We start from the raw sequence: 112,991 nt of genomic DNA on the forward strand, positions 1-112,991 counted from the left end.
GCCTCTTCATCGAGTCGAAGCCGCACTTCGAGTGGCACGCCGGAATGTTCCTGGACGGCGCGCACCTGCAGACGCCGTTCATGTCGGACCTGGTCACCCTCGCCGACCCGACCTCGCCCTTCTCCTTCCTGAGCTACCTGAAGGACAAGGACCGGCTGTACTCCTTCTACATCCGGGAGAACTTCTACCCGCTGCGGGCCGAGTACAACGACTACTGCCGCTGGGCCGCCGACCGGCTCGACAACGTCCTGTACTCCACCTCCGTCACCGAGGTCACGTACGACGAAACGGCCGGCCTCTACGAGGTCCACACCAACCGCGGCGAGACCCACCTCGCCCGCCGCCTGGTCCTGGGCACCGGCACCCCGCCGCACGTGCCCGATTCCTGCGCCGGCCTGGGCGGCGACTTCCTGCACAACTCCGCGTACATGCGGCACAAGGCCGAGCTCCAGCAGAAGAAGTCCATCACCCTGATCGGCTCGGGCCAGAGCGCCGCCGAGATCTACTACGACCTCCTCGCCGAGATCGACACGTACGGCTACCAGCTCAACTGGGTGACCCGCTCACCCCGCTTCTTCCCCCTCGAATACACCAAGCTGACGCTGGAGATGACCTCCCCCGAGTACGTGGACTACTTCCACGCGCTCCCGGAGGACACCCGCTACCGCCTGGAAACCCAGCAGAAGAACCTCTTCAAGGGCATCGACGGCGAGCTCATCAACGCCATCTTCGACCTGCTCTACCAGAAGAAGATCACCATGCCGGGCGCGGTCCCGACCACGCTGCTCACCAACACCTCCCTGAACTCCACGGCGTACGACACCACCACGGGCACGTACACCCTGGGTCTGCGCCAGGAGGAGCAGGAGCGGGACTTCTCCCTCACCACCGAGGGCCTCGTCCTCGCGACCGGCTACAAGTACACCGTCCCGGACTTCCTCTCCCCCGTCCGCGACCGCCTCGTCTTCGACGGCCACGGCCGCCTGGACGCCGCGCGCAACTACAGCGTGGACACCACCGGGCGCGGCGTGTACCTGCAGAACGGCACCACGCACAACCACTCCCTCACCTCGCCCGACCTGGGCATGGCCGCGTACCGCAACGCGTACATCATCGGTGAGCTGCTCGGCCGCGAGTACTACAAGGTCGAGAAGTCCATCGCGTTCCAGCAGTTCGCAGTTCCGGAAGGCACGGCAGCATGAGCACCACCACGGAAACCCTCTTCACCCGCGAGGACGCCGCCCTCGGCACCTTCTCGATCCGCCCGCTGGACCCCTTCGCGGACGCGGAGCTCCTGCACGGCTGGGTCACCCACCCCAAGGCCTCGTTCTGGATGATGCAGGACGCCTCCCTCCCGGACGTCGAGCGCGAGTACATGCGCATCGCCGCCGCCGAGCACCACCAGGCCTTCATCGGCCTCCACGAGGGCCGCCCGGCCTTCCTGATGGAGAGCTACGACCCTTCGAAGCTCGAACTGGTCGGCCTGTACGACCCCCAGCCCGGGGACGTCGGCATGCACTTCCTGGTCGCCCCGGCCGAGACCCCGATCACCGGCTTCACCCGCGCGGTGATCACCACGGTCATGTCCGCCCTGTTCGCCGACCCGGCGACCGCGCGTGTCGTGGTCGAACCGGACGTCCGCAACACGGCGGTCCACGCCCTCAACGAGGCGGTCGGCTTCGTCCCGGACGGCCCCGTCCAGAAGCCGGAGAAGGAAGCCCTCCTCAGCTTCTGCACCCGCGCCCAGTTCGAGGCGGCCACGATATGAGCCTCGCCGACGCCGTGTCCCACCTCTCCCCGGAACTGTGGGCGCGGGCGAACCGCGCCCTCGTCCGCAAGGCGCTCGCGGAGTTCTCCCACGAACGCCTCCTCACCCCCGCGCCGCTGGATTCCGGCCTCTACTCGGTCCGCAGCGACGACGGCACGGTCGAGTACCGCTTCCGCGCGACCCTCCACGCCCTGGACCACTGGGCGGTGGACGAGTCCTCGATCACCCGCCATGTGGACGGCACCCCGCAGGAACTGGACGCCCTCGACTTCCACATCGAGCTCCAGCAGGCCCTGGGCCTGAGCGCGGAGGTCCTCCCGGTCTACCTGGAGGAGATCTCCTCCACCCTGGCCGGCACGGGCTTCAAGTACACGAAGCCCCAGCTCTCCTCGGCGGTCCTCTCCAAGTCCTCCTTCCAGGACATCGAAACGGGCATGACCGAGGGCCACCCGTGCTTCGTCGCGAACAACGGCCGTCTCGGCTTCAGCGTGCACGAGTACCTCTCGTACGCCCCGGAGACGGCGAGCCCGGTCCACCTGGTGTGGGTGGCGGCCCGCAAGGACGTGTCCACCTTCACGGCGGGCGCGGGCCTGGACCACGACTCGTTCATGCGCGAGGAACTGGGCGAGCCGGCGATCGCGGGATTCGCCGCCAAGCTGGCGGCCCTCGGCCTGGACCTGGCGGACTACCACCTCTTCCCGGTCCACCCGTGGCAGTGGTGGAACAAGACGACGGTCACCTTCGCGGCCGAGATCGCCAACCGCCGCCTGGTCCTGCTGGGCGAGGGGTCGGACGCCTACCTCCCGCAGCAGTCGATCCGTACCTTCTTCAACACCACCACCCCCACGAAGCACTACGTGAAGACGGCCATCTCGGTCCTCAACATGGGCTTCATGCGCGGCCTCTCCGCCGCCTACATGGAGGCCACCCCGGCCATCAACGACTGGCTGCACCAGCTGATCGAGGGGGACTCCGTCCTCCAGTCCGTGGACTTCTCGATCATCCGCGAGCGGGCGGCGATCGGCTACCACCACCGCCAGTACGAGCGCGCGACGGACCGCTACTCGCCGTACCGCAAAATGCTGGCGGCGCTGTGGCGCGAGTCCCCGGTGAACTCGCTGCGGGACGGGGAGCGCCTGGCCACGATGGCCTCCCTCCTCCATGTGGACGCGGAGGGCAAGTCCTTCGTGGGCGCCCTGATCGAGGAATCCGGCCTCACCCCTTCCGAGTGGCTGAAGCCCTACCTCCGCGCCTACCTGCTCCCCCTCCTGCACTGCTTCTACCAGTACGACCTCGCCTACATGCCGCACGGCGAGAACACCATCCTGGTCATCAAGGACGGCGTCGTTCAGCGGGCGATCTTCAAGGACATCGCCGAAGAGATCGTGATCATGGACGTCGACGCGGTGCTCCCGCCGGCCGTCGAGCGCATCAAGGCCGACATCCCGGAGGACATGAAGCTGCTGTCGATCTTCACGGACGTCTTCGACTGCTTCTTCCGCTTCCTGAACTCGATCCTGGTCTCGGAAGGCATCTGCACCGAGGAAACCTTCTGGCGGGCCGTGGCCGACTGCGCCCACGACTACCAGGACTCGGTCCCGGCCCTGGCGGAGCGCTTCGCCCGCTACGACCTCTTCACTCCCGAGTTCCAGCTGTCCTGCCTGAACCGCCTCCAGCTGCGCAACAACAAGCAGATGGTCGACCTCGCCGACCCGTCCGCCGCGCTCCAGCTGATCGGCACCCTCAAGAACCCCGTCGCGCCCTACGCCGCGCGGCGGTGAACAGGGGGCGGGCGCGCTTTCCGAATACGGTCCCTCGGGAGCGCGCCCGCTCCTCCGCCGCACCACGCCCGCCCGGCGAGATCACAGCCCCATGGTCACTGTCCCGCCGTAAAGGACATCGATATGGATGGCGTCGAAGGCGGGCCTCGACCTCGTCAGCGAGGTCACCCACGCGTTGTAGCGGCGGGTGCCGGCCAGGTCTGGACACTGCGGATCCTGCTCGCGCTCTTCTTCGCCCTGGCCAGCGCGCTGCCCAAACTGCTCGCGCTCCCCGCCTCCACGACCGTTTTCGACGCCATCGGTGTAGGCCACTGGTTCATGTACCTGACCGGACTGGTCGAGCTGGCCGGAGCGGTCGGCCTGCTGGTCCGCCGACTGGCCGGGCCGGCCGCGACCGCGCTGATCGTCTTCCTGGCGTTCGCGTTCGTCACCCAGCTCACCGCGATGCACGGCGAGAACGCCGGGACCCCGTTCATCTTCATGGTGCCCCTGGCCGTCATCGCCTGGCACCGGCGCGCCGAGACGGCCGAACTGCTCCGCCGCTCGCGCTGACCTGGTCCCCGTCCCCTACTGGCGGACGCCCTGACTGTCAGCAGGCAGTGCTAGCGTCCGCACGCATGACTGATTTCACCCACAGGCGGCAGATCACCTCGGTCGAGCAGCTCGATCCCGTCCAGGTTGAGCAGCTCAGGCTGTGCGGAGCCGCCTACGACGGCGAGGACCTCCCGGCCGAGCGGCGTCTGAATCCGGACGACCCCGACGACGAAGCGGCCCTCTACTCCTGCGAACTGTGGGACTTGGAATCCAACGGATCGCGCGTGTACGAGGCATGGTTCTACCAGTCGGACAGCGGGTCGGTCTTCCGGGCCGGAACCACCGAGATGGTCGCCCAGGTCATCCAGTGCGGCCTGGAATGCGAGGACGGGGACGTCGAGATGGAGCTGGGTGCGGCGATGGTGCGGGCCGGCCTGCTGCCGTCCGGCGACTCGTCGTACCAGCGTTTCCGCCGGGCCGTCGACGCGACGCCGTAGGCCGCAGGCCGACGCACACGTCACGGGGTCGGGAAGGCCCGCTGGAAGTCGGTGACGATCCGGCGGTAGCCGGTGTGTCCGGTCTGGCGGGCATGGCGCAGGGCCCATACGGCGGGCCCGTCGTCGTCATCGGCCGGCCCGGACCCGGCGAGGCAGGAGGTGCACTCGACCTCGTAGATCGCCTCGCTCCCGGTCCGGTCGGGGGTCAGCAGCCAGGCCGTCACGGCGCGGCCTTCACGGACAACTCGGCCCACACCCGCTTCCCGGGCCCGACCCGCTCCCCGACGGCCCACCGATCGGCGACGGCCGCCACCAGATAGAGCCCGCGCCCGCCGTCATCGCCCTGCTCCGGCGCCCCGACCACGGGCCGAGCGGGACTGGTGTCATGCACCTCGACCCGCACCCCGTTCTCAAGCCGCACGTACCTGGTCTCGATCCCCCGGTCGCGGGGAGCGACGGCGTGCCGTACGGCGTTGGTGACGAGCTCGGAGGCCACGAGCAGGGCGTCCCCCTCCAGCTCGGAGAGCCCCCAGTCGGCCAGAGCCTTGCGCAGCTCGGCCCGCGCGAGCGGAACGGCCCGCACGTCCCGCCGCCACCGCCGCACCACTTCGTGCTGTTCGCTCACCGCGCCACCGCCCGTCCGTGGATCACGCGGGGCCCGAGGTCGATCCCGTACGTCGCGAGGACGAGCACTTGCCTTCGCCACCATTGCCGTAGCGGTGGCACCAGCCCGATAAGATGCAGCACGTTGACGCTCCTTGGTAAGCGTTGGCCATGCCCCCGGACCGGTCGCACGGTCGCGGGGGTCTTCTGTTGCAGACATTCCGATCATCACTCACCGTTCCGAGTCGGCACTTTGAGTGATGCAAGCCCAGACTCCTCCGCTCGCGCGCAATTCGCAAGCGCCTCTTTGGAACTCGTCCCAAGATCTTTTGCGGCGGGTAACCTCTTGTGACACCAGTCCAGTTGGGGAGATTCCAATGTCCGAGAGCAGACCAACTGTTCGACGTCGTCGGCTCGCAGCGCTCCTGGTCAAGTTCCGCGAGGAGGCCGGCAGAACGCCCGAGGAAGCAGCTGAGCGCATCGGCTGCCACAGGACGAAGATCAACCGCATCGAGAACGCTCGGCTTGGGATCTCGCTCGGCGAACTGCGGGACCTGCTGACGTTCTACGGCCTCACGAGCGACACGCAGATTGACGAGATGGTCACGCTCGCCCGACGCGGACGAGCTCCCGGCTGGGTGCAGCGGGCGAGCCTGGCCCGACCGTCCTACTCCGACTTCATCGGATACGAGGAGACATCCGACTACATCCGCTCGTTCCAATCGAACCTGATCGCAGGCCTGTTGCAGACCGCCGATTACGCGCGGGCCGTGATCAACGCCGCACAGGCAGGGCTGAGCAGCGACGAAGTCGACGCGCTGGTCACCGCGCGCATGGAGCGCCAAAGCGTCCTCCAGCAGCCCAAACCGCCACGGCTCTCCGTCATCCAAGGCGAGGCCGCGCTGCGAATTTCCGTGGGAGGCCGTTCAACCATGGGCCAGCAGCTCGACCACCTGGTCGAGATGGCGCAGCACCCGCTCATCGAACTGCAGGTGATCCCCGACCGAGCTGGCGCGCACGCCGGACTGTTCGGTTCGTTTGTCCTCTTCGGCTTCCCCAACCGGGACTTCTCTGACGTCGTATGCGTCGAACACCGCACAGGAACACTGTTCATGGAGACCCCGGAAGAGACGGCAGAATATACGCTGATCTTCGATTCGCTCCGAACCATCGCGCTGAGCCCCGACGACAGCCTGGACCTGATCGCCAGCGTGCGCGGGGCGCTGTAGCCGCACGTTGGAGAGGACAAGACCGATGCGAACCCCCCTTCCCCACGGCATCACGTGGCACAAGAGCAGCTACAGCGGCTCCGGCGGCGACTGCGTCGAGGTGGCGGAGGCCACCGACGGCGGGCGGGCTGTCCGGGACAGCAAAGACACCACCCGCCCCGGCATCCGCTGCGCCGCCCCCGCCTGGGCCGCCTTCATCAACGGCCTCAAGGGACTGACGCACTCCTGACCCCACACCCGGAGAGGACACCATCCGTGCGTACCCTCACTGCACCCGGCATCGCTTGGCACAAGAGCAGCTACAGCGGCGACCAGGGAAACTGCGTCGAGGTGGCCAGGACCACCGACGGAGGACTCGCTGTCCGGGACAGCAAGGGCACCACCCGCCCCGGCATCCGCTGCGCCGCCCCCGCCTGGGCCGCCTTCATCGGCGGCCTCCGGCCCTCCAGGCCCTGATGCTGCTCCGCGCAATTTCATGGCGCGGCGTTCCGCACCCACGCCCATCACTCCACGTGCACGCGCGTTACACGGACACCGACGCCGACTTGCCCCCGCGAAATCGGTGTGCACACGCTTGACGTGGGGCGCAACAGCATAGGAGGAGCCATGGCCGACAACGCTGCGATCGTGAAGGGCCTCTATGAAGCGATTGCGAAGGGTGACTTCGACACGGTCCTCGGAGCCCTGGACGAGCAGGTCGAATGGAATGAGGCCGAGCACGGGCCCTACTGGCCGGGCAAGGCGTTCATCGGGCCGCAAGCCGTCGCCGAGGGTGTCTTCGCCCGGATTCCCCAGGACTTCAATGTCTTCCGCATCGAGGTGCAGCGCATCGTCGGGCTCGGCGACACGGTGCTGGCCGAGGTGAGATATCACGGCACAGCGAAGGCGACGAGCCGGAACTTCAATGCACAGGCTGCGCACGTGTGGGACTTCCGCGCCGGGAAATGCGTACGCTGGCAGCAGTACGTGGACACATGGCAGATCGCACACGTTACAGACTTCACCCCGCCCGCCAGCTGAACACCCCTCGCGCTCCCGCGATGAGCGACCGTCAGAGGGGGTAGGACTTCGGCTGGAGTCCGCGCGCCCTTCGGAAGCGGGAGACGGTCGCCCAGGCCAGCCTGGGGTTGACCTCGAAGCTCGAACGGACTTTCGCGAGCTGTGCGAGGGAGCCGTCGCCCGACGCGGCGGCAAGCCGTTTCACCTCGGCCTCCACCAGGGAGTTGTCGAAGGTGTCGATCAGCGTCGCACAGAAGTAGACGTAGGCGGCCGTCTCCAGGCGTAGCCGGTTCAACTTGTCGTGGGTGGACCGGGCGAACTCGGGGGTCTCCGTCGATGAGGTCAGCCCGTCGGTAAGACGTCCCACGGCCAGGAGAAGCGAGGGGGCGGTCGGTGGCGGAGCATTGGTCAGCAGCTCGTCGAGTGTGCAGATGAACTGCCCGGTCTCCGGCTCGAAGTCGAGTCGCTGCGCCGCCACCTCGATCGCGAGGGCCTTCCGGGTGAGATCCGCGTGCACCATCGACCGGGTGAGCGCCTCCAACGACTTGTTCACAGTCGGGTCCCTGTGTGCGATCAGGATGAGTTCACGTGCCACGCGGATGAGGTCCCGCGGGAGTCCGCCGGAGAGCACATGGCACAGGCACAGGAAAGCCTCGGGCATTCCGATGACCCAGCGGCGCATCAAGGTCTGCGACAAACTCAGCTCGGCCGGGCACACGGTGATCACCGTGTCCAAGGAGGAGTCGAAGGCATCTCGGACGGGCAGCCCCCGTCGTTCGAAAGAGCTCATCGCGTTATCGGAGATGGAGATCAGGTAGAAGCACTCCTGCTCGCCGAAGATCCCCTTGATGTCGTTGATGAACTGATAGACCTGATCGTCGGAATCTATCTTGTCCAGTTCATCGATCCCGATGAAGACCCGGTTGTTGACAGCCAGTTTGCGGAGGAACTCGTTGAGTCTCGCCACGAGCTCCGGGAATCCCATGGGCTTCTCGGTCATCGTGACGTTCGTCGAGACTCCGCCCTCCAGTCCCACCGGGGTCTTCACACCGGCCGACCACGTACGGGAGACCGACTGCTGGTAGGCAAGCCCGCGGAGCAGTTCGGCAGCCTCGGCGGCGGTCTCTCCGTACTTCTCCTTGTTCGCGCTGAACTCGTCGGGCGGCTCCCGCCCATGGCGGTTGCGGAAGATCAGCCAGAGCGGGATCCCGGCCAATGAGACCAGGAGCAGCGTGAGCGCGGGCGCGAGGTTCGGCGAGAGCTTCCACCCGGCGAGACTGGTCACCAGCAGGAAAGTTCCCCACCCCAGGGTGAACGTGAGGACCGACATGGCAACCAAGTCCACGACCCTGCGCCGCTGGTGGGCCTCCCACTCGCGGCCGACGAGCGCCTGGTCCGCCTTCTCGGGTGCGACTGCGGAACACACCCTGGTGAACAGCAGCAGGACGAACTCCCGGGCGTCGTACTTGACCGGCGCGTGCAGCAGGACACGAACCGACGGTTTGTCTGCCGTGGAGTCACTCGGCGGTGCGTGTTCCTTTGAGCAGAACTGCCGCAGCAGCGTGGTCTTGCCGACGCCACGCGGACCTGCGATTCCGATGCTCCCGCCCGGCATCATGCGGATCCGCCGATCGGCGTCCTTCTCAGCCGGTACTTCGATGTGGAACAACGGGCTCTTCATGCCCTCCAGGCCGCCGGCCTCCGCGATGTCGAGCGTCAGGGAGTAGGAGGGGCCACGGCGGTTGATCTGCTCGCGCAGCAGCCCCGCCACTGCTCTCCGCAGTGCGGACCTCCAGTCCTGCCTGGCCGTCTCCACCCCACTCTGCATCAAGGCGTAGTCGGCCCCATCCACCGACAGGCCACGTCGCAAACGGCGGGTTCTCCGGTCCATCAGCCTGATCGCGAGGGAAGACACGCACATACCGACGCCGATCGACGTGATGAACCACGTGGTGTTGTCCGGACCATTTCGACCGTAGGAGAGCGGGACGGCAAGGGCAAGGATCAGCCCGACGCCGACGAAAAGCCACGAAATCGATAGCAGTCTGATTGTCGAGGTTTCGATCTCGCGCAACTGCGGGCCCATGTCCCCGAAGGCCTGTTCCCGTTCTTGGAGGCGGCTGCGTTCGGCCGATGTGGCCGCTTCAATCACTTCCGTGCGCTTCCCGAGCTCCTTCCGCAGCTCGTCCGCCGAAACCACCATGTCGGCCATTGCCGACGCGATCTCCTTGTCGGCCAACTCGGCGGTGATTGCGTCGTCAATCTCTTCCTGCTGGGTCTTTTGCTGCTCAACTTCCGCCATCGCTCCGCCTCCTCCTCCAGAATGGCTCTTCCACGGCAGGCGGGCTAACGGTGGCCGTTCAGGGCCGGATGCCACTACGCCTCGTGGCCGCGGGTGCTCGCGTGCGCGGCGAGCGCATGTGCGTGACCGTTCGAGGGGGACCCCGCACAGGCTCCTTCGGGCTCATGGAACTCCGCCGTGCGCGGACCGTGGCGCGGACAGCAGGAACCCCCGCCTGTACCGGCCGGCGGGGGTCCTGTCTGCGTTCCGAGATGAGCAGGGGTCCGCTACGGGCAGCTCACGCGCGTGTCGCCCGGGTCGGTCGTGCAGGTGTCCGTGCCGTAGCCGCCGTTGGCGGTGTCGTTGCCGGAGACGTTGTCGACCGTGTTGAGCACGTCGTTGCCGTAGTTGCCGGTCAGGATGTCGTTTCCGGTGTTGCCGTTCAGCGTGTCGTCGCCGAAGCCTCCGTCGACGTTGTCGTTGCCGGGGCCGGCGTGGACGGTGTCGTTGCCGTAGCCGGGCCGGATGGTGTCGTTGCCGCTGAGGCCGCAGACCACGTCGGTGAAGTAGCCCCCGGTCAGGGTGTCCGCGCCGCTGGTGCCGATGATCGTGCAGCCGCGCGCGTTGTTGACCGTGGTGGTCGCCGTGGCGGTGTTGTTGCCCGGGACGGGGTCGGCCGGGGAGGAGCTCGCCGTGGCCGTGTCGGACAGGGTGCCCGTGGTCCGGGGTTCGGCGACCACCGTCACCGTGGCCTGGGCGCCCGCGGCCAGGGTGCCCAGGGTGCAGTTGGCGCTGGTGGCGGCCGCCGTGCAGGTGCCCTGGGTGGATACGGCGGACAGCAGCGTGCCCCCGGCGCCGGTGAGGGTGTCGGAGAGGGAGACCCCGGTGGCGGCGGTGGTGCTGATGTTGGTCACCTGGATCGTGTAGGTGGCCTGGTCGCCGATGCTGACTGCGGTGGTTCCGGACTTGGTGACCGACAATACGTCCACGGGGGCCGGCGGCTCGCTGCCTCCGCCGCCCAGGTAGCGGGCCACGGCACGGTTCGCGGCGGAAGATCCGGGGTTGCCGGAGACGCCGGCGGCGAGGATCTTGCCATCGGACTGCAGGGCCACGGCTCCGGCCGCGTCCGAGGGAGTCCCGAAGTCGGTGGTCAGCCGTCCGTCACCGTCGAAGCCGGTGTCCAGGCTGCCGTTGGAGTTGAAGCGCGCCAGCGCGAAATCCCCCGCGTACTGGCCGGCGGCGACGATCCGGCCGTCGGACTGCAGCGCCATGCCCGAAGCCCACGTGTATTCGGGGCCGAATGAGGTGGTCGCCCTACCGTCGCCGTCGAAGGTCGGGTCGAAGGCTCCGTTGGCGGTGAACCGGGCCGCCGCGAAGGCGTTGCCGGCCGTGCCGGCGGTGACGATCTTGCCGTCGGGCTGCAGGGCCACGCCCGTGGCCGCGGATCCAAAGCCCGTGATCACTCGGCCGTCACCGTCGAAGCCGGTGTCCAGGCTGCCGTTCTCGTTGTAGCGGGCCAGTGTGAAGCCGGCGGTGCTGACCCCGGCCGCGACGATCTTGCCGTCGGGCTGCAAGGCCAGGTCCTGGACCCCGTCGCAGCAACCGCCCTCGATTTCGGTGGTCACCTTGCCCCCGGCACCGAAGCCGGTGTCCAGGCTGCCGTTGGCGTTGTAGCGCGCCAGCGACCACACCCCGATGCTCTCCCCACCGGCGACGATCTTTCCGTCGGGCTGGACGGCCACCGCCAGGGCGGTCTCGATCGCGTCGGGATCGATCTCCGTGACCACCTTGCCGCCCGTACCGAAGTCGGTGTCCAGGCTGCCGTCGGTGTTGTACCGGGCCGCCAGCCAGGCCCCGTTGCCGGATTCGTTGGCGGTGCCGCCGACGGCGACGATCTTGCCGTCGGGCTGCAGGGCCACGGCCGCGCCCTCGTCATTGCCGATGTCGAAGTCGGTGGTGACGATGCCGTCGCCGCCGAAACTCGGATCCAGCCCGCCGTCGGTGTTGTAGCGCACCAGCGCGAAGTCGGTGGAGGTCTCTTCGAAGTTGGCCCTGCCGATGGTGACGATCTTGCCGTCCGGTTGTACGACCATGCCTCCGGTGGTCTCGTAGCCGGTCACGTCCGTGATGACCTTGCCGTCGCCGCTGAACGCGGGGTCCAGGTCGCCGGGGGCGGCCGTCGCCACCGCCGGCAGGCTCAGTACGAGCGCCAGCCCGGCGGCGGTCACCGCGCCGACGCGCCCGGCCCGGCGCCGTGAGGGGTACAGGGGCATGGGGGGAGCACTCCATCCGTCGGTTCCTGGGGCCCCACCACCTTTCGGGGGCGCCGGCCCCGAGCGGGGCAAGGCCGCGCCGCCGCTGCGCCCACTGGACCTCCGCATTCCACCCCCAGGAGTGACGGCACGATCCGACCGCGGCCGTGAGAGTCTTCGGCATGCCCTACCACCTGCGGTTCTTCTTCGAGTACGGCGTCGACACCCCGCTCTGGCCGGGCCCGGCGCACGCGGCCGATTTCGACAGCCCCTACGGATACCCGTGCGCGCTGGAGGCGCTCCCCCTCACTCCGGTGACCCGGGCCGAGCTCGCCCGGCTGGCCGAGCGGTACCAGACCTCGCTCGACTGGGACGACCCCGGGGGCCCCTCGCCCTGGACCCCCGCACAGACGGAGGCGTTCCTGGCGGAGGCCGACGCGGCCCTGGAGGTGCTGCGCCGCGAGCTCGGCGCGGGCTGGACGGTCGAGGACCAGAGGGTCCCGCGCTGACGGCGGCAACGACGTTTCGCCGCCGGGGCGGACTACCGCGTCGGCACGCGCCGGATGCGGGCCAGGGCGAGGCCGCCGAGGGCCGTGCCGGCAAGTCCCACCAGCAGGGCCACGTACGCCCCGCCGAGCCCGTTTCCGGTACCGAGACCGCCGTCGGCGGTGGCCGCGACCAGGGCGCCGATGGCCATCCCGACCGGTCCGGCCACCAGGGCCGCGACGGCCCCGCCGCGCCCGAAGCCGCTGCGGGAACGCCCGGCGGCGCGGGCCAGGGCCATCCCGCCGAGGACCACGGCGGTCAGCCCCAGCAGACCGCCCACGACGGACCCGATGCGCCCGGCGCTCATGGTGTAGACGTCGGCGGCGAGCGGCTGGACCGGGGTGAGCGCCGCCGCGGGTTCGGCAAGCATCGACCGGAGTGACATGGGGTGCTCCTTCTGCGACTTCCACGACTGGACTTCCTCCGAGGATGTCCGCCCGCCCCACCCCCGGTCGTCCCTCGGACGCAGACACTTCGGGCTGCCGCGGGCGCGGCAGGAAACGCGGAAGTACTGCGCACGCGGTAGTCGGCCACTCGTACGCCAGGGGGACTCCCCCGCACCGGCATCCGGCTAGTTTTACGCCCATGAACAGAGGGCGGTTCGCCGTGTCGGCCGGTGTCAGGGACTGGGTGGTCGCCGTCGGCGTGGCGGCGGCGCTGCTGGTCACCGGGCTGGCGAAGCAGCCCTCCGCCCCGCGGCCCGACCTGTTCGGCTACGCGCTGCTGACGCTCGGCGGCCTGGCCCTGGCGGCCGGACGCCGGGCCCCGGTCGCCGTGCTGGCCTTCACCGGGCTGTGCGCGGTGGGCTACCAGGCGGCCGGTTTCGACGTCGCGGCCGTCGCGTACCTGTTCGCGGTGTACGCGGCCATGCGGGCCGGACACCGCCTCGCCACGGTCGCGGCGAGCGTGGCCGTACTGGCCGCCCTCCCGCTCGCCGCCCTGGCCTCCGGCCTCCACGACACGGGCGAGGCGTTCGCACAGGCCCGCGGTGCCCTCGAAATCGCCTGGCTGATCGCCGCCGGCGCCGCCGGCGAGGCCCTCCGCCAGGCCGAGCGGCGGGCGGACGAAGCCGAACGCACCCGGGAGGAGACCGCGCGGCGCCGCGCCGACGAGGAACGGCTGCGCATCGCAAGGGAGTTGCACGATTCGCTCACCCACCAGATCTCGATCGTCAAGCTGCAGGCCGAAGTCGCCGTCCACGTGGCCCGGAAGCGGGGCGAACAAGTACCGGAGGCCCTGCTGGCGATCCAGCAGGCCGGCCGTGAGGCGAACAGGGAACTGCGCGCGACCCTGGAGGCGCTCCGCGATGACGACACCACCCCGCCCCGCGGGCTCGACGCCATTGCCGAGCTGGTGGAACAGGCCCGCGGCATCGGCCTGGACGCGACGCTGACGATCGGGGGACAGCGCGACGACGTGCCGGCCGCGGTGGGCCGGACCGTCTACCGGGTCGTCCAGGAGTCGCTCACCAACATCGCCCGCCACGCGCACGCCGACACGGCCTCGGTCCGGATCGACTGCCGTCCGGACGCCGTCACGGCACGCATCGACGACGACGGCAAGGCCACACCGGACGCCGCCCCGGCACCCGGCGTCGGGCTCCTCGGCATGCGCGAACGCGTCACGGCCCTCGGCGGCCGGCTGCGGGCGGAACCCCGCGGCGAGGGCGGCTTCACCGTCCTCGCCGAACTCCCCTTGGAGAGGACCTCGTGATCCGTGTCCTGCTGGTCGACGACCAGGCGCTCATCCGCAGCGGGTTCCGCGCGCTCCTCGACCTCGAGGACGACATCGAGGTGGTGGCCGAGGCGGCCGACGGCGCCACGGGCGTGGAGCTGGCCAGGACCCACCTGCCCGACATCGCGCTCATCGACATCCAGATGCCGGTCGTCGACGGCATCGAGGCGACCAGGCGCATCGCCGCGGACCCGGCCCTGGCCGGCGTGCACGTCGTCATCCTGACCAACTACGGCCTGGACGAGTACGTCTTCGACGCGCTGCGCGCGGGCGCGGCCGGATTCCTCGTCAAGGACATCGTGCCGGAGGACTTCCTGCACGCCGTACGCGTCGCGGCGCGCGGCGACGCGCTGCTCGCACCCTCCATCACCCGCAAGCTGATCAACCGCTACGTCGCCCAGCCGCCCCCCGCCGCCGGCTCCACCGGCCCCGGCACGGGGCTGGAAGGCCTGACCGGCCGCGAGCGCGAGGCCGTCGTCCTGGTCGCGCAGGGCCTGTCCAACGACGAGATCGCGGACCGCATGGTGATCAGCCCCCTGACGGCGAAGACCCACGTCAACCGGGCGATGACCAAGCTCCGCGCCCGCGACCGCGCCCAACTCGTGGTCCTCGCCTACGAATCCGGCCTCGTCGCCCCGGGCCGGGGTTGACCTGCACGCATGGGCCGATGCCTGGCGCCGCGCACGGTTCCCGGCCCCGGCGGCCGCCGTCCGGGCGCCGTGTACGCTCACCGCTTCACCTGCGCGTATCCCAGGGGGGGATCACCTTGTCCGTTCGTGCCGCCGCCGTGCCCGTGGGCGTGTGCCTCGCCGTTCTCGCCCTCACCGCCTGCGGCTCCGCGGAGTCGGCCACGAGCGACAAGAACGCTGCCGCCTCCGCCGCCGACCCCTATGCCGGCAAGACGCCCGAGGAGATCCAGCTGCTCGCCTACGACGAGACGCGGACCGCGCAGTTCAAGAAGGCGCGGGCCCGGCTGACGGGCGACGGGGTGACCCGTTCGCTCGACCTCTCCTTCGTCGGGTTGGACTGCGCGGGCACCTTCAGCGGCGAAGGCATCGGCAGCACGGAGATCCACGCCACCTCCGACATCGTCCACGTCAAGCGCGACGCCGAAGCCTGGCGGGCAGCCCTCACGGGAACGAAGGCCGAGGAGGACGCGATGGTCGAACGGGCCGCCGGCCGCTGGATGAAACTGACCGCCGACCAGGCGGACACGAAGGGCATCGCCAAGGAGTGCCAACTCCACGACCCCATGGTGCTGCTGGAGGAACCTACCCCCGAGATCACCAGGGGGACCTCCGCCGTCGTCGACGGGCGCCCCGCCATCACGCTGATGTACCGGGGTGCGCAGGGCGGCACCGTGACCGAGTACGTTGCCGCGCAGGGCCGCCCCTACCTGCTGAAGCGGACCGAGACCGGCCGGATCCAGTCCGAGATCACCTACCACGACTTCGAGAAGATCACCCAGATCTGGCCGCCCGCCGACAGCGAGCTCGTCGCCGCCGACGGGATCTGACCGGCCACCGGTGTCCGATGGGTGATCGCCAAGATCGCGGAGGGGCGGCGTTGGCCTAGGGTGCCCGACTGTCTACAGGTGCGAGCAGTGGGGAGTGGCGGCGGTGTGGGATCCGGATGCGACGGAGGTCCTGCCGAGCGCGGCGGGCCCTGAGGTGGAGTCGACGCGGACGCTGCCGCGGATCGAGGCGGACGCGCGCCGGCGGCCCGCGCGCCGCCCCCGCCGGATACCGAAGGGGGTGTGGGCCGCAGCCGCGCTGGCGGCCTGCGCGGCCGGCGGTCTCGCGGTCGGCGCCCTGACCGCCGGTCCGGCCGAGCAGCCCGCTGCCGGGAAGCTGCCCTCCGTCCCCCCGTCGCCGACCGGGGCCCCGGGCGCGGCCGCGTCGACACCCGCGTCCACGCCCACCCCCTCGCCCACGCCCTCACCCACGGGCCCGGCCGCCTACCGGGTGACCCTGCGGACGGCCGACGTCGCGGAGGGCGGCACGGACGCCGACGTCCAGGGGCGGCTCACCGACGAGGCCGGGCGCACCTCCGAGTGGACGGTCCTGGACACCCGCGACCACAACGACTTCGAAGCCGGGGCCGGCGCCACCTACGTGATCGTCACTCCGCCCGGCTTCGGCCGCCCGGCCTCCTTCCAGCTGTGGAAGGGGGGCAAGGACGCCTGGGCCGTCGAGGCCGGCGTGCGCCTCACCGGCCCCGCCGGGTACGCGGCGGTGTGGCGCCCGGAAGGCGGCCCGTCCGGCAGCCCGACCCGGCTGTGGATCACCGGGGGCGAGCGGGCCCCGGCCGACGGCACCCCGGTGTTCACCACGTACAGCCCGAACGGGACACTCTCCCCGAGCACGCCCTGACACCGCCCGTCGAGCCCCGTGGGAGCCGCCATGCCGCCCCGTACCCGCCCCGGCCGCGTGGCCGCCCCGCTGCTGTCGGCCGTGATCGTCGCCGGCGGGCTGACCGGCTGTTCGCAGCTGTGGCCCTTCTCCGACTGCGAGGGGACCGAAGCCCGGGTGAAGAAGCTGGAGGAGCGGTCGCTCCCCCTGCTCACCTCTCCCCCGCCCGGCGCGACGTCCCCTCGGACCGTGGACGGCAGCGTCTACGCCCAGTGCACGCAGGACAGCGGCTACGCCTGGCTGTCCGCCGGACGGATCCACGTATACGCCGGATCCCGCCAGAACGTACTCGACCACTACCGCAAGGCCGCGGAGGCGGACGGCTGGAAGTTCGAGCCCGAGCCGTGGGCCCGGGACGAGCCGATGTCGGCGTGCTTCACGAAGAACGAGGACGGCGAGGCGAAGCAGCTCAATGTCACCTTCGAGGGGCCGGCGGAATTCGCGGAGTACTACGGGCAGGAGGCCGGGCTGGAGTTCGCCTCCGGTTCCGGTTTCCGTGTGGAGATCGGCGCGGACGTCGGGCGGGAGAGCGTCAGCTGCTGGGGCCCCTGAGGTCACCGCCCTCCGTCACTGCCACGGAACGTCCGGCGCCCGGTAGAAGGCGATGTCCTGGGCGTCCAGGAAGGGCGCCTGCGCCGCCAGGCGGTGGCGGTACGTGTCCCAGTCCAGCGCGCCGGCCGGTGACCAGCCCAGTTCCGCGAGGCTCAGGAGCCGGGGGAAGGCCATGAACTCCCAGTCGGGGCGCGTCGCGATGGTCTCCGACCACAGCGGGGCCTCCACGCCCAGGACGGCGGATTCCGGGACTCCGGGCAGGTAGGCGCCCGGGTTCCAGTCGTACGAGCGCTTCACCGGGACCAGGCCGGCCCAGGCCAGGCCCGGCTTCGTGGTCAGGTCGTACTTCATGTCGAGGTAGAGCCGGTCCGCCGGGGACAGGATCACCGGGTGGCCCGCCCCGGCCGCCGTCGCCACGCGGGTCTTCTCTGCCGCCGGGGTGCGGTCGTGGCCCCAGTACTGGAGCACCGCGCCCGGCGCCGGGCGGGCCGCCGACAGCTGGTGCCAGGCCACCACCGTCTTGCCGTGGCGGGCCACGACCGCCTGGGCGCGGTCCATGAAGGCCGCGTAGTCGGCGGCCGGGGTGGAGTGGGCCTCGTCGCCGCCGATGTGGAGGTAGCGGCCCGGGGTGAGCTCGGCGAGCTCGCCGAGGACCTGGTCGACGAACTCGTACGTCCGCTCCTTGGCGACGCACAGCGAGCTGAAGCCGACCTTGACGCCGGTGTAGCGGGCGGGGGCCTTCCCGTCGCAGGTGAGTTCCGCGTAGGAGGCGAGCGCCGCGTTCACGTGGCCCGGCATGTCGATCTCCGGGACCACGTCCACGTACCGCTCCGCCGCGTAGGCGACGAGGTCCCGGTACTCGGCCTTCGTCCAGTGGCCGCCGGGCCCGCCGCCGACCTCGCTGCCGCCCCCGTACTCCGCCAGCCGCGGCCAGGAGTCGATCACGAGGCGCCAGCCCTGGTCGTCGGTCAGGTGCACGTGCAGGGTGTTGACCTTGTACTGGGCGAGCTGGTCCACGTACCTCTTGACCTGCTCCACCGTGAAGAAGTGGCGGGCGATGTCGACCATCGCCCCCCGGTACGCGAACCGCGGCGCGTCGGTGATCTCCCCGCCCGGCACCGTCCCCGGGCCGGCCGCCGGCAGCAGCTGCCGCAGCGTCTGCCCGGCGTGGAAGAGCCCCGCCGGGGTGCGGGCGGTGAGGGTGACCCCGTCCGGGCGGGACTCCAGCCGGTAGCCCTCCTGTCCCACCCCCCGCGCGTCCTCGTCGACGCGCAGCCGGATCCCGTGCCCCTCGGCCCCGTCGACCACCGGCAGCGGCAGGCCGGTGGGGCGGCGCAGCTGCTCCGCGAGGAGCTCGCCGACCTTGCGGACCTCCTCGCCCGAGCCCCGGGGCGTACGGATGACCGTGCCCGGGCCGACGGCGTACCCGGGGCCCTCGGCCCGGGCGGAGACCGGGGCGGGCAGGAGCCGTTCGAAGGGGGTCAGGGCGGCTCGGCGCCCGGCTCCCGCTCTGGCGTCGTCGCCACGGGCGGCCGTGCAGGCCGCGGAGGCGCCGAGGACGCCGAGGGCCAGGAGGGTTCCGAGTGCGCGTCGCAGTCGCAGGACTCTCATGGCCCTAGGTATAGGCCAGTTGGCCCGTCCAGGTGAGTGGGAGAATCGCCGGATGGCGGAAATCATCCAGAAGGACGGCACTTGGACTTTCGACGGGGACGCGGTGCGCATCGTGCCGGGCCGCGACAAGGGGGTCTCGCTGCTGCGGCAGACCCTCGGCGAGGTGCTCGTACCGCTGCGCGCGCTGGCGGGGATCAGTCACGAGCCGGGCCGCAAGGCGGGCCGGCTGCGGCTGCGGCTGCGTGACGGCGCAGACCCGCTGCTCCAGGTGACGGGCGGGCGGCTGCCCGAGTCCTCGGACCCGTACCGGCTGACCGTGGAGGCGGACCGGAGCGGGGTCGCGGAGTACTTCGTGGACGAGGTGCGGAACGCGCTGCTGCTGGAGCAGATCGACCCGGGCCCGACCGTCGCCTACCTGCTGCCCGGGCCGCCCGTGCCGATCACGGTGGGCGCGGGCGACGGGACGGCGGCCTTCGACGGCGACCGGGTGGCGCTGGAGTGGAACTGGACGACGGAGGAGGCCAAGCGCTCCGGCGGGCCGCGCGATTTCCGCGTCGCCGATCTGCGGTCGGTGGAGTGGTCCCCGTCGAAGGGCCTGGAGAACGGCTGGCTGCGGTTCAGCCTGGCGGGGGCCCCGGCGGCGCCCGCCCCGAAGTACGACCCGTACACGGTGGAGCTCTTCGGCTTCAAGAAGGACCCGCTGATGGCCCTGGTCGCGGCGGCGGTGGCGGTACGGATGCCCCACCCGGCCGCACCGCAGGACGCACCGCAGGACGCGCCGCCGCAGGACGGCCAGGCGGCGGCCGCGGCGGTCCGGGCGGCCGAACCGCACAAGGCCCTGGCCGGGGAGGCGGCGGCCCCCGCCGAGGACCACGACGCCCTGCTGCGGCGGCTGCGCGAGCTGGGCGAGCTGCACCAGTCGGGCGTGCTGACCGCCGAGGAGTTCACGGCGGCCAAGCAGGCGGTTCTGCGTCGTTTCTAGCGGATTTTCAACCGGAAGTACGCATTCCCTGGTCCAGACCAGCAAGATCCTGCCCGATTTCGGGCAGGATCTTTGCGTTCAGCGCCTGAAGCCGCCAGTATCTACGGGTGCTCGATCGCCGCCCGTCGCATGACGACCTCGTCGAACACCTGGTGCGCAGCACCTCGCTCCAGCGAGGCGAAGCGGCCCGGGTGGTCCTCGACGTGCTCGCGTACTTCGACGAGACGACCGAGGAGTTCGTCCGCCGCCGCCACCGGGAACTGCAGTCCGGCGGAGCGGTGAACGCGGAGATCTTCGAGCGGATCGCGGCCGAGCTGCCGCACCGCGCCGTGGCCCCTCCGGAGCTCTCGCTCCGGCAGCTGCGCCGCATCGTCTACGGCTGAGCCTGCCGCCGCACCCGCGGCAGCGAGAGAGCACACGAACCGAACTTCAGGAGGGGCTAGACCGTATGTGCGGAATCGTCGGTTACATCGGCAAGCGTGACGTGGCACCACTGCTGCTGGAAGGCCTGCAGCGGCTCGAGTACCGCGGGTACGACTCCGCGGGCATCGTCGTGAACAGCCCCAAGGCCGCCGCCCTGAAGGTGGTCAAGGCCAAGGGCCGGGTCCGCGAGCTCGAGTCCCGCGTCCCCAAGCGCTTCGCCGGCACCACCGGCATCGCCCACACCCGCTGGGCCACGCACGGCGCCCCCAGCGACATCAACTCGCACCCGCACCTCGACGCCGAGAACAAGGTCGCCGTCGTCCACAACGGCATCGTCGACAACGCCTCCGAGCTGCGCGCGAAGCTGGAAGCCGAGGGCGTCGTCTTCGTCTCGGAGACCGACACCGAGGTCATCGTCCACCTGATCGCCCGCTCCCAGGCCGAGTCCCTGGAGGAGAAGGTCCGCGAGGCCGTCAAGGCGATCGAGGGCACCTACGGCATCGCCGTCATGCACGCCGACTTCGCCGACCGCATCGTCGTCGCCCGCAACGGCTCCCCGGTGGTCCTGGGCATAGGCGAGAAGGAGATGTTCGTCGCCTCGGACGTCGCCGCGCTCGTCGCCCACACCCGCCAGATCGTCACCCTCGACGACGGCGAGATGGCCACCCTCAAGGCCGACGACTTCCGCACCTACACCACCAGCGGCGCCACCACCACCGCCACCCCGGAGACCGTGGAGTGGGAGGCCGCCTCCTACGACATGGGCGGTCACGACACCTACATGCACAAGGAGATCTCCGAGCAGCCCGACGCGGTCGACCGCGTGCTGCGCGGCCGGATCGACGACCGCTTCAACACCGTGCACCTGGGCGGCCTCAACCTGGACCCGCGCGAGGCGCGCGGCATCCGCCGGGTCAAGATCCTGGGCTGCGGCACCTCGTACCACGCGGGCCTCATCGGCGCCGGCCTCATCGAGGGCATGGCCCGCATCCCCGCGGACGCCGAGCCGGCCTCCGAGTTCCGCTACCGCAACCCGGTCGTGGACCCCGACACCCTGTACATCGCCGTCTCCCAGTCCGGCGAGACCTACGACGTCCTGGCCGCCGTCCAGGAGCTCAAGCGCAAGGGCGCCCGCGTCCTCGGCGTGGTCAACGTCGTCGGCTCCGCCATCGCCCGCGAGGCCGACGGCGGGGTGTACGTGCACGCCGGCCCCGAGGTCTGCGTCGTCTCCACCAAGTGCTTCACCAACACGGTCGTCGCCTTCGCGCTGCTCGCCGTGCACCTGGGCCGCATCCGCGACCTGTCGGTCACCGACGGCAAGCGGATCATCGAGGGCCTGCGCAAGCTGCCCGCGCAGATCCAGGAGATCCTCGAGGGCGAAGAGGACATCAAGAAGCTGGCGGCCGAGTTCGCCGAGGCCAAGTCGATGATGTTCATCGGCCGGGTGCGCGGCTACCCGGTGGCCCTGGAGGCCTCCCTGAAGCTCAAGGAGATCTCCTACATCCACGCCGAGGCCTACCCGGCCTCCGAGCTCAAGCACGGCCCCCTCGCCCTGATCGAGCCGTCCCTGCCGACGGTCGCGATCGTCCCGGACGACGACCTGCTGGAGAAGAACCGCGCGGCGCTGGAGGAGATCAAGGCCCGCAGCGGCCGGATCCTCGCGGTCGCCCACCGCGAGCAGGAGAAGGCGGACCACACCATCGTCGTCCCGAAGAACGAGGACGAGCTGGACCCGATCCTGATGGGCATCCCGCTCCAGCTGCTGGCGTACCACACGGCGCTGGCCATGGGCCGGGACATCGACAAGCCGCGCAACCTGGCGAAGTCGGTCACCGTCGAATAGCCGATCCATGGAAGAACCCCCGTGCGCACCGCGCACGGGGGTTCTTCCATGTGGTGCCGTGTTGGTGCCGTGTTGCGCCCGGTCAGCTCGCGGCGACCGCGCCCCTGCCCGCCTTGCCGACGGCCATCGGCCAGTTCGCCAGCGCCGCGGTGGCCCCGTACCAGGCCAGCAGGCCGGAGACGGCGGCGACCCAGCCGCCCGCCTTGGCGAGACCGCCGCTGTCCGCGAAGGCGGCTATCGCCAGCAGGAGGAGGGACAGGGTCAGCAGGGCGTAGACGCCCTGGCTGAACAGACCGCTCGCGGCGGCGACCGTGAGGGTCAGCGCGAGCAGCGCGAAGAGGACAAGAAACGTTCCGGCGGCTTCACCGGAGGCCGCGGCACCCGCGCCCTTGGCCCAGGTGAACCAGAAGATGCCGAGGCCCGCGAACGCGGTGCCGTTGGATCCGTTGCCGCCGCGGTACTCCAGGAGTCCGAGGAGGAACAGGGCGACGCCGCCGACGTACATCGCGAGCGACACGGAACTGGCAGCGGTCACGCCGTCGATGACGCCGGTGTGGCCGATACCGAATGCGAGAAGGGTGAGACCCAGGGCGATGTTCCCGAGGGTCGAAGTCGAGGCCGTGCTTCCCGCAGAGACACCATTGTCCACGGCGGGCTCCCTTCGATCTGCAGTTGTTTGCTGCGTCCCAGCAGCACTTATCTACCCTTTACACGGGGGCACAACCGCACAATCGCCTTAACAAATGGTCACGGGACGACAACGGTGGGCGACCGGCGTCGAAGGGCCACCGGCCGAAGTTCCTCGCGAAGACCACCATGGCCAGGAAGGCCGCTGACGCCGCCATCGGCGCCACCAAACAAGCCCTCATCGAGATGGGCCGCAAGCACGGGCGGACCGTACATCTGGTACACCCCGCGCACACCACGATGGACTGCGCGCAGTGCGGAGCGAGAGCCGAGCACGCGCTGCCGCCGGGAGAGCGCACATACACCTGCACCGCGCGCGGGGCCGTGTCCCCACGGGACAAGAACTCCGCGCGCGTGATGCTCGTCCGGGCTGGTCCGGCCCCGGTTGGCACTGATCGTGGAAGACCTCCCGAGGCGGCGCCTCGGGAGGCTGCGTGAGCCAGGGATCCCCTCCCTTCAGGGAGGGGAGCAGTCAAGGAATGACAACGACCGGTCGCTGTGCGCGTTTGGCCAGCCGGCCGGCCACGGAGCCGAAGATCCGGCCCACGATCCCGTGCGTGGAACCCACCACGATGGCGTCGGCCGAATACTCCCGGCCGACCTCCTCCAGTTCGTGGCAGATGTCACCACCGCGCTCGACCAGGATCCACGGCACTTCCGCCAGATAGTCCGCGCACGCGAGCTCCAGCCCGAGCACCTCGGTGCGGTGGTCCGGCACGTCGACGAAGACCGGCGGCTCGCAGCCGGCCCACACGGTGGTGGGCAACCGGTTGGCGACATGGACGATGATCAGACCGGATCCGGAGCGGCGGGCCATGCCGATCGCATAGGCCAGGGCGCGCTCACTGGAAGTGGATCCGTCGAATCCCACAACGACGCCGTGCCGGAAGGCAGGGTCGCAGGCAAGGCGCGGCTGTTCCGCCGGGCGCAGATCGGCGGCCGACTCGGGGTCGGCGAGCCGCTTGCGCTTGCGGTCCGCGGGTTCGGAGAATTCGTGACCGGCCATGGGTGTCTCGGCGAAGAGGTCCTTGGAGGAAGCAACAGGGGAAATTGGCGACGCAGTGTGACGGAGCTCTGTCCGGGAAGCATCTTCCCAAGCCCATACCCACCAGGGTACGGCGACACTCCTGTCCTGCACAGGGCTTGCCGCCCTTGGAGAGCGTCCCAGGGAGCATGCCGGAGTGAGGGCGCCTTGGCAATGGCCGCTGTCCCCTACAGCCAGTGACGAGGCCGGTTCCGCGCCACCCGTGCGCGCAGTGACCGAGGCCCGCCGCGCGGCGTTGGGCATGCGTCCGACCTTCAGGTAAGAGCCCGCAGGGAGTACGCCGTGCCCGGCCATCCGGTTCACCCCGTCCAGCCCGCTCAGCCGACGCAGTCCGCCCCGTCCGCCCGCTCGCCCCTCCCCTCACCCCTCCCCTCGTCCGTTCACTCGTCCGTGCACTCCGCCGGACGTCACCACGACGACCCAGCGGGTGACGTCGTGCGCTGGGCCGCCTTCAGCTGCCTGCTCGTCCCCGTGGTCCTCGTCGTCTACGGGACCTCCGTCGGCGGGGCCGCGGTCGCGACGCTCGGCCTGCTCGCCGTCACGGCCGCGTGCCGGGTGATGCTGCGGTACTCCGAAAGGACGGAGAGGGCGGAACGGGCCGCGGCCCGGGTGCTGTCGGAGGAGCGCCTTCCGCCCGTCCGACACCGCCGGCACTCGCGCGGCGGGGCCGGCGGCCGCCGCGGTTGCCGCACTTTCGAGCCTCCGGACCCGCAGGACTGACTGATTCGCACACCCACACCCGCATGTTTTCAGCCAACTTCCCGGCAGAGTTGCCTCCTTGCCGGAATGTCTCCCCAACCCCCCTACCACCAGGGACGACAGAGCCCCGGGGGCCTCGAGACCCTATGGGTACTGGCCACGAGCGGACGGAACCCTTCCCGCGCCGGTAGCGGAGCGGAACGGTTCCTGATCGAATGCTTTTCGCCAAGTTGAGAAGTCGACATAGCGCTGCGTGCTGAACTTGTCACGCCGACACCACGGGACGCAGTAGATTCGATCATGTATTTACGGCGGGGGATCCACGTGCAAGGCCGAGGGGAAACGTGCAGGTGCGACCAGACCAAGGAGTCGCGACACCCAAGGGGGGCTTAGCGCCATGAGCCAGGATTCCACCGCAGTCGTCGCTGACGCGGGCCGGAAGCTCGCGGGGCGTCGCCGCAGGGAGATCGTCGCGGTGCTGCTGTTCAGCGGCGGGCCGATCTTCGAGAGCTCCATTCCACTTTCCGTGTTCGGCATTGACCGGCAGGACGCGGGAGTTCCACGCTATCGACTGCTCGTGTGCGCCGGGGAGGACGGTCCGCTGCGGACCACCGGCGGACTCGAACTGACCGCGCCGTACGGGTTGGAGGCGATCGCCCGGGCAGGCACGGTCGTCGTGCCCGCATGGCGTTCCATCACTTCACCGCCGCCTCCGGAGGCGCTCGACGCACTGCGTCTGGCGCACGAGGAGGGTGCCCGGATCGTCGGACTGTGCACGGGGGCCTTCGTGCTCGCCGCCGCCGGTCTGCTCGACGGCCGGCCCGCGACGACGCACTGGATGTACGCGCCGACGCTGGCCAAGCGCTACCCGTCCGTCCACGTCGACCCGCGCGAGCTGTTCGTCGACGACGGCGACGTGCTCACGTCCGCGGGCACCGCGGCCGGAATCGACCTGTGCCTGCACATCGTGCGCTCGGACCACGGCAGCGAGGCGGCCGGGGCCCTGGCCCGCAGGCTCGTCGTGCCGCCGCGCCGCACCGGCGGCCAGGAGCGCTACCTCGACCGGTCGCTGCCGGAGGAGATCGGCGCCGACCCGCTGGCCGAGGTCGTCGCCTGGGCGCTGGAACACCTCCACGAGCAGTTCGACGTGGAGACCCTCGCCGCCCGCGCCTACATGAGCAGGCGCACCTTCGACCGGCGGTTCCGCTCCCTGACCGGCAGCGCGCCGCTGCAGTGGCTGATCACCCAGCGGGTGCTCCAGGCACAGCGGCTGCTGGAGACCTCCGACTACTCGGTCGACGAGGTCGCCGGGCGCTGCGGGTTCCGCTCGCCGGTCGCCCTGCGCGGTCACTTCCGCCGGCAGCTGGGGTCCTCCCCGGCCGCCTACCGCTCGGCCTACCGGGCACGCCGCCCGCAGGCCGACGTGTCCCCGGTGTCCGACCTCCAGGCGGCTCCGGTGCCCCACCAGCGCACCCCGCAGCCCCAGCGGGCGGCGGCGGCGCTGGCTGCGGCGGGCCCGACGGTGACGGAGCTCTACGCTCCGGGCCGGGTCCTGCGGGAACACGCGTAACCCACACGACGGGTACGACAGGGCAAGGTCCCCCACCGGTCACCACCGGTGGGGGACCTTGCTCGTAGCTCCCTCGTACGTTCCGCAGATGCGGTCCGGGCCCCGGCCGACCACATAAGGTGGGACACATGAACGATCGCATGGTGTGGATCGACTGCGAGATGACCGGGCTCTCGTTGACGGACGACGCACTTATCGAGGTGGCCGCACTGGTCACCGACTCGGAGCTCAACGTGCTCGGCGAAGGCGTGGACATCGTGATCCGCCCGCCGGACGCCGCCCTGGAGACCATGCCCGACGTGGTGCGCGAGATGCACACCGCGTCCGGACTGCTCGAAGAGCTGGCCGCCGGCACCACCCTCGCGGACGCCGAGGCGCAGGTCCTGGCGTACGTACGGGAGCACGTGAAGGAACCCCGCAAGGCGCCGCTCTGCGGAAACACGGTCGGCACCGACCGCGGCTTCCTGCTGCGCGACATGCCCGCGCTGGAGGGCCACCTGCACTACCGGATCGTGGACGTGTCCTCGATCAAGGAGCTGGCGCGCCGCTGGTACCCGCGGGCGTACTTCAACAGCCCGCCGAAGAACGGAAACCACCGGGCGCTCGCGGACATCAAGGAGTCCATCGCCGAGCTGCGCTACTACCGGGAGGCCGTCTTCGTGCCGCAGCCCGGGCCCGACACGGACACCGCGCGGTCCATCGCCGCCAAGCACGTGGTGCCCGCCGAATAGACACCCCGGAGCCGGGTCGGGGTCAACGGGGGAGCGAGCACCCTCCCGGACCCTGTACCCTTTTCTTCGGCCGGTCGGTTCTCCGACCGGACATGGTGGGTGTAGCTCAGTTGGTAGAGCACCTGGTTGTGGTCCAGGTGGCCGCGGGTTCAAGTCCCGTCACTCACCCTGCGGGAAGACCCCGGTTCGCGGAAGCGGACCGGGGTCTTCTGCGTTCTCAGGAGGATTCCCGGACCACCAGCCGGTTCGGCAGGACGACGCCCGCCTCCCCGGACCCGTCGCCGCCGATCCGCTCCAGCAGCATCCGCGCCATGGTCCGGCCCATCTCCTCGATCGGCTGCCGGACGCTGGTCAGCGGCGGGTCCATGTGCCGGGCCACCACCGAGTCGTCGAAGCCGACCAGTGCCACGTCCTGCGGGATCCGGCGCCCGGCCGCGCGCAGTTCCCGGCGGGCGCCGGCCGCCATGACGTCCGAGGCCGCGAAGACCGCGTCCAGCGCGGGGCGGCGTTCCAGCAGCTCGCGCATCGCGCGGCGGCCGCCGTCCTCGGTGAAGTCGCCGATCGCGATCAGCTGCTCGTCGACGGGCTGTCCGGCGGCGGCGAGGGCCTGCCGGTAGCCGTCGAGGCGGCACTGGGCCCCGTACACGTCGAGCGGGCCGGTGATGGTGGCTATCGCGCGCCGGCCCCGGTCGAGGAGGTGGCGTACGGCCTCCGCGGCGCCCGCGAGGTTGTCGGAGTCCACGCAGGGCAGCTGCTCGTCGGCGGAGCGGCGGCCGCTGATGACCGTCGGGATGCCGAGCTCGGCCAGCATCTCCGGCAGCGGGTCGCCGGCGTGGACGGAGACGAGCAGCACCCCGTCGACGCGGTGCCCGGTCAGGTACTGGGCGAGGCGGCGGCGCTCGCGGTCGCCTCCCGCCAGGGTGAGGACGAGTTGGACGTCGGTCTCGGCGAGTGCGGCGCCGACCCCGCGGACCACGTCGGAGAAGTACGGCTCGGCGAAGAAGCGGGACTCGGGCTCGGGGATGACGAGCGCGATGGCGTCCGTCCGGTTCGCGGCGAGGGCCCTGGCCGCGCGGTTGGGCACGTACCCCAGCTCGGCGACGGCCCGCTCTACGGCGGCCCTGGTCCGCTCGCTGACCTTGGAGGAGCCGTTGACCACCCGGGAGACGGTGCCGCGACCGACTCCGGCCCGCGCCGCGACCTCCTCAAGGGTCGGCCGTCCCCCACCGCGCGCATGCCCGTTCATGGCTTCCTCCCGGATCCGAATCTACCTCTTGACGGCCGTGGGAGCGCTCCCACACTGTGACACAGGACAACGGCTACACACGACGCCCGGCACGTTCCGTCCTTCAGGGAGGACCCAGATGCGAGCCCGAAGAACCCTTGTCACCACGGCCGGCCTGATCGGCGCGACGGCCCTGCTGCTCGCCGGATGCGCACAGGACCCCGCCGAGAAGTCCGGGCCGAGCTCCCCGAGCGCCTCCGCCGGCGACGGCAAGGGCAGGACCACCCTCACCGTCGGGGTCTTCGGGGCCTTCGGCCTCCAGGAGGCGGGGCTCTACGACGAGTACATGGCGCAGAACCCCGGGATCCGCATCGAGCAGACCTCCATCGAGCGGAACGAGAACTACTACCCCCAGCTCCTCACCCACCTCGGCACGGGCAGCGGGCTCGCCGACATCCAGGCCGTCGAGGTCAACAACATCGCGGAGATCACCGCCACCCAGGCCGACAAGCTGGTCGACCTGGCCAAGGCGCCGGGCGTCGACAAGGCCGCGTACCTGCCGTGGAAGTGGGCGCAGGGCACGGCGAGCGCGGCCAAGGGCGGGGCGACGGTCGGCCTCGGCACCGACATCGGCCCGCAGGGCATCTGCTACCGCAAGGACCTCTTCGAGGCGGCCGGGCTGCCCACCGACCGGGCGGCGGTCGGCGCGCTGTGGGCGGGCGACTGGGGCAGGTACCTGGAGGCCGGGAAGGCCTACAAGGCGAAGGCCGGGGACGGGAAGGCCTTCGTGGACTCCGCGTCGGGCGTGATGGCGGCGGTGACCGGCAGCAGCGCGCAGCGGTTCTACGACGACCAGGGCAAGGTGGTCTACAAGTCGAACCCGGCCGTGCGCGGGGCCTTCGACCTGGCGGCCTCCTTCGCCGGCGAGGGGCTGAGCGCGAAGCTCCAGCAGTTCACCCCGGCCTGGGACCAGGGCTTCGCGAACGGCGCCTTCGCCACCGTCTCCTGCCCGGCCTGGATGCTCGGCTACATCCAGGACAAGGCGGGCCCGGCGGGCAAGGACAAGTGGGACGTGGCGCAGGCGCCGAAGCCGAGCAACTGGGGCGGCTCCTTCCTGGTCGTGCCGAAGGCGGGCAAGCACGCCGAGGAGGCCGCGAAGCTCGCGGCCTGGCTGACGGCCCCGGCGCAGCAGGCGAAGCTCTTCGAGAAGCGGGGCAGTTTCCCGAGCGCGAGCGCCGCGTACGGACTTCCGTCGGTGGCGGGCGCGAAGCACCCGTACTTCGGCGGGGCCCCGATCGGCGAGATCTTCGCGAAGGCGGCGCAGGGGGTGCCGGTGGCGGCGGTCGGCCCCAAGGACCTGGTGATCGCGCAGAACCTGGCGGACGTCGGGATGCTCCAGGTCGACCAGAAGGGGCGCAGCCCGCAGGAGGGCTGGGAGGCGGCAGTGAAGGCCATCGACAACGCCCTCGCCCAGTGACGGGGGCCTGGCCGGCGGCACAGCCGAGGAAACGGCCCCTGACGCGCCCCGAAGCCCACCCCGGAGCCCGGCCGACGGCACGACTGGTAGCCCGGCCGGGGGCGCACCCCGAGGCGCGGCCGAGGGGCAGGCATGGGGCCCGGCCGGGGGCGTGGCCGGCGGCCGTGCCGGCGGCCCGGCACGGGGCCCGGCCGGGGGCCCGGCACGAGGCCCGGTCGGGGGCCCGGCAGGGGGCGCGGCCTGGGACGGGGGGCATGCCCAGGCGCGGGGCCCGGCCAGAGGCGCCACCGGGGGCGGGGTCTGGGGCGGGGGGCGTGTCGCCGGGGCTGCCGGGAGCAGCTGCGCGCCGCGGGGTGGTGGGTCGGTGAGTGACGAGACCGTGCTGCTCTCCCCCGCCTCCTCCCGCCGCCCCGCGAGGAGCTGGCGCTCGCGCCGCTATCGGTGGGACCTGCGCTGGAGCCCGTACGCCTTCGTGGCGCCCTTCTTCCTCTTCTTCGCGGCCTTCGGGCTGTTCCCGCTCCTGTACACCGGCTGGGCCGCCCTGCACCAGGTGGAGCTGACCGACCCGGACTCGATGACGTGGGTGGGGCTGAGGAACTTCACCCGGCTGTGGGACGACGCGTTCTTCTGGAACGCGCTGCGCAACACCGTCACCATCGGGCTGCTGTCCACGGTGCCGCAGCTGGCGATCGCGCTCGGCCTGGCCCACCTGCTCAACTACAAGGTGCGCGGCTCCGCCTTCTTCCGGGTCGCGGTGCTCACCCCGTACGCGACCTCGGTGGCGGCGGCCACGCTGGTCTTCGTGCTGCTCTTCGGCCGGGACTACGGGATGGTCAACTGGGCGCTGTCGGCGGTCGGGTTCGACAAGGTGGACTGGCAGAACGGCACCTTCGCCTCGCAGTTGGCGGTCTCCACCATCGTGATCTGGCGGTGGACCGGCTACAACGCGCTGATCTACCTGGCGGCCATGCAGGCCGTCCCGGGCGAGCTGTACGAGTCGGCGGCCCTGGACGGCGCCTCGCGGTGGCAGCAGTTCGTCCACGTCACCGTGCCCTCCCTCCGGCCGACGATCTTCTTCACCTGCGTGGTGTCGACGATCGGGGCGACGCAGCTCTTCGGCGAGCCGCTCCTGTTCAACGGCGGGGCGGGCGCGACGGGCGGCTCGGACCACCAGTTCCAGACGCTCGGGCTGTACCTGTACGAGCAGGGCTGGGTGAACCTGCACCTCGGTCGGGCCTCGGCCATCGCGTGGGCGATGTTCCTGATCCTGCTGGCCATCGCGGGCGCGGCGCGGCTGCTGCGCGGACGGGAGGCGTCCCGATGAGGTCACTGCGCGCGGGCCGGCTCACGTACGCGGTGCTCGCCCTGTTCACGGCCGGCTCTCTCTTCCCCCTCCTGTGGACGGCGATCGCGGCCTCCCGCAGCAACACGCGGCTCGCGCAGACCCCGCCGCCGTTCTGGTTCGGCGGGAACCTGGGGCGCAACCTCCAGGTCGCCTGGACCGACGCGAACATGGGCACGGCCCTGCTCAACACGGTGGTCGTGGCGGGCACGGTGGCGGCCGGGACGGTGCTGTTCTCCACCCTGGCGGGCTTCGCCTTCGCCAAGCTCCGGTTCCGGGGCCGCCGGCTGCTGATGTCCCTCGTCATCGGCACGATGCTGATCCCGCCGCAGCTGAGCGTGGTCCCGCTGTACATGCTGATCGCCGAGCTGTCGTGGACGGACCGGCTCCAGGCGGTGGTCCTGCCCGCCCTGGTCTCCGCGTTCGGGGTGTTCTTCATGCGGCAGTACCTGGCCCAGGCGCTGCCGTCGGAGCTGGTGGAGGCGGCCCGCACGGACGGGGCGAGCTCGCTGCGGGTCGTATGGCACGTGGTGTTCCCGGCGGCCCGGCCGGCGATGGCGGTGCTGGCCATGCTGACCTTCGTCATGGCCTGGAACGACTTCTTCTGGCCGATCGTCGCGCTGACCCAGAACGGCAGCCCGACGGTGCAGGTGGCCCTGACCGGGCTGGGCCGGGGCTACGTCCCCGACCAGTCGGTGGTCATGGCGGGCGCGCTGCTGGGCACGCTCCCGCTGCTGCTGGTGTTCCTCGTCTTCGGCCGCCAGATCGTCGGCGGCATCATGCAGGGAGCGGTGAAGGGTTGATGGAGAAGAAGTTCCCCGAGGGGTTCCTCTGGGGCACGGCCACCGCGGCCTTCCAGATCGAGGGCGCGGCCGGGCTGCGCGGGCCGTCGATCTGGGACACCTTCTGCGCCACACCGGGCAAGGTGTACGGCGGCCACACGGGCGAGGTGGCCGCGGACCACCACCGGCTGTGGCGGGAGGACGTCCGGCTGATGGCCGGACTGGGGCTGGGCGCCTACCGCTTCTCGGTGTCCTGGCCGCGGGTCCGGTCCGGCGGGATCGGCTTCTACGACGCGCTCGTCGACGAGCTGCTCTCGTACGGGATCGAGCCCTGCGTGACCCTGTACCACTGGGATCTGCCGCAGGAGCTGGAGACCGCGGGGGGCTGGCCCGAGCGGGAGACGGCGTACGCCTTCGCCGAGTACGCCTCCCAGGTCGCGGGGGTGCTCGGCGACCGGGTCCGGCTCTGGACCACCCTCAACGAGCCCTGGTGCAGCGCCTTCCTCGGCTACGCCTCCGGGGTGCACGCCCCCGGCCGCACCTCCCCCGCGGACGCGCTGCGCGCCGCCCACCACCTCAACCTGGCGCACGGCCTGGCCGCCGCGGCGCTGCCCGCCCCGGCCCGTACCGGGATCGCCCTCAACCTCAGTGCGGTACGGCCGCTGACCGGCTCGGCGGCCGACCTGGACGCCGGGCGCCGCATCGACGCCCTGGCCAACCGGATCTTCACCGGCCCGCTGCTGCACGGGGCCTACCCGCAGGACCTCCTCGCGGACACCGCCGCGCTGACGGACTGGTCCTTCGTGCGCCCCGGCGACGAGGCCCTGATCCGGCAGCCGCTGGGCTTCCTGGGCGTGAACTACTACACCCCGGCGGTGGTCTCGGCAGCCCCCGACGGCGCGGCCGGCCCGCGCGAGGACGGCCACGGCGGCGGGGACCACTCCCCCTGGCCGGGGGCGGACGGGGTGGCCTTCCACCAGCCTCCGGGCGAGCACACCGACATGGGCTGGTCCGTGGACCCCACGGGCCTGTACGACCTGCTCGCCCGCTGCGCCCGCGAAGCCCCCGGACTGCCGCTCCTGGTCACCGAGAACGGCGCGGCGTACGCCCCGGACCTGCACGACCCGGCCCGCATCGGCTACCTGGAGGCCCACCTGGCCGAGGTCCACCTGGCGCTCGCGGACGGCGCCCCGGTGGAGGGCTACTTCCTGTGGTCGCTGATGGACAACTTCGAATGGTCCTACGGCTACAGCAAGCGCTTCGGCATCGTCCACGTCGACTACGACACCCAGGCCCGCACCCCGCGCTCCAGCGCCCACTGGTACGCCCGCCTGGCCAAGTCCGGCTTCTTGTCGCGCTCTTGACGCCACTCCGGCTGCGGCAGGGCATATCGTGGCCACGGTCACGGCCGGGAGCCCGGCCGCCGCCCGGGGGGGGCCATGAGTCGCTCCAAGCGTTCCGGCCGTCCGCCCCGGCCCCGCCGCGCGGGCGCCCTGGCCCTGCTGGGCGGCCTGGTCTGCCTGGCCCTGGCCGCCGCCGTCTTCGCCGGGATCCCGGACACCCTCGCGGAGGAACGGGCCTACGCCTCGGCCCGGCCCTGCCCGACCGCAGCCCCGCTCCCGGACGAGGACTGCCTGCGCGACGTCCCGTACACCGTGGTCGACGCCAAGGCGGACGGCGGCCGTTCTTCGGGCTACTGGGCCTCCCTCACCAACCAGGCCGGTCGCACCCGCGTCGACTTCTCCGGTGGCGAGCCGCTCGCCTCCCACCTGCGGAAGGGCGAACCCGTCACCGCACGCGTCTGGCGCGGCGGGATCATGGCGGTGTCGTGGCACAGCCTCACCCAGGCGACCCGGGAGGACCCGGACGGCAACACCCGCTGGGGCGTCCTGCTGGGCCTGGTCCTCACGGCGGGCGGCGTCTTCGGGCTGTGGTCCGGCTGGTGGCTGCTGCGCCACACCGAGGACTACCTGGCCGGACGCACCCGGCCGCTGGCGGTGGCGGGGTGGTGCCTCACGGGTGTGCCGGCGCTCATACCGGTGAGTTGGGCCGGGTCGGTCTTCCTCGCCGCCCCGCCCTGGTACCGAATCGTCCTCTCGGCCGCCTTCCTGGCCGTGGCCGGGAAGTGGCTGCTCCCCGCGGTGGTGCGGCGCAGGCCGTCCGGGCGCTGAGCGGGGGTTCCTAAGGGCGGGCTCCGGGAGTACGGTCCCGGCAACGGGCAACGACGCGCGCCGGAGAAACGGGAGGGTCGGCGTGCCGATGGAGGTTGTCCGTGACCCGAACCGACGGGTTCCGCGGGGTGTTCGCACTCGGTGGGGCCGTGCTGCCGCTCTACTCCTTCCTCGCGCGGCTGCCCGCCGCGCTGTGTCCCATCGGGACGCTGCTGCTGATCAACGAGCGCGACGGGATCGGTGACGCCGGGGCCGTCGCCGCCGCGCTGTGGCTCGGGCAGGCCCTCGGGGGGCCGGTGATCGGGCGGCTCGCCGACCGGCGGGGGCACCGGGGCGTGCTGCTCGCCGCCTGCTGGGCCAATGCCGTCGTGCTGCTCGCGCTGGTCGCGGCCGTGCTCGGCGGCCTGCCGCTGGGGGCCCGGATGGTGCTCGCCGTCGCGGCCGGGCTGACCGTGCCCCAGGTGGGGCCGCTGGCCCGGGCCCGGTGGGCGCGGCTGGCCGGGGCGGACAAGAAGCTGCTCGGCTCGGCCCTGTCCTTCGACACCACCCTGGACGAGGTGGGCTTCATGGTCGGCCCGGCGCTGGCCGGGATCCTGGCCGTGGCCGTGCACCCCGCCTCGGGGCTGCTCCTCGCCGCCGCCCTGATCCTGGTGTTCGGCACGCTGTTCGCCCTGCACCCGACGGCGCCGGGCCCCGCGACGGCGATGGGCGTACGGACCGACGTGCGGCTGTGGTCGCCCGGGCTGGGGCTGCTGTTCGCGATGGCCGTGCTCCAGGGGGCCGCGTGGAGCGGGGCCAACACCGGGGTCAACGCCCTGGCGAAGTCGCTGGGCGAGGGCGGCGCGGCCGGGCCGGTGTGGGCGGCGATGGCCGTGACCAGCTCCGTCGCCGGCTTCGTGACGGTGGCCCGGCCGGGCGCGGCGGACCTGACCGTGCGGCTGCGCCGGACCATCGCCGCCCAGGCGGCGCTGACCCTGCCGCTGCCGGCGGTGACCGGGCTGTGGGGGGCCACGTTCGCGGTGGCCGGCATCGGGCTGGCGGTGGCCCCGCACCTGATCGCGCTGTTCGGGCTGGTGGAGCGGGCCGGCCCGGCGGAGCGGATGGGTGAGGCCATGACCGTGGTGGGCAGCGGCCTCCTCCTCGGCGAGGGGCTCGCCGCCCTGGCGGCCGGGCCGCTGGCGGCGGCGTACGGGTACCGGGCTGCGTTCGCCGTGTCCTGCGCGGCGGCGGCCGGCTCCGCCGTACTGGCGGTGGTGGCCGTCGCCCGGGTCCGCTTCGGCTCCCCCGCCCCCGCCGTCGTCGTTACGAAGACTGCAGCGCCGCCATCGCCTTCGCCAGCTCCTCGGGCCTCATGACCGGACCGACCTCGATCTCGGCGTTGTAGTCGCGGAACAGTTCCCACGTCAGCGACGGCATCATCGAGCTGTCCTGCAGGTCGAAGACGATCCAGCAGGACCGCACGCCCTCGTGGAGCCCGAAGTAGGCCGCCTCCGGCTTGACCGTGTCCATCAGCTTCTTGACCGCGTGGGGCAGACCCCCGGTCTTGATGCCCTCGTTGGTGGCGGCCGTGTCGAAGTGGGCCCTGAGCATGACTCTCATGCGTGACTCCTTCCGTCAGGCCCACCCTGGGCGGGCCCGGAGGCCGCGGCAACATCTCCGCGACCGTCCGGGCGGCCACCGTCCGGGTGCCCTACGGGGCGGGGTGCGCGCCCTGGATGTGGAAGTTGAAGTCCGCGTGGCCCAGGGACCCCATCAGCCGGAGCCAGACGGGCAGCAGCATCTCGGTGCCCCGGGCGGTTTCGATGCCGCCGAGGTCGAGGATGCTCGCCTCCGTCCAGCCGAAGGAGGAGAGCAGTTCGCGTACGGTCTTCTTCGCGTCCGGGTCCTCCCCCGAGAGGAAGACGTTGTGGTCGCCGGGGACCCGGGCCGGGTCGACCATGATCTGGCAGTTCATCGTGTTCAGCGTCTTGACCACCCGCAGCCCGGGGAAGCTGCGCTGGATCAGCTCGCCCAGGCTGTCGGTGTTCGCCGGGTCCAGGAACGGCGGGAACCCCTGGGAGAAGTCCAGCGGGTTCGCGATGTCGATGAGGACCTTCCCGTCCAGGTGCGCGCTGTCCGCCTCGGTCAGGGCGGCGATGCTGGCCTGCCCGCCGGTGGCGTTGACCAGGACCTCGCCGTACCGCGCCGCCTCCGGGAAGGTCGCGAGCCGGACCTCCGGCTGCCCCGCCTGCCAGTCGGCGTACTCGGCGCGGGTCAGGGTGGACTCGGGGTCGCGGGTGCCGATGACCACCTCGTGCCCCAGGGAGACGAGCCGGGCGGCCACGGTACGGCCGACGATTCCGGTGCCGAGGACTGCGTAACGCATAGCGGGTTTCCAATCGAGCGCGGTGAGCGGCGGCGTGCGTGCGCGAGCGGCACGCACGGTCCAACTCAACCAGCGCCGGGGGCATTCCGCCCGGAAGATCGATCAGTCGAGGATCCCCACGTCGTAGAAGAACTGGTAGCGGGTCGGGTCGTCCGGCAGGAACCAGTGGAAGCCCTCTTCGAAGAAGACGGCCACGATGTTCACGGCGATGACCAGCCCGAGGAAGGCGAGCGTCAGCGTCCCGGCCGTGCGCAGCGGTCCGGGGACCGCCGCAGGGACGGTGCGGGCCGCCGTCGTGTGGGCGAAGGCCATGACGATGCCGACGGCGACCACCGAGGCCGTGAAGAGGATCCACGCCCAGACGTACAGGTGCAGCCCGAAGGCCTCGCTGCCGTACCCCTTGTCGCCCGGCAGGATGTGCAGCATCGTCTGCCGCCAGGACGCGAACGAGCCGGCGGTCACGGCGACCAGGGACAGGCCCCAGCCCATCATGTAGTCGCGGCCGGTCAGCACGCCGTGCGCCATCGCCGTGCGGACGATGTACGCCGCGCCCATCGCCGCCAGCAGCATGAACATCCGCTGCACGATGCAGAGCGGGCAGGGGTACTCCCACATCCCGAACTGGTAGTAGAGGCCGCCGCATACGACGCCCGTCCAGCCGATGGCGAAGAAGCAGGCGAACCAGTACTGGGCCCGGCCGAGCAGGCCGGCGGTCGGCGCCGCGTCCGGCAGGAGGCTGTGCATGGCGACCACGGTCAGTAGCTCAGGTTCAGGGCGAGGCTGCTGGTGATGTGGTGCGCCATCAGCAGGATCACGGCGATCAGCATGACCCACCACGCTCCGAGCACGACCATCCGGGACGACTCCCGGTACATGGCGATCAGCGTGGCGAGGAGGCCGCCGAAGATGAGGGTGTCCATGAACCGGACGGTATCGATTTACTGACATACCGCCCGCAAGGCGCGCCCCCGGTTACTTCGCTTGCCCCCGCCGCTTGCGTCGGCCGCGCCGCACCCGCACCCCGCCCGCGCCGCCCCGGCTCCGGTCGCGGCCGTCCAAGGCGATCCAGACCCGGACCTCGGTCCCGCCGAGCACCGAGCGGCCCAGCCGTACGTCGCCGCCGGTCGACTCCGCGACCCGGCGCACGATGTCCAGGCCGAGGCCCGTGGAGCCGTCGCGGGCGCCGTCGTTGCCGCGCCGCAGGGCGGCGTCCGGGTCCTCGATGCCGGGGCCCGCGTCGGAGACGAGCACGATGACCGCGTCCGAGGCGTCGTGGACGTCCACCGCGAAGGGGGTGCCCTCGGGGGTGTGCCGGAAGACGTTGCCGAGCATGGCGTCGAGGGCGGCGGCGAGTTCGGGCCGGGCCACGGGGATCCGTACCGTACGGTCCACCCCCGCGAGCCGCACCTCGCGGCCCTCGTCCTCCGCGAGCGCCGACCAGAACGCCATCCGGTCGCGGATCACCTCGGAGGCGTCGCACCCGGCGTTCACGCCCGCCCCGCCCGCCAGGCCGGTCGCGGGGCGCTGCTCGCGGGCCGTACGGATGATGGTGTCGACCTCGCGCTCCAGCTGCTCCACCGCCGCCCGGGTCTGCTCGGCGGCCGGACCGTCCCCGAGCGAGGCCGCGTTGAGCCGCAGCACGGTCAGCGGGGTCCGCAGCCGGTGGGAGAGGTCGGCGGCCAGCTCCCGCTCGTTGGCGAGGAGTTCCACCACCTGGTCCGCCATCGCGTTGAACGCGACGGCCGCCGAGCGGAGTTCCTTCGGCCCGGCCTCGGGAACCCGCGCGCCGAGCTTGCCCTCGCCCAGCTCGTGGGCCGCGTCCGCGAGCCGTTCCGCGGGCCGCACCAGCCGGGCGCCGAGCCGGTCGGCGACCCCGACGGAGCCCACGATCAGTGCGAGGGCGACGCCCGCGAGGATCAGCCAGGCCGTCGTGACGCCGTTGCTGACCTCGCTCTCCGGTACGAAGATCTCCACGACGGCGATGTCGCCCGAGCCGAGCGCGGTCGGCTGGAGCAGCGAGGAGCCCCCGCCCGGCAGCGCGGCCGTCGTGGCCCGCCCGATCCGCCGGGTCTCGGCGACGGCCTGCTCGCCGGCCCAGCCCCCGCCGATCTCCACGGGGGCGCCGGCGCCGATCGCCGGCACGTGCACGGCCATCCGCCGGGCGGCGCCCATCTGCGTGGACTCCACCGCCTTGCGCAGCTGCACCGGGTCGGTGGTGATGGACAGGGTGGGGCCGATGGTGGCGGCCTGCCGCTCGGCGTTGGAGAAGGCCCGGTCGCTGGCCATCTCCTGGACGACGAGCCCGAGCGGGACGGCGAACGCCACGACCACCATCGCGGTGACCGCAAGGCACACCTTGACCAGGGCCCATCTCACGCCGGACCCCTCACTGCGGCGGCTCCAGCTTGACCCCCACGCCCCGCAGGGTGTGCAGGTAGCGCGGCCGGGCGGCGGTCTCGCCGAGCTTGCGGCGCAGCCAGGACAGGTGGACGTCGATGGTCTGGTCGTCCCCGTACGACTGCTGCCAGACCTCGGCGAGCAGCTCGCGCCGGGCCACGACCACCCCGGGCCGCCCGGCGAGGAAGGCCAGCAGGTCGAACTCCCGGCGGGTGAGGTCCAGCACGGCCCCGTCCAGCTCGGCCTGGCGGCGCAGCGGGTCGATGGCGAGCCCGCCGACGCGCAGCACGCGCGAGGGCGGTTCGGCGCCGGCGGCCGCGCGGGAGCGGCGCAGGACCGCGGCCATCCGGGCGGACAGGTGCTCCACGGAGAAAGGTTTGGTCAGGTAGTCGTCGGCGCCGTCGTTCAGCAGCCGGACGATCTCCGCCTCGTCGTCGCGCGCGGTCGCGATGATCACGGGTACGTCGGTGATGCCGCGCAGCATCTTCAGCGCTTCCGAGCCGTCCAGGTCGGGCAGTCCGAGGTCGAGGATGACCACGTCGAAGCGGTTGTGGGCGACCTCGCGCAGGGCCTCCAGGGCCGTGCCGACGCTCCGCACGGTGTGCGAGGCCTCGGTCAGGTGCCGGATGAGGGCGGAACGTACGAACTGGTCGTCCTCGACCACGAGCACACTTGCCATGGCCCGCACCGTAGCCCATACGGGGGACCCGCCGGGGTGTCGGGACACTCTTGTGGCGGGTGGTGCAGTATGTGCCCTGATGCGACGAGGATTTGTACATGCCATGGCGTGGGCGCTCGCGACCGGGGCCGCGGTGACCCTGTCGTGGTGGGGCGTGCACACCGTCATGTCCGGCACGGCCTACGACCCGCCGCTCGCGGTGCCCCTGACCACCCAGCCGCTGTCCTCCTCGACCCAGCGCACCCTGCCCGAGCCGCCGCCGTCCCCGTCCGTGCCGCCGACGCCCGCCGCCTCGCCGTCGGCCGCGTCGTCCTCGCCCGCCCCCTCGGCGGGGAAGCCGTCCTCGAAGCCGTCGGCCTCCCCCCGCACCGGCCAGCAGGCGGTCGGGGACACGGGCAAGGTGCAGGCCTATCCGGTGTCCGGCGGCCGGGTCGTCTTCTCCCTCGGCGCCTCGTCCGCCGAGCTGGTGTCCGCGACCCCGGCAGCCGGCTGGCGGATGCAGGTGTGGAAGCAGGACGTGTGGATCCGGGTCACCTTCACCAAGGACGGCCGTGAGGTGTCGGTGTTCTGCACCTGGCACGACCACCCGCCGCTGGTGGAGATCATCGACCCCTGACCCGGCTCGCCTGGCCTGGCGCGGCCTATCGGAAGACCGACGGCGGCGGCTGCGGCGAGGCCACCGCCGAGGCGTCGGCGACCGGGGCCGCGCCGCCCGCGAAGTCCGCCAGGGCCCGGCCGTGCTCGACCCGCCCCGGGTGCGGGTCGCTCGCGACCCGGCGCGTGAACTCGGCGACCGGGAGCTCGCGGTCGGAGGCCACCAGCACGGCGTTGCCGAAACGCTTCCCCCGCCACACCACCGGATCCGCGGCCAGCGCCAGCTCCGCGAACCGCGACGCGGCCGTCGCGATCTGACCCCGCAGGTGCGTCAGCGGCGGGCCGTCCGCGAGGTTCGCCACGTACCACCCGGTGGGCGCCAGGGCACGGCGTACGTCGTCCAGGAACTCGGTGCTCGTCAGGTGCGCCGGGGTGCGCGCCCCGCTGAACACGTCCGCGATCACCAGGTCCGCCCAGCCGTCCGGCACCTTCGCCAGCCCGGCCCGCGCGTCCACCGCCCGGACCCGGACCCGCGCCTGCGGGTCCAGCGGCAGGTGTTCCCGTACGAAGGCCACCAGCGCGGCGTCGATCTCCACGACCTGCTGGGTGGAGCGGGGGCGGGAGGCGGCGGTGTACCGGGCCAGGGTGAAGGCCCCGCCCCCGAGGTGCACCACGTTCAGCGGCCGGCGGGCGGGCGCGACGAGGTCGATCAGGTGGCCGATCCGCCGCTGGTACGAGAAGTCCAGGTACTCGGGATCGCCCAGGTCCACGTGCGACTGCGGGGCGCCGTCGATCAGCAGGGTCCAGGCGTCCGGACGCTCCCGGTCAGGCTCCAGCTCCGCCCGGCCGCCGTCCACCTGCCCGACGACCGCCTCGGCGCCGCCGCGTCCGCCGCGCTGCTTGCCCTTGCCTCTGTCCTTGCCTGCCACCAGCCCATTGTCGCCGGTCAGCGGCAGTTGTCGGCCGCCTCGATCAGCCGGGCCGCCTCGCCCAGCGCCGCGCGCAGCACCTCCGGGTCGGTGACCGGCCCGACGGCCTCGGGCGGCAGCAGCCAGCCGGTGGCGCCGGCGGTGGGCGAGACGGCGTCGCCGAACCGCACCCCGCGCCCGTTCGTCTGCGTACACGCGCTGCCCGGCAGGTCCCAGGCGTCGGCGGTGCCGGAGGGGACGAGGAACCCGAGGGTGCCGCCCGACCCGTCGTGCAGGACCGGCCCGACCCCGCCGGCGGGACTGGCGGCCCGGCGGATGATGTCCACCGCCTCCAGCCCCTGCCGCGCGGGCACGGTCACCAGGTCCAGATCCATCACCGGGACCGAGGCCGTGCCGGGCTCGGGCGCGATGTCCGTTCCAATGCTCTCCATGCCGCCCTCCACCAAGGGAACCCCTCCTCGATCCGTATCCGCATGGGTTCAACGCACGGGAACGTCAACGGGTGCGGCGGCAAGACGCCGCAAAGGATGGCAGTTCATGGCGGATCGCGGGTGAGATATCCGTTTTGTAGCCAAACACCGCGTGAACACCCCGGCGCTGGCGGTACGTTCATGCGCGCCGGGCCCCACCTCACACGTCACAGCACCGGCGCTGGGTTCCTTGCCAGAGAGGCCACGTCCGTCACACGCTCCCCGGCCTGAAGGCCGGAGCTTGCCCCTCGGTTGAGGGTTGAGCTTTGTGTGTCCAGCACCAGCCAACACCATGAAGGAGGTGACCAGTTGGCTACGTTCCACGCACGACAGAAGACCGACCGAGCTGTGCTTCCTCAGCAGCTTGCTCTCGAATTCGAGTCAGCAGACAACCCTGGGAGCAGGGACGAAACGGGGCTCGAAGGCCATAAGGCGCCGGGCGTGGAACATGTGCGAGAGGAGACCACTACCGCTTCACCTGGTGGTGGTGGCGTCACCCCCGCTCCCCCGTCGGGGGCAGGGGCGGAGCCGCGTGAGCGGCACCCCAGCGTGTTCGTGCTCGACAAGTACGGGCACCCGCTCCAGCCGACTACGCCCGCGAGGGCGCGCAAGCTCCTCAAGAAGGGCCGGGCAGTCGTCGCCCGGCACACACCGTTCGTGATCCGGTTGAAGGACCGCGCGGTCTCCGAGTCGGAGGTGGATGGTGTGGAAGTCGGGATCGATCCCGGCAGCAAGTACACCGGGATCGCCGTTTTCACCGCGCGGGATGGTGAGCGGCGGGCCAGGTTCGCGGTCCAGCTCGACCACCGGGGCGCGACCATCCGCAAGAAGCTGGAGCAGCGTGCCGCCTACCGCAGGGGCCGCCGCTCGCGGAACCTGCGCTACCGGGCCCCCCGCTTCTCCAACCGCACCCGGCCGGAAGGCTGGCTCGCCCCATCCCTGGCGCACCGGGTCGTGACCACCACAAGCTGGGTGGGCCGGCTCGCACGCTGGGCTCCGGTGCGGGCGGTGCATGTGGAGCGGGTAGCCTTCGACACTCACGTCATCTCCGCAGGCAAGCCGCTGGAGGCGGCGGAGTACCAGCACGGCACCTTGCACGGTATGAATGTCCGTGAATACCTCCTCGCGAAGTGGGGACGGGCCTGTGCCTACTGCGGCACCACGGGCGTGCCCCTCAACATCGACCACATCCAGCCCCGCAGCCGGGGCGGAACCGATCGCGTCTCGAACTTGTGCGTCGCGTGCATCCCCTGCAACGAGTCCAAGTCCAACCGGCTCGTTCAGGACTTCCTCAAGAATGAGCCCACGCTCCTCGCCAAGATTCTCATACTGGCCAAAGCGCCTCTGCGTGACGCGGCAGCGTTGCAGTCCACCCGCTGGGCCCTCTGGCGAGCACTCGACGCCTGTATGCCCACCCACGCCGCATCCGGCGGACGCACCAAATGGAACCGGCAGCGAACCGGCCTGGCCAAGACCCACACCCTCGATGCCCTGGCCGTGGGCGAACTCGACGCAATCACCGAAACCGTCACCAGCGTCCTAGTCGCGGGGTGCGCCGGGCGCGGCACCCACGCCCGCACTCGCCCCGACAAACACGGCTTCCCCCGCCTCCGCCTCCCCAGACAGAAACAGTTCTTCGGCTACCAGACCGGGGACCTGGTACGCGCCGTCATCCCCACAGGAAAACACAAAGGCACCCACACCGGACGCATCATGGTCCGCTCCACTGGACGACACCGCATCCCTGTCACTGGTGGACACGCCGACACGTCATACAAAAACCTCCGGCAGCTCCAACGAGCCGACGGCTACTCCTACACCACTCGCCCAGAAGGCGAGATCACACGTTGACCGCACATACAACGGCGGTCCGCCTGACAGCGAATGGCCGCACCCTGCCTTGCTCCGCAGGAGCTTCGCTCCACGTCCGCCCTAAAGGACGAAGTACCCACGAAGGGATCCCGATGGCGGCGTCCCCCCACTCACCCAACTCCACGTTCCGGCGGCTGCGCGGTCAGCACTCCCCGGCCGAGTTCGCAGCCCTGGTGCGCCGGGCCGCGAAGGAAATCGGCGAAACGGTTTCCTGCGACGCCCGCTACATCGGCCGGGTCGAGTCCGGCGAGATCCGCTGCCCCAACTACGCGTACGAGCGGGTCTTCCTCCACATGTTCCCCGGCCGCGCCCTGGCCGACCTCGGTTTCGCCCCGAGGGAGGCGGTCCGCGGCCGCTCGGCGCAGCGCGACCCCCTCCTCACCCCCATCCATCTCAGTTCCGCTTCCAGTTCCAGTCCGAGTTCCAAGGAGAGCGACGTGCTGCGTCGCGCGTTCATGGCGGGGGGCTCCGCGACCGTGGCGGCCGCGACCCTCAGCCTCACCCTGCTCGGCGACAGCCGCCGCCTCCCCTCCCGCGCCGGCGAGTCCGAGGCCGCCGCCGTCGAGGACGCCGTCCGCCAGATCCGGCTGCTGGACGACCGGCACGGGGCCGACGCCCTCTACCGCCGGGCCGCGGAACCGCTGCGCACCGCCTACGCGCTCCTCGACGCGGGAGCCACCCGGCAGTCCACCGAGGACCGGCTGCACGCGGGCGCCGGGGAACTGGCCGTCTCCGTCGGCTGGCTGGCCCACGACTCCGGCCGCTTCGACGACGCCCGCTCGCACTACGCGGAGGCCCTCGCCACGGCCCGGGTCTCGGGGGACGCGGGCCTGGAGGCGCACGCCTTCAGCAACATGGCCTTCCTGGCCCGGGACTGCGGCCGCTCCCGCGAGGCGGTACGGGCGGCCCAGGCGGGCCGCCGCGCCGCCCGCTCACTGGGCTCGCCGCGGCTGCTCTCCCTCCTCGCCCTGCGCGAGGCCGGCGGCTGGGCGGGGCTCGCCGACCGCAGGGCCTGCGAGGAGGCGCTGACCCGTGCGCACACGGAGTTCTCCCGGGGCCCGGCCGGCGCCGACCCCGAGTGGATGTCCTTCTTCGGCGAGGCCGAACTGGAATCCCTCGAGTCCCGGTGCTGGGCGGCCCTCGGAGAACACGCCCGCGCGGCCCGGCACGCCCGGCGGGCGGCCGACCTCCAGGACCCGCACTTCGCGCGGAACGTGGCCCTCTACACCGCCGAGCTGGCCGGGGACCTGGCCCGCGCGGGCGCCCCCGACGAGGCGGCGTGGGCGGGGGGCCGGGTGCTGGACCTGCTGACCGAGGTCAACTCCACCCGCATCCGCGCGATGCTCTCGGACACGGCCCGCACCCTGATCCCCCACCAGCGCCAGCCCCGCGTGGCCGCCTTCCTCACCCGCCACGCCGGCTGACTCCCGTCGGGCCCCGGTTCCCGTAGGGGTGCAGCTCCGCCGTGCAGCCCTCCCGGGCTGGGCTGGGTTTTCCCTGGGCGGGGCCCCGCCCTGCGGCCGCGGCTGCGCTGCCGGGGCTCCGCCGTGTAGCCCTCCCGGGCTGGGCTGGGTTTTCCCTGGGCGGGGTCCCGTTCTGCGGCCGCGGCTGCGCTGCTGGGGCTCCGCCCCAGACCCCGCGCCTCAATCGCCGGCGAGGCTGGGTTTTGCTGGGCGGGGTCTGGTCCTGCGGCTGCTGCGCGGTGTCCCGGCGGGGCGTCTCCTCGTCCTCGCGCCTGCGGGCACCGCTTCGTTACGTGAAGGTGGTTGCGCGCTCGTCCTGCGGGGACGCCCCGCCGTGCCCCCGCTCCGCCCCGCAGGCCAAGGCCCCGCCCCCGCGGGTGGGAGCGTGCTGTTGGGGTGGGGACACGCAGGAGGGTCCCCGCAGGACGAGCGCGCAACCGCCCCGAACATCCGAGAGGTGCCCGCAGGCGCGAGGACGAGGAGACACTCCGGAGGGGCACCGCCCCAACCCGGCCGGTCCCGCCCCAGCGAAACTCCAGCCCCGCCGGCGTTTGAGGCGCGGGGTCCGGGGCGGAGCCCCGGCAGCGCAGCCACCCCGAGGCAGCCAGGCCCCGCCCAGGGAAACGGCCCGGCCGCTACGCGTCCAGGTGGCCCGTGTCGTTCCAGCGCTCCAGCGCAGGCGCTCCGTACGCCCAGCCCAGCACCGACAGCGAGGTCGGGTCGAGCCGGATGCGGGCGCCGAAGGACACGTCGAAGCCGAGCCACCGCGCGGCGAGCGTCCGCAGGATGTGGCCGTGCGCGAAGACCAGGACGTCCCGCTCCGCCGAACGGGCCCACGCGACGACCTCGTCCGCCCGCGCGCCCACGTCCGCGACGGACTCCCCGCCCGGGACGCCGTCGCGCCAGATCAGCCAGCCCGGGCGGACCGCCTGGATCTCGGCCGGGGTCATGCCCTCGTAGTCGCCGTAGTCCCACTCCATCAGCGCGTGCCACGGATCGGCCTGCGCCCCGAACCCGGCCAGGTCGCAGCTCTCGCTCGCGCGGACCAGCGGGCTGGTGCGGACCTCCACGCCCGGCAGGCCGTTCCACGGCTCGCGGGCCAGCCGCTCGCCTAGCAGCTTCGCGCCCTGCCTGCCCTCCTCCAGCATCGGCACGTCCGTGCGTCCGGTGTGCTTGCCGAGCTTGGACCACGCCGTCTGGCCGTGGCGGGCCAGCAGGATGCGGGGGGCCATGTGAGTTCTCCCGGTAGATCGGAGTTCATGCCGTTTTACGGCGATTCCATCGTCCGTACATCATCCAACAGCTCCACGATTGTCAGTGGCGGATGGGACACTTCCGCCCGTGAGCTCCTACCCGCCCAGCAGCCCCGCGCAGCGCACGGCGCAGCGCACGGCGCAGCAGACCGCGCCGTCGCCGACACTGCGGCAGCGGCTCGCCGGCCTGCGCGGCCCCGCCGTGCCCCCGCGCCCGCTCGACGCCCGGGCGTTGGCCGCGCTCGCCGCCAATCCCGGCTGCGGCAGACGCGCCCTGCTCGACGGCGCCGGCGTGGACAAGACCGTCCTCGCCTCGGCGCTCGGCTCGCCCGCCGCCTTCGGGCAGTCGCAGTTCGCCATCGTGCGCGGCAACTCCTTCGAGGCCAAGGTCAAGGGCGACGGCGGCGCCGAGCTGCTGCGGCTGGTGTACGAGCACCTCGGCGCGGGCGCCGAACCGCCCGGCCCCGGCGCCCTCGTCCCCGACCTGGCCGCCGCCGGGCCCGAGGGCCGCGCCGCCCGCACCGCGCTCGCCCTGCGCGAGGCCACCGCGGCGCGGGCGTGGACGCTGCTGGACCACCCGATGCTGGCCCTGGAGGTGGCGGGCTCCCCCGCCTACCTGGAGCCGGACGCCGTCGTCGTGCATCCCGACGGCCGCTGGACCGTCGTGGAGATCAAGTCGTTCCCGATGATCGACGGGTCCGCCGACGCCGCGAAGGTGGGCGCCGCCGCCCGCCAGGCCGCCGTGTACGTCCTCGCCCTGGAGAAGACCGCCGAGAAGCTGACCGGCGCCGAGGTCGGGCACACCGTCCTGCTGGTCTGCCCGAAGGACTTCTCCAACCTGCCCACCGCCTCCGCCGTGGACATCCGCCGCGAGCGTTCCGTGACCCGGCGCCAGCTGGACCGGCTGACCCGGGTCGAGGAGCTGGCCGCCGCGCTTCCCGAGGACCTGACCTTCGACCCGGCGCGGACCGCCGAGGAGCTCGCCGAAGCCGTGGCCGCCGTGGACGCCGCCTACGCCCCCGAGTGCCTCGCCGCCTGCGAGCTGGCCTTCCACTGCCGGGACCGGGCCCGGGCCGCCGGCGAGGTGACCGCGCTGGGCCGTTCCGTACGGGGCGAGCTGGGCGGGCTCACCACCGTCGAGGCGGCCCTCGCGGCCGCGGCCGCCGGGGCGGGCCCCGAGGGCGATCCCACCGCCGCGGCCCTGCACCACGCCGCCCGGCTGCGCGCCGAGGCCCTCCGCTCGGCCGGGGAGGGCGCCGTATGTCCCTCCTGACCACCCTGGCCCGGCTCGAAGCCATCCGCGCCGGCCGCGCCCAGCCGCTCGCGACCGTGCGGCACCGGCATCTGAGCGAGCGTCCGCTGGTCCTCGTACCGCTGACCACGGCCGGTGAGGCGGGGGCTCCGCTCGGCGCGCTCGTCGGCACGGATCCCGCGCACCCGCGGCTGCTGGTGGTGCCGCAGCCGCGCGACCGGGACCTGCGCTGGGCCTTCCTGGCCGACCTCGCCGACGAAGTGCTGCCGTACGTGGACGCGTACGGGGACGACGTCGAGCTGGTCGAGCGGGGCGAGACCGACCCGGAGACCGGGAAGCGGACCAAGGTCGAGGCCGAGCTGTGCCTGGACGCGCCGCAGCTGATCGTGCCGAGCCGGGCGGGCATCGAGTACGTGCGGCTGCTGGGGCGTTCGATGCGGTTCCGGCGGACGGCCGAGGAGGATCCGGAGAATCCGTATCCGGCGCCCGCGCGGGTGCCGCTGCTGGGGCGCTGGTTCACGCACTTCGGCGAGCGCTCGCGGGTCCCCGGCTCCTCGATGCTGCTCTCGGCGACCGATCTGCTGTCCCGGCACTGGGCGAGCGGCCAGAGCAACCTGGAGGACCAGCACCTGGGTGCGCTGCTGGCCTGGATAGCGCCCCCGGAGGGCGAGTCCGGCGCCCGGGCGGCGGAGCGGGCCGAGCTGGCGCGGGACCGTGACGGCCGGCTGCTGGTCCCGCCGGCCGGACCGGCCACCGACCCGGCCTTCGACAACAAGCTGCTGGCCCCGGCAATGGCCCGGTACGACGCGGCGCGCACGGCGGAGCCGCGCGACGAGCGGGCGCTGTCCCGCGCGGAGGAAGGCGTCCGGGAGCTGGTGGCGGCGCAGATGCGGCCCACCTGGGACGCGGTGTGGCGTTCCGTCGAGCTGCTGCGCGCGCTGCCGGCCGGTGAGCGGGCCGAGGAGCGCTGGACCCGCGACCGCTGGTCGTACACCGGCCACCGGGACCGCGTACGGGCGGGCGAGCCCCCGCAGCCGCGCCGCGACGACGCGGTGACGGCGGCTCAGAAGCTGGCCACGCGGGAGACCGAGCAGGTGCGGCTCGACGCCCAGGAGGCGCTGGACGACCCCCTGGTGATGGCGGGCCGGCGGCTCTCGGGCGAGGCGTTCGCCGGTGAGGTCACCGAGGTGGTCATGGAGTGGACGGACTCGAAGCGGCCGAGCCCGCGCCCGCTGGTGACGGTGGCCACCGAGGACCGCCCGCAGCTGGCGGACGGGGGCGGCGGGAAGGTGTTCCGTTCGCTGGACGGGCGGCCGCAGAGCGCCCGGTTCGTCCGCTTCGAGGAGGATGGGCAGCTGGTGCTGCAACTCCTCGACAAGATGGGCCGCGGCAAGGAACCGGACCCGGGCTCGGTGCCGGTGAAGGGCGACCGGGTGTGCTGGACGCTCTTCGAACACGACGCGCGCGGCGGCCCGAAGCTGCCGGACCCGGAGAACACCCCGTGGACGCACGGCGGCCCGCCGGGACACCTGACCGCCCCCGTCCTGCCCGACACCGTGACCGACGAGGACCTGCTGTGACCGCGACCTTCGACCCGGGGGCCGCGGCCGCCGAGGCGACCGCCGCCATCCTGCGCGACACCCTGTACGGAACCGAGCGGGGCGTGGTCGTCGACTCGCCGCCCGGGGCCGGCAAGTCGACGCTCGTGGTCCGGGCCGCCCGGGAGCTGGCCGCGGCCGGGCGCCGGCTGATGGTGGTGGCGCAGACCAACGCGCAGGTCGACGACCTGGTGCTGCGGCTCGCCGACAAGGACCCGGAGCTGAAGGTCGGCCGGCTGCACAGCAGCGACGCGGACGCCTACGACCCCGCCCTGCGCTCCCTCCCCTCGGTCACGCTCTCCGCCAAGCCCGGCGACCTGGCCGAACTCCCCATCACCATCTCCACGGCGGCGAAGTGGGCCTACGTCAAGGACACGGAGCCCTGGGAGCACGCCATCGTCGACGAGGCGTACCAGATGCGCTCGGACGCGCTGCTGGCCGTGGCCGGCCTCTTCGAGCGGGCGCTGTTCGTGGGCGACCCGGGCCAGTTGGACCCGTTCAGCGTGGTCGGCGCCGAGCAGTGGGCGGGCCTGTCCTACGACCCCTCCGCCTCGGCCGTGTCCACCCTCCTCGCCCACAACCCGGGGCTGCCGCAGCACCGGCTGCCGGTGTCCTGGCGGCTCCCGGCGTCGGCCGCGCCGCTGGTCTCGCGCGCCTTCTACCCGTACACGCGGTTCCGCAGCGGTACGGACCACGGGGACCGCCGGCTCTCGTACGGGGTCCCGTCGGACGGCTCCGGCCCGGACCGGGTCCTGGACGAGGCCGCGGAATCGGGCTGGGGCCTCCTCGAACTGCCCGCCCGCCACACCCCGCGCACCGACCCGGAGGCGGTGGCGGCGGTGGCCATGGTGGTCCGCCGTGCCCTGGACCGCGGCACGGTCACCGCGGACGAGCAGTCCCCGGACCCGTCCCCCCTGACCCCCGACCGGATCGCCGTCGGCACCGCCCACCGCGACCAGGCGGCAGCGGTCCGCGCCGCCCTGTCCGCCCTCGGCGTCACTGGCGTCACGGTGGACACCGCGAACCGCCTCCAGGGCCGCGAGTACGACCTCACGGTGGTCCTCCACCCCCTGTCGGGCCGCCCGGACGCGACCGCCTTCCACCTGGAGACGGGCCGCCTGTGCGTACTGGCCTCCCGCCACCGCCACGCCTGCGTGGTGGTGGCCCGCGCGGGCATAGCGGAGCTCCTGGACGACCACCCGTCGACGGAGCCGGTACAGCTCGGGGTCACGGTGAAGTTCCCGGACGGCTGGGAGGCGAACCATTCGGTGCTGGCGCACCTGGCGGAACACCGGGTGAGCTGGAAGCCGTAGCGGCTACCGCCCCTTGCGCTCGGCGCCGAGGCGGACGCGGAGGATTTCGCCCACTTCGGCGAAGGTGCGGAGCTGCTCCGGGGTCAGGGTGTCGATCAGGTGGCGGCGTACCGACTCGACGTGGAGGGGGGCCGCCGCGGTGATCGTCTCGACGCCGCCCTCGGTGAGGACCACCTCCGCGCCCCTGGCGTCGGCGGCGACCTCCTCGCGGCGGACGATGCCGCGCTGCTCCATGCGGGTGAGGTGGTGGGAGAGCCGGCTGCGAGACCAGTGCATCAGCTCGGCGAGCGCGCTGATGCGCATGCGGTGGCCGTCGGTTGAGCCGAGGACGGACAGGACGTCGTAATCCGCCTCCGAGAGGCCGCTGTCCTGGCTGAGGTCGCGCGCGATCTCAGCGTTGACCAGCGGAAACATCCGCCGCCAGGCGTACCAGGCGTCCTGCTCGGGCTCGGTGAGCCAGCGCGGCGGCTCGGGTGCGGGGGTCATGTCCGCACTCTAGCCATATTGGTGACACATCACCTACCTAGTTGACACGTCACCCATATCCCGGCTTTCATAGGTGACACGTCAACAACTTTCCCGCACCGACCGATCGGGGGTTCCACCCATGACCCGTCTCCACGTCATCTCCGCCGCCACCCGCCCCACCTCCTCCGGCCGCCCGCTCGCCCAGTGGGTCGCCGAGCAGGCCCGCGCCCGCGGCGGCTTCGAGGTCACGCCCGTCGACCTCGCCGAGATCGCCCTGCCGTTCCTGGACGAGCCCGAGTACGCGTCCAGCGGCAACTACGCCCACCAGCACACCAAGGACTGGAGCGCGCTGATCGAGTCCTCGGACGCCGTTCTCTTCGTGCTGCCGATGTACAACGGCGGCTACACCGCCCCCTTCAAGAACGCCATCGACTTCCTCTACCGGGAATGGGAGGGCAAGCCGGCCGGCATCGTCAGCTACAGCGCGGGCCCCTCGGGCGGCGCCCCGGCCGCCGAGATGCTGCTGCCGGTGCTGAGCCTGGTCGGCATGCGCGTCGCCGGCCGCTCCGCGGCAGTCCCGGGCATCCCCGGGCTGGTCGGGCCCGAGGGCTTCCGGGCCCCGGAGGGACTCGCGGCCGAGCTGTCCGGCGTACTCGACGACGTGGCGGAACTGGCGGCGGAGCGCGTGTCGGCCTGACGGGCGCACGGGCCCCCTGTGCGCCCTTGCGGGGCGTTGGACAATGGACGGTGGCCCGGAAGCATTCGCACGCGCAGCAGGAGGACACGCATGGCAGAGCCCGAGCGGACCGAACGGAGGCTTCGGCCCGCGCCACTGCTCTTCGAACCCTCGGAGGCCGTGGCGGATCCGGAGCACTTCTTCGATCTGGAGTCGATAGAGGACCCTCGGGAGCTGCTCGCCCGCGCGACGGAGCTGACGCTGGCCTTCCGCGCCGCGCAGGAGCGGGCGATGGAGTTCCAGGCGCTGGCGGCGGCGGCACTGGCGGATGTGCGGCGGTTCGACCGGATGTCGCCGGCGGCGATCGCCGAGCGGGCGGAGTGGACGGAGGACTACGCCCGCAAGATGATCGAGTTCGGCGAGTCCCTCCAACACCCCGAGCCCTCGTAGCGACGCGAGGCCGGACCGCTGCGCGGGCTGGCTCGATCGCCGGCGCGGCTCAAAGATCGGGGCTCCGCCCCGGACCCCGCGCCTCAAACGCCGGCGAGGCTGGGGGGTTATCCAGCCCCTCCGGCGTTTGAGGAGCGGGGTCTGGGGCGGAGCCCCGGCAACGGCGCCGCAGACGACCGGGCACCGCTCACCCGCCCCGCCAAGCGCAGCGGACTGGCATATGCGGGGCGCAACATACCCCAGCAACACCCACCCCGTCCCGGTTTCGGATAACTCCGGGAAACCGGAACGTTACGCCCGGTAGACCTGGCCGCATGACTCCCGGCTGCCCCGCACTCGACCTGCGCACCGCGCCCGCCACCCACGTCACCCCGCAGGGTGCCGCCTGGCTCGCCTCCGCCAGTGCGCATCCGGGGCTGACCCTCACGGCGTGGCAGGCGCGGCCCGCCTCGCCCGCCGCGCTGCCGTGCGGGGTGGCCTTCGACGTCGTCAACGTGCCGCTCGTGCTCGGGCGCCGCATCCTGGACCTGCTCTGGGCCGAGGGCCCGGGCTGCGGGCCGGTCGCCGTGCACCGCGGGCGGATGCTGCTCTTCGCCTCGCCCGGCACCGCCCACCGGCTGCCCGCCCTGCTGGCGTGGGAGGAGTGGGGAGGTTCCCGTACCGCCCCGGCGCCACTGTGCCACGGCCGGGGCGACGCCGTCACCGTGCCCCCGCTGGCCGCCGCGCCCGGCCCGTCCCGCTGGCTCGTGGCCCCGGACGCGCGCACGCCGTGGCTCCCCGGACCGGACGCCCTGCTGTGGGCGTTCGTCCGCGCGGCCCGAGCTGCGGATATCGATTTTTAGTTCCGCGGAACCTCCTGGTAATGTCTACGACGTCAGCAAGCGCCGCTAGCTCAGTTGGTTAGAGCAGCTGACTCTTAATCAGCGGGTCCGGGGTTCGAGTCCCTGGCGGCGCACAGACGGAAGAAGGCCCCACTCCTCGGAGTGGGGCCTTCTTCGTGTCCGGCAGGGGCGCCTACGTCGTGATTTTCACCGTGTACGCGCCCGACTGGGTCCGGTCCGCGACCTCGATCGTGATCCGCTCCCCCGGCACGGTGTACGTCTCGCCCACCTCCAGCGGCGCGTCCGCCAGCGGCGGGTACACCGAGCGGTCCCAGCAGGCCTCCGTCAGCGGATGCCCGTCCAGCACCTCGATGGGGCCGCCGCCCGAGGACGCCTCGTTGCGCACCCGGTAGACGAGGACGCCCTCCGTACAGGTGTCCCCGTCGTTGCCGGCGGAGCCCCGCGCCTCGACGGCGATCGCGCTGCCGGGGCCCGTACGGATCACCGCGAGGCGGGTGCCGCCCGTGCTGCCGTTCGGCGGGGTCTGGGCGAGGGGCTGCAGGGTGTGGAGCGAGGAGCCCGACCGCACGCAGTCCACCTGGGAGGGGTCCAGCCAGCCCAGCTTCCACTTGTGCCAGGCGAAGAGGTCGGGGGCCATGCCGAACTGGCTGCCCATGACGTCCCAGTCCCCGACGTAGGTGTCCCAGTCGCCCTTGCCGTCCGTGGGCCGGTGGTAGAGGTCGGGCAGGTCGAAGACGTGGCCGGTCTCGTGCGCCAGGACGTTGCGGTCGGGCGGGTGGCGCTCGAAGACGGTGACGATCCGCCGCAGTTCCGTGCCGTCCGCGACGATCGGGTTCTCGAAGTTGACGACCTTCGTGGCGTCGGAGTCCACGCCGGGCGCCTCTGGGTCGGCGACGAAGTACACGACGTCGTACTTCGCGAAGTCCACCTCGGCGTCGGCGGCGGTGACGGCGTCCCGCAGGTAGGCCGCCCGGTCCTCGGGGGCCCAGTCGCGCCTTATCCCGTACGCGGTGGACGGTTTCGGCATCCGGATCCAGCGCCGCTGCGGGTGCGGGACGAGGCGGAAGCGGCCGTACGAGGCCTGCTCGAAGAACTCGCTGGTGGCGGGGAAGTAGTCGGCGGTGATCTCCGCGGGCGTGAGGGCGGTGCGGTGGTCGGGGAAGGAGAGGAAGACCATCACCGCGTTCAGGGCGCGCACGGGCTTGGGGTAGGCGCCGTTCCAGGTGTCCAGGCCGAGGGAGTGGTGGGCCGCGGTGCGGGTGAGCGCGCAGGGTCCGGCGGCCCCCGGGTCGGCCACTGCGGGACCCGCGACGAGCGACATGGCGGCGAGCGCCGTCAGGGAAGTGAGCGCCGCCGCCGTACTTCGGATGCGGGAGCGGTCCACTCCCCCGGGTGTCTGCTGTCGCGGCACATCGACCTCCGGTGGTGGATTCGTACGCTCTCGTCCCACCTTGAGGCGATTGTCTTACTAATGCCTCGTTCCGCTGCCCCACACGAGTGAGCGATACGGCAACCCGGTGACCCCCGGACTTCACGCCGCCACCTACAGAACGTCACGACCGATCACGCGAGATCAGCAGACACCTCTGCACGCTCACAGCCGCGCAGAAACGATCGCCCGACCTTTGGCCAACGATTCGTCATCACGCCGAACCACCGCCCCCCGCACGGCGACGCCGCTGGATAGGGCCTCCCGGCTGCCTCTATGATCGGCACACTTTCCTGCACGGAACTCACACGCACTGCGGGAGCCAACGGTGAGCGGAACCTCAGAAGGAACCGGTTCGGCGGCCGACAGCATCCGCTCGGCCGTCACGGAGCGTCACCCGGCAGTGTCGGCGACGGCAAGGCCGTCCCGCGCCGAGAGCGAACGGCGCGACTACCGGGCCGCCTTCAACGCGGCCCACCTCGCCATGGCCGTCGTCGACCGCGACGGCTACGTCGTCACCGCCAACCAGGCCTTCGCCGGCCTGCTCGGCGCCGAGCCGCACGAGCTCGCCCACCGGTGCGCCGCCGACCTGGTCGACCTGGCCGCGGAGGCCCGTACCTGGGCCGCGTACCAGGAGGTGCTGCGCGGGCGGCAGGCCCGGCTGCGCTGCACCCGGCGCCTCAAACACCCCGACGGGCACTCGCTGTGGACGGAGGTCACCCTGGGGCCGGTACCCGGCACCGGCGACGTCCTGCTGTCCGTCGCCGACATCAGCGACCGCCGCGACCTCCAGGCCCGGCTGCGCCACCTCCAGATGCACGACCCCGTCACCCGCCTGCCCAACCGGGCGCTGTTCTTCGAACGGCTCTCCGCCGCCCTGGAGGCCTCCTCGTACGAACACGGCGGCGGCACCGGCCGGATCGGGCTCTGCTACCTGGACCTCGACGGCTTCAAGGCCGTCAACGACACCCTGGGCCACCGCGTCGGCGACCGGCTGCTGGCCGCCGTCGCCGCCCGGCTGACCCAGTGCGCCGACCAGTCCGGATACGGGCGGACCAGCGGCCACCTCGTGGCACGGCTCGGCGGCGACGAGTTCGCCCTGCTGGTCGAGGACTCCACGGGCACCGAGCAGCTCGCCGAGCTGGCGCGCAGCGTACTGGCCGCCGTACAGGAGCCGTTCGACCTGGCCGGTCAGCGGCTGTCGGTCTCCGCGTCCATCGGCGTCGTCGAACGGGCCGTGACCGGCACCTCGGCGACCTGCCTGATGCAGGCCGCCGACACGACCCTGTACTGGGCCAAGGCCGACGGCAAGGCCCGCTGGACCCTCTTCGACCCGGAGCGCAACGCGCACCGCATGACCCGGCAGGCGCTCTCCTCCACCCTGCGGCCGGCCGTGGAGCGCGGGGAGTTCCAGCTGGAGTACCAGCCGCTGGTGGACCTGGAGAGCGGGGCGCTGCGCGGGGTCGAGGCCCTGGTGCGCTGGAACCACCCGCAGTTCGGCACGTTGACGCCGAATCGGTTCATCGGGATCGCCGAAGAGGACGGTTCCATCGTCCAGTTGGGGCAGTGGGTGCTGCGCACGGCGTGCCGGCAGGCGCGGCGCTGGCAGATCGAGCAGCCCAGCGACGCCCCGGTCTTCGTGTCGGTCAACGTCGCGGTGCGGCAGGTGTGGGACTCGGACCTGGTGGGCGACGTCGCGGAGATCCTCGCCGAGACGGGCCTGGCGCCGCAGCTGCTCCAGCTGGAGCTGACCGAGTCGGCGGTGATGGGCTCGGCGGGACGGCCGCTCCAGGCCCTGCAGGCCCTGAGCGACATGGGGGTCCGCATCGCCATCGACGACTTCGGCACCGGGTACTCCAACCTCGCCTATCTCAGCCGGCTGCCGGTCTCGGTCCTCAAGCTCGACGGCTCCTTCGTCCGGGGCTTCCGCTACGAGGAGGGCACCCACCCGAACCCGGCCGACGAGACCATCGTCGAGGCGCTGGTGCAGCTCGCGCACCGGCTCGGCCTCACCGTCACCGCCGAGTGCGTGGAGACCGCCGGCCAGGCGGCCCGGCTGCGCCGCGTCGGCTGCGATACGGGCCAGGGGTGGCTGTACTCCCGCGCGGTGCCGCCGGACGTGATCGCCCGCATGATCGGCCGCCAGGCCGCCGCGGCCGAGGCGGCCGCCGCCGTGGGCTCCGAACAGGACGGGCCCGCCCCGCACCCCCTGGTCTGACGGGGGGCGGGGCGGGCCGGGGTGGGCAGGGCGGGCCGGGCACCTCAGACGTCCCGGCGCCGCCCCGCCGCCGACCCGGCCGCGAGCGCCGCGCCCCCGTACCCGGCCATCGCGAGCAGGGCCGGCCCGGCGGCCAGTGCGGCCAGGTTGGGCAGCATGTACGCCGCCGCGTCCCAGGGCAGGAACCCCGCGAGCATCGGCAGTACGAAGATCAGCGCCGCCAGCGCCACGAACGTCCCGGCGGTGGACCGGATCACCGCCCCCAGCCCCAGCCCCACCAGCGCGGAGACGGTGAGCAGCAGCCCCTGCTGGAAGGCGTCGGCCAGGGTGGTGGCGGCTGCGATGGGCGCGGGCCGGTCCCCGCTCAGGAGGTGGCCGGCCGCCATCGAGGCGAGGGCGATGAGCTGCCCGGCCAGGAAGCCCACGGCGGCGACGACCGCGGCCTTGGCCCGGAACAGCCGGCCCCGGTCCGGGACGGCCACGGAGCTCGCGCGGATCGTCCCGGTCGCGTGCTCCGAGGTGATCGCCAGCGCGCCCAGCGCGGCCAGGCAGAACTGCGCGAACGGCATGACCAGCACGCCCGGGTCGGCGCTGGCGAACAGTGCCTGGGACTCGGCGGTGGAGCCGTCCCAGTCGGCGATCATCGCGGCGGAGATCCCCGCCGCCGGGAGCAGGATCCCCGCGGAGGCGGCCAGCAGCCCGTGGGTCGAGCGGACGGTGCGCAGCTTCAGCCACTCGGACGCGATCACGTTCCTCATCGACACGGCCCTCATCGGTACTCCACGCTGGTCTCGGTAAGGCGGACGTAGGCGTCTTCCAGGGAGCCGAACCTCCCGGCCAGTTCGGCGACGGGCGCGGAGTCGATCAGCCGGCCCTGCCCGATGACCACCACGTGGTCGGCGGTGAGCGCCATCTCGGTGATCAGGTGGCTGGACATCAGCACGGTCCGCCCCTCGGCGGCGAGCGAGCGCATCAGGCCGCGGATCCACCGGATCCCGTCCGGGTCGAGGCCGTTGACCGGCTCGTCGAAGACGAGGATCCCCGGGTCGCCGAGCAGGGCGGCGGCCACGCCCAGGCGCTGCTTCATGCCGAGCGAGAAGCCCTTGACGCGCTTGCGGCCGACGCCGCCCAGCCCGACCTGCTCCAGCACCTCGGTGACCCTGGAGGGCGCGATGCCGTTGCTCCGGGCCAGGCAGCGCAGGTGGTCGGCGGCCCGCCGGCCGCCGTGGACGGCGCTGGCGTCGAGCAGCGCGCCGACCTCGCGCATCGGGGTGGCCGAGGAGGTGAAGGGCCGCCCGTTGACGAGGGCCTCGCCCGAGGTGGGTGCGTCGAGGCCGAGGACGGCCCGCATGGTGGTCGACTTGCCGGAGCCGTTGGGGCCCAGGAAGCCGGTCACCCGGCCGGGTTCCACCTCGAAGGACAGCCGGTCGACGGCGAGGGTGTCGCCGTACCGCTTGGTCAGTGCGTTGACGGAGATCATGGGCTGAAGCCTGCCGCCGGGGCCGGGGGCGGCACATCGGAGCACGGTCGGGTCCTGGGCATCGGACCCAGGTCCGATCCGCCGCGCGGGCCGGTCGGCTACCGTCGGCGGGATGATCCTCAGCCGGCAGCGCCTGATCGCGGTCGACGCGGTGCTCGCGCCCCTCCTGGTGTTCGCGTGCTACCTGGCGGTCCGCGAGCCTCCCGCGCCCGAACCCGTCGCGGTGTCCTGGGCACTGGCCGCGGCTCTCGGCGGGCCGGTCGCCGTACGGCGGGTGCGGCCCCTGGCGGCCTTCGCGGCGGTGTGGGCGGCCGTGGTCGTCGCGTTCACCGCCGGGATGATCCCGGACTACGCCAGTCCGGCGCCGTACGGATGCCTCGCGCTCGTGCTGTACACGGTGGCCCTGGGCGGCCGTTGGGAGCCCGTGGCGGCGCTGGCGGCCGCTCTGGGGGCGGGCCTGCTCCTCGCCCGGGCCGTGGGCCCCTGGCCGTTCGTGCTCCTGGCCGTCGCCGCGCCGTGGGGCATCGGCTGCTACGTGCGGGAGCGGCGGGCGTTCGCCGAGCGCACGGCGCTCCAGCTGGCCGAGCAGGCGGTCACCGGGGAACGGCTGCGGATCGCCCGGGAGATGCACGACATCGTGGCCCACAGCCTGTCGGTCATCACCGTGAAGGCCGCGGTCGCCGCGCACGTGGCCGACGTACGGCCGCAGGAGACCCGTGAGGCGCTGCGGCACATCGAGGAGACGGGGCGCCGGGCACTGGCCGAGATGCGCAGCACCCTGGCCGTGCTCCGGGCCCCGGACGGGCGCTCCGAGCCGGAATCCGGAACCGGAACCGAACCCGGAGCCGAGCCCGGAGCCGAGCCCGCCACCGCTCCCGCGCCGGGCCTGTCCGATCTGGCCGCGGTCGCCGACCGGGCGGCCGGGGCCGGGGTCGAGGTCACGCTGGACGTGGCCGAACTGCCGCCGCTCGCCGCCGGGCTGGAGCTCGCCGTGTACCGGATCGTCCAGGAAGCGGTCACCAATGTGATCAAGCACGCGGCGCCGACCGTCTGCCGGGTCACGGTGACCCGCGGTCTGCGCATCACGATCGTCAACGAGGGTGACGTACTGCCCGGCCACACGCCGGGCCACGGCCTCACCGGCATCCGCGAGAGGGTGGCCATGTACCAGGGCGAATTCACCGCCGGTCCCCGGCCCGAGGGCGGCTTCCGGGTCTCGGCCCGGCTGCCGCTGGAGGCCTGCGCGTGACGCGGGTGCTGATCGTCGACGACCAGGCGCTGCTGCGCGGGAGCTTCCGGGTGCTGGTGGAGACCGCGCCCGGGCTGAGCGTCACCGGTGAGGCCTCGACCGGGGCCGAGGCGGTGGAGCTGGCCGCGTCCGGGCGGCCCGACGTGGTCCTCATGGACGTCCGGATGCCGGAGATGGACGGCATCGAGGCGACCCGGCGGATCACCGCGGCCCAGCCGGAGGTCCGGGTGCTGATCCTGACCACCTTCGACCTGGACGAGTACGTGTACGCGGCGCTGCGCGCGGGGGCCAGCGGCTTCCTGCTGAAGGACACGCCGCCGGCCCGGCTGCTGGACGCGATCCGGGTGGTGGCCTCGGGCGAGGCGCTGCTGGCCCCGTCGGTGACCCGCCGGCTGGTGTCGGAGTTCGCGCGGCGCCCGCCCGGGGTTCCACTGGTGGACGGGCTGGCCGGGCTGACGGGGCGGGAGCGCGAGGTGCTGCTGCTGATCGCGCAGGGCCTGTCGAACACCGAGCTCGGGGAGCACCTGACGCTGAGCCGGGGCACGGTGAAGACGCACATCGGGCGGCTGCTGGCCAAGCTCGGGGCGCGGGACCGGGCGCAGTTGGTCATCGCCGCGTACGAGACGGGGCTGGTCACGCCGAACACGGCCGCCCCCGGCCTCTGAGGTGAGGGCGGGGGCGGCCGGCGCTCGGCGCGGGGTGGGGGGCGATCAGCAGGCGCCGAGGTCCTTCCAGACACCCCATTCACCGGTGGTGCCCGGCGTCTCGTTCTGCGTCCACCACTGGGCCTTGTACTTGCGGCCGTTGTACGAGACCTCCTGGCCGCCCGTGTAGACCGTGCCCGCGACGTACGCCGGGGTCGAACCGCAGCCGGTGGGCGGCGTGGTGGTGGGCGGAGTCGTGGTCGGGGGCGTGGTGGTGGGCGGGGTGGTCGTCGGCGGGGTGGTGACCGGCGGCTGGGTGGCTCCGCCGAGGGCGTCCGAGATCTGGTTCAGCAGCGTGGTGTTGGCGTCCAGGCCGAGCAGGGAGTACATCATCGCGCCGGCCAGGCCGCGCTGCTTGCCGTAGTCGACCCGGGCCTGGATGGACTTCTGGTTGAGGCCGGTGAAGAACTCGCCGTCCTTGTAGAAGTACGAGGCCTTGGCCTGGTCGTCCCAGAAGGTGGTCGCCGGGTTGTCGACGATCCCGCCGAGCTCCTTGTACATCGCGATGCCGGCCTGCTGGCTGGTCGGGCGGGCCGCGGAGGCCTGGGTGGCCGGCTGGGCGAGGCCGTTGGCGGTGCCGGGCGCAACGCCCTTCCAGCCGCGGTAGTAGAACTCGTAGCCCAGCGTCAGCTTGTTGGCGGGGAAGCCGCCCGCGATGCCGTAGGCCGGGTTGCCGTCGATCCAGGAGTCGATGGCGTTGTCGATGCTGTACTTCTCGGTGCCCGGCGCGATCGGGTCGGTCGGGTCGGCCGCCGACGGCTGGAGCGGGGACTGGTGGTACGTCGGCCCGTCGCCGTCCCAGGCGCCGTGCATGTCGTAGGTCATGATGTTCGCGTAGTCGAGGTACGCGCCGATCTTGTCCGTCTCGATGTACTTGATCTTGTCCTGGCCGGCCGGGAGGGCCGAGGTCAGGAGGTACTTCTTGCCGCCGTTGGCCGCGCCGTGGGCGTCGAGCTGCTCGCGGAACTCCTTGAGCAGGAGCGTGAAGTTCTGCTTGTCCTCGGGGGCGTAGTGGTTGCCGAGGTGGCCGCCCGCCGAGCCCGGGTACTCCCAGTCGATGTCGATGCCGTCGAAGATCCCGGCCGCGGTGCCGGCGCCGCCGTATCCGCCCTCGACCGGCAGGTTGCCCTTGATGTACTGGTCGATGCAGGAGGAGACGAGCTTCTTGCGGGAGGCGTCGGTCTTCGCCGCGTCGCTGAAGTACTTCGAGTACGTCCAGCCGCCCAGCGAGATGTTGATCTTCAGGTGGGGGTACTTGGCCTTCAGCTGCTTGAACTGGTTGAAGACGCCGACGATCGGCTGGTCCCACTTGTCGGCGACCCCGCTGACGCTGTCGGCCGCGCTGAAGGACTTCTGGTAGTCGGCGTACGAGTCGCCCGCGCCGTCCCCGGCGTTGGGGTTGTTGTCGTCGCCCGCGGCCTTGTTCGCCTCGAAGCAGGTGAGGTTGGTGGGGTGGATGTTCCCGAAGGAGTAGTTGATGACATCCAGCTTGCCCGCTATGCCGCGCGTGTCGAGGTGCTTGGGATAGAAGGCGTTCCCGTACACGCTCCACTGGTCGTAGTAGGCGATGCGGACGCCGCCGCTGTTCGCGGTGGTGGCGGTGTCTGCGGCCTGGGCGGTGCCGAGTCCCGCGAAGGCCGCCAGCGCACCGGCGGCCAGCGCGGCCGTCGTGGCGGCCGCGACGAGGGGTTTACGGATGTGCATGAACTCTCTCCGTGGGGGTGGGAGGGAAACGCAGGAGATCAGGTGGGAGAAGTGATAGCGATCACCCCGCGCCCGAGTCAATGGTTTGGACCAAACAAGGACTAGACCACTCCCGGCACAAACCCCCTCGTCAGAGACCTGAGCGCACGTCAAAAACCGCCCGCCACCCCGGGTGACGAGCGGTTTAAGGCTCTCTTCAGGCACCTCCGCGCAAGGTTTCGGCAACAAACCAGCCGAACCCCGTTCGCATACGATCAACCAGCCGCCGGGCCCTGCGGCTCCATCCCGTACGCATCTGCGACGAGCTCGTACGAGCGCAACCGGGCCTCCCCGCCGTGGGCGTTGGCGGTCAGCATCAGCTCGTCCGCGCCCGTCCGCTTCGCCAGCGCATCGAGGCCGCCGCGGACCTCGTCGGGGGTGCCGTGGACCACGTTCGCGAGCCAGCCGTCGACGAACTCCCGCTCCAGCGGGGTGAACGCGTACGCCGCCGCCTCCTCGGGCGTCGGGATCAGACCGGGGCGCCCGCTGCGCAGCCGGAGCATCGACAGGGCGCCCGTGAGCACCTGGGCGCGGGCCTCCGCGTCGGTGTCGGCGGCGAGGGCCGAGACCCCGATGAGGGCGTACGGGGCGTCCAGTACGGCCGAGGGGCGGAAGCTGTCCCGGTAGAGGTCGAGCGCGGGCAGGGTGCCGGCCGCCGAGAAGTGGTGGGCGTAGGCGAAGGGCAGGCCGAGCTCCCCGGCGAGGCGGGCGCTGAAGCCCGACGAGCCGAGCAGCCACAGCGGCGGCCGCCCGGTGGGCCCCTGGACGGGCCCCGGTACGGCGTGGACGCGGGCGTACGGATGCCCGTCCGGGAAGTCGTCGTCGAGGAAGCGGGTGAGCTCCGCGAGCCGCCGCGGGAACTCGTCCGCGGCCTCGTCGAGGCGGCCGGGTCCGCGCAGGGCGGCGGCCGTGCGCCCGTCGGTGCCGGGAGCCCGGCCGAGGCCGAGGTCGATCCGGCCCGGGGCGAGCGCCTCCAGGGTGCCGAACTGCTCGGCGACGGCGAGCGGGGCGTGGTTGGGCAGCATGACCCCGCCCGAGCCGAGGCGGATCCGGGAGGTGTGCGCGGCCAGGTGGGCCAGGATCACGGCCGGGGAGGAGCTGGCGACCCCGGGCATGGAGTGGTGCTCGGCGACCCAGTGGCGGTGGTACCCGCGCGACTCGGCGAGCCGGGATATCGCCACGCTGGTGCGCAGCGCCTCGTAGGCGGTGCGGCCCGCCCCGACGGTGACGAGGTCCAGCACGGAGAGCGGCACGGGCGCCCGTCCCAGGGCGGTGGCGCGGACGGCTCCGCCCGTCGTTTCCCGGCCTCCGCCGGCCTCCTGCCGGCGCACGTCCCCGCTGTCACTCATCGTCGCTCCCGTCCCGCGTCCACGTCCGTACGAGGAGTTCGAACCATCCGCGACGACCGGGCATTCCCGGCACCCGGGGCACTGCTCATGACCTTGGCATATGCCAGCGGAGTAGCCACAGGCGAGGCGGCGTGATTGAGCCATCAATCTCCTCAACAGGCGCTCCACATGGGCCCCTTGATGGCTATCGTGGTAGGGCAAGCGGTAACAACCTGGTAGGGGGAAACCGTGGCGCTGAAGCCCGAGCCGACCGCGCCGTTCCACTCGGTGCAGTACGCACTGCGCGTACTCGAAACGATCGCACGGCACACCGGCGGTGTGACCGACGTGCAGATCGCGCGTGAGACCGGCCTGCCCGCAGTCCATCTCGCCCCGATGCTGCTCATGCTGCGCCGGGAGGGATATGTCCTGCAGGTGTCGGACGGCGCCTACGCCATAGGGGATTCCCTCGTCCTGCTCGGCTCCGGCGTCGACCGCCAGCAGGCACTGACGGACAAGCTCCAGGACACCCTGGACCGGCTGCGCGACTCCGTCGGCGCGGCCGTCTACATCAGCCGCTACGTGGACGGCGAGGTGCGGATCACGCAGTTCGCGGACAGCCCGCGCACGCCCAAGGTGCACGAGTGGGTCGACTTCCGCTCCGCCGCGCACGCCAGCGCGGTCGGCAAGTGCCTGCTGACCCAGCTCGACCTGAACGGGCGGCGCGACCACCTGTCCCGGCACAAGATCGCCCGGCTCACGTCGAAGACGATCGTGAACGAGCGGATCCTCTTCTCCAAGCTGGACGCCCAGCCCGCCACCGTGCCGATGCTCGACCTCCAGGAGTACGCCGTGGGCACGGTCTGCGCGGCGGTCCCGATCACGGCCGGCGCCTCCGTGGGCTGCCTGGCCCTGTCGATGCCGGTGGAACACGCGCACCGGCTGCGCGCCGCTGCCGACACTCTGAACCGGAAGGCCGCACCGCTGCTGCTGTCGCTCACGCTGTGAGGCCGAGGCCGCAGCCGTGGAAACACTTCGGGCGGTTCCCGGTGAACCGGAAACCGCCCGAAGTACAGGTGCGCCGCCAGGGACTCGAACCCCGGACCCGCTGATTAAGAGTCAGCTGCTCTAACCAACTGAGCTAGCGGCGCCTGACAGAGAAAATACTACCTGGTCCCGAGGGGTGCTCGAAACCATTACCCCCGCAGGTACGCCAGCACGGCCAGCACCCGGCGGTGCGTCTCCTCGGCGGGCGGCAGGTCCAGCTTCCCCAGAATGTTCCCGATGTGTTTGCCGACGGCCGCCTCGGAGACCACCAGGTCCCGGGCGATGGCCCCGTTCGACTTCCCCTCCGCCACCAGGCCCAGCACCTCCCGCTCCCTCGGGGTCAGCGCGGTCAGCGGGTCGCGCCGCCGGCGCAGCAGCTGGCGTACGACCTCCGGGTCCACCACGGTGCCGCCGCCCGCCACGGTGACCACCGCGTCGAGGAACTGCTCCACCTGCCCGACCCGGTCCTTGAGGAGGTAGCCGACGCCGCTGCCGTCGCCGGAGTCCAGCAGGTCGGCGGCGTACGAGCGCTGCACGTACTGGCTGAGCACCAGCACGGGCAGGTCCGGGCGGGCCGCCCGGAGCTCGACGGCGGCGCGCAGCCCCTCGTCGGTGAAGCCGGGCGGCATCCGTACGTCGGTGACCACGACGTCCGGATCGTGCGCGGCGACGGCGGCGCGCAGCTCGTCCGCGTCCCCGACGGCGGCGGCCACCTCGTGGCCGAATCGCGTCAGCAGGCCGACGAGGCCTTCTCGGAGGAGAACGCCGTCCTCCGCCAGGACGATCTTCAAGGCGTGGCCGCTGGGCTGCTCACCGGGCAAGGGATCTCCAGGCTCAGGACGGTCGGCCCGCCGGGCGGGCTGGTGATCGTCAGTGTGCCATCGAGGACCGCGATCCGGTCGGCGAGTCCGGTCAGTCCGGATCCGGCGGCCGGATCCGCGCCCCCGCGCCCGTCGTCCCGTACGTCGATCAGCAGCGCGGAGCCGGTGTGCCGGGCGGAGACGGCGGCGCGGGCGGCGCCGCTGTGCTTGCCGATGTTGGCGAGGGCCTCGCACACGCCGAAGTAGGCGGCGGCCTCGACGGACTCGGGGAGCCGGGGCAGCGGCGTGGCGATGTCCGCCTCCACCGGGACGGCGGAGCGCTCGGCGACGTCGGCGAGGGCGCCGGTGAGCCCGTAGTCGGTGAGCACCTGGGGGTGGATGCCGTGGATCAGTTCGCGCAGCTCGGCGAGGACCTTGCCGGCCTCCGCGTGGGCGGCGGCGAGCTGGTCGGCGAGCGGGCCGGGCGGCGCGTCGAGGCGGGCGAGGCCGAGGCTCATGGTGAGGGCGACGAGACGCTGCTGGGCGCCGTCGTGGAGGTCGCGTTCGATGCGGCGGCGCTCGGCCTCGAAGGCGTCGACGAGCCGGGCGCGGGAGCGGGTGACCTCGTCGAGGCGCCCCTTCAGCTCGCGCTCGCGGGGCGCGAGGAGGGCCCGGGTGAGGGCGGCCCGGGCGCCGGCGTAGGAGCCGAGCGGGAAGAGGAGCGCGGGGAGGAGGACGGCCCCGGCGGCGGCGATGGCGAAGGCCTGGGGGTAGGAGGTGATCAGCCAGAGTTTGATGATCTTGGCTTCGCCGTCGCCGAGGGCGAGCTGGAGCGGGGCGGCGAGCAGGGCCAGGGGCAGGCCGAGGAAGAAGGCGAGGGCGGTCAGGTCCACCCACCAGAGCAGGAAGCCGTGCAGGAAGGCGTAGCCGAGCTCGCGCCAGGTGGCCTGTTCGCGGTAGCGCAGCCGGGCCCATGCGGCGAGGCCGGGCTCGGCGGGGGTGTGGTGGGGGCTGGGGGCGGGCTCGGTGTCGACGAGGCGCAGCCGGCGGCGCTCCACGGCGGCGGCGGGTATGCCGGCGAGGCCGAGCAGGGCGAGGAGGGGAAGGCCGACGAGCACGACGCTGAGCGTGGCGCCGGCGCCGGCCAGCAGGACGAGGACGAGGAGGAGCGGCAGCCCGGTCAGCGCGCCGGCGGCGAGGTAGCCGGCGGAGCGCCAGGGCCAGGCGGAGCGCAGGTAGCGGCGGCCGTGGGAAAGGGCCTGCCAGGTGGTGCGGGCGTCGTCGTCCATGCGGGCCAAGCTATCCGCGGGGGGTGGGGGCGGGCGATGGGCCCAGGGGGCGTGCGCGGGGTATGGCCGGCCCTACCGGCGCGCTGCCGCTCGGCTGCCGCCGGGCCGATGCGCTGCCGCTGCGCGGAGCCCGTCCCCTACCCGCCCTTCCACCATCCCCCAGACTTCGTCCGGGGGGACCCCCAGCTGGGGCTCCGCCCCAGACCCCGCTCCTCAAACGCCGGAGGGGCTGGATTTCACTGCCGCCGGCCGCCTGGTGCGGCATTTTCAGCCTCGCCGGCGTTTGAGGCGCGGGGTCCGGGGCGGAGCCCCGGCAGCGGCGCCGCACGCGGCCGGCCCGCCGACGGGGCTGGGTTGCCCGCAGGGCAATTCCAGCCTCGCCGGCGTTTGAGGCGCGGGGGTCCGGGGGCAGCGCCCCCGGCAGCGCCGCACGCGGCCGGCCCGTCGGCGGGGTCAGCGGGTCAGGAGGTCCGCGCGGCCGTGGATGGCGTAGGACGCGAGCAGCGCGGTCAGGGTCGCGGCGTCCAGCGGGGCGTACCCGCCGGACGGCGTACGGTGCCAGACCGGGTCCGGGTGCTGGTGGAAGCCGGCCCGGCGGAGGGTGACCCGGTGGACCTTGTTCGTCGCCGTGACCGGCATCTCCGGGAGGACGCGGACGTACCGCGGGGACATCTTCGTGCCCAGGTCCGGCTGCTCGGCCAGGAACGCGGCGAAGGCCGACGGGTCGAAGACCGCGCCCTCCCGGAGGGAGATCGCGGCCATGACCTGGTCACCCGCGACCTCGTCCGGGACGGCGTAGACCGCGACCGCCGCCGCAGGCGCCCAGCGGGCCAGGATGTTCTCGATCACCGCGGCCGCCAGGTTCTCACTGTCGACGCGCAGCCGGTCGTCCGTGCGGCCCGCGAAGTACAGGAAGCCGTCCGCGTCCCGGAAGAAGAGGTCCCCCGTCCAGTACCAGCCCTCCCGCGTGCGCGCCGCCTCCGCGTCCGGGTTGCGCCAGTAGCCCTCGAACAGGCTGCGGCCCCGGTTGACCAGTTCACCGATGGCCTCCGAGCCGTTCAGGAGGCGGCCCTGGCCGTCCAGGGCGGCCGGCGGGCATTCCCGGCCGGTCTCGGGGTCGATCACCGCGAGGTCGTCCCCCGCCCCCGCCCGGCCCAGGGCGCCCGGCGGGGTGTCGGGGGTCCGCTGGACGGAGGCGCCGCCCTCGGTGGCTCCGTAGCCCTCGACCAGCCGGACCCCGAACCGCTCGGCGAAGCGCGCCGCGTCGACCGCGCCGGCTTCCGTGCCGAAGCCGAGGCGGAGGGAGTGCGCGCGGTCGTCCGGGGTGGGCGGGGTGGCGAGGAGGTACTGGATCGCGCGGCCCACGTACGTGAAGTAGGTGGCTCCGTAGGCCCGTACGTCGTCCAGGAACGCGGAGGCGGAGAAGCGCCGCCGCAGCGCCACGGCCGCGCCGCCGACCTGCGCCGGGAGCCAGTCGGCGATCACCGCGTTGCCGTGGAAGAGCGGCATGCAGACGTAGTGGACGTCGTCCTCGCCGACCGAGAAGTTCCGGGCGAGGGAGGCTCCGGCGGCCGCCAGCCGGCCCTGGGTGCAGATGGCGGCCTTGGGGGCGCCGGTGGAGCCGGAGGTGAAGTAGAGGAGGAGGCGGGAGGACGGCCCGGGGGCGGTCAGCACCGCGTCGCCCGGCTTGGCGGCGGTGTAGGGGGCCAGGAGGGCCGCGTACTCCTCGGTGTCGGTGACGAGGACGCGTACGCCCGGCAGGTCGAGGCCCCGCAGGAGCGGCAGGTGGGCCCGTTCGGTGACGAGGATCCGGCACTCGGTGTGCAGGATGTCGCGGGCCAGCTCGGGGCCGCGCCGGGTGGGGTTGATCCCGGCGACGGCGGCCCCCGCGAGGGCCGCCGCGCCGATCCAGAACGGGAACTCCGGGGTGTTGTCGAGCAGCACCCCGATGTGCGGCTCGGCCCCCGGGGGCATGAGGTCGACGAGGAGCGCGGCGCGCGCGGCGGCTTCCCGGGCGGTCCGGTGGTGGGTGAGGACGCGCCGTTCGCCGTCTTCCTCGTACATCAGCCCGGGCCGGTGGTCGCCCCATTGGCGCGCCACGAGCTCCGCGACGGTCCCGGGCGCAGTCGTCGTCCGCATGCCGCCGGAGGGTAGCTGACGTTCCGTCAGAACTGAACGTCGGAGCAGGCGTAGAAGGCCATCGGGGTGTCGTTGACGGTCCAGACGGCCAGGATGAGGTGGCGGCCGGTCTTGCCGGTGGGCATGTTGCCCTGGTGGACGGTGGTCATGGCGGGGCGGGCGCCGTTGTAGGCGACGGTGAGGAAGGGCTGGGGTTCGAGGTCGGCGCGGGTGAGGGCCTTGGTGCCGGTCCAGCCGTTCTTGGTGATGTAGTACTTGAAGTCGGTGGTGGAGTGGTTGGCGGTGAACTGCCACCGGAAGCCGTAGCTCTGGCCGTTGGTCACGGCCGTGGCGGGCCAGGCGCCGCCGCGCGGGTCGTCGAGCTCCGCGAACTGCGAGAGGCCGGCGGAACATATCTTGCCGTCGGCGGGGCCGGCGGCCGGGAAGCCCTTGTAGCCCTCCACGCTCTGCGGCTCCCACTGGATGGCGCCGCAGTTGGCGACGGTCTTGTTGGCGCAGAGCTTCTGGCGGCTGATGGGGGTGTCGGTGTAGCCGTGGCTGCTGGCGGTGGGGGCGCTGAGCAGGGTGATTCCGGCGACGATGCCGAGGCCGAGCGCGGCGGCGCCGGCCGCCCGTCGGGGCATGCGGAAGTGACGCATGATGCTCCTTGAACGTGGGGGGAAGTTCGGTGAGAGCGTGCGCACGCGTGGGGATTCTCTTCAGGTCTAGACCAAGTCTCAGATTATTGACGAGAGTTGGCCATGTCCAGACCAACGGGAGAACGGGTGGTCCGGTCTGTTCCGGCCACCCGTTCTCGAACTGCAGCCGAGGGTGCGGGCGCTACTCCGCGCGGCCCGTGTAGAAGGCGACCGTGAGGTCCTTCACCAGCGCCTTGCGCTCGTAGTCGTCCAGCTCGACGAGCCCGCGGGAGGTCAGCCGGTGGACCGTGTCGTCGACAGCGTCCACCACCGAGGTCAGCACCGTGTCCCGGTGCTTCGCGTCGATCGCGGCCACCCGGCGGCGGCGCATCGCCTCGGCCACCTCCGGTGCGTACTCGATCCGGGTGGGCTGCGCCGAGTACACCTCGACCCCGACGGCCTCGGTCTCGGCCGCGAGCATCCGGGTCAGCGCGTCACCGACGGCCTCGGCGTCGCGCAGGGTCGGGGCGTCCTCGTGGAAGGCGTCGGCGGGGAGCTGCGACAGGACGCGGGCCATCGCCGACTCGACCTGCTCGGCGAGGTACTCCACGTGGTCCTCGACGGCCAGGGTGGCCCGGGCCGTGTCCTTGACCTGCCAGACCACTTGGACGACCACCTGGAGGGCGAGGCCGCCCGAATCCACGGCGGGCATGGGGTCGCTGCGCCAGTGGCGCAGGCGCACGTCGACCCGGCGGCGCAGGAGGAGGGGGCTGACCCAGGTCAGGCCGGTACGGCGGACCGTGCCGCGGTAGCGGCCGAAGAGGGTGAGCACCCAGGCGTGGCCGGTACGGGCCCGGCCGAGGCCGCCGAGGGCGAGGAGGGCGACGATGCCGAGGAAGGCGAGCGGGGGCCAGTGCTGCGCGCGCAGGCCCTGGTAGGCGCGGGGGGTCCCGCCGAAGGCGGCCACGAGGGAGGCGGGGACGATCCCGGCCCGCCAGAGCACGGCGAGGCAGCCGGTGAGGGCGAGCCCGCCGACGGCCACGCCGACCCAGCCGGGCAGCACCGGGCCGCGGTGCTCCCGGAGCCGGTCGTCCCCGCGGGGGACGCGGCGGCCGGGGGCGGGGCGGGTGGGCCGCGGCTGGGGGTGGGCCTTGGCGGGTGCCGTCGCCGTGATCGCCTTCGGTGCCCCGCGGAACGGGAGGTGCACCGGGACTTCGGTGACCGCGGTGCCCCGGTGGGGCGGCGTACGGACCTGGGGGAGGTCCTGGGTGTCGGCCTCCTCCGCCGGCTCCGCGCGGTCCAGTCCGCGGGCCACCGCCCGGGCGACGATCTCGGCGACGCCGGGGCCGGGGATGCCGGAGGGCTCCTGCGGGTGCGGGATGGCGGCCTCCGCGTCGCCGGCGGTGCCGGTGCCGGTCCGCAGGCGGAGGGTGGGGACGGGGGCGTACCCGTGCTCCGGGGTGGGGTCCGGGTCCGCGGGGTGGCCCGGCGGGGTGGGGGCCTGCGGCGCTGTTCCCCTACCCGCCCCTTCCCGAAACCGGGGCTCCGCCCCAGACCCCGGGCCCGGGTACGGCCCGGACCCGACGGCCGTCGCTGCCGCCGCGACCAGTGGGGTGGGCGGCTCCGCGGCCTCGCGGGGCGCGGCCACGTGCGGGGCGGGGGCCTGCGGCGCTGATCCCCTACCCGCCCCTTCCCGAAACTGGGGCTCCGCCGCCTCGCGCGGCGCGGCCACATGCGGGGCCGGGGCCTGCGGAGCCGTTGCCCCGGCGGGGGCCGGAGCCGTGGCGGGGGCCGGGGCCTCGGCGGGGGCCGGGGCCTCGGCGGGGGCCGGGGCCTCGGCTTCCGGGGGTGCGGCCAGGGGCTCGGGGGGCATCGGCGCAGCCGGGGTGGTGGGAGGGAGTCGGAGGGTGCCCGTGGTTGTGGTGGTGCGGGTGGGGTACATCGTTACCTCCGTCATGCGAACAGCCGGCGCCAGGTTTCCGGGCCCGGATAGCCGTCGGCCGCCGCGCCGCGCCAGCCCTGCGCGCGTTGGAAGGCCTCGACGTTGCGGCGGTCGGCCTCGCCCCAGCGGGGGCCCGGGCCGGAGCGGTAGTACTTGCCGAAGCCCTTCTTCACCAGCTGGCGCCCGAGCGCGGTGATGGCCTCGTGGGAGGAGCCCGGGCGGAACACCGACGCGCCGGGGTAGGCCCGTACGCCGCCCGGACCGGGCGAACCGCCGCCGCCCACCGTCGGCGGGATGTCCTTGCCCTGGCGGTTGACCAGCAGCCGCCAGGTGTGCTCGCCCGGGAGGCCGTCCGCGTCCGCGCCCGTCCAGCCCTGGGCGCGCTGGAAGGCCTGCGTGGCCAGCCGGGCGGACTCGGTCCACTCCATGGGCACGCCCTGCGGGTAGAAGCGGGAGCCGCCCCGGTCGACCAGCATCCGGCCGAGCCGGGCGATGTGCTCGTTGCTCTGCCCCGGGCCGAACTTCGCGGCGCCCGGGAAGGCGATGGAGCCCTCCGCCGGCGGGCCCGGGGTGTCGACGCCGCCGACGACCCCGTTGTACCGGTACGGGATGTACTTCGCCGCGTTGTTCCAGTAGCCGTAGGGCGTCGCGAGCTTCCGCGTCGTCGGCCGCGTCTGCTCGTACGCGATGTAGTGCGTGCGGGTCTCGTCCACCCACCCCCCGAAGAGGGTGACGTGCGAGCCCTTGTTGGGGTCGGCCGGATTGTGGAAGAGCAGCATGTCCCCCGGGAGCAGCTCTTCCTTCGTGATGCGGGTGGCGAACTTGTCGAGGCTGCCGGTCCATTCGTTGGTGCCGAGGTTCCAGACCATGGAGACGTAGCCGGAGCAGTCCTGCCGGTACCCGTCCGTCCAGTAGTCGGACATGCTGTACGGGACCTTCGCGTCCAGCCACAGCTTCGCCCGGTTGATGATCGTCGCCCGGTCGAGCCGCTTCCGCGCCGCGGCCGGCGCCGCCGGAGCGCCGGGCGATCCGGCCGGGCCGGCCTTCGGGCCGTGCAGCGGGGCCCGGCCGCCCTGCGGAGTGCCGGGGTCGTCGTGGGCCACCGGTCCCGGCCCCGGGGACGGTTTCGCCGCGGCGACGGCCGCCGAGCCGCCACCGCCCAGGACCACTCCCGCGGCCGTGGCCAGGACCAGCGCCCGGCGGGCCCCGCGCGCGGCGGGATGTCCCCCGTCGCGCAGCGGTATGGCCCGCGCGCGGGCGAGTGCGCGACGGTGGTGCGCGCAGCCCTGGCAGGGGCAGTCGCCCGCGGGGTCGTACTCCTCGAAAACGGGCATCGGCATCTGCATCTGCGGCGGCGCCGGCGTCGGCACATGCGTCGGAGGCTGCATCGTCATGCGGTTCCGTCCACTCCCCTGCTCGTCCACTGGTCGGCCGGACCGCGTCTGGCGGGGCATCAGCTGCGGCACGGCCAGACATATCGTGCACGATAAACCCCCCAAACATGGGTTAATCGGACAAGGCGGGCGTGGCTGGTCACGAGCACCCGCAGAGGTGGGGTAGAGTTTTCCCTGTCAGCAAGCGCCGCTAGCTCAGTTGGTTAGAGCAGCTGACTCTTAATCAGCGGGTCCGGGGTTCGAGTCCCTGGCGGCGCACAGACGGAGGAAGCCCCTCGCAGTGAGAACTGCGAGGGGCTTCTTCGTGTGCGCGGGGAAAGCGCGCGGCCCCGCCCTACGCCGCCTTGCCCGGCCGGACTCCCGCGCCCGTCAGGTAGGCGGAGACCACCACGTTCGCCGTGTACTCCTTGGCCGCCTTGTCGTACGAGCCCCCGCAGGTCACCAGCCTCAGCTCGGCCCGCCCCGCCACCCGCTGGCCGTACGCCTTGTGCGGGTCGAAGTCCGCGCGCTCGTAGACCCGTACGTCCTCGATGGTGAACTCGGCGACCGACCCGTCCGCCCGCACCACCCGCACCTTGTCGCCCGGCTGTGCCGAGCTCAGTCCGTAGAACACCGCCGGCTTGGAACGCGTGTCCACGTGCCCGACCATCAGCGCGGCTCCCGCCGCGCCCGGCTGGACGCCGCTGCCCCACCAGCCCACCGTGCCCGGGCTGTCGTACGGGGGCGGCTCGATCGCGCCGTCCTTGTCCAGGCCCCGGGAGATCACCGGGGCCTGGATGCCTATGGAGGGCACGTCGACCCGCTGCGGCAGGGCGCCCGCGAGCGGGGCCCGCGCGGCCGGCAGCCCCGGGCCGACCGCCCCGCCTGCCTGGCCGGCGAGCGGGGCCGGGACCCCGGTGATCTGGCGGCCCCACAGCCACAGCCCGAGCACCAGCACCGACCAGGCGGCGAACGTCAGCAGCCGGCCGCCGGGGGAAGCTTTGGGCTCGCTCACGCCCTCGCCCGCTCCCCGCTCATTCGCCGCTGCGCCGGCGGCGCAGGGTCAGCGCCCGGCCCGCCACCGCCAGGGTGGCCACCGCGGCGAGGACGGCGCCGATCACCGTGTGCGGCAGCCCCGGGCCGTCGCCGCCGTGGTCCTTCTTCGCGGTCGCGGCCAGCTCGGACGTCTGCGGCTGCTTCGCGACCTCGGCCGCCATGCCGCCGCCGCCCGCGTGGACGGGCCAGACCGGCGAGGCGTGGTGGCTCGGGCGGTGGTGGGCGATCTCGATGGAGCCGCTGACCTTGTCGTGGCCGTCGCAGGTCACCCGGATGGAGTGCCAGCCGGGCGAGGCGTGCGAGCGGATCAGCCCGTGACCGTAGAGCGGGCTGCGGTCGCCGTCGCGGCCGTACAGGTCGACGTCGTCCACGAAGACCGAGGACTTCGCGGCCCCGCGGGTGCCCTGGCAGCCGTGGACGCGCAGCTTGACCTGCGCTCCCGGGTGGGCCGGGTTCGGCTCGACCGAGATGCTTCCACCCCGGTCGCCGCGGTCGCCGCGGTCCTCCTCGCCCGCGAGGGCGGTGGGCGCGGCCACCGCGGAGAACGCCGTCAGGGCGACGGCCACCCCGGCGGCACGGAGAGCGATCAGAACACTGCGCATGGTGAACCTCCTCGTCAAGGAGATTCACGCGCGGCGCGCCGCTCCGCATCCGGAGCGGCGCCGTACGTGTCAGCCGTGTCAGCCGTACGCCTCAAACCCGGTTCGCCCCTCCGGCCCAACGGGCTGGGCCGGACGTGTCAGACGAGGTCGACCAGGTCCGCAATCCCAGCCGCGTCACCAACCTCCCCGAAGAGCACCCCGGTCCGTCGGCGTCGTCACCCGCGCTGCAGACGCCGCGCCGCCCTCGGACAATCGTCCGTCCGGGCCGTGGACGCGCATCGCCGCCCTGGAGCACGCCCGGATAGGGTGGTACAGACCAGAGGCCCCAGAGGTCACAGGCCCGCAGAGCGGAGAACGCACAGTGGCAGAGCGCAAGCCGATCGAATCTTGGCTCACGGACATGGACGGCGTCCTCATGCACGAGGGCGTACCCATCCCTGGCGCAGACGCCTTCATCAAGAAGCTCCGCGAGTCGGGCAAGCCGTTCCTGGTGCTGACCAACAACTCGATCTACACCGCCCGAGATCTGCACGCGCGGCTGACGCGCATCGGCCTGGAAGTTCCGGAAGAGAACATCTGGACTTCGGCCCTGGCGACGGCTCAGTTCCTCCATGACCAGGCTCCGGGCGGCACCGCCTACGTCATCGGGGAAGCCGGTCTGACCACCGCCCTGCACGACATCGGCTACATCCTGACCGACCACGAACCGGACTTCGTGATCTTGGGTGAAACGCGGACCTACTCCTTCGAAGCGATGACAAAAGCTGTCCGTCTGATCAACGCCGGCGCCCGCTTCATTGCCACTAACCCCGACGAGACCGGCCCCTCCGCCGAGGGTGCACTTCCAGCGACCGGCGCAGTGGCCGCGCTCATCACAAAGGCGACGGGGAAAGACCCCTACTTCGTCGGCAAGCCCAACCCGCTGATGATGAGGACCGGACTGAACGCCATCGGCGCGCACTCTGAGAGCAGCGCAATGATTGGAGACCGGATGGACACGGACGTTCTCGCCGGACTGGAAGCCGGCATGGAGACCTTCCTTGTCCTTACTGGGCTGACGGGTCGGGGCGACATCGACCGCTACCCGTACCGGCCGACAACGGTCGTCGATTCGATCGCGGATCTCGTCGACCGGATCTGATCATCACGGTAGATACACAGGAAGGCCCTCCCGCTAACCGGAGGGCCTTCCTGTGCACAAACGCGCAGCATCGACCAGTACGGATGTTCTGATAGCTGGCCATGACTCGAATGTCTACGGTGGTCGGCATGCAGCTTCGGTACACGTACCGCATCTACCCGACGGCGGGTCAGCGCATAGCGCTGGCCCAGACGTTCGGGTGTGTCCGCGCGGTGTGGAATGACTGCCTGCGCGCCCGCAAGGATGCACACGAACAAGGCCTGCCGTTCCCGAAGTCGGGTGATCTATCGAAGCTGATGATCACACAGGCGAGGCAGACCGAGGCCCGCGCGTGGCTGTCAAACGCGCCGGTCGGCGTGCTGCAGCAGTCGCTGCGTGATCTCGACGCCGCTTATCGCAACTTCTTCGATTCCCTGTCCGGCAAACGCAAAGGGGCGAAGCTCGGTGAGCCCCAGTTCAAATCACGCCGTGACAACAGGCAGACAGCCCGATATACCAAGTCGGACCGATGGAAGATCGTCGACACGGGACGATTACGCCTGCCCAAGGTCGGCGAGATCACCGTAAAGTGGTCCCGGGCTCTGCCGTCCGCGCCGACCACTGTCACGATCGTCAAGGACCCGTCGGGCCGGTACTTCGCCAGCTTCATCGTGGAGACCGACCCCGCCGCCGAGACCATGCCCCCGACTGCCGGGGACCAGGGCATCGACCTGGGCCTCACACACTTCGCGATCATGGCCGACGGGTCACGTGTCAAGAACCCCCGCTTCCTGCGACGGGCGGAGAAGAAACTCAAGCGGGAACAGCGGCGCCTGTCCCGCAAGGCGAAGGGGTCGACGAACCAGGACAAGCAGCGCATCATCGTGGCACGCGCTCACGCCGCCGTTGCCGACGCGCGCAAGGACTTCCATCACCAGCTCAGCACCCGACTGATCCGCGAGAACCAAACGGTGACTGTCGAAACCTTGAGCGTGAAGGCCCTTGCCCGCACCCGTCAGGCCAAGTCGGTACACGACGCCGGCTGGTCGGCATTCGTGAACATGCTGGAGTACAAGGCGGCCCGCTACGGGCGCACCCTCACCAAGGTCGACCGCACGTTCCCCTCCTCCCAGTTGTGCTCTGCCTGCGGACACCGCGACGGCCCCAAGACCTTGAACATCAGGGCCTGGACCTGCAGCGAATGTGGCACCTGGCATGACCGTGACCACAACTCGGCGAAGAACGTCAAGCACGAAGGCAGCCGTATCCGCGCAGCCGTATAGACCGCACCATCCACCCCCGGGCCGGGGGCCCTCCCGCAAGGGAGGTAAACGCCTGTGAAGCAACGGAAGACCCACCAGCAGTACGGGCAGGGGCGTCGAAGCAGGAACCCATCTCAAGACCGACCGTGCAAACGGACGTCAGGGAGAGAATCCCCCACATCAATGTGGGGGAGGAGGTCAATGGACTGTTCTCCGCTTTGCCCTTGGTGCCCTTGACCTCCACCGCCCATCGGGCCGGGCTGTGGAAGGTGAAGTGTCCACAGCCCGGACCACAGACCCGTGCGGATCCGGTGGGATCGGACGGATCAGCCCAGGCGGACGTTGTCGACGGTCCAGTACCAGTTGTTGCTGCCGGCGTAGCGGAAGCGGATCTGGACGTCGGTGGCGCCGGCCGGGATCTGGAGGGCGAGGGACTCGGACTTGGCGACGGCGTCGGCGGTGTAGCTCTTGACCACCGTCGGCGTACCGCCGTTGTACGAGACGAGGACCTGGGCGGTCTGGCCCGCCTCCTGGCGGTAGTGCGTCTGGAAGGTCAGGTTGCGCGTAGTGCCCGCGGTGACGGCCCACTTGGGGGTGAGCAGGGTGGAGTCGTAGCTGCCGGTGTGGCTCTTGTCGTCCCACTCGTCGGAGTCGGCGACGGCGAAGACGTCACGGGAGCGGACGTTCAACTCGCGCCACTGGTCGCGCTGCGCCTGGCTCCAGAACTCGTCGGTCGCGAAGGCCCAGCCGGCCCACTCGGTGACGCCGCCCGCGCCCATCTTGGAGTTGTCGACGGACCAGCCCGCCGGCGGGGTGTGCGTGAAGCCCTTGGTGCCCGACGGGATGCCCGTCTCGTCCACGCGCGCCTGGAGGTTCGGGCGCAGGGTGTCGAAGGGGTCGTCGTCCGGGGCGTTCAGCGGGACGCCGTCCAGTCCGGTGGTGGGGACGCCGACCTGCTGGAGCGCGGTCGCGGCCACGTCCACCAGCCTGACGTCGCTGCGCACCGAACCGGCGGGGATGCCGGCGCCCTTGGCGATGACGAAGGTGCCGCGCTCCTGGATGCTGGAGCCGCCGTGGCCGCCGGCGTCGGTGTGGCCGTGGTCGGTGGTGACCAGGACCTTCCAGTTCTCCTGGGCGTACGTCGGGCGGTTCTGGACGGCGGTGAGGAGCTTGCCGACCAGCACGTCGACGCGGGCGATGGTGTTGAGGTACTCCTGGCTCGCGGCGCCGGAGGCGTGTCCGGCGTGGTCGATCTCGCCGAAGTAGACGAAGGCGGCGTCCGGGTTCTGGTTCTGCAGTTCGGCGGCGGCCGCGGTGGCGATCTTCGGGTCCTCGCTGCCGTAGCCGTCGCGGTCGCCCTTGAGGGAGAGGCGCTTGTCGACCTTGGCGGAGAAGATCGGGCCGTTCTGGTCGGTGGAGGTGATGGGCTCCCAGTCGGCGGCCGCGTAGGTGTTGAGCGCCGGGTTGGCGTTCTCGATGCGGGTCAGGAAGTCCGGGTGGGCGGCGTAGTTCTTGCCGGTGAAGGAGTTGTCCTTCACCCCGTGCTTGTCGGGCCACACGCCGGTGGCGATGGTCGACCAGCCGGGGCCCGAGGAGGTGGCGGCCATCGGGTTCGCGTAGAGGGTGCTGCGGGCGGTCAGGCCCTGCGCCATCAGGCCGTTGAGGTTCGGGGCGTTGGCGGCCTTGATGCGGTCCAGGACCGCGCCGTCGATGCCGATGACGAGGACCTTGTCGGTGGAGCCGGCCGCGCCGGCGGCGGTGGCGGTGGCGGTGTGCACGCCGAGGGCGGTGGCGAGCAGGGCCGTGGCGGTGGCGGCCACGGCGAGGGTGCGGGTGCGGGTGCGTCCGGGCAGGACAGTGGACACGTACTCCTCCTGGGAGCAGGTGAGCGGCGGAAGGTGCGGGACCTTGCGGGGGGGCATGCGTCCGGGCCCGGACCGAAGGGGCGCCACTTCGGTCCAGACCCGTTATGCAAGCGTCACTATCCCGGTCGTGGGTGACCAGGAGGTGACCGGTCAGCTTCCGGTCGCCGACTTCCACGCGTCGACGTAGGCGGAGAGGTTCTTGTCGATGTCGGCCCAGTCCGGCTCGAAGACCTCGACACCCGTCATGAGCTTGGTGAGTTCGACGGCGTTCGCGTCGGTCGGCTTGATGTCGGTGCGCGCGGGGAAGCCGCCGCCGACCTCGCTGACCAGCCGCTGGGCCTCCTCGCTGAGGAGGTGGTCGAGGAGCTTCTTGCCGTTCTCGGTGTGCGGGGCCTTGTCGACGAGGCCGGCCGCGTAGGGCAGGGCGAAGGTGGTCGGCTTGCCGCCGTCCTTCGCCGGGAACCAGATGCCCAGGTTCGGCATGGACTTGGACTGCGCGAAGTTCATCTGGACGTCGCCGTTGGCGACGAGCAGCTCGCCCTTGTCGGTCTTCGGCGCGAGCTTGCTGGTGGAGGAGGACGGGCCGACGTTGTTGGCCTGGAGCTTCTTCAGGTACTCGTTCGCCGGCTCCTTGCCGCCGAAGTCGTGCATCGCCTTGATGAGCACGGCGGTGCCGTCGCCCGCGACGCCCGGGGTGGAGTACTGGAGCTTGCCCTTGTACTTGGCGTCCAGCAGCTCCTCCCAGGTCTTGGGGGCCTGCGGCAGCTCCTTCTTGTTGTAGATGAAGCCGAAGTAGTTGTTGACGACCGAGGTCCACTTGCCGTCGGCGGCCTTGTCCGCGCCGTTGACCTTCTCGGAGCCCTGGGGCTTGTAGGCCTGGAGCAGGCCCTTGCCGTCGGCCTGCTGGATGAAGGGCGGCAGGGTGACGATGACGTCGGCCTGGGTGTTGGTCTTCTCGCGGGCGGCGCGCGCGACGAGCTCGCCGGAACCGCCCTCGACGAGCTTGACCTCGATGCCGGTCTTCTTGGTGAAGTCGGCGAAGACCTTGTCGTACCAGCCGTCGCCCTTCTCGCTCTTGAGGCCGTCGGCGCTGTAGACGGTGACGACCTTCTCCTCGGAGCCCTTGCCGTCGGCGGACTTGGCGGCACCGCCGCCGCAGGCGGTGAGGGAGACGGCGAGGGCGAGGCTGCCGGTGACGGCGGCGGAGGTGCGGAGCAGGAGCTTGCTGGGCATGGAACTTCCTTACGGGGAAAGGGAGTCAGCGGGGGATCGGGTGGGGACGGCCTGCGCGGATCAGCGGTACGAGGCCTTGGTGCGGATACGGGAGACCGCCAGCAGGACGATCAGCGTGGCCGCCATCAGGACCACGGCGACGGCGGAGCCGCCGTAGAGGGACCCGCGGTCGGTGGCCGTGAAGATGCGGACCGGGAGGGGCATCCAGTCCGGCGGGTAGAGCATCATCGTGGCGCTCAGCTCGCCCATGGACAGGGCGAAGCAGAGCCCCGCGGCCGCCGTGAGGGACGGCAGCAGGAGCGGGAGTTTGACCCGCCACAGCACGTACGAGGGTCGGGCGCCCAGGGAGGCCGCCGCCTGCTCGTAGGCCGGGTCGAGACGAACGATGGCGGCCGAAACCGACTGATAGGCGAACGCCGTGACAAGGATGGTGTGCGCCAGGATGACGATGGAGCTGGTCCCGTTGAGCAGTACCGGGGGCCGGCTGAAGGCGACGAGCACCGCGAGGCCGACGACCACGGACGGCACGGCGACGGGCAGCATGAACAGCGCGTCCAGGGACCGCTTCCCGCGCTTCTTCAGCGTGCCGGCGGCCATCGCGGCCCAGGTGCCGACGGCGAGCGCGAGCAGGCTCGCGGCCACGGCGGTGACCAGGCTGGTGGTCAGGGCCTGGAGGGATTCGCCCTGTACGGCGGAGGCGTAGTTCGCGGTGGTCGCTCCGGAGGGGAAGGCCCCGGACCAGCGGGTGGCGAAGGACGCCGCGACCACGACGAGCAGGGGCAGGGCGAAGAGGGGCAGGAAGAGGAGCCCGAACAGGCCCCAGGCGGCCCAGCGGCCGGTCTTGCTATGCACCAGCACGCTTGCTCACCACCCGGTAGAGGCCGAACAGGCCGACGGAGATCGCGATGTTGACGACGGCGACCACGCAGGCGGCCGAGTAGTCGGATTCGAGGATGGCCTTGCCGTAGATGAGCATCGGGAGGGTCGTGACGTCCTTGGCTCCGGTGAACAGGACGATCCCGAACTCGTTGAGGCACATGACGAGGACGAGGCTGCCGCCGGCGGCCAGGGCCGGGAGCGCCTCGGGGAGGATCACCGTCCGGATGATCCGCGCGGGCCGGGCGCCGAGGCCGGCGGCGACCTCCAACTGGGCGGTGTCCAGCTGGGAGAAGGCGGCGAGCAGCGGGCGCATCACGAAGGGCGTGAAGTACGTGATCTCCGCGAGGAGCACGCCCCAGGGGGTGGTGAGGAAGGCGAACGGCCCTTCGGCGGCGCCGGTGACGTCGGTCCAGAGCCCGTTCGCCATGCCGACGGTGCCGTAGATGAACAGCAGCGCGAGGGTGATGAGGAAGGAGGGGAAGGAGAGGAAGACGTCGATGAACTTCGCGACGCCGCGCGCGCCGGGGAAGGGCACGAAGGCGATGATCAGCGCGAGCAGGAACCCGAGGACGAGGCAGCCGACGGTGGCGCCGACGGCGAGCCAGACGGTGGTCCCGAGCGCCTCGCGGAAGGCGGTGGAGGCGAAGACGGACGCATAGGCGTCGAAGGCGCCGCCGCCGTTCTCGGGGGTGAGGGACTGCTGGACCACCAGCCCGAGCGGATACAGGAACACCAGCGCGAGCACGACGACGGGCGGCAGGACCCACACGCTGCGCCATGTCCCCTGCGGGGTCGCTCGCCGGGTCCCTTGCGGGGTGCCAGTCCCCTGCGGGGTGGCTCGCCGGGCCCCTTGCGGGGTGCCGGTCCCTGACGGGTCGGCTTCCGGACCGGCGGGGGCCGGGCCCGGGGCGGAACCCGGCGCGGGGCCCAGCGCGGAGCCCGGCGCGGGGTCCGGGGCGGGGCCCGGCACGGAGCCCTGGGCGGGGCCGCGCCCTTGCGGCTCCGCCGCACCCTCCAGCCCCGCCGGCGTTTGAGGCGCGGGGTCCGGGGCGGAGCCCCGATCTTTGAGCCCCGCCGGCGTTTGAGGCGCGGGGTCCGGGGCGGAGCCCCGTGCCTCCCCGGCGGGGGTCGCCCGGGCCGGGACGGCGGCGGCGCCGCGGCGCGTGGCGTCAGCCATCCGACACCCCCGCGGCCAGCAGCACGGCGTCCCGCGGTTCGAAGTGCAGCGTCACCCGGTCCCCCAGCGCCGGAGTCTCCCGCAGTTCGGGGAGGTCCGCCTTCACGCGGTGGCCGTCGACGTCCACGTACAGCCGGTGCGTGGAGCCCCGCCACTGGACCTCGGCGATCGTGCCGCTCAGCGCGTTCGGGCCGTCGCCGAGGCCGAGCAGGTGCGGCCGTACGCACAGGGTCGCGGTGGACCCCGGCGCCGCCCGGCCGCGGTCGAGGGCCAGCTCGCGGCCCTCGAAGACCGCACCCGCCTCGGCCACCGTGACCGGCAGCAGGTTCGCGTTGCCGACGAACGACGCCGTGAACTCGGTGCGCGGCGCCCGGTACAGCTCCTGCGGGGTCCCGCAGTCCTGGAGCCGGGCCTTGTCCATGACGGCGATCCGGTCGGCCAGGGTGAGCGCTTCCACCTGGTCGTGCGTGACGTACAGGATGGACACGTCGGGCAGCTCGCGGTGCAGCCGCGCCAGTTCCGCGAGCATCCCGGAGCGCAGCTGCGCGTCGAGGGCCGAGAGGGGCTCGTCCAGGAGGAGGACCCCGGGCCGGATCGCCAGCGCCCGCGCGATGGCGACGCGCTGCTGCTGCCCGCCGGACAGCTCGCGGGGGTAGCGCTTGGCGTAGGCCCCCATGCCCGTCATGTCCAGGGCTTCGGCGACCCGCCCGGGGATCTCCGCCTTCGGCGCCTTCTGCGCCTTCAGCCCGAAGGCGACGTTGTCCTCGACGCGCATGTGCGGGAACAGCGCGTACTGCTGGACGACCATGCCGATGCCCCGCTTGTGCGGCGGCAGGGCGGTGACGTCCCGCCCGCCGATCAGCACCCGGCCCGCGACGGGCCGTACGAAGCCGGCGACCGCGCGCAGCGCCGTGGTCTTGCCCGAGCCGGAGGGGCCGAGCAGGGCCATCACCTCGCCGGGCTCGACGGTCAGGTCGAGGGAGTCCAGGACGGTGTTGCCGCCGTAGGCGACGCTGACCCCGTCGAAACGGATGCCGCTCACGCCGACTCCGCCAGGAGGGCGGGGAGTTCGGCGATGGAGTGGAGTACGTGCGTCGCGCCGTGTCCGGTCAGGGCGGCCCGCTCGTGGGCTCCGGTGAGGACGCCGGCGACGATGCCGGCGCCGGCCCGGGTGCCGCTGAGCATGTCGTAGGCGGTGTCGCCCGCGGTCACGACCTCGCGTACGTCGTCCACCGCGCCGGTCCGCAGGAAGGCGGCCAGCACCATGTCCGGGTAGGGGCGGCCGCGGCCGCCCGCGTCGGCCGGGCAGAGGGTGAGGTCGGCGAGGTCCTGCCAGCCGAGCGCGTCGAGGATGGCGTCCTGGGTGACGCGGGCGAACCCGGTGGTCAGGACCACGGTGCGGCCCTCGCCGCGGAGTTGCTCGATGGCGGCGCGGGCGCCGGGGATCTCGGCGATGAGGCCGCCGTCGACGAGTTCCCCGTAGGCCTGCTCGAAGGCGGTGTTGGCGCGCTGCGCCAGTTCCTCCGTACCGAAGAGGTGGCGGAAGACGGAGATCTTCGACTCGCCCATGGTGTCGCGGACGTACTGGAGCTTGGCGGCGTGGTCGGTGCTGCCCGGCTCGACTCCGAGTTCCTGCGCGGCCCGCTCGAAGGCGCGCTCGACGAGGCCGCCGTCGGCGACGGTGGTGCCGGCCATGTCGAGGACGATCAGGTTGCTTCGTTCGGTGTTCGTGGTCATGCGGCTCACCAGCCCAGTTCGTTCGCGGTGGTCTCGGCTATGGCGGGCGAGCACGTCATGCCGCGGCCGCCGGGCCCGGTCACCAGCCAGACGCCGTCGGCCACCTGCTGGCGGTGGACGACCCGGGTGGTGTCGGTGCACTGCGCGTACACGCCCGCCCAGCGGCGCCGGATCTTCGGCAGGGGGCGGCCCAGGAAGGACTCGACGACCCCGACGAGGTGCTCGTACGGGTCTTCGAGGGTGTCGAAGGCGAAGGGGTGCTCGTACTCGTGGGTGTCGCCGATGGTCAGCCCGCCGTCGAGGCGCTGGACCATGAGCAGCTGCATCTTGTGCGCGGCGGCGACCGGTGCCTGCGCCTGCTCGGCGTTGAGGGCGTCCAGAGCGTCGCTCTTGTACGCGGGGTAGTAGCGGAAGCTGTCGGCGTCCGCGACGGAGGTGGTCAGCGCCTCGCCGAGCGGGGCCGTCTGCATCATCTGGAGCCGGACGCGGCGCACGGGCAGCTCAGGGGCCAGTTCCCGGACCAGCCCGGACAGCCAGGCGCCGGTGGCGAGGACGACCGCGTCGCCGCGGTGGACGTCGCCGTGGTCGTCGCGGACGGCGCCCGCACCGACGACCTCGCGGACCTCGCGTCCGGGGAGGAAGGTGTAGCGGCCGGTGGCGTTCAGCGCGGCCCGCAGGTGCGGCTGCGCGGTGCGCGGCTCGACGGCCGCGTCCCGCTCGCACCACAGGGCGGCGTCGAACTCGCCGCGCAGGGCCGGGTTGAGCTGCCGGGCCTCCGCGGCGGTGACCAGCTTGTAGCCGCGGGCGGCGGCGTCGGGGCGGGCCAGGGCCGCCTCCGCGACGGCGTGCTCGCGCTCGCCCCGGACGGGGGTGAGGGAGCCGATGGCACGGAAGCCCAGGCCGGGCACCTCCGCGCCGATGCCCTCCCAGAGCTCGCGGGCCCGCAGGGCGGTGTCGAGCTCCTCGCCCCCGGCCCGGCCGCTGACCCAGATCTGGCCGAAATTGCGCAGGGACGCGCCGCGGGCCTCCGCTTCTCGCTCGATCTGGACGACCTCGTGGCCGCGTTGGACTGCTTGCCAGGCGTGCATGGTGCCTACCACGCCGCCTCCGACGACTATGACTCTCACGCCGTCCAAGGTGGGCGCGCCCCGTGACCGAGGAGGATCCACGGGGCAACGCGCTGGTGAACAGCCCCCCAAGCTTGGACTAGACCCGTTACCTTCTTGTGATATTCCAACGCCCGAATCCATCGCCTATGTACGGATTCCCTCCGGGCTCCGCCGGGCTATTCGGGTCGCAGACGGGTCGTGAAGCTGAACCGGTCACCACGGTAGAGCGAACGCACCCGTTCCAGCGGCCGGCCGTCCGTATCCCGCGAGAAACGGTGGATGAGAAGCATGGGGAGGGCCGGCGGGGTGCCGATCAGCAGGGCTTCGCGGGGCGTGGCGAGGACCGTCTCCAGCTTCTCGTCGGCGTCGCCGAAGGAGATCCCGAGGCTGTCGCGCAGGTACCCGTAGAAGGAGGAGTCCGGCTGGAAATCGCTGTCGAGGCGGGGCGCGCGGGCCACCCGGATGTACGTGCTCTCCAGGCCGACGCGCTCGTCGTCCGCGAGCAGCACGCGCTCCAGGTGCCAGACGGGCTCGCCGGCTTCGGCGCCGATGCCGGGGCTGAGGTCGGGAGGGCAGGGGAACCGCTCCAGTCCGATGAGGTGACGCCCCGGCCGTCGGCCCTGGCGTCGGACGCCCTCGGTGTAGCTCGCGAGCGACAGCGGCTGCTCCAGCTTCGGCCCGGCGACGACGGTCCCGCGCCCGGAGCGGCGCAGCCGGCCCTCGAGCAGCAGCTCGCGCAGGGCCTGCCGGACGGTTTCGCGGGACACCTCGTACCGCTCGGCGAGATCGCGCTCGGTGGGCAGCAGGCCGCCCTCGCCGAGCTCGTCGAGCAGGCCGGCGATCAGGGCCTTGACCGCGTAGTACTTGGGGATGCGGCCGTGCTCGGGGATGCCGGAGCGTACGGGTGAGCCGGGGCGGTGCGGCACGTTCTGTTCTTCCACAGGGGGACTCTATGGGACCACGTGCGGGCCGGATGTCCCTGCCGCCGTACGGGGGTTCAGCGCGCGGGAGCGCGCAGCCGGCGGGCCCCGATCACGAGCCCGCCGCCGACGAGGAGGGCGGCTACGGCGGCCGCGCCGTACACCCCGTCACGGTGGCCGGTGTGGGCGAGGGAGCCCGCTTCCCCGAGGTCGCCGTCGGGGCCCTCGACGGTGAACCGGTAGCCGCCCGCCTCCCCGATCCAGTCGCCGTCGTCGCCCTTGCGCTGCACGAGGGCGGCATCGGCGACGACCTCCCCGGTGGGGGCGTCGGGGGCGAAGGCGAGGGAGACCTTGACGGTGAGCGACCCGCCGGGCCCGACGCTGAACCCGGAGAACGCGTCACCGCCGTCGAACACCGCCACGATCTCGTCGCGGTCGGTCCGCTCCAGGCTGACCGGGAAAGTGCCCCCGGGGGCGTCGAAGTCCATGCGCAGGTGCGCGGGGCGCAGGGCACGGGCCTTGTCGGTGAAGACGACCACGGGGTGGATGGCCGTGCACTCGGAGCCGGTGGTGTTCGTCAGGTCCAGGAACCAGCTCTGCGCGCCGCCGCCGGTCCGGTACACGGCCGGACCGCCGCGGATCCGCGCCCCGATGGGGAAGGCGGCGCTCTTCCCGTCCCCGCAGGTGGCGAGCGCACGCGAGGGCAGCGCGGGCGCGGGGCGGGCCCCGCCTCCGGTGCCGATGTCCGCGGTCGCGGTGGGCGCGGTGGTGGCGAGGAGCGCGGCGGAGACCACTGCGGTGAGGGCCAGGGCTGTGCGCAGTCGCATGGAGGACCTTCGCTGCTCGCCGGACGGGACGATGACGCTGATGATCAGACCAGGTGACAATCACCCCGGCCCTGCCCGCACCCTGCCACGCCCACCCAACCCCCTGCCGCACGCCGCGCCCGGGTCACCCCGGTTTACCCCCAAATGGCCGACGAGTTCAACCGCGTTCCCACACGGACCCGCCACCGGCTCCTGCCGGGGCCCCTCCGCCCACCTGGCCGGGGTCGCCCTCCACCTGGCCGGGGTCGCCCTCCACCTGCAGGGGGCCCCTCCGCCTGGAGGGGGCGACGTCCACCAGGCCGGGGTCGCCCTCCACCTGGCCGGGGTCGCCCTCTACCTGGCTGGGGTCGCCCTCCACCTGCCGGGGGGCGCTCTCCACCTGCCTGGGGGCGCCCCTCCGCCTGGGGGCGTACGTCCACCAGGCCGGGGTCGCCCCCACTTGCCGCGGGGGTATCCCTCCACCAAGCCGGGGCCCCGCCCGCGCCTTGGCCGGGGCCCGCCCGCGCCTTGGCCGGGGCCCGCCTACGCCTTGGCCCGGGGCCGCCTACGCCTTGGCCGGGGGGCGTCCCCCATGCCCTGGCCGGGGGAGCCCCTCCTGCCCACGCACCATCCGGCCCCGCCGCGCAACACCAGCCCCGCCGGCGTTTGAGGCGCGGGGCCCGGGGCCTGCCCGCGCACCATCCGGCCCCGCCGCACAATTCCAGCCCCGCCGGCGTTTGAGGCGCGGGGGTCCGGGGGCTGGCCCCCGGCAACGGCGCCGCACCCGGCACGCCCACCCCCGGGCACACCCCAACCCAGCCCCGCCGGCGTTTGAGGCGCGGGGGCCCGGGGCCCGACCCCCGGCAACGGCGCCGCACCCGGCACGCCCACCCCCGGGCACACCCCAGGGCCCGGCACACACCCCCCGCCCCCTCACCCCGCACGGCCGAAGAACGGCCCCATCACCAGCTCCGCCGCCCCCTCCGCCACCCCCACCCGCGCCAGCGCCACCACCGCCGGAGCAGACCCGGGCCCCCGCGCCGCCAGCACCCCGCGGACCCCGTCCACGAACACCTCCGGGGCCGCCTCGACCACCCGCCCGCCCAGCAGCACCCGGTCCACGTCCAGCAGCGCGACCAGGTTGGCCGCCCCCTCCCCCAGCACCCGTGCCGCCCCCGCCAGGTCCCCGCGGGCGACCGCCGCCAGGCACAGCACCTCCACGCACCCCCGCCTCCCGCACCGGCACTCCGGCCCGTCCAGCTGGAGCACCTGGTGCCCGAACTCCCCCGCCGCAGACCGCCCCCCGCGATAAACCCCGCCCCCCAGCCACAACCCCGCACCGAGCCCGGTCCCCACATGCAGATAGGCAGCACAGCCCCCCGCACCGAACGCCCCCGCAGCACCGGCACCAGCAGCCACGGCACCCGCCGCCCCCGCCGCCCCCGCATTGGTGTCCTTGTCCACCCGCACCGGCACCCCCAGCCGCCCCTCCAGCACCTCCCGCAACGGGAACCCCTCCCACTCCGGGAACCCCGTCACCGGCCCCATCACCCCGGCCGCCACATCCAGCGGTCCCGGCGCGGCCACCCCGACGCCCAGCAGCGCCGGCCCCACCGGGTCGAGCACCCGCGCGCAGGCCCGTACGACCGCCTCCACCACCGCATCCGGCCCGGCCCCGAAGTCCAGCGGGCCACGGCTCTCGGCGAGGACCCCGCCCGCGAGGTCCACCCGTACCGCCCGCAGCTCGTCCCGGTCGACCTGCACCCCGACCGCGCACCGCGCCCCCCGCACCAGCCGGAGCAGGGTCCGCGGCTTGCCCCCGGTGGACGCCGCGCGGCCGGCCTCCGCGACCAGCCCCTCCGCCGCCAGCCGCGCCGTGATCTTGCTGACGGCCTGCGGGGTGAGCCCCGTACGCGCGGCGAGCGCGGCGCGGTCCAGCCCCTCCGGCCCGGCGCCGCGCAGCAGATCCAGCAGCAGGGCCTCGTTGTGCCCGCGCAACCCCGGCAGATTCACCCCGCCAAGCCCACCGGCACCACCACGCCCCGCCCACCCGTCACGCCCACCCCACCCGTCACGCCCGGCCACCCCACTACCCCTGTTCACCCGCCCATTCTCCCCCCTCCTTGCACTTCGGCAACACTGTTGCCAAAGTGGCCCCATGCGCACCACACCCCTCCGCGTCGGCCTCATCGGCTACGGACTCGCCGGTTCCGTCTTCCACGCCCCCCTCGTGGCCGCCTCAGACGGGCTCGTCCTCGACACGGTCGTCACCTCCGACCCGGCCCGCCAGGCCCAGGCCCGCGCCGAGTTCCCCGACGTCCGCATCGCCGCCTCCGCCGAGGACCTGTGGAACCGGGATCCGCACCTCGACCTCATCGTGATCGCCTCCCCCAACAAGACCCACGTCCCGCTCGCCACGGCCGCCCTCACCGCCGGCATCCCCGTCGTCGTGGACAAACCGCTCGCCGCCACCGCCGCCGAGGCCCGCGAACTCGCCGCCCTCGCGGACCGCAGCGGAACCTTCCTCTCCGTCTTCCAGAACCGCCGCTGGGACAACGACTTCCTCACCCTGCGCCGCCTCCTCGCCGACGGCGAGCTCGGCGAGATCCAGCGCTTCGAGTCCCGCTTCGAGCGCTGGCGCCCGCAGCTCAAGGGCGGCTGGCGCGAGTCCGGCGCCCCGGAGGAGATCGGCGGCCTGCTGTACGACCTCGGCAGCCACGTCGTAGACCAGGCGCTGGTGCTCTTCGGCCCGGCCGTACGGGTCTACGCGGAGACCGACGTGCGCCGCCCGGGCGCCGAGACCGACGACGACACCTTCATCGCCCTCACCCACGCGAGCGGGGTCCGCTCCCACCTCTACGTCAGCGCGACCACCGCCCAGCTGGGACCGCGCTTCCGCGTCCTCGGCTCCCGGGCCGGCTACGTCAAGTACGGCCTCGACCCCCAGGAAGGGGCCCTGCGCGACGGCCTGCGCCCGACGGCGGACACCCCGTGGGGCGAGGAGCCCGAACACCTCTGGGGCCGCATCGGCTCCGGCGAATCCCCCCTGACCGGCGCCGGCATCCCGGTCCGCACGGCGCCGGGCGACTACCCGGCGTACTACGCGGCCGTGGCGGCGGCCCTGCGCACCGGCGGCCCGGCCCCGGTCACGGCGTACGAGGCCGCGCACTGCCTCGACGTCCTGGAAGCGGCCCGCACGTCGTCCCGGGACGGCGTGACCGTCGACCTGTAGGCCACGACACGAAGGGGCGGGGCGCCAACCGGCACCCCACCCCTCCCCGCGTCTGATCGCCACACGCGCCACGCCGCGCGACACGCGCTACGCGCGCCACAGGCGCCACACGCGCTACGCGCTCTTGAACTCCTGGCGCTGACGGCCGAGGCCCTCGATCTCCAGCTCCACCACGTCACCGGCCCGCAGGTACGGCTTCGGCTCCGGCTGGCCCATGGCCACGCCGCCCGGCGTACCGGTGACGATGACGTCGCCCGGGTACAGGGTCATGAACTGGCTCAGGTACCGGACGACCTCGCCGACCGGAAAGATCTGGTCGGCGGTGTTCCCGTCCTGCTTGAGCTCGCCGTTGACCCACAGCTTCACGTCGAGCACCTGCGGGTCCGGCACCTCGTCGGCCGTGAGCAGCCACGGGCCGAGCGGGGTGAAGGTCTCGCAGTTCTTGCCCTTGTCCCACGTGCCGCCGCGCTCGATCTGGAACTCGCGCTCCGAGACGTCGTTGACCAGCACGTAGCCGCCGACGTGCGCGAGGCCCTCCTCGGCGGAGGCCAGGTAGCGGGCGGTGCTGCCGATGACGACGCCGAGCTCGGCCTCCCAGTCGGTCTTCACGCTGCCACGCGGGATGAGCACGTTGTCGTCGGGGCCGACGACGGTGTCCGCGGCCTTCAGGAACAGGATCGGCTCGGCCGGCGGCTCCGCGCCGATCTCCGCCGCGTGGCCGAAGTAGTTCAGCCCGATGCCCACGACCTTGCCGATGCGGCCGACGGCCGCACCGATCCGCAGCCCCTCGGCGTCCAGCACCGGAAGCTCCCCGGATGCGGCGGCGTCCCGTACCCGGGACAGCACGGCGTCATCGGCCAGCACAGAGCCGTCCACATCCGTGATCAGGCCGGACAGGTCACGCAGGGTCCCGTCCTGGTCGAGCAGCGCAGGGCGCTCCGACCCGACGGGTCCGACACGCAGCAGCTTCATGGGCATTCTCCCGTGGTCGTGGGTGGTCGGCCCATGGGCATGCCACGGGCCGGCCGATGGGTTGCGGCCATCGGAGGATTGGTCGATCCTCCAAGAAACCCGCCCAATCCGCAAGACCCTGTTCACACCCTGGAACGCACCCCTCCACTCGCCTGGCCACGCGACTGCAGCCAGGCCCTCTCGGCCACCGACCACGCCGTCGTGGTCAGCAGGTAGAGCCCGGCGGCCAGCGGCACCACGGCCGCCGTGATCAACGTCCCGAACGAGAGCAGGGGCAGTACGCCGCCCAGCTTCCGCAGCGCCTCCTGCTGCTCGGCACTCATCGCGGCCGAGCCCGCGCCCGCACCCCGACCCGAGCCCGCCCGCGAACCCGCCCCCGGGGCCACCACCGGGGCCACCACCGGAGCCGCCGCGGCGGCCCGCCGCCCCCGCACCGCGCTCCACGCAGCCACCACCCCGATCGCCGCGAACAGCCCGAGGAACACCACGCCCTGCGCCCCGAGCAGCCCGCCGTCCCCCAGCGCGTCGCCCCACCGGTCCCCCAGCGAGGCACCGAACAACCTCTGCCCCAGCAACTCCTCACTCGACGAGAACGCCTGGTACATCAGGAAAAACACCGGCAGCTGCAACAACACCGGCAGACACCCCGCCGCCGGGGTCGCCCCCCGGAAGGCGGCCCGGCTCAGCGGGTGCAGGGCGAGCCGCACGAGCACGGTGAACAGCACGATCGCGGCAGCGGTCGCGGACTCGGCCAGCACCGGCTCGAGAAGCCGACCCAGCTCAGCAACAACACGAGCAAAAACGGACACGTGGGCCCTCCAAGGGGTCTCGTCGAACGTCGAATGAAGAAACTTCGGCGCGACGACCCACGAGGGGCGACACAGAGCTCACGGGGAGCTCACTCAGATCTCTCTCAGATCTCACTCAGCAGAAGCGGTTGGCGCCCCTACGCGGCCGTCAGGACGAGACGGCCGGGCGCCCTGGGCCGCGACCGGCCCGCGGCATCGGGATCACGCTGCGGCAGGAACGCCGTGCGCTGCTCGCGATCACGGATCGCGGTGCGTATTCGGTGCGGCGGGACGGGCCGCACGAGCCGCGCGGCGGCGGCCAGCGCCTCGGCACCCACGGCAACGGTGGCCGCGAGGGCAACCACCACGACCCCGAGCCCGCTCTCCCCGCCGAAGAGCCCGAGTACTCCCCCGAGCAGCACCAGCGGAAGCAGCCCGAAGGAAAACAGGGAGGACAGGCGCCGACCACACACACTCCACGCCATGCGGCCCACCTCCTCACCCCACTCCCGCGCGAACTCCCGTACGAGACGCACTACTCACCCGATACTAACCACGCCCACCGACAACCGCCCCGACCAAACTCCCACTCCCTCTCCCACTCCCACTACTCCTTGAGCTTCCCCCACACCACCAACCGGTACTTGGAGCTGTACTCGGGCGTGCACGTGGTGAGCGTGATGTACGCGCCGGGCTCGCTGTACCCGTACTCCGGCTTCACCACGCTCCTCGGCACGGGCGCGAGCACCCCCACGTCCCGCTCGCTCGTCTCGCTCAGCACCTTCTCCACCACGTACACGTACCGCCGCCCCCGCACGTCGACGAGGAGCTCGTCCCCCGCCCTCAACCGGTTGATGTAGCGGAACGGCTCCCCGTGCGTGTTCCGGTGCCCCGCCAGCGCGAAGTTCCCCTGCGCCCCCGGCTGTCCGGTCCCCGGGTAGTGCCCGGCGTACCCCTTGTCCAGCACGGCCCGCTTGTCGACCCCTTGCGCGACGGGCACGACGAGCCCGATACGCGGAACGCGCAGCACGGCGTACGCCTCGTCCCGCGCCGGCGGCTTGGCGGCCGCCCGCGGCGGCGTCGCCGAGGGCGCCGCACCCGATTCGGCGGGACCGGGCACGGGAACGGGAACCGTACCGGGATCGGCGCCAGAATCAGCAGCGCCGGGCGTGCTCACGACATCAACAGGCACGTCATCCTCAAGCCCGTTCCACTCACTCTCCAGGACCTGAACCCGCTCCTGCGCGGCGGCAACGGCCTGCCGGTTGGTCCACCACACCTGATGCACCACCAGCAACAACACCACCACGCCCACGGTGACGGCCATCTCCCCAGCCGCCCACAGCACCCCCGCGAGACCGGCCCGACGCCCCCGCCGGCCGCCCCCCTGCACCACCACGGGTACACGATCTCCACGATCTCGCACGGGCGGCACCTTAAGTCCTCCCCCGCCAACTGACCAGCGGCAGTACGGTGTGAAGCATGCGCCCTGACACGCCTGCCGAGCACATCGCCGAAGCCGAGCGCCTCATCCGCACGGCGACCCGCTACCCCGAGGACCAGGAGCCCCTGCTCCTCCAGGCCGCGGCCCACCTCGAACTGGGCGACGCCCGGGACCGCGCCAGCGCGCTGTACGACAAACTCCTCTCCTCTCCCACCGCCAACCCCCACCTGATCAAGGCCCTGCAGGCGGCGAACCTCTGGGAGTACGGCCACGAGCCGGAGGCCCGCGCCCTGATCTCCGGCATCCGCGCGGCGCTCCCCGCCGACCCGGCCCCGTGGGAGGTCATCGCGGAAGCCCTCGAAGCCCACGACGAGTTGGAAGCCTCGCACGACTGCTTCACCCAGGCCGCGACCCTCCTCATCTCGAACTCCACCCCCCTCACCCCGGCGACCACCGCCCTCCTGACGGGCCGCCACCGGGTACGCCGCCTCCTCGCCCTCCCCCACGACGACTGGGACATGGTCGCGGACACCCGCCACATCGGCCCGATCCCCCTCGACGAACTCCACGACCCGAAGCGCATCTGGGCCCTGGGCTCCGACGACCCGGCCGAACTCCGCGCCGAAATCGCCCGCCTCCGCGCCGAACTGGGCGACCGCCGCGCCGCCCTCTCCCGCCCCTTCCCGGTGGCGATCCTCCACTGGCCGGCCCGCGAACTGGCGGAACTCCTCACCTCGTACCCGACCCTCTCGGCGGAGTACCCCTCCCACGAGGCGCACCTCCGCGAGATCGAATCCTCCCTCCGCACCCTGGCCGCCTCGGGCACCACGAACCTCGGCATCGTCACGGCGAGCGTCCCCTCCTACGAAGCCTTCGCTGCCTCGGAGAAAACCTCCCCGGCCTCCCCGTCCCTCCTGGCCGAATACGCCACCACCCTCGCAGCCCGAGGCAAGGCCACCCCCTGGCCCCCCACCCCCAACGCCCCCTGCTGGTGCACCTCGGGCAAGCCGTACTCGGAGTGCCACGGGATCATCACCCCCTGACTCATCGGTCCACCATCCGGACCGTGGCCACCCGGACCTGCCGCAGGGAACAAGTGCCGATTAGGCTCGCACCCGATTCGATGATCCCCGAGGCAGGCAATGACCGACGACTGGCAGTTTGAAGTTCCCACCACGGGCAGCAAGCACCTCCCTCCTGACGCTCGATACATGGAGGCGCTCAGCAGTCAGGGATACGGGTTCGAGGTGGCCATCGCCGATCTCATCGACAATTCCATCGACGCCGGCGCCCGGGACGTGGTGATCCACTTCCTGCGTGACGAGGATCGCCTGGTGAGCCTCCTCGTGATCGACGACGGAAAGGGGATGTCCGAAGAGGAACTCGACGTCGCCATGACCGTCGGGGGCCGACGCGACTACGCCTCCGAGGCCCTGGGAATGTTCGGCACCGGTTTGAAGTCCGCCTCGCTGAGCCACGCGTCCGCGGTGACCGTGGTGAGCAAGACGCGCAGGACCAGGGCCGTGGGACGCCGATGGCTCATGGAGCGCGCGGTGAACGGATACCAGTGCGACATCGTGGCCGCCGACTATGCCCAGACGCTGATCGACCGGTACGCCCAGCGACCGATCACCTGGCAGGGCACCGTCATCCGCTGGGACGGGGTGAAGAACTTCCCACGAAACGGCGGCGGCGGCCAGACGGACCGCTACCTGCACCGGACCATCAACCGGCTCGGGCTGCAGCTCGGCCTGTACCTGCACCGGTTCCTCGCCAAGGACGACTTCAACATCACGATCGCGGTCGAGGACGTCAACACCGGAACCGAGTACATGAACTTTGGGGTCGAGCCCCTCGACCCGTTCGGATACCCGGTACCGGGCCACGCCGACTATCCGAGGCGCTTCACCGTGGACCTGGCCTCCACCGTCGCCGTATCCCTCGACGCCCACGTCTGGCCGGCGAAGTCCACCCTGGACGGTTACAAGGCGGTCGGCTCCGTCCTGGAACGCCAGGGCTTCTATTTCTACCGACACAATCGTCTCGTCCAAGCAGGTGGATGGAACAATTTCCGCCAGCCGGATCAGCACCTCTCTCTTTCCCGTGTCGCCATCGACCTTCCGACACAGGGAGGCGACGTATTCCGGCTCACGGTGAAGAAGGAGGGTGTCGAAGTCTCCCCCGAGTTCGTCTCCGCCTTGGAAGAGGCTCGGGACACCGAAGGACGACGCTTCGTCGACTACGTCGCGGACGCCGAGTCGGTCTACCGCGAGGCGCGGAAGCGGGCGGGAACCGCTCGGAAGCCGGTCATCGGCCCGGGCAAGGGATTCGACCCCGTCGTACGGGAGGCGATCGAGGACGAGCTCCCCCTGCTGCCAGGCGAGGACCCCATCACGATCCGCTGGCAGGCGTTGGACAACAGCCTGTTCTTCGACGTCGACAGGGAGAACCGGACCATCGTCTTGAACCAGCACTATCGGTCGGCGATGCTCGGCGGGAGGCGCGGCGGCCTCAACGACGCCCCGACCGTGAAGTCCCTCATGTACCTCCTGCTCCACCAGGTGTTCGAGAAGGAGTACAGCGGGAGCCGCGAGAAGGACAACCTCCAGTTGTGGCAGTCCATCCTGGTGGCCGCCGCACGCACCGAACTGGAACGCGTGGGCGAAGATGACTGACCCCGCTGGATACCCGGAACTCCCCTGGTCGACCGTCGAGCACTATCTCGGGGAACGGCAGGCAGCCAGCTACCGGCTCTCCGCGCCGGCCTCGGAGCGCGCGGTCTGGTACGAGATCGGGGACGGCGGCCAGGAGATCTCGCTGCAGGTGGAACTGGATCGCCACCAGCAGCCACCGCGCTCATCGCTGCCGGCGGTGACCATCGACCAGGTGCTGCGCGGCGACACCCGCATGGCACGCATCCACACCACCCACGTGGCGTTGATGCGTGATTTCCATGATCTGCTCATCGCCGTCGCGGACCGCGTCATCACCGGCGAACGCGACCTTGGTCAGGCCTTCGAGGAGACGGTGCAAGCCTGGGGCCGACTGCTCGAGCAGCCGCGCGGCCTCGGGGTGGAGCGTCGCATCGGCCTGCACGGCGAACTCGCCGTGTTGCGCGCCGTGGCCCTCTCCCACGGCTGGGCGCAGGCGATCGACGCGTGGACCGGCCCCAAGGCGGAGCAGCACGACTTCGGGCTCCCCGAGTCCGATCTCGAAGTGAAGACCACCGCCTCCGAAACGCGTCGGCATACCGTCCACGGGATACACCAGCTCACGGAGAGCTCCGGGCGACCCTTGTGGTTCGCCTCCCTCCAGCTGACGCGGGGTGGCTTGGGCGGCCGTTCCCTGGGCGATTCGGTGGCCTCCGTGATCCGTGACGCACGCGCCGCGCACCGCATCGCGTCCGTGCGCCTGGAGAGCGCCCTCGCGGCCGATGGTTGGAGCGAGAGCGACCCGGACGACGAACGCTGGACCTTGCGCACAGAGCCGTTGCTCGTCCCTGCCGAGCAGTTGCCGAGGTTGACCGAGTCGATGATCCCCCTCTCCGTCCGAGAGCACGTCTCGTCGATCGACTACCGCATGGACGTGACCCATTTGAGCTCGGCACCCGGCGCGCCGCTCGACCTCACCGACTTCCGTCTTCCGTGACCGACGAGGACCCCAATTTGACCAGCTCCGAAACCACCCGGCTCGAACTGCACAGTGCCGTGCTCGCCGACCTGGACGGCAGCAAGCCGAAGAGCCTCGCCCGGGCTCTGGCGTACCAGGCCGAGGACATGGACCCGGAAGCCTCGGCGTACGCCGACGAGGCCGACTTCCAAGCAGCGCTGAAGGAATCCCGCTCCACGCATCAGCTGGTCGAGCTCTGGCGCAGGCAGCTCACGCGATGGGACTACGCCGACCGGCCTGCCTGGACCGACACCCCGCCGCGCACGGACGAGCGCAGAGCGGCGATCCATGGGCTGCTGAAGCTCGAGGAGACCACGCGCGCACTGCTCGACGGGCTGATCCCCGTGTCGAAGGCGGCGCTCTCCGTGGTGATCAGCCCTGAACACAAGCCCTGGTACACGCCTCAGTCCCAGCTCAGCCGACCGCACTACTGGCCTGCCTACCGCGGCCTGCTCGCGGCCAAGGGGTGGCCGGCCGAGGCCGTGGCCGCGTTGGACGTGGCGACCGATCAGGTGGTCGAGCGGCTGGCCGACCCGACCGACTCGGGGGTGTACCAGTCCAAGGGTCTCGTCGTGGGCTACGTGCAGTCCGGGAAGACCGCGAACTTCACGGGAGTCATGGCCAAGGCCGTGGACGCGGGCTATCGACTGGTGATCGTTCTCGGGGGAACGCTCAACATGCTGCGGGCCCAGACCCAGCGGCGCCTCGACATGGAACTCGTCGGCAGGGAGAACATCCTGCGGGGGGCCGACGAGATGGAATCGGACTACGCCGACGACCCGGCCTGGGCGGCCGGGAAGTTCGTGACGTTCGGCAGCCTTCCGTCCGCTCTCGGAGCCTTCGACATCGTGCGGATGACCACCCGGGACGACGACTACAAGAGCCTCCTGCAGGGCATCACGGCCCTGGAGTTCGAGAAGCGGGAGCCGGCCCTTCCGCTGTACGACCGGGAGAACCTGCACCGTTCGTCGGCACGCCTGATGGTAGTCAAGAAGAACAAGACGGTGCTGGCCAAGCTCGTCAAGGACCTGGGAAAGATCAAGACGCCGTTGGCGGAGATCCCCGTCCTGATCATCGACGACGAGTCGGACGAGGCATCGGTCAACACCTCGAAGCCGGACGTCCAGCGCAGCGCGATCAACGAGCAGATCTCGAAGCTGCTGAACATGCTGCCGCGTGCGCAATACGTGGGCTACACGGCGACGCCCTTCGCGAACGTCTTCGTGGATCCGAGCGACACCGAGGACATCTTCCCCAAGGACTTCCTCATCTCCCTGCCCCGCCCCGAGGGCTACATGGGGGCGCGCGATTTCCACGATCTCGACACCGATGTGGAGGAAGACGAGCGCACCGTCGCCAACTCCAACGAGAAGGCACACGTCCGCGACATCGTCGACGACGCGGAGGACGACACCTGCCTGCAGCAGGCCATGGACATGTTCGTGCTGACGGCCGCCATGAAGCTGTACCGGGAGGATGTCGGCGGACTCGGTGACGGCTACTTCGCGCACCACACGATGCTCATCCACGAGTCGGTCCGCACCGGAGTCCACCGCGAGCTGCACGATCGGGTCCTGAACCTGTGGCACAACGCGGGCTACATCGGCCCCCGCGGGCACGAGCGGCTGCGGAAGCTGTTCGAGACGGATGTGGCCCCGGTCTCGGAGGTCCGTGCCGACGGGCATGCCGTACCCGCTTCCTACGACGAGTTGATGCGCTACGTCGGGCCCGCGAGCGTGCGGATCGGCGGTGACGGACAACCGATCATCGTCGTGAACGGCGACAAGGATCTGGAGACGGGCGAGGCCGACTTCGACAAGCGGCCGATCTGGAAGATCCTCATCGGGGGCCAGAAGCTGGCACGCGGGTTCACGGTCGAGGGGCTGACCGTGTCCTTCTTCCGTCGCCGGGCCGGGAACGCCTCGACGCTCATGCAGATGGGTCGCTGGTTCGGATTCCGCAAGGGGTACCGAGATCTGGTGCGTCTCTACCTCGGCCGCAGGGAGACCATGGGGCGGGCCGAGGTTGATCTGTACGACGCGTTCCAGGCGATCTGCCTCGACGAGGAGGCGTTCCGTTCGGAGCTGCAGCGGTATTCCGTGATGGTGGACGGCCGGCCGCAGATCACTCCCGCTCAGATCCCTCCGCTGGTTTCGCAGCATCTGCCGTGGCTGAAGCCCACCAGCCCGAACAAGATGTACAACGCCAGGCTGGAACTCGTACGGTCCGCCGGACGCTGGGAGGAGCCCACCGCCTATCCGCAGAAGGGCGCGGATCTCCGGCGCAATACGGAGCTGTGGCTTCCGTACCTCGAATCCCTGGACCCTCATGCGAACAGCTACGGATACCGTTTCCCGGAGAAGGGCCTCGTCCACCGCTTCCGCGCCCTGACCGGAGTCTTCTCCGCCGCCACGGTGCTGGAGACCCTGTGCAAACTGCGCTGGGAGGTTCCCGAGCAGTTTCCTCCGCACCTTCGGTACCTTTCGGAGATCACCGAAGCCGGCAAGGTGGACGACTGGGTCGTACTGGCTCCGCAGCACGCCTCGGCGGCGGAAGCCAAGACCGTCGCCCTCGGCGCGGCAGGTCGGGCGTACTCGTGGTTCTCCCGTGACCGTCGCGCGGATCGGGGGCCTCTCTTCGGAGCGCTCAGCGACAAGAAGCACCGTGGGGTGGCCCACCGGATCGCGGGCGCCCTGGGACACTCGGGGGACGGCGCCACGGAGGGTCTCGTGGCCGACCGACGTGGCGCGATCGTCCTGTACCCGGTCATCGAGACGGCTCACCAAGGCTCCATCGAATCGGATCGACGCATCGATCCGGACAAGATCGTGATGGCGTTCACCTTCGTGGCACCGGCCTCGGCCCACAGTACGAACGGGCAGGTCGTCCAGTTCACGACCATCTCCTCCAAGCCCAGTGCGATCATCGACGTCACGGAGATCGACAAGAGTTGATCTCCAGGTACGGGGCGGTGCGACGGGCAGCCCGTCGCACCGCCGCCACACTGGGGTTCCGGGGGCAAAATGAGCGCGGGCATGACGGGACGGCTTCGTTCGTTGGACATCTGCTCGGGCGCCGGTGGACTGGCACTGGGTCTGGAGCAATCCGGCTTCGACCCCGTCCTCGTGCTCGACAACCGCGATGTCGCGTGCCGTACCCTGCGCGCCAACCGTCCGTCGTGGAGCGTCCTCGAAACGAACCTGCTCGACTTCGACCCCTGCGAGCACACCGAGACCTACGACGTGGACCTGTTGTCCGCGGGCCTGCCGCGGGTGAAGGCGACGGCCACCGTGGCTCGCCGTGACAGCGAGGTCGAGCTCGAACTGCTCCGAGCCACGATGCTGCTGCTCCACGGCGTGCAGCCCCGGGCACTGCTCGTGGAGAACGTGCCCGACCTGGTGACGAAGCCGGACTACGAGGCGATTCGCTCGTACGTCGCGGAAGAACTCTCCCACCTGGGATATCGACACACGTGGTTCATCGTGAACGCCGCGGATTTCGGTGTTCCGCAGACGCGGCGCCAGGGAATCCTGGTGGCCTTCAAGGGTGACGCGCTCGATGCGTTCGTCAAGCCGACTCCGACGACAAAACCGCACAGGACGGTCGGTGAGGCGCTGCTGGAGTCGATGTCCTCAAGCGGCTGGCCCGAGGCGGGCAGGTGGGCGGCACAGGCCGACCAGCCGGCCCCCACCCTGGTCGGTGGTTCCTGGGAACGCGGTGGTGCGGACCTGGGGCCGACGGGTTCCAAGCGCGCCTGGGCACGCATGGGGGTCGACGGAGGAACGGTGGCGGACGCCGTACCGGACGCCCGCTTCCATTGGGATCCGGCCCTTGGCAGGCCGGGCATGATGCCGCTGACCGTGGCCCAGGCCGCACTGCTCCAGGGCTTCCCTCCCGAGTGGCGGATCGAGGGACGCAAGACCGCGATGTACCGGCAGGTGGGTCATGCCTCGCCGCCACCGGTCGGACGCGCACTGGGCGCGGCCATCGCCGCCGCGTTGCGGGCCTGAGGGGTCGGAGGAAGGGCGCAATGGACTTTCGGCTCGGTGACTACACTTGACCCTCATGACCAGAAAGCAGCCCCAGCCGTCTCAACCTGGGCAGATCCGCGTCATGGACCTGTTCGCCGGGGCTGGGGGCTTTTCGTCGGGATTCAGCCGGTACACCCCCTTCGGGGCGACGAGCCCGTTCACCTCCGTCGCCGCCGTCGAGTTCGACCGGGCCGCTGCGGCCACCTACGCGGCCAATTTCGGCGGCGCACACGTCTTCGCCGGTGACATCGCGAGCTTCGATCCCACTCCCTTCAAGGGGCAGGTCGACGTGATCATGGGCGGTCCGCCGTGCCAGGGCTTCTCCGGACTCGGCAAGGAAGACCCGACGGACCCCCGCAACGAACTCTGGCAGGAGTACGTGCGGGTGGTGGCCAAGGTCCACCCCAAGGTGTTCGTCATCGAGAACGTCGACCGCTTCCTCAAGTCCCCGCAATACGACGAGCTACTCTCGGCCTCCGCGACCAAGGGGCACCCGCTCCACGACTACACGGTCGTGCCCGCCCTGATGAACGCGGCCGACTACGGCGTCCCGCAGGCGCGGCGTCGTGTCATCGTCATCTGCACCCACAAGGACTTCGACGAGCCGCTGCGGCATCCCGGACCGACGCACGCCAAGAACGGATACGAGGCAGACGCGGCGCAGGACGCCCTCTTCGACTCGTTTCCCGGGGGTCAGCCCCTGCCGCGCTGGGTTCCGGTGTCGAAGGTCTTCGATGTCTCTGCGAAGCGCCCGCTCCTGGCACGCATGCCCGATCCGCGCGACGAGGCGGCTGCCGCCGACGCCGTCCCCGGGCACTACCTCACGACGGATCTGCATTTCGGCCGAAACCCGGAGGACCTCTCCCGCGCTCGGTACATGGCGATTCCCGAGAACGGGAACCGGAAGAACCTGCGCGGGGTCAGCTACCGCCTCGACAAGACCGGACGCATTCGCCTTTCCACCGAAAAGGGCTACAGCCGCTTGAAGGGGCAGGAGTTCTATCTCTCCACCGAGAGCTGGGACAACCACAATTCCGGATCCGGCGACGTCATGGGCCGCATGCGGAAGAACGCTCCCTCGGTAACGATCCGGACGGAGTTCTACAAACCCGAAAAGGGACGCTACCTGCATCCGACCGAGCACCGCCCGATCACCCACTACGAGGCTGCGCTCATCCAGGGATTCCCCGAGACCTTCAAGTGGCACGGCACCAAGATCGAGATCGCCCGTCAGATCGGCAACGCCGTGCCCGTAGGCCTCGGCGCGACGCTGGCCAAGGCCATCCACACCTTCCTGGCCCGCCACAGCTGACCCGCACCGTCCGGCCGCCCCTTCACAGGCGGTCCGACGGCTTGGCCAGGTTCACCCCGACCGGCGCCCGGGGCGCGGGCACGTTCTTCCTGCCCACCGAGCGGTCCCTGAGCGGCGCCTCGACCAGCAACTGCTCGAAGATCGGGACCAGGGCATCGACCGAGGCGCGACTCACCCCGCCGTCCTGAGGGCCTTCCGGCAGCCGATCCCAAGACGCCGCCGCCGCATCCTCCGCCTCCTCGATCCAGTCCTGGAGCGCATCGGTATCGGCCGGTCGGTCAGGTGCCAGCACGTCGTACACCAGGGTGCTGCCGGCGGCGTTCACCGCCGCGGACAGCGCGTTGACGTGGTCCCCGGGTCGGGACACACCTGCGTCGAGACGCCGTTCGAGCACCTTGAGGATCGCCTGCGCGGTCGGGCGGTGATCGATGACGTCCAGGCGCATCGTGGTCTGCAGCACGTCCTGTACCCGGCAGGCAGTCTCGATCGGACGGTAGTCGGGTCCGTCACGGAACAGCTCCGCGACCCACCAGAGGCGGGAGAAGGCCTGCGTGTAGTGCGGTCCGCAGAAGCGTGCGGCCGTCGCCGCACCCGGCCCGCCGTCCGTGTCGGATCCCCTATGCCGCCAGGCGACGTAGTCGGGAGCGACCACCATGGCGATGAAGCTCCACAGCCGGCCGTCGGCCGCCTCGGCCCGCGTCATCCGCAGGGTCGCGTGCAGCCGGGGTGCGAACCAGCCGTCGGCAGCCGTGCGGTGGTCTTCGAAACGCCTCATCGCCTCGTCCACCAGCACACGCACCGGTTCCGTCCGCCACCGGTGCGCCCCGTCCAGCGTCTCGGCCTCCCTGCGGAGCGCGACCTGAGGCGGTCGCTCCTGACCGGTCTGCACGGCTCGACCGAGGTACTTGGCCACCGAGGCATCCGTCAACAAGCCCAAAAACGGAGGAAGTTCACTGCCATCGATGCGGTTCACCGCGCACCACCGGTCCCTTCGGGGTTCTGCACGGCACGCACCGCGTTGGTCAGGTTCCTGGTCGCACGGCTTCGTCTCCCGGCTGCGAACTGCACGCCGGTCTGAATCTCCGCCCACCCGTAGCCCTTGGCCTGTCGTTCGACGATCTCGTAGAGGGCATCGGTCGGTTGGCGGCCCGGAAGCACGTCCGGGAGCATGGAGCGCAGCACCGACTCCCGCCATCCCTTCGGCAGTATCGGAGTTCCGTCCTCGTCCGTGTCCAGATCACTGATGGCCGTGTGGAACATCGCCGTCCAGGCGCTCTGGGCGATCTGGGTGGCGACGAGATCACGCATCATCCGCTCCACCGGGCTACCCCCGGACCCACCGAGCGTCTCCACCAAGCCCTCGACGGCTCCGGTGTTGAGGTAAACGGTCGGAACGTCACCCGTGGTCTCGACGATCCAGGCGGACTCCTTGTAGGGCCGGAGCCACTCCTGCTCGCCCTCCTTGAAATCCACCTCGACGATCTCGATCTCCCGTTGTCTGGCGGGCGTCGAGGCCTTCAGGTCGACGTACCAGTCCTGGGCTGCGGACCCCACCAGCCTGCCCGCCACGCCTTCCACCGTCGCGACCACCAACACGCTCAGCGTGGCCCGCCGCAGGTACGACACGCTGTCCAGCTCGATGGTTCCCTGCATCGTCCCGTCCGCCGCCGGCCTCAGCACGGCCGTCGTGCGGGCGTTGGTCGCCTTCTCCGCGAGGACGGCGAGGAACACCACGTCGGACCACGGGCCCGATCGGAGCTCTGCCTCCGGGAAGGACACCGAGAGACGAAGCCGCGCCCGATCCCACACGCCCCGCCCCGCCTGGTGCAGGGCGACCGCCCGATCCACGGTGGAGATCATCGCGTACGGGAGCTCCCGGTTGTCCACCGAGACGGACACGACCCTGGATTCCACGTCCCCGAAGAGGGTGGGATAGGGAAACACCGCGGTCACGCCGAACCTCCACGAGCCTTCTGGACCTCCACGACGAGTCGGGCGTACCGGCTGCGCACCGGATGGGTGGCAGGATCCGTGACCCCGCGGAATACCGCCCTGCGCACCCCGGGCTCGACCACGAGGTCGCCGCTCTCCACGCGGCAGTCCTCCTCGGCCGCGAGGGCCGCCCACTCGACCACCGGACGGCCTCCCGAACGCACGTCGAACTTCGCCACGGGCGTCAGCCGCCACGGGTCCTCGGCAGGGGGGAGCCTGACCTCCACGGTCACGGACCAGCCGCCGGATTCGCCCACGTGTGCCGTCACTCCACGGACGGTGGGGAAACCCTGCGTCCTGCGCGCCGAACCCGTGGGCGCGTCCCAGGCGAGCAGTTCCCGCAGCGCCGCGGGACCACCCGCCCGCTTCGCCTCCCGCCTGCCCACCAGAGCCCGCACGGCCTTGTCGACATCGCTGCGGAACTCCTTGAGACGGCTGACGGCACCGCGCTCGTAGAGAGAGGTGAGTTCCTCCGTCCGGTCCCAACGATCGTGCTCAGGCGGCTCCGAGGCACGCAGGAACCGCTCCGCCAGGGCGACGTCCTCACCATCGCGCTCCGTCGCGTAGCCGGCCAGCAGCACGGCCTGGAACGGCATCGTCCCCAGGGGCAGTTCGCGCGGCCGGTGCTCCGAGATGGTCATGCGGTTGCCGCGCATGCACACCACCCGGCTGTGTCGCTCGTCCGCGTCGGCCGCCGGGGTGAGCAGGAGGACGGCCAGGTGCTCACGCCCCTTGTCCCGCGCTCGCCCCTTGCCCTTCAGGGGCGTCACGATCAGAGGTACCTCGGCACGCGCCACCTGGTCCTGCGACGTCAGGCCGTCGACCGTGTGGCCGTCGAGGTGGGCCTGGAGGGCACGGCTCAACGCAGGGTGGCGCGCGTACGGATCGACCCGCTCCTCGGGCACGACCACCACCCCGTCACGAAGCGTGGACACCCGAGCCTCCAACAGGGGACCGGCCGCGGCGCCCCCGATCATCGCCGCCCAGAAGCCGTCGGCCAGCGATCTCACCACCTTGTCGTGGAGGTCACGCAAGTCCTCTGCGTCGCCCGAGGCATCGTGGGCGCCGACAACGAGGAACGACGTACCGGGCTCGCCGGTCTGCCGATCGAGGTGAAGGCTCCGAACCGCCTGCTCGTCGGCCCACCACGACCGCGAAACGTCCTTGTGCGCCGGATCCGTATCCGGCTCGCCGAACCAGGCGGGGCCTGCGAAGGACTCGCCGTCGACCTGACGCCAGGGCAGGTCCAGACGACCGATGACGCGTCGTTCCGTCCGTCCCTCGTGCGGCTCGGAGAGCGTGGAGTTGATGAGTACGAGGCCGAAGCGGCTGGCGGCCCAGAGCGTTGCCTTGCCCAACCCGTACGACCCGCCCGCACGCCCTCCGGACTCCTTGTGACTGTCGAGTTGACGCCTGACGACCGCGGCGAAGCGACCGTCCTGGTACTCCGGTCCGGTGAGCCCGTTGGCGTTGTAGTCGTCCACCCGCAGGAGCAGCAGCGATTCCTTCGACTCCAGGTCGTCCAACGCAGCGCGCAAACTCCTCGACACCTTCTGCTTCGCCGAGGCGGCCCGATCGTAGTGCGGGCGGAGCTCGTCCCATTGGAGTGCGGCCAGGAACGAAGACAGGCGCTCGCCCGTCAACTCGTGGAGGGTGTAGTGCACTCGAACCGGCGCGTTGACGTCGAGTCGCTCATCGAGCGCGTTCTGGGTGGCCTCCCTGGCCAGTACGGCCATGTCCGCGTCGAAGGCGAAGGCGGCGGCATTGCCGTACTCGCGCCCGCCGTCCGCATGGGCGGTGCGATGGTGCCACCGCAACGGCCGATGGGTCGGTATGTCACTCGTTCGACTCTCGACCGGATCGGGACCCGCGCCGAACAGCTCGACCATGGATCGTTTGATCTCTTCGCGAGGTTCCCCTCGTCCGCCCTGCCAGGCGGAAATGGCCGCGGGGGTCAATCCGAGTCGGGCCGCCAGGTCGGACTTCGACATACCCGTGCGGGTCAACTGCCGCGTGAGCCACGAGCCGAAATCCTCACCTCGGTGCTCCATGCCCCGCCCTCCGCTGTCCAACTCACCACGGCGTATGTCGCGATCACCCTAACAGGGACGATTTGACACGGAGAGCGCCGTCAAGTATTTGAGATGGACCCTCCCGCTCGGGACTTCGGGCGAGCCTGCGCGCGACGACTCGCGACCACGGCCAGCACACGCTCCGCCGCCTCGTCCGCCCGCTCGTGCTCCCAGACACGGACGGCCAACCATCCCGCTTCGGCAAACCGGGCGTCCGTGTCTCGGTCCCGGCGCCGATTCCCCTCGATCTTGGTGCGCCAGAACTCGGCGTTGTTCTTCGGCCACGTGGCGTGCACGGGGCAGCCGTGCCAGAAGCAACCGTCGACGAACACCGCCACACGCGCGGGCCCGAAGACGATGTCCGCCTCGCGCCGCACGCCCTTCACCGGTTTCCGGTGGACCCGGTACCGGGCCCCGGCGGCGTGCAACGCCTTGCGCAGGGACACCTCCACACCGGTGTCACGGCTCTTCTGGCGGCTCATTCGCGTACGCACGGTGGCCGTCGTTGCCAGTTTCTCCACGCCACCATTGTGAACCGCCCGGCCGGCCCACTCGGGAGGCCCGCTCCCCCTCCGAACGGCGCGGATGTTCCCCGCACCGCCCCACGGAGGGATCTAGCGGTCCGCCGTCACGTAGGACGCCAGGGCCATCGTGCCCGCCGCCGTGAAGACCGCCGGCCAGGGGCCGATCTTCTTGGCCAGGGGGTGGGATCCCGCGAAGGCCGCAACGTAGGCGGTGGTGAGGGCGGCCGTCGTGGTCGGGGAGGTGCGGCGGTGCCATTCGCGGGCCGCCAGGGTGCCTGCAGCTGCGAGGACCACGCCGCCGAGGGGGCGGATCCCGGTCCAGCGGGCGGTGGCGTAGCCGCCGATCAGGCCGCCTGCGGCTACCAGTGAGGTGGGGATCTGCGCCATCGTGAGGGCCTCCAGCCGTTCGCGTTTCCCCCGAGGCTAACGCGAACGCCTGGTGAGACGGCGGGCGCCCGCAAGGCCCAGGGTGATGACGGCGCCGCCGAGGACGCCGTCCGGGAGGGCGTCGCGGATGGCGGAGGGGAGCGCGGCCAGGACTCCCAGGATGATGAAGAACGCCACCGCGCAGCCCAGCAGCCCGACCAGCGCCTTGTTCAAGAGGGTGTTGGGCATGCCGCCGGCTCCGCTTGTCGGTCAGGTTGTGTGACGCCCTGTTCAACGGCTCGGACGGGTGCGGCGATGCGGGTGGGTGCGAGCCGGCGGGAAGTCGGATTTGTCGCACACCCTCCGGATCTGTGGACTTGCCTCTTACGGAACCTCCCCGGCGTAGATTCGCTCTTGGAGACGGGCGATACGACCGAAGCCGCCCAAGCCGGCCCAAGGAGCTGCACACGTGATCTGTTATGGATCGGCCGTCCTGGATCTGTCGGAGGAGCTAGCCGACGCCTACGGTGAGGTGTTTTCCGCTCCGCCGTGGAACGAGGACGCAGAAACCATTCGCCAGTTCTCCTCCCGGCTTCAGGCGGACAGCCGGCGCCCCGGATTCCGTACCGCCTTCGCGCAGTCCGCGGCCGGCATCGACGGGTTCGCCACCGCCTGGCTGACCGCCAAGACCTTCCCCACGGACCGCGGATACGGTCAGGTGGCCGCGCAGCTCGGGCGTCAGCGCGTGCAGGAGCTGCTGGTCGGGGCCCTGGAGATCGACGAGCTCGCCGTACGGCCGCATGCGCGCGGCAACGGCACCGGGCGGGCGCTGCTCGCCGAGATCACCGCCGATGCCCCCGACGCCCGTGCCTGGCTGCTCACCTCGCGCGTGGCCACCGACACCGTGGCCACCTACCGCCGCCTCGGCTGGCACGAGGTCACCCCGCTGCCCGGCACGAAGAACGCCGTCGTCGTCTTCCTCGCCCCGGACCACCCCTCGGCCTGAGTGTCGGGCGCCACCGTCCGGGCATACCCGGCGCATGATCACTCGTATCGCGCAGCGCCAGCTGAACATGGCCACGTACCAGCAGCTCCGACGGGCCGGGATCCCGTCGGGCACCATCAGCGGCCGCAGCGGTCAGGGAGGGCCCTGGCAGCGGCTCCTGCCCCGGGTATACCTGCTGCAGACCGGCCCGCCGGACAGCAGGCAGCGCGCGCTGGCAGCCGTCCTGTACGCCGCCCATCCCCCGGCAGATCCGCTCTCCGGCGCCACCGCCGCGCTCACCGGCGGCGCGGCCCTCGCGCTCCTGGGCATCCGCGACGCCCCGCCGGATCCGCTGGACGTCGTCGTCCGCTCCCCGCGCTCGGTGACGGCCGTCGGAAGGGTCCGGCCCGGCTCCACCTCCCGCTGGCCCGCGACCATCACCGTCTCGGGGGTGCCCTGCGCCCGCCCGATCCGGGCCGCCGCGGACTTCGCCGCCCGCGCGGACGATCCCGATCTGGTGCGCTCCGTACTGGCCAACGTCGTCCAGGGCGGCTGGTGCCACCCCGACGATCTGCACGCCGAACTGCGCGCCGGCCGCCTCCAGCACCGCCCCGCCGTCCGGGCTGCCGCCGCCGAGCTGGTCGCCGGAGTGCGCTCCATCGCCGAGGGCCGGGCCCGCGACACCCTGGGGACCACCGACCTTCCCGCCCCGCTCTGGAACGCACGCCTCTACGGCCCGGACGGCACCTTCCTCGCCAGCCCGGACGCGTACTGGCCGGAGGAAGGTGTGGCGCTGGAGATCGACTCCGCCGAGTACCACTACACGCGCGACTCCTGGCACGCCACCCTCCAGCGGCGGCTGAGGCTGGAGGCGCACGGCGTGCTGGTCGCCAGCACCACCCCCGCGATCTTCCGGGACGCGCCGGCAGAGGTGATCGCCGCGCTGCGCGCGCTGCTCGCGCTGGGGGCGGAGCGGCGGGCACCGGCGGCCGTCACGGCCCGCGGGCACGCCCAGCTGGAGCTCCCGATGGACTAGGCCCCCAGGGCGCGGGAGAGCGTGTAGATCAGCAGGCCCGCCAGGGCGCCGACCACCGTGCCGTTGATGCGGATGAACTGCAGGTCGCGGCCGATGTGGGCCTCGATCTTGCGGGAGGTGTGCTCGGCGTCCCAGGCCGCCACGGTGTCCGTGATCAGCGAGGTGATCTCGGTCCGGTAGGTGGTGACCACGTAGACCACCGCGCCCTCGATCCAGCCCTCCACCTTCGACTGGAGGCGGCCGTCGGTGGCCAGGCGCGCGCCCAGGGAGATCAGAGAGGAGCGGACCCGCAGGCGCAGTTCGCTGCGCTCGTCCTCCGCCGCCGAGATGATCATCGTACGGATGGCCGTCCAGGCGGAGCTGATCACGTCCTGGACCTCGTCGCGGGCCAGGAGTTCGGACTTCAGCCGCTCGACGCGGGCGCGGGTCTCCGTGTCCGACTGGAGATCGGCCGCGAAGTCCGTCAGGAAGCGGTCCACCGCCCCGCGCGCCGGATGCTGCGGCATGTCCCGCATCTCCGTCACGAAGCGCAGCAGCTCCTTGTACACGCGCTCGCCCACCTTGCGGTCCACGAACCGCGGGGTCCAGCCCGGGGCCCCGCCCTGGACGGCGTCCGTGATCGAGTCCCCGTGCGTGACGAGCCAGTCGTGCGCCTTCGTGCAGATCAGGTCGACGGCGCGGTGGTGGCCGCCCTCCGCGACGACCTTCTCGAGGGTCTTCCCGATGCCCGGCGCGATCTCGGCGGTCTCGGCACGGCGGGTGATGGCCTCGCCGACGATGGCCTGCACGTCGGAATCGCGCAGTACGGTCAGCGCTCCGCGCAGGGCCGTGGCGAGCTCCGCCGTGACGCGGTCCGCGTGCGCGGGCTCGGCCAGCCAGGCACCGAGGCGGCCGCCGATGCCGAGGGCGTGGAGGCGGGCCTTGACCACGTCGGAGGAGAGGAAGTTCTCCCCGACGAACTCCCCCAGGGAGACGCCCAGCTGGTCCTTCTTGGTCGGGATGATCGCGGTGTGCGGGATGGGCAGGCCGAGCGGCCGCCGGAAGAGGGCGGTGACGGCGAACCAGTCCGCGAGCGCGCCGACCATGCCGGCCTCGGCGGCGGCCGCGACGTATCCGGCCCAGCCGCCGGCGCCCCATGCGTGCTGGGCGACCTTGGCCAGTACGTAGACCAGCGCGACCAGGATCAGGAGACCCGTCGCGGTGGTCTTCATCCGGCGGACCCCGCGGCGGCGCTCCTCGTCGGCGGCGTTGAAGACGAACGCCGTCTGCGCCGCCGCGGGTCTCGGCGGGGCGAGGGTGCGGCTGGCGGTGCGGCTGCCGCCGTCCGGGCCGCTGCCTCCGGCTGTGGTGCGGTTCGTCACGTGCTCCTGCCTTCCCCCGGGGGCGCCGGTTTTGTCTGCATAGCATCCGACTCCCGGGAGGCCCGAGGAGTTCCCGCCACGCCCTTTCGCTCCCGCGGGGGGTGCGGTTCGGGTGGCCCCGTGTGCCCGAACCCAACGCCCCGGGGATACCCCGGCCGGGCCCCTCGCTGCCGCCCCGGCATCTCGTACGGGCCCGCGGCCCCGCCACGCCGCGTAGCCCGCGGGCGGCGCTCCACAGCCGGGCCTGCGCCCGGCGCCTCAATCGCCGGCGGGGCTGGGGGGGTGCCCCCGGGCGGGGTCCCGGTCATCGGGTCCGTCCGCGGGGTCCCTCCGGGGAGTCTCCTCGTCCTCGCGCACTGAGGCACTTCTCGAAGCGGAGGGCGGTTGCGCGCTCGTCCTGCGGGGACTCCCCGGAGTGCCCCCGCTCCCCCCGTCGGCCATGACCCCGCCCCGTGGGCCGGGAGAGTGCCGCTGGGGTGGGGACACGGCGGAGTGTCCCCGCAGGACGAGCGCGCAACCGCCCTCGCCTGTCGAAGCGGTGCCTCAGTGCGCGAGGACGAGGAGACACTCCGGCGGGGCACCGCCCCAACCGGCCGACCCCGCCCCGCGGGACACCCCCAGCCCCGCCGGCGATTGAGGCGCGGGGGCCAGGCCGCAGGGCCCGGCCCCGCCCCAGACCCCCGGCCCAGACCCCCCGGCCCCCGCCCCCCTACAGCTCCTTGCGGAGGGACGGGCCACCGAGCGGGCGCTTCGGCGGCTTTACCTTGATCTCCACCCCGCCCCAGAACGCGAACCCCGTCACGATCACCCGCGGCGCGTCCGGTTCCGTCGGGCCGCTGCCCTCGCGCTGGTCGAAGGCGCCCATGATGCCGATGCCCCGCACGTCGACCGCCACGCCCGGCGGCACCGTGATCTGGACCCCGCCCATGATCGCGACGCAGTTGATCACGACCTCGCGCTGCGCGAAGTTCGCCTCCCGCAGGTCCAGCTCCCCGCCGCCCCAGAAGGCCACCGCGTCGAAGCGGGCGGGCACCGTCCAGCGGCCCTTGCGCTGGAAGCCCGACATGATCGCCACGGCCGTCGTGGACGTGCCCGTACCGCCGATGCGGGCCGGCCACGACGAACCGGAACCCGCGCCGGACAGCGGGACCGGCGCCGCGGGCCCGGCCGCCGGCCCCGCCACCGCCGGCAGGTCCCGCGTCAGCGGTTCCAGTTCCGCGTACGTACGGGACTTGTAGGCCGCCTCCAGCCGCTCCTCGAATTCCTCCATGTCGAGCCGGCCCTCGGCGACGGCGTCGCGCAGACGCTCCACCACCCGGTCCCGGTCGGCATCCGACGCCCTCAGCTCCGGCAACGGCTTCTCCGGCCGCTCGTCACTCATGCGCACCAGACTATGCAGGGAACGCGGCGAGTTGTATGGGTCGGACCCGGAGTCGCACCCAGAGATCGACCCCGGTTTACCCCTTACCCACAGGCCGCCTCACCCCCGCCCCGCGTACATCCGCGCGATCACGTCCTCGATGTCCGGCTCCCGCACCGACAGGTCCACCAGCGGGTACTCCGCCGCGACCGCCGCCACCAGCGGCGCCGCCGACTCGCCCGACGGGAACGCCAGCCACTGCCGCGGCCCCTCCACCTTCACCACCCGCGCGCCCGCAACCTCGATCGGCGCGAGCTCCCGCTCCAGGTCGATCACCAGGGTCCGTTCGGCCTCGCCCACCGAACCCGCCGCGTGCAGCCCGCCCAGCGGGCCGTCGTACATCAGGCGCCCGTGGTCGATCACCATCACCCGCTCGCACAGCTGCTCGATGTCCTGGAGGTCGTGCGTGGTCAGCAGCACCGTCGTGCCGAGTTCCTCGTTCAGCTGCCGCAGGAAGCCCCGCACCTTCGCCTTGCTCACCACGTCCAGCCCGATCGTCGGCTCGTCCAGGTACAGCACGTCCGGATCGTGCAGCAGCGCCGCCGCGATGTCCCCGCGCATCCGCTGACCGAGGGACAGCTGCCGGACCGGCACGTCCAGCAGCTCCGCCAGGTCGAGGCGGTCCACGCACCGCTCCAGGTTCGAACGGAAGCGCGCCTCCGGGATCCGGTACATCCGCCGCATCAGCCCGTACGAGTCCTTCAGCGGCAGGTCCCACCACAGCGTGGTCCGCTGCCCGAACACCACCCCGATCCGGTGCGCGAGCCGCATCCGCTCCCGCGCCGGATCGATGCCCGCGACCCGCAGTCGGCCGCCGCTCGGGGTCAGGATCCCGGTCAGCATCTTGATCGTCGTCGACTTCCCGGCACCGTTCGGCCCGATGTACCCGACCATCTCGCCCCGGGCCACCTCGAAGCTGATCCCGTCCACCGCCCTGACCTGGCGTTTCTCCCGGCGCATCAGGCTCACCCGGCGCCGTACGTCAAAAACCTTCTCGACCCCGTCCAGCGAGATCAGCGATTCGTCCGCCATCTTCGATCAGCTCCCCGTACTCCGGTACGAACGGACACCCGCGCGCCACGCCAGCGACGCGGGCACGAACACCACGAGGGCCACCAGCGGGCTCAGGTACGCCACCCACCCCGGCAGCCCCAGCGGATCGGGCCGCCCCAGCACGTGCAGTGCCGGCAGCCAGTTGACGAAAGCCAGCGGGACGACGAAGGTCACCGCGCGCAGCAGGTCCTTCGCGAACACCGTCGGCGGGTACTGGAGCATCGTGTTCCCGCCGTACGTGAAGGAGTTCTGCACCTCCGCCGCGTCCCCCGCCAGGAACTGGAACGCCGCCCCCGCCACCATCACCGCACCGAAGATCGCCGCACCCGCCACGATCATCACCGGCACCAGCAGCACCTTGCCCGGCGTCCACTCCACCTCGCCCGACAGCGCCCACACCGCCCAGGCCAGCACCCCCAGCCCCTGCAGCACCCGCCCCAGCCGGCGCAGCGCGAACCGGTCCGCCGCGACCTGCGCGAGCACCGGAACCGGACGCACCAGCATCGTGTCGAGCGAACCGTCCCGGATCCGGACCCCGATCCGGTCCGTGTTGCCGAGCAGCAGGTCCGCCAGGCCCAGGGAGGCCGAGCAGGACCCGTACAGCAGGGCGATCTCGGGCAGCGTGAAACCGCCCAGCACGTCCACGTGGGAGAACATGATGTAGATCGCGACGAAGTCGAGCAGGGTGATCGCCGCGTTCCCGAACGCGGACAGCAGGAAGGACGTCCGGTACGTCATCGTCGACCGGATCCACATCATCACGATCAGCCCGTAGCCCCGCAGCCCCTCCAGGGCGCGACTGCGCCGGGGCACTTCCAGCACCGGGAGCTCCCGCTCCGCCAGCACCGCCTCAGCCACCCTGGACCACCACCTTCCGCGTCGCCGCCGACTGCAACAGCCGCCCCGCACCCAGCAGTACGAGCGCCCACCCGGCCTGGAACCCCAGCGCCTCCGCCGCACCTCCGGCCCCCGCGTGCTCCCCCATCAGCACGTCCACCGGCACCTGGAGCATCGCCGCCCACGGCAGCACCCGCACCAACTCGCCGAAGCCGCCCGGGAAGACCGTCAGCGGCAGCAGCATCCCCGAGAAGAAGATCGAGACGACCGTGGCCATCATGTTGATCCCCGAACCGTCCATCAGCCAGAACGCCATCAGCCCCAGCAGATAGCGCACCGCGAAGCTCACCACCAGACCGAGCACCACGGACACCAGG

108 protein-coding genes, 4 tRNA genes and 3 pseudogenes (2 of these 115 cut by a window edge) are annotated in these 112,991 nt (G+C 71.9%); 55 read left to right on the top strand and 60 right to left on the bottom strand.

Annotated features, from left to right (window positions below; translation table 11 throughout):
- The 3 genes in view from AB0O21_RS16025 to AB0O21_RS16035 are tightly spaced (each overlapping or abutting the next) and all read left to right on the top strand, a layout consistent with a single transcriptional unit that may run on beyond the window.
- On the top strand, positions 1-1,202 hold the 3' portion of the coding sequence (locus tag AB0O21_RS16025) for a SidA/IucD/PvdA family monooxygenase (RefSeq protein WP_365171453.1). Its footprint begins 100 nt before the window's first position; only the last 1,202 of its 1,302 coding nucleotides appear in the window; its start codon lies off the left edge, out of view; the stop codon is at positions 1,200-1,202.
- Positions 1,199-1,768, top strand: a complete 570-nt coding sequence (locus tag AB0O21_RS16030; RefSeq protein WP_365171455.1) for a GNAT family N-acetyltransferase — start codon at positions 1,199-1,201, stop codon at positions 1,766-1,768. Before AB0O21_RS16025 ends, AB0O21_RS16030 begins: the two co-directional genes overlap by 4 nt.
- Positions 1,765-3,549, top strand: a complete 1,785-nt coding sequence (locus tag AB0O21_RS16035; protein ID WP_365171457.1) for an IucA/IucC family siderophore biosynthesis protein — start codon at positions 1,765-1,767, stop codon at positions 3,547-3,549. Before AB0O21_RS16030 ends, AB0O21_RS16035 begins: the two co-directional genes overlap by 4 nt.
- Positions 3,550-3,630: 81 nt before the next feature.
- On the opposite strand, the gene AB0O21_RS16040 is transcribed toward AB0O21_RS16035, so the two are convergent.
- Positions 3,631-3,861: a hypothetical protein gene (locus AB0O21_RS16040; RefSeq protein WP_365171699.1), complete on the bottom strand. Its 231-nt coding sequence runs from the start codon at positions 3,859-3,861 to the stop codon at positions 3,631-3,633.
- On the opposite strand from AB0O21_RS16040, the gene AB0O21_RS16045 reads away from it, so the two are divergent.
- Both AB0O21_RS16045 and AB0O21_RS16050 read left to right on the top strand, forming a co-directional pair.
- Positions 3,808-4,101 carry a DoxX family protein gene (locus AB0O21_RS16045; protein ID WP_365171687.1) on the top strand — a complete coding sequence of 98 codons (294 nt, stop codon included), beginning with the start codon at positions 3,808-3,810 and terminating at the stop codon, positions 4,099-4,101. The two genes, AB0O21_RS16040 and AB0O21_RS16045, sit on opposite strands and share 54 nt — an antisense overlap.
- Before the next feature lie 65 nt (positions 4,102-4,166).
- Positions 4,167-4,580 (top strand): hypothetical protein, encoded by a 414-nt coding sequence (locus AB0O21_RS16050; RefSeq protein ID WP_365171459.1) that lies wholly within the window; start codon positions 4,167-4,169, stop codon positions 4,578-4,580.
- A gap of 20 nt (positions 4,581-4,600) precedes the next feature.
- Here AB0O21_RS16050 and AB0O21_RS16055 read toward each other — a convergent pair whose 3' ends face one another.
- Together AB0O21_RS16055 and AB0O21_RS16060 are read right to left on the bottom strand one after the other, a co-directional pair.
- Entirely contained in the window at positions 4,601-4,804 is a 204-nt protein-coding gene (locus AB0O21_RS16055; protein WP_365171461.1) for a hypothetical protein, read from the bottom strand.
- Positions 4,801-5,205 carry an ATP-binding protein gene (locus tag AB0O21_RS16060; protein WP_365171463.1) on the bottom strand — a complete coding sequence of 135 codons (405 nt, stop codon included), beginning with the start codon at positions 5,203-5,205 and terminating at the stop codon, positions 4,801-4,803. Before AB0O21_RS16060 ends, AB0O21_RS16055 begins: the two co-directional genes overlap by 4 nt.
- A gap of 355 nt (positions 5,206-5,560) precedes the next feature.
- On the opposite strand from AB0O21_RS16060, the gene AB0O21_RS16065 reads away from it, so the two are divergent.
- The 4 genes from AB0O21_RS16065 (at position 5,561) to AB0O21_RS16080 (ending at position 7,432) form a co-directional block, all read left to right on the top strand.
- Positions 5,561-6,412: a helix-turn-helix transcriptional regulator gene (locus tag AB0O21_RS16065; RefSeq protein WP_365171465.1), complete on the top strand. Its 852-nt coding sequence runs from the start codon at positions 5,561-5,563 to the stop codon at positions 6,410-6,412.
- A gap of 25 nt (positions 6,413-6,437) precedes the next feature.
- Entirely contained in the window at positions 6,438-6,641 is a 204-nt protein-coding gene (locus AB0O21_RS16070) for a DUF397 domain-containing protein (RefSeq protein ID WP_365171467.1), read from the top strand.
- 26 nt (positions 6,642-6,667) lie between these two features.
- The gene (locus AB0O21_RS16075; protein ID WP_365171469.1) at positions 6,668-6,868 is read left to right on the top strand and encodes a DUF397 domain-containing protein; all 201 of its coding nucleotides are present in this window, start codon (positions 6,668-6,670) and stop codon (positions 6,866-6,868) included.
- Positions 6,869-7,018: 150 nt separating this feature from the next.
- Positions 7,019-7,432, top strand: a complete 414-nt coding sequence (locus tag AB0O21_RS16080) for a nuclear transport factor 2 family protein (protein WP_365171471.1) — start codon at positions 7,019-7,021, stop codon at positions 7,430-7,432.
- Between the two features lie 31 nt (positions 7,433-7,463).
- Here the strand turns inward: AB0O21_RS16080 and AB0O21_RS16085 are convergent, their stop codons facing one another.
- Positions 7,464-9,713, bottom strand: a complete 2,250-nt coding sequence (locus AB0O21_RS16085; RefSeq protein ID WP_365171473.1) for a hypothetical protein — start codon at positions 9,711-9,713, stop codon at positions 7,464-7,466.
- Between the two features lie 266 nt (positions 9,714-9,979).
- The gene (locus AB0O21_RS16090) at positions 9,980-11,965 is read right to left on the bottom strand and encodes a calcium-binding protein (RefSeq protein ID WP_365171475.1); all 1,986 of its coding nucleotides are present in this window, start codon (positions 11,963-11,965) and stop codon (positions 9,980-9,982) included.
- A 161-nt stretch (positions 11,966-12,126) separates the two neighbouring features.
- On the opposite strand from AB0O21_RS16090, the gene AB0O21_RS16095 reads away from it, so the two are divergent.
- Positions 12,127-12,453: a hypothetical protein gene (locus AB0O21_RS16095; RefSeq protein WP_365171477.1), complete on the top strand. Its 327-nt coding sequence runs from the start codon at positions 12,127-12,129 to the stop codon at positions 12,451-12,453.
- A gap of 32 nt (positions 12,454-12,485) precedes the next feature.
- Here the strand turns inward: AB0O21_RS16095 and AB0O21_RS16100 are convergent, their stop codons facing one another.
- A complete protein-coding gene (locus AB0O21_RS16100) occupies positions 12,486-12,875 on the bottom strand; it encodes a DUF6223 family protein (RefSeq protein ID WP_365171479.1) in 390 nt (129 codons plus the stop codon).
- Positions 12,876-13,075: 200 nt separating this feature from the next.
- Between AB0O21_RS16100 and AB0O21_RS16105 the strand changes: the two genes are divergently transcribed.
- From AB0O21_RS16105 to AB0O21_RS16125, 5 genes are all read left to right on the top strand, one after another.
- On the top strand, positions 13,076-14,203 hold the full coding sequence (locus AB0O21_RS16105) for a sensor histidine kinase (RefSeq protein ID WP_365171481.1): 1,128 nt from the start codon (positions 13,076-13,078) through the stop codon (positions 14,201-14,203).
- On the top strand, positions 14,200-14,874 hold the full coding sequence (locus AB0O21_RS16110; protein WP_365171483.1) for a response regulator transcription factor: 675 nt from the start codon (positions 14,200-14,202) through the stop codon (positions 14,872-14,874). The genes AB0O21_RS16105 and AB0O21_RS16110 overlap by 4 nt, the downstream gene beginning before the upstream one ends.
- A gap of 116 nt (positions 14,875-14,990) precedes the next feature.
- Positions 14,991-15,740 (top strand): hypothetical protein, encoded by a 750-nt coding sequence (locus AB0O21_RS16115; RefSeq protein WP_365171485.1) that lies wholly within the window; start codon positions 14,991-14,993, stop codon positions 15,738-15,740.
- A gap of 103 nt (positions 15,741-15,843) precedes the next feature.
- On the top strand, positions 15,844-16,596 hold the full coding sequence (locus AB0O21_RS16120) for a hypothetical protein (RefSeq protein WP_365171487.1): 753 nt from the start codon (positions 15,844-15,846) through the stop codon (positions 16,594-16,596).
- Positions 16,597-16,626: 30 nt separating this feature from the next.
- Positions 16,627-17,187 carry a hypothetical protein gene (locus tag AB0O21_RS16125; protein WP_365171489.1) on the top strand — a complete coding sequence of 187 codons (561 nt, stop codon included), beginning with the start codon at positions 16,627-16,629 and terminating at the stop codon, positions 17,185-17,187.
- Between the two features lie 15 nt (positions 17,188-17,202).
- Here the strand turns inward: AB0O21_RS16125 and AB0O21_RS16130 are convergent, their stop codons facing one another.
- Positions 17,203-18,798: a beta-N-acetylhexosaminidase gene (locus tag AB0O21_RS16130; protein WP_365171493.1), complete on the bottom strand. Its 1,596-nt coding sequence runs from the start codon at positions 18,796-18,798 to the stop codon at positions 17,203-17,205.
- Between the two features lie 52 nt (positions 18,799-18,850).
- Between AB0O21_RS16130 and AB0O21_RS16135 the strand changes: the two genes are divergently transcribed.
- The 3 genes from AB0O21_RS16135 to glmS all read left to right on the top strand — a co-directional run bounded on the left by AB0O21_RS16135 (position 18,851) and on the right by glmS (position 22,046).
- Positions 18,851-19,780 carry a DUF4429 domain-containing protein gene (locus tag AB0O21_RS16135; RefSeq protein ID WP_365171495.1) on the top strand — a complete coding sequence of 310 codons (930 nt, stop codon included), beginning with the start codon at positions 18,851-18,853 and terminating at the stop codon, positions 19,778-19,780.
- A gap of 107 nt (positions 19,781-19,887) precedes the next feature.
- Positions 19,888-20,163 carry a hypothetical protein gene (locus AB0O21_RS16140; RefSeq protein ID WP_329385221.1) on the top strand — a complete coding sequence of 92 codons (276 nt, stop codon included), beginning with the start codon at positions 19,888-19,890 and terminating at the stop codon, positions 20,161-20,163.
- Between the two features lie 65 nt (positions 20,164-20,228).
- A complete protein-coding gene (gene glmS / locus AB0O21_RS16145; protein WP_365171497.1) occupies positions 20,229-22,046 on the top strand; it encodes a glutamine--fructose-6-phosphate transaminase (isomerizing) in 1,818 nt (605 codons plus the stop codon).
- Between the two features lie 82 nt (positions 22,047-22,128).
- Here glmS and AB0O21_RS16150 read toward each other — a convergent pair whose 3' ends face one another.
- On the bottom strand, positions 22,129-22,695 hold the full coding sequence (locus AB0O21_RS16150) for a GPR1/FUN34/YaaH family transporter (protein WP_365171499.1): 567 nt from the start codon (positions 22,693-22,695) through the stop codon (positions 22,129-22,131).
- 140 nt (positions 22,696-22,835) lie between these two features.
- On the opposite strand from AB0O21_RS16150, the pseudogene AB0O21_RS16155 reads away from it, so the two are divergent.
- Positions 22,836-23,171 (top strand): annotated as a pseudogene (locus AB0O21_RS16155) (transposase); the annotation flags it as partial.
- Positions 23,172-23,205: 34 nt separating this feature from the next.
- Here AB0O21_RS16155 and AB0O21_RS16160 read toward each other — a convergent pair.
- Complete coding sequence (locus tag AB0O21_RS16160; RefSeq protein WP_329385214.1) at positions 23,206-23,739, bottom strand: universal stress protein; 534 nt, start codon at positions 23,737-23,739, stop codon at positions 23,206-23,208.
- A gap of 429 nt (positions 23,740-24,168) precedes the next feature.
- On the opposite strand from AB0O21_RS16160, the gene AB0O21_RS16165 reads away from it, so the two are divergent.
- From AB0O21_RS16165 to AB0O21_RS16180, 4 genes are all read left to right on the top strand, one after another.
- Positions 24,169-24,498 (top strand): hypothetical protein, encoded by a 330-nt coding sequence (locus AB0O21_RS16165; protein WP_365171501.1) that lies wholly within the window; start codon positions 24,169-24,171, stop codon positions 24,496-24,498.
- Between the two features lie 376 nt (positions 24,499-24,874).
- On the top strand, positions 24,875-26,047 hold the full coding sequence (locus AB0O21_RS16170; protein WP_365171503.1) for a helix-turn-helix domain-containing protein: 1,173 nt from the start codon (positions 24,875-24,877) through the stop codon (positions 26,045-26,047).
- 128 nt (positions 26,048-26,175) lie between these two features.
- Positions 26,176-26,778: an oligoribonuclease gene (orn, locus tag AB0O21_RS16175; protein WP_365171505.1), complete on the top strand. Its 603-nt coding sequence runs from the start codon at positions 26,176-26,178 to the stop codon at positions 26,776-26,778.
- A 95-nt stretch (positions 26,779-26,873) separates the two neighbouring features.
- Positions 26,874-26,946 (top strand) — tRNA-His (locus tag AB0O21_RS16180).
- A 49-nt stretch (positions 26,947-26,995) separates the two neighbouring features.
- Here the strand turns inward: AB0O21_RS16180 and AB0O21_RS16185 are convergent.
- The gene (locus tag AB0O21_RS16185) at positions 26,996-28,024 is read right to left on the bottom strand and encodes a LacI family DNA-binding transcriptional regulator (RefSeq protein WP_365171507.1); all 1,029 of its coding nucleotides are present in this window, start codon (positions 28,022-28,024) and stop codon (positions 26,996-26,998) included.
- A gap of 118 nt (positions 28,025-28,142) precedes the next feature.
- Between AB0O21_RS16185 and AB0O21_RS16190 the strand changes: the two genes are divergently transcribed.
- The 6 genes from AB0O21_RS16190 (at position 28,143) to AB0O21_RS16215 (ending at position 35,130) form a co-directional block, all read left to right on the top strand.
- A complete protein-coding gene (locus AB0O21_RS16190; RefSeq protein WP_365171509.1) occupies positions 28,143-29,480 on the top strand; it encodes an extracellular solute-binding protein in 1,338 nt (445 codons plus the stop codon).
- Positions 29,481-29,844: 364 nt separating this feature from the next.
- A complete protein-coding gene (locus AB0O21_RS16195; protein WP_365171511.1) occupies positions 29,845-30,804 on the top strand; it encodes a sugar ABC transporter permease in 960 nt (319 codons plus the stop codon).
- A complete protein-coding gene (locus AB0O21_RS16200; protein ID WP_365171513.1) occupies positions 30,801-31,625 on the top strand; it encodes a carbohydrate ABC transporter permease in 825 nt (274 codons plus the stop codon). The genes AB0O21_RS16195 and AB0O21_RS16200 overlap by 4 nt, the downstream gene beginning before the upstream one ends.
- On the top strand, positions 31,625-32,968 hold the full coding sequence (locus tag AB0O21_RS16205; protein WP_365171515.1) for a GH1 family beta-glucosidase: 1,344 nt from the start codon (positions 31,625-31,627) through the stop codon (positions 32,966-32,968). Before AB0O21_RS16200 ends, AB0O21_RS16205 begins: the two co-directional genes overlap by 1 nt.
- Positions 32,969-33,043: 75 nt before the next feature.
- A complete protein-coding gene (locus AB0O21_RS16210) occupies positions 33,044-33,775 on the top strand; it encodes a hypothetical protein (protein WP_365171517.1) in 732 nt (243 codons plus the stop codon).
- 101 nt (positions 33,776-33,876) lie between these two features.
- Positions 33,877-35,130 (top strand): MFS transporter, encoded by a 1,254-nt coding sequence (locus AB0O21_RS16215; RefSeq protein WP_365171519.1) that lies wholly within the window; start codon positions 33,877-33,879, stop codon positions 35,128-35,130.
- Here the strand turns inward: AB0O21_RS16215 and AB0O21_RS16220 are convergent.
- The 6 genes from AB0O21_RS16220 to AB0O21_RS16245 form a co-directional block, all read right to left on the bottom strand.
- Positions 35,078-35,374, bottom strand: coding sequence for a hypothetical protein (locus AB0O21_RS16220; protein ID WP_365171521.1), 297 nt, complete (start codon positions 35,372-35,374; stop codon positions 35,078-35,080). The genes AB0O21_RS16215 and AB0O21_RS16220 overlap by 53 nt on opposite strands.
- A 91-nt stretch (positions 35,375-35,465) precedes the next feature.
- Positions 35,466-36,140, bottom strand: coding sequence for an NAD(P)-binding domain-containing protein (locus AB0O21_RS16225; protein ID WP_365171523.1), 675 nt, complete (start codon positions 36,138-36,140; stop codon positions 35,466-35,468).
- A gap of 102 nt (positions 36,141-36,242) precedes the next feature.
- Positions 36,243-36,884 carry a disulfide bond formation protein B gene (locus tag AB0O21_RS16230; protein ID WP_365171525.1) on the bottom strand — a complete coding sequence of 214 codons (642 nt, stop codon included), beginning with the start codon at positions 36,882-36,884 and terminating at the stop codon, positions 36,243-36,245.
- An 11-nt stretch (positions 36,885-36,895) separates the two neighbouring features.
- Positions 36,896-37,060, bottom strand: coding sequence for a DUF5993 family protein (locus AB0O21_RS16235; protein WP_365171527.1), 165 nt, complete (start codon positions 37,058-37,060; stop codon positions 36,896-36,898).
- A gap of 52 nt (positions 37,061-37,112) precedes the next feature.
- Entirely contained in the window at positions 37,113-38,516 is a 1,404-nt protein-coding gene (locus tag AB0O21_RS16240; RefSeq protein ID WP_365171529.1) for a HAMP domain-containing sensor histidine kinase, read from the bottom strand.
- Between the two features lie 10 nt (positions 38,517-38,526).
- On the bottom strand, positions 38,527-39,216 hold the full coding sequence (locus tag AB0O21_RS16245; RefSeq protein WP_365171531.1) for a response regulator transcription factor: 690 nt from the start codon (positions 39,214-39,216) through the stop codon (positions 38,527-38,529).
- A gap of 79 nt (positions 39,217-39,295) precedes the next feature.
- Here AB0O21_RS16245 and AB0O21_RS16250 point away from each other — a divergent pair, with 79 nt between their 5' ends.
- On the top strand, positions 39,296-39,832 hold the full coding sequence (locus tag AB0O21_RS16250) for a hypothetical protein (protein ID WP_365171533.1): 537 nt from the start codon (positions 39,296-39,298) through the stop codon (positions 39,830-39,832).
- A gap of 25 nt (positions 39,833-39,857) precedes the next feature.
- On the opposite strand, the gene AB0O21_RS16255 is transcribed toward AB0O21_RS16250, so the two are convergent.
- A complete protein-coding gene (locus AB0O21_RS16255) occupies positions 39,858-40,739 on the bottom strand; it encodes a fused MFS/spermidine synthase (protein WP_365171535.1) in 882 nt (293 codons plus the stop codon).
- A gap of 17 nt (positions 40,740-40,756) precedes the next feature.
- Positions 40,757-41,113, bottom strand: coding sequence for a hypothetical protein (locus tag AB0O21_RS16260; RefSeq protein WP_365171689.1), 357 nt, complete (start codon positions 41,111-41,113; stop codon positions 40,757-40,759).
- Positions 41,114-41,758: 645 nt separating this feature from the next.
- On the opposite strand from AB0O21_RS16260, the gene iscB reads away from it, so the two are divergent.
- The gene (gene iscB, locus AB0O21_RS16265; RefSeq protein WP_365171537.1) at positions 41,759-43,060 is read left to right on the top strand and encodes an RNA-guided endonuclease IscB; all 1,302 of its coding nucleotides are present in this window, start codon (positions 41,759-41,761) and stop codon (positions 43,058-43,060) included.
- A 113-nt stretch (positions 43,061-43,173) separates the two neighbouring features.
- Positions 43,174-44,505, top strand: coding sequence for a tetratricopeptide repeat protein (locus tag AB0O21_RS16270; protein WP_365171539.1), 1,332 nt, complete (start codon positions 43,174-43,176; stop codon positions 44,503-44,505).
- Between the two features lie 674 nt (positions 44,506-45,179).
- Here the strand turns inward: AB0O21_RS16270 and AB0O21_RS16275 are convergent.
- Positions 45,180-45,776: a histidine phosphatase family protein gene (locus tag AB0O21_RS16275; protein ID WP_365171541.1), complete on the bottom strand. Its 597-nt coding sequence runs from the start codon at positions 45,774-45,776 to the stop codon at positions 45,180-45,182.
- 109 nt (positions 45,777-45,885) lie between these two features.
- Between AB0O21_RS16275 and AB0O21_RS16280 the strand changes: the two genes are divergently transcribed.
- The 3 genes from AB0O21_RS16280 to AB0O21_RS16290 are packed head-to-tail and all read left to right on the top strand — an operon-like array spanning position 45,886 to position 49,960.
- Entirely contained in the window at positions 45,886-47,070 is a 1,185-nt protein-coding gene (locus AB0O21_RS16280; RefSeq protein WP_365171543.1) for a hypothetical protein, read from the top strand.
- A complete protein-coding gene (locus AB0O21_RS16285) occupies positions 47,058-48,629 on the top strand; it encodes a hypothetical protein (protein WP_365171545.1) in 1,572 nt (523 codons plus the stop codon). The genes AB0O21_RS16280 and AB0O21_RS16285 overlap by 13 nt, the downstream gene beginning before the upstream one ends.
- Positions 48,626-49,960 carry an AAA domain-containing protein gene (locus tag AB0O21_RS16290; protein WP_365171547.1) on the top strand — a complete coding sequence of 445 codons (1,335 nt, stop codon included), beginning with the start codon at positions 48,626-48,628 and terminating at the stop codon, positions 49,958-49,960. The genes AB0O21_RS16285 and AB0O21_RS16290 overlap by 4 nt, the downstream gene beginning before the upstream one ends.
- A 3-nt stretch (positions 49,961-49,963) precedes the next feature.
- Here the strand turns inward: AB0O21_RS16290 and AB0O21_RS16295 are convergent, their stop codons facing one another.
- Complete coding sequence (locus tag AB0O21_RS16295) at positions 49,964-50,446, bottom strand: MarR family transcriptional regulator (protein WP_365171549.1); 483 nt, start codon at positions 50,444-50,446, stop codon at positions 49,964-49,966.
- Between the two features lie 121 nt (positions 50,447-50,567).
- Between AB0O21_RS16295 and AB0O21_RS16300 the strand changes: the two genes are divergently transcribed.
- The 4 genes and pseudogenes from AB0O21_RS16300 to AB0O21_RS16315 all read left to right on the top strand — a co-directional run bounded on the left by AB0O21_RS16300 (position 50,568) and on the right by AB0O21_RS16315 (position 52,509).
- Positions 50,568-51,125: an NAD(P)H-dependent oxidoreductase gene (locus AB0O21_RS16300; protein WP_365171551.1), complete on the top strand. Its 558-nt coding sequence runs from the start codon at positions 50,568-50,570 to the stop codon at positions 51,123-51,125.
- Between the two features lie 90 nt (positions 51,126-51,215).
- Entirely contained in the window at positions 51,216-51,554 is a 339-nt protein-coding gene (locus AB0O21_RS16305) for a hypothetical protein (RefSeq protein ID WP_365171553.1), read from the top strand.
- Between the two features lie 314 nt (positions 51,555-51,868).
- Positions 51,869-52,445: pseudogene (locus AB0O21_RS16310) on the top strand (hypothetical protein).
- Positions 52,436-52,509, top strand: a tRNA-Lys gene (locus AB0O21_RS16315). The pseudogene AB0O21_RS16310 and the gene AB0O21_RS16315 overlap by 10 nt, the downstream one beginning before the upstream one ends.
- A gap of 59 nt (positions 52,510-52,568) precedes the next feature.
- Here AB0O21_RS16315 and AB0O21_RS16320 read toward each other — a convergent pair.
- Positions 52,569-53,807, bottom strand: a complete 1,239-nt coding sequence (locus tag AB0O21_RS16320; protein WP_365171555.1) for a M6 family metalloprotease domain-containing protein — start codon at positions 53,805-53,807, stop codon at positions 52,569-52,571.
- Positions 53,808-54,153: 346 nt separating this feature from the next.
- Here AB0O21_RS16320 and AB0O21_RS16325 point away from each other — a divergent pair, with 346 nt between their 5' ends.
- Positions 54,154-56,043: an EAL domain-containing protein gene (locus tag AB0O21_RS16325; RefSeq protein WP_365171557.1), complete on the top strand. Its 1,890-nt coding sequence runs from the start codon at positions 54,154-54,156 to the stop codon at positions 56,041-56,043.
- Positions 56,044-56,087: 44 nt separating this feature from the next.
- Here AB0O21_RS16325 and AB0O21_RS16330 read toward each other — a convergent pair whose 3' ends face one another.
- On the bottom strand, positions 56,088-56,801 hold the full coding sequence (locus AB0O21_RS16330) for a hypothetical protein (protein WP_365171559.1): 714 nt from the start codon (positions 56,799-56,801) through the stop codon (positions 56,088-56,090).
- Positions 56,802-56,905: 104 nt separating this feature from the next.
- Positions 56,906-57,523 (bottom strand): annotated as a pseudogene (locus AB0O21_RS16335) (ATP-binding cassette domain-containing protein); the annotation flags it as partial.
- A 112-nt stretch (positions 57,524-57,635) separates the two neighbouring features.
- Here AB0O21_RS16335 and AB0O21_RS16340 point away from each other — a divergent pair.
- Both AB0O21_RS16340 and AB0O21_RS16345 read left to right on the top strand, forming a co-directional pair.
- Positions 57,636-58,772: a histidine kinase gene (locus AB0O21_RS16340; RefSeq protein WP_365171561.1), complete on the top strand. Its 1,137-nt coding sequence runs from the start codon at positions 57,636-57,638 to the stop codon at positions 58,770-58,772.
- Positions 58,769-59,437, top strand: coding sequence for a response regulator transcription factor (locus AB0O21_RS16345; protein WP_365171563.1), 669 nt, complete (start codon positions 58,769-58,771; stop codon positions 59,435-59,437). Before AB0O21_RS16340 ends, AB0O21_RS16345 begins: the two co-directional genes overlap by 4 nt.
- 45 nt (positions 59,438-59,482) lie before the next feature.
- On the opposite strand, the gene AB0O21_RS16350 is transcribed toward AB0O21_RS16345, so the two are convergent.
- Positions 59,483-61,180 (bottom strand): glycosyl hydrolase family 18 protein, encoded by a 1,698-nt coding sequence (locus AB0O21_RS16350; RefSeq protein WP_365171565.1) that lies wholly within the window; start codon positions 61,178-61,180, stop codon positions 59,483-59,485.
- 254 nt (positions 61,181-61,434) lie between these two features.
- On the bottom strand, positions 61,435-62,568 hold the full coding sequence (locus tag AB0O21_RS16355; RefSeq protein ID WP_365171567.1) for an LLM class flavin-dependent oxidoreductase: 1,134 nt from the start codon (positions 62,566-62,568) through the stop codon (positions 61,435-61,437).
- A gap of 228 nt (positions 62,569-62,796) precedes the next feature.
- Between AB0O21_RS16355 and AB0O21_RS16360 the strand changes: the two genes are divergently transcribed.
- On the top strand, positions 62,797-63,555 hold the full coding sequence (locus AB0O21_RS16360) for an IclR family transcriptional regulator C-terminal domain-containing protein (RefSeq protein WP_365171569.1): 759 nt from the start codon (positions 62,797-62,799) through the stop codon (positions 63,553-63,555).
- 69 nt (positions 63,556-63,624) lie between these two features.
- Here the strand turns inward: AB0O21_RS16360 and AB0O21_RS16365 are convergent.
- The 7 genes from AB0O21_RS16365 to AB0O21_RS16395 form a co-directional block, all read right to left on the bottom strand.
- Positions 63,625-63,698: transfer RNA gene (locus AB0O21_RS16365), tRNA-Lys, on the bottom strand.
- Positions 63,699-63,743: 45 nt separating this feature from the next.
- Positions 63,744-64,415 (bottom strand): response regulator transcription factor, encoded by a 672-nt coding sequence (locus AB0O21_RS16370; protein ID WP_365171571.1) that lies wholly within the window; start codon positions 64,413-64,415, stop codon positions 63,744-63,746.
- The gene (locus tag AB0O21_RS16375; protein WP_365171573.1) at positions 64,382-65,683 is read right to left on the bottom strand and encodes a sensor domain-containing protein; all 1,302 of its coding nucleotides are present in this window, start codon (positions 65,681-65,683) and stop codon (positions 64,382-64,384) included. The genes AB0O21_RS16370 and AB0O21_RS16375 overlap by 34 nt, the downstream gene beginning before the upstream one ends.
- A 453-nt stretch (positions 65,684-66,136) precedes the next feature.
- Positions 66,137-67,822 (bottom strand): AMP-binding protein, encoded by a 1,686-nt coding sequence (locus AB0O21_RS16380; protein WP_365171575.1) that lies wholly within the window; start codon positions 67,820-67,822, stop codon positions 66,137-66,139.
- A 26-nt stretch (positions 67,823-67,848) separates the two neighbouring features.
- Positions 67,849-68,460 (bottom strand): lytic polysaccharide monooxygenase, encoded by a 612-nt coding sequence (locus tag AB0O21_RS16385; RefSeq protein WP_365171577.1) that lies wholly within the window; start codon positions 68,458-68,460, stop codon positions 67,849-67,851.
- A gap of 181 nt (positions 68,461-68,641) precedes the next feature.
- Positions 68,642-70,381: an SPFH domain-containing protein gene (locus AB0O21_RS16390; protein ID WP_365171579.1), complete on the bottom strand. Its 1,740-nt coding sequence runs from the start codon at positions 70,379-70,381 to the stop codon at positions 68,642-68,644.
- Between the two features lie 11 nt (positions 70,382-70,392).
- On the bottom strand, positions 70,393-71,721 hold the full coding sequence (locus tag AB0O21_RS16395; RefSeq protein WP_365171691.1) for a peptidoglycan-binding protein: 1,329 nt from the start codon (positions 71,719-71,721) through the stop codon (positions 70,393-70,395).
- A 238-nt stretch (positions 71,722-71,959) separates the two neighbouring features.
- Between AB0O21_RS16395 and AB0O21_RS16400 the strand changes: the two genes are divergently transcribed.
- A tRNA-Lys gene (locus AB0O21_RS16400) sits at positions 71,960-72,033 on the top strand.
- Between the two features lie 76 nt (positions 72,034-72,109).
- On the opposite strand, the gene AB0O21_RS16405 is transcribed toward AB0O21_RS16400, so the two are convergent.
- Both AB0O21_RS16405 and AB0O21_RS16410 read right to left on the bottom strand, forming a co-directional pair.
- A complete protein-coding gene (locus AB0O21_RS16405; protein WP_365171581.1) occupies positions 72,110-72,769 on the bottom strand; it encodes a class F sortase in 660 nt (219 codons plus the stop codon).
- Positions 72,770-72,788: 19 nt separating this feature from the next.
- Entirely contained in the window at positions 72,789-73,412 is a 624-nt protein-coding gene (locus tag AB0O21_RS16410; RefSeq protein WP_365171583.1) for a hypothetical protein, read from the bottom strand.
- Between the two features lie 361 nt (positions 73,413-73,773).
- On the opposite strand from AB0O21_RS16410, the gene AB0O21_RS16415 reads away from it, so the two are divergent.
- Entirely contained in the window at positions 73,774-74,553 is a 780-nt protein-coding gene (locus AB0O21_RS16415; protein WP_365171585.1) for an HAD-IIA family hydrolase, read from the top strand.
- Positions 74,554-74,681: 128 nt separating this feature from the next.
- Positions 74,682-75,815: an RNA-guided endonuclease TnpB family protein gene (locus AB0O21_RS16420; RefSeq protein ID WP_365171587.1), complete on the top strand. Its 1,134-nt coding sequence runs from the start codon at positions 74,682-74,684 to the stop codon at positions 75,813-75,815.
- 305 nt (positions 75,816-76,120) lie between these two features.
- Here AB0O21_RS16420 and AB0O21_RS16425 read toward each other — a convergent pair whose 3' ends face one another.
- From AB0O21_RS16425 to AB0O21_RS16475, 11 genes are all read right to left on the bottom strand, one after another.
- Entirely contained in the window at positions 76,121-77,716 is a 1,596-nt protein-coding gene (locus AB0O21_RS16425; protein WP_365171589.1) for an alkaline phosphatase family protein, read from the bottom strand.
- A 93-nt stretch (positions 77,717-77,809) separates the two neighbouring features.
- Positions 77,810-78,892, bottom strand: coding sequence for a 2-aminoethylphosphonate ABC transporter substrate-binding protein (locus AB0O21_RS16430; protein ID WP_365171591.1), 1,083 nt, complete (start codon positions 78,890-78,892; stop codon positions 77,810-77,812).
- Positions 78,893-78,952: 60 nt separating this feature from the next.
- Positions 78,953-79,750, bottom strand: a complete 798-nt coding sequence (locus tag AB0O21_RS16435; RefSeq protein WP_365171593.1) for an ABC transporter permease subunit — start codon at positions 79,748-79,750, stop codon at positions 78,953-78,955.
- Positions 79,737-80,540, bottom strand: a complete 804-nt coding sequence (locus AB0O21_RS16440) for a 2-aminoethylphosphonate ABC transporter permease subunit (RefSeq protein ID WP_365171595.1) — start codon at positions 80,538-80,540, stop codon at positions 79,737-79,739. Before AB0O21_RS16440 ends, AB0O21_RS16435 begins: the two co-directional genes overlap by 14 nt.
- 400 nt (positions 80,541-80,940) lie before the next feature.
- Positions 80,941-81,990, bottom strand: coding sequence for an ABC transporter ATP-binding protein (locus AB0O21_RS16445; RefSeq protein WP_365171597.1), 1,050 nt, complete (start codon positions 81,988-81,990; stop codon positions 80,941-80,943).
- Complete coding sequence (locus tag AB0O21_RS16450) at positions 81,987-82,685, bottom strand: phosphonatase-like hydrolase (protein ID WP_365171599.1); 699 nt, start codon at positions 82,683-82,685, stop codon at positions 81,987-81,989. The genes AB0O21_RS16445 and AB0O21_RS16450 overlap by 4 nt, the downstream gene beginning before the upstream one ends.
- Before the next feature lie 5 nt (positions 82,686-82,690).
- On the bottom strand, positions 82,691-83,812 hold the full coding sequence (locus AB0O21_RS16455) for a TIGR03364 family FAD-dependent oxidoreductase (protein ID WP_365171601.1): 1,122 nt from the start codon (positions 83,810-83,812) through the stop codon (positions 82,691-82,693).
- A gap of 158 nt (positions 83,813-83,970) precedes the next feature.
- Entirely contained in the window at positions 83,971-84,735 is a 765-nt protein-coding gene (locus AB0O21_RS16460) for a GntR family transcriptional regulator (RefSeq protein WP_365171603.1), read from the bottom strand.
- A 56-nt stretch (positions 84,736-84,791) separates the two neighbouring features.
- Positions 84,792-85,541 carry a hypothetical protein gene (locus tag AB0O21_RS16465; protein WP_365171605.1) on the bottom strand — a complete coding sequence of 250 codons (750 nt, stop codon included), beginning with the start codon at positions 85,539-85,541 and terminating at the stop codon, positions 84,792-84,794.
- A 157-nt stretch (positions 85,542-85,698) separates the two neighbouring features.
- On the bottom strand, positions 85,699-85,920 hold the full coding sequence (locus AB0O21_RS16470) for a hypothetical protein (RefSeq protein WP_365171607.1): 222 nt from the start codon (positions 85,918-85,920) through the stop codon (positions 85,699-85,701).
- A gap of 533 nt (positions 85,921-86,453) precedes the next feature.
- Positions 86,454-87,680 (bottom strand): ROK family transcriptional regulator, encoded by a 1,227-nt coding sequence (locus AB0O21_RS16475; RefSeq protein WP_365171609.1) that lies wholly within the window; start codon positions 87,678-87,680, stop codon positions 86,454-86,456.
- Here AB0O21_RS16475 and AB0O21_RS16480 point away from each other — a divergent pair.
- Positions 87,679-88,752, top strand: coding sequence for a Gfo/Idh/MocA family oxidoreductase (locus AB0O21_RS16480; RefSeq protein ID WP_365171611.1), 1,074 nt, complete (start codon positions 87,679-87,681; stop codon positions 88,750-88,752). The two genes, AB0O21_RS16475 and AB0O21_RS16480, sit on opposite strands and share 2 nt — an antisense overlap.
- A 114-nt stretch (positions 88,753-88,866) precedes the next feature.
- Here AB0O21_RS16480 and AB0O21_RS16485 read toward each other — a convergent pair whose 3' ends face one another.
- The 4 genes from AB0O21_RS16485 to AB0O21_RS16500 form a co-directional block, all read right to left on the bottom strand.
- Positions 88,867-89,724, bottom strand: a complete 858-nt coding sequence (locus tag AB0O21_RS16485; RefSeq protein ID WP_365171613.1) for a fumarylacetoacetate hydrolase family protein — start codon at positions 89,722-89,724, stop codon at positions 88,867-88,869.
- A gap of 122 nt (positions 89,725-89,846) precedes the next feature.
- Positions 89,847-90,533 (bottom strand): YidC/Oxa1 family membrane protein insertase, encoded by a 687-nt coding sequence (locus AB0O21_RS16490; protein WP_365171615.1) that lies wholly within the window; start codon positions 90,531-90,533, stop codon positions 89,847-89,849.
- Between the two features lie 137 nt (positions 90,534-90,670).
- The gene (locus AB0O21_RS16495) at positions 90,671-90,997 is read right to left on the bottom strand and encodes a DUF6412 domain-containing protein (RefSeq protein WP_365171617.1); all 327 of its coding nucleotides are present in this window, start codon (positions 90,995-90,997) and stop codon (positions 90,671-90,673) included.
- Positions 90,998-91,119: 122 nt separating this feature from the next.
- A complete protein-coding gene (locus AB0O21_RS16500) occupies positions 91,120-91,911 on the bottom strand; it encodes a class E sortase (protein WP_365171619.1) in 792 nt (263 codons plus the stop codon).
- An 83-nt stretch (positions 91,912-91,994) separates the two neighbouring features.
- Between AB0O21_RS16500 and AB0O21_RS16505 the strand changes: the two genes are divergently transcribed.
- The 6 genes from AB0O21_RS16505 to AB0O21_RS16530 all read left to right on the top strand — a co-directional run bounded on the left by AB0O21_RS16505 (position 91,995) and on the right by AB0O21_RS16530 (position 100,968).
- Positions 91,995-92,999 carry an SEC-C domain-containing protein gene (locus AB0O21_RS16505; RefSeq protein ID WP_365171621.1) on the top strand — a complete coding sequence of 335 codons (1,005 nt, stop codon included), beginning with the start codon at positions 91,995-91,997 and terminating at the stop codon, positions 92,997-92,999.
- Between the two features lie 99 nt (positions 93,000-93,098).
- Positions 93,099-94,631, top strand: a complete 1,533-nt coding sequence (locus AB0O21_RS16510; RefSeq protein WP_365171623.1) for an ATP-binding protein — start codon at positions 93,099-93,101, stop codon at positions 94,629-94,631.
- Positions 94,624-95,604 carry a PD-(D/E)XK motif protein gene (locus AB0O21_RS16515; RefSeq protein ID WP_365171625.1) on the top strand — a complete coding sequence of 327 codons (981 nt, stop codon included), beginning with the start codon at positions 94,624-94,626 and terminating at the stop codon, positions 95,602-95,604. The genes AB0O21_RS16510 and AB0O21_RS16515 overlap by 8 nt, the downstream gene beginning before the upstream one ends.
- Before the next feature lie 17 nt (positions 95,605-95,621).
- Positions 95,622-98,579 (top strand): Z1 domain-containing protein, encoded by a 2,958-nt coding sequence (locus tag AB0O21_RS16520; RefSeq protein ID WP_365171627.1) that lies wholly within the window; start codon positions 95,622-95,624, stop codon positions 98,577-98,579.
- A gap of 69 nt (positions 98,580-98,648) precedes the next feature.
- Positions 98,649-99,635 (top strand): DNA cytosine methyltransferase, encoded by a 987-nt coding sequence (locus tag AB0O21_RS16525; protein WP_365171629.1) that lies wholly within the window; start codon positions 98,649-98,651, stop codon positions 99,633-99,635.
- Positions 99,636-99,690: 55 nt separating this feature from the next.
- On the top strand, positions 99,691-100,968 hold the full coding sequence (locus AB0O21_RS16530; RefSeq protein ID WP_365171631.1) for a DNA cytosine methyltransferase: 1,278 nt from the start codon (positions 99,691-99,693) through the stop codon (positions 100,966-100,968).
- 22 nt (positions 100,969-100,990) lie between these two features.
- Here the strand turns inward: AB0O21_RS16530 and AB0O21_RS16535 are convergent, their stop codons facing one another.
- From AB0O21_RS16535 to AB0O21_RS16560, 6 genes are all read right to left on the bottom strand, one after another.
- On the bottom strand, positions 100,991-101,941 hold the full coding sequence (locus AB0O21_RS16535; RefSeq protein ID WP_365171633.1) for a DUF6339 family protein: 951 nt from the start codon (positions 101,939-101,941) through the stop codon (positions 100,991-100,993).
- Positions 101,938-102,921, bottom strand: a complete 984-nt coding sequence (locus AB0O21_RS16540) for a hypothetical protein (RefSeq protein WP_365171635.1) — start codon at positions 102,919-102,921, stop codon at positions 101,938-101,940. Before AB0O21_RS16540 ends, AB0O21_RS16535 begins: the two co-directional genes overlap by 4 nt.
- On the bottom strand, positions 102,918-104,777 hold the full coding sequence (locus AB0O21_RS16545) for a transcriptional regulator (protein ID WP_365171637.1): 1,860 nt from the start codon (positions 104,775-104,777) through the stop codon (positions 102,918-102,920). Before AB0O21_RS16545 ends, AB0O21_RS16540 begins: the two co-directional genes overlap by 4 nt.
- A gap of 314 nt (positions 104,778-105,091) precedes the next feature.
- A complete protein-coding gene (locus AB0O21_RS16550; protein ID WP_365171639.1) occupies positions 105,092-105,553 on the bottom strand; it encodes a very short patch repair endonuclease in 462 nt (153 codons plus the stop codon).
- Between the two features lie 93 nt (positions 105,554-105,646).
- On the bottom strand, positions 105,647-105,943 hold the full coding sequence (locus tag AB0O21_RS16555; protein ID WP_365171641.1) for a hypothetical protein: 297 nt from the start codon (positions 105,941-105,943) through the stop codon (positions 105,647-105,649).
- 36 nt (positions 105,944-105,979) lie between these two features.
- Positions 105,980-106,171 carry a hypothetical protein gene (locus AB0O21_RS16560; RefSeq protein ID WP_365171643.1) on the bottom strand — a complete coding sequence of 64 codons (192 nt, stop codon included), beginning with the start codon at positions 106,169-106,171 and terminating at the stop codon, positions 105,980-105,982.
- 220 nt (positions 106,172-106,391) lie between these two features.
- Here AB0O21_RS16560 and AB0O21_RS16565 point away from each other — a divergent pair, with 220 nt between their 5' ends.
- Together AB0O21_RS16565 and AB0O21_RS16570 are read left to right on the top strand one after the other, a co-directional pair.
- A complete protein-coding gene (locus AB0O21_RS16565) occupies positions 106,392-106,928 on the top strand; it encodes a GNAT family N-acetyltransferase (protein ID WP_365171645.1) in 537 nt (178 codons plus the stop codon).
- A gap of 34 nt (positions 106,929-106,962) precedes the next feature.
- Positions 106,963-107,943, top strand: a complete 981-nt coding sequence (locus AB0O21_RS16570; protein ID WP_365171647.1) for a hypothetical protein — start codon at positions 106,963-106,965, stop codon at positions 107,941-107,943.
- Here AB0O21_RS16570 and AB0O21_RS16575 read toward each other — a convergent pair.
- From AB0O21_RS16575 to AB0O21_RS16595, 5 genes are all read right to left on the bottom strand, one after another.
- Complete coding sequence (locus tag AB0O21_RS16575; RefSeq protein ID WP_365171649.1) at positions 107,940-109,304, bottom strand: DUF445 domain-containing protein; 1,365 nt, start codon at positions 109,302-109,304, stop codon at positions 107,940-107,942. The genes AB0O21_RS16570 and AB0O21_RS16575 overlap by 4 nt on opposite strands.
- Before the next feature lie 709 nt (positions 109,305-110,013).
- Positions 110,014-110,685, bottom strand: a complete 672-nt coding sequence (locus AB0O21_RS16580) for a DUF1707 domain-containing protein (RefSeq protein WP_365171651.1) — start codon at positions 110,683-110,685, stop codon at positions 110,014-110,016.
- Between the two features lie 99 nt (positions 110,686-110,784).
- Positions 110,785-111,756 (bottom strand): ATP-binding cassette domain-containing protein, encoded by a 972-nt coding sequence (locus AB0O21_RS16585; protein ID WP_365171653.1) that lies wholly within the window; start codon positions 111,754-111,756, stop codon positions 110,785-110,787.
- Positions 111,757-111,762: 6 nt separating this feature from the next.
- Complete coding sequence (locus AB0O21_RS16590) at positions 111,763-112,536, bottom strand: ABC transporter permease (RefSeq protein WP_365171693.1); 774 nt, start codon at positions 112,534-112,536, stop codon at positions 111,763-111,765.
- 91 nt (positions 112,537-112,627) lie between these two features.
- A protein-coding gene (locus tag AB0O21_RS16595; RefSeq protein ID WP_365171695.1) for an ABC-2 family transporter protein crosses the window boundary here: on the bottom strand, positions 112,628-112,991 show its end. 440 nt of this gene lie beyond the right edge of the window; 364 of the gene's 804 nt are visible here — the last part of the coding sequence; the start codon falls outside the window, past its right edge; the stop codon is at positions 112,628-112,630.

Source organism: Streptomyces sp. NPDC091371, assembly GCF_040684275.1.
Lineage (GTDB): Bacteria > Actinomycetota > Actinomycetes > Streptomycetales > Streptomycetaceae > Streptomyces.

Coding starts and splice junctions, on each gene's coding strand:
- AB0O21_RS16080 (WP_365171471.1), top strand. CDS start 7,019: ATGGCCGACAACGCTGCGATCGTGAAGGGCCTCTATGAAGCGATTGCG.
- AB0O21_RS16205 (WP_365171515.1), top strand. CDS start 31,625: ATGGAGAAGAAGTTCCCCGAGGGGTTCCTCTGGGGCACGGCCACCGCG.
- AB0O21_RS16095 (WP_365171477.1), top strand. CDS start 12,127: ATGCCCTACCACCTGCGGTTCTTCTTCGAGTACGGCGTCGACACCCCG.
- AB0O21_RS16430 (WP_365171591.1), bottom strand. CDS start 78,892: ATGCCCAGCAAGCTCCTGCTCCGCACCTCCGCCGCCGTCACCGGCAGC.
- AB0O21_RS16350 (WP_365171565.1), bottom strand. CDS start 61,180: ATGCACATCCGTAAACCCCTCGTCGCGGCCGCCACGACGGCCGCGCTG.
- AB0O21_RS16050 (WP_365171459.1), top strand. CDS start 4,167: ATGACTGATTTCACCCACAGGCGGCAGATCACCTCGGTCGAGCAGCTC.
- AB0O21_RS16380 (WP_365171575.1), bottom strand. CDS start 67,822: ATGCGGACGACGACTGCGCCCGGGACCGTCGCGGAGCTCGTGGCGCGC.
- AB0O21_RS16465 (WP_365171605.1), bottom strand. CDS start 85,541: ATGCGACTGCGCACAGCCCTGGCCCTCACCGCAGTGGTCTCCGCCGCG.
- AB0O21_RS16270 (WP_365171539.1), top strand. CDS start 43,174: ATGGCGGCGTCCCCCCACTCACCCAACTCCACGTTCCGGCGGCTGCGC.
- AB0O21_RS16375 (WP_365171573.1), bottom strand. CDS start 65,683: ATGGACGACGACGCCCGCACCACCTGGCAGGCCCTTTCCCACGGCCGC.
- AB0O21_RS16330 (WP_365171559.1), bottom strand. CDS start 56,801: ATGAGGAACGTGATCGCGTCCGAGTGGCTGAAGCTGCGCACCGTCCGC.
- orn (WP_365171505.1), top strand. CDS start 26,176: ATGAACGATCGCATGGTGTGGATCGACTGCGAGATGACCGGGCTCTCG.
- AB0O21_RS16295 (WP_365171549.1), bottom strand. CDS start 50,446: ATGACCCCCGCACCCGAGCCGCCGCGCTGGCTCACCGAGCCCGAGCAG.
- AB0O21_RS16305 (WP_365171553.1), top strand. CDS start 51,216: ATGGCAGAGCCCGAGCGGACCGAACGGAGGCTTCGGCCCGCGCCACTG.
- AB0O21_RS16425 (WP_365171589.1), bottom strand. CDS start 77,716: ATGCCCCCCCGCAAGGTCCCGCACCTTCCGCCGCTCACCTGCTCCCAG.
- AB0O21_RS16385 (WP_365171577.1), bottom strand. CDS start 68,460: ATGCGTCACTTCCGCATGCCCCGACGGGCGGCCGGCGCCGCCGCGCTC.
- AB0O21_RS16245 (WP_365171531.1), bottom strand. CDS start 39,216: ATGGCAAGTGTGCTCGTGGTCGAGGACGACCAGTTCGTACGTTCCGCC.
- glmS (WP_365171497.1), top strand. CDS start 20,229: ATGTGCGGAATCGTCGGTTACATCGGCAAGCGTGACGTGGCACCACTG.
- AB0O21_RS16125 (WP_365171489.1), top strand. CDS start 16,627: ATGCCGCCCCGTACCCGCCCCGGCCGCGTGGCCGCCCCGCTGCTGTCG.
- AB0O21_RS16410 (WP_365171583.1), bottom strand. CDS start 73,412: ATGCGCAGTGTTCTGATCGCTCTCCGTGCCGCCGGGGTGGCCGTCGCC.
- AB0O21_RS16225 (WP_365171523.1), bottom strand. CDS start 36,140: ATGCGTTACGCAGTCCTCGGCACCGGAATCGTCGGCCGTACCGTGGCC.
- AB0O21_RS16505 (WP_365171621.1), top strand. CDS start 91,995: ATGCGCCCTGACACGCCTGCCGAGCACATCGCCGAAGCCGAGCGCCTC.
- AB0O21_RS16560 (WP_365171643.1), bottom strand. CDS start 106,171: ATGCCCAACACCCTCTTGAACAAGGCGCTGGTCGGGCTGCTGGGCTGC.
- AB0O21_RS16250 (WP_365171533.1), top strand. CDS start 39,296: ATGCGACGAGGATTTGTACATGCCATGGCGTGGGCGCTCGCGACCGGG.
- AB0O21_RS16355 (WP_365171567.1), bottom strand. CDS start 62,568: ATGAGTGACAGCGGGGACGTGCGCCGGCAGGAGGCCGGCGGAGGCCGG.
- AB0O21_RS16105 (WP_365171481.1), top strand. CDS start 13,076: ATGAACAGAGGGCGGTTCGCCGTGTCGGCCGGTGTCAGGGACTGGGTG.
- AB0O21_RS16580 (WP_365171651.1), bottom strand. CDS start 110,685: ATGAGTGACGAGCGGCCGGAGAAGCCGTTGCCGGAGCTGAGGGCGTCG.
- AB0O21_RS16185 (WP_365171507.1), bottom strand. CDS start 28,024: ATGAACGGGCATGCGCGCGGTGGGGGACGGCCGACCCTTGAGGAGGTC.
- AB0O21_RS16130 (WP_365171493.1), bottom strand. CDS start 18,798: ATGAGAGTCCTGCGACTGCGACGCGCACTCGGAACCCTCCTGGCCCTC.
- AB0O21_RS16030 (WP_365171455.1), top strand. CDS start 1,199: ATGAGCACCACCACGGAAACCCTCTTCACCCGCGAGGACGCCGCCCTC.
- AB0O21_RS16475 (WP_365171609.1), bottom strand. CDS start 87,680: ATGGGGCCACTTTGGCAACAGTGTTGCCGAAGTGCAAGGAGGGGGGAG.
- AB0O21_RS16230 (WP_365171525.1), bottom strand. CDS start 36,884: ATGCACAGCCTCCTGCCGGACGCGGCGCCGACCGCCGGCCTGCTCGGC.
- AB0O21_RS16555 (WP_365171641.1), bottom strand. CDS start 105,943: ATGGCGCAGATCCCCACCTCACTGGTAGCCGCAGGCGGCCTGATCGGC.
- AB0O21_RS16510 (WP_365171623.1), top strand. CDS start 93,099: ATGACCGACGACTGGCAGTTTGAAGTTCCCACCACGGGCAGCAAGCAC.
- AB0O21_RS16525 (WP_365171629.1), top strand. CDS start 98,649: ATGAGCGCGGGCATGACGGGACGGCTTCGTTCGTTGGACATCTGCTCG.
- AB0O21_RS16450 (WP_365171599.1), bottom strand. CDS start 82,685: ATGACCACGAACACCGAACGAAGCAACCTGATCGTCCTCGACATGGCC.
- AB0O21_RS16390 (WP_365171579.1), bottom strand. CDS start 70,381: ATGTACCCCACCCGCACCACCACAACCACGGGCACCCTCCGACTCCCT.
- AB0O21_RS16515 (WP_365171625.1), top strand. CDS start 94,624: ATGACTGACCCCGCTGGATACCCGGAACTCCCCTGGTCGACCGTCGAG.
- AB0O21_RS16275 (WP_365171541.1), bottom strand. CDS start 45,776: ATGGCCCCCCGCATCCTGCTGGCCCGCCACGGCCAGACGGCGTGGTCC.
- AB0O21_RS16085 (WP_365171473.1), bottom strand. CDS start 9,713: ATGGCGGAAGTTGAGCAGCAAAAGACCCAGCAGGAAGAGATTGACGAC.
- AB0O21_RS16260 (WP_365171689.1), bottom strand. CDS start 41,113: ATGGATCTGGACCTGGTGACCGTGCCCGCGCGGCAGGGGCTGGAGGCG.
- AB0O21_RS16530 (WP_365171631.1), top strand. CDS start 99,691: ATGACCAGAAAGCAGCCCCAGCCGTCTCAACCTGGGCAGATCCGCGTC.
- AB0O21_RS16235 (WP_365171527.1), bottom strand. CDS start 37,060: ATGGACACCCTCATCTTCGGCGGCCTCCTCGCCACGCTGATCGCCATG.
- AB0O21_RS16210 (WP_365171517.1), top strand. CDS start 33,044: ATGAGTCGCTCCAAGCGTTCCGGCCGTCCGCCCCGGCCCCGCCGCGCG.
- AB0O21_RS16420 (WP_365171587.1), top strand. CDS start 74,682: ATGCAGCTTCGGTACACGTACCGCATCTACCCGACGGCGGGTCAGCGC.
- AB0O21_RS16485 (WP_365171613.1), bottom strand. CDS start 89,724: ATGAAGCTGCTGCGTGTCGGACCCGTCGGGTCGGAGCGCCCTGCGCTG.
- AB0O21_RS16300 (WP_365171551.1), top strand. CDS start 50,568: ATGACCCGTCTCCACGTCATCTCCGCCGCCACCCGCCCCACCTCCTCC.
- AB0O21_RS16340 (WP_365171561.1), top strand. CDS start 57,636: ATGATCCTCAGCCGGCAGCGCCTGATCGCGGTCGACGCGGTGCTCGCG.
- AB0O21_RS16570 (WP_365171647.1), top strand. CDS start 106,963: ATGATCACTCGTATCGCGCAGCGCCAGCTGAACATGGCCACGTACCAG.
- AB0O21_RS16070 (WP_365171467.1), top strand. CDS start 6,438: ATGCGAACCCCCCTTCCCCACGGCATCACGTGGCACAAGAGCAGCTAC.
- AB0O21_RS16585 (WP_365171653.1), bottom strand. CDS start 111,756: ATGGCGGACGAATCGCTGATCTCGCTGGACGGGGTCGAGAAGGTTTTT.
- AB0O21_RS16170 (WP_365171503.1), top strand. CDS start 24,875: ATGAGCCAGGATTCCACCGCAGTCGTCGCTGACGCGGGCCGGAAGCTC.
- AB0O21_RS16395 (WP_365171691.1), bottom strand. CDS start 71,721: ATGCCGATGCCCGTTTTCGAGGAGTACGACCCCGCGGGCGACTGCCCC.
- AB0O21_RS16135 (WP_365171495.1), top strand. CDS start 18,851: ATGGCGGAAATCATCCAGAAGGACGGCACTTGGACTTTCGACGGGGAC.
- AB0O21_RS16220 (WP_365171521.1), bottom strand. CDS start 35,374: ATGAGAGTCATGCTCAGGGCCCACTTCGACACGGCCGCCACCAACGAG.
- AB0O21_RS16590 (WP_365171693.1), bottom strand. CDS start 112,536: ATGATGTGGATCCGGTCGACGATGACGTACCGGACGTCCTTCCTGCTG.
- AB0O21_RS16190 (WP_365171509.1), top strand. CDS start 28,143: ATGCGAGCCCGAAGAACCCTTGTCACCACGGCCGGCCTGATCGGCGCG.
- AB0O21_RS16480 (WP_365171611.1), top strand. CDS start 87,679: ATGCGCACCACACCCCTCCGCGTCGGCCTCATCGGCTACGGACTCGCC.
- AB0O21_RS16090 (WP_365171475.1), bottom strand. CDS start 11,965: ATGCCCCTGTACCCCTCACGGCGCCGGGCCGGGCGCGTCGGCGCGGTG.
- AB0O21_RS16065 (WP_365171465.1), top strand. CDS start 5,561: ATGTCCGAGAGCAGACCAACTGTTCGACGTCGTCGGCTCGCAGCGCTC.
- AB0O21_RS16285 (WP_365171545.1), top strand. CDS start 47,058: ATGTCCCTCCTGACCACCCTGGCCCGGCTCGAAGCCATCCGCGCCGGC.
- AB0O21_RS16160 (WP_329385214.1), bottom strand. CDS start 23,739: ATGGCCGGTCACGAATTCTCCGAACCCGCGGACCGCAAGCGCAAGCGG.
- AB0O21_RS16100 (WP_365171479.1), bottom strand. CDS start 12,875: ATGTCACTCCGGTCGATGCTTGCCGAACCCGCGGCGGCGCTCACCCCG.
- AB0O21_RS16035 (WP_365171457.1), top strand. CDS start 1,765: ATGAGCCTCGCCGACGCCGTGTCCCACCTCTCCCCGGAACTGTGGGCG.
- AB0O21_RS16200 (WP_365171513.1), top strand. CDS start 30,801: ATGAGGTCACTGCGCGCGGGCCGGCTCACGTACGCGGTGCTCGCCCTG.
- AB0O21_RS16495 (WP_365171617.1), bottom strand. CDS start 90,997: ATGGCGTGGAGTGTGTGTGGTCGGCGCCTGTCCTCCCTGTTTTCCTTC.